A 112,529-nucleotide genomic window follows, 5' to 3' on the forward strand; every position below is an offset into this window, starting at 1 on the left:
GGCACGGCGTCCATCCGAAGCTCATCCCTGCGCCTGGCGTTGACGATTCCCAGCAGCTTCCGCATGCAGGCTACGAGCGCAACTTTGGCGATCTTCCCGCGGGCGCGCAGCTGCTGGTAATGCGCTTTCATCGGCGGATCCCAACGCACGGCCGACAGCGTAGCCATGTAGAGCGCGACGCGTACCTCGGCACGGCCGCCCTGGATTCTTCGTTTGCCTTGGCTCTGGCCGCTGTCGCGGTTCATCGGCGCGACGCCAACCAGCTTGGCCACCTGTTGCCGACTCAGTTCACCCAGCTCGGGCATCAGCGACAGCATGGTCGCTTGGAACATCGGCCCCAGGCCTTTCGACGAGCCGACGGCGGGCGTTGCGTGTTCGTGGACCAGCGCCTTCATCGCGGTGTCCACGGCCTTCTGCTCGCGCTGCAGCGCGGCGAGCGTGCGACGCATCAGCGGCCGGATCACGGCATCGGTCATGGCCAACTGCTGTCTTGTGCGCTGGATCGCTTCGGTCACCTGGTGGCGCCGACGCAGCCAGCCGCGCAGTTCCGCCTGCCACGGCGCGATCGGCCGGTGTTGGCGAAGCCGGGCGTGGAACACGTCCGCCATCTCCGCAAGCATCGCGGCATCGAGCCCATCGGTCTTCGCCAGCTGGCCCGTCGCCCGGGAGAAATCCCGGCCATGCCGCGGGTTGATGCGAGCCACCCAAAGGCCGGCTTCCGCACAGGCCGCAAGAACAGCCTCCTCGTAACCGCCGGTCGCCTCGAGCACGACCCGCGTCGCGCCCTTGGCCTGCAGGTGCCGGACCAGGGCTCGAATCCCGGCCGGAGCATTGGCAAACCGCTTAACGCCCTTGTGGCCATGCACCGCCACATCCAGCGCGGCCTTTCCCACGTCGATCCCGACTGAACTCATCGCCATTCTCCGTTAGAGTTGGAATGCCGAGAGACCTCACGGCCAGCCCACGCTTATCGGTGCGAGGGTAACCTCGCGCAACTGTTCGGGCGGAGGCCGTGAGCGCCGGTGTGCGGCCCATGCTGAGTTACGGTGCGGCTACACCGAGGTGTTATCGGGCTCGCACACCGGGCTCTCGGCACTTAGGCTATAAGAATCGAAAGACATAAAGGTGTTAGGCGCGATGCAAAGATTCTTGGCGATCGCTGCGCTCAGTTTTGCGTTGGTGGGCTGCGCAACATTGCCGCCGGTCACTAGTTCGGCTTCGCTTACGGTTCGCTCCTACGACCGCAGCACAGGAGACTACGTCCTTGAGCTGCGCAACGATTCGGCTCGACCCATTCTCTATCTCAATCCCTATCTGACGTTCCACGTGGTTCGATCACCCAATCCCGAGGCATTCCCGGAATCACCAGACGGAATGGTGCTCATGGTCCATGACACCAAACTGGATCCAGGCGCATCTGTCACGTTTTCCGGCCAGTGCACTTCAGAGGGCATTTGCTCAAGGCCAAATACTTACGCCGCAGTCCGGGCGTGCTGGTTCACGGAGGCTTGGACTTGCGAGGAGTACTTGCCTGTCTGGTCGGCTAGACCGTTAAATGGAGCCTAACCAATCATTCAAGCCGACGCCTTCGGCGCGGCTTAACTCAAGGTGTTAGGCCGCAAATGACAATCCTCCGCCAACTGATGATTGTTGAGGCGTCTGCACTCTTGGCGCTGCTTGCTGTCGCCGGAGCTATGGCCGCTTATGGTGCCGCGGATTCTGTTCTTCATTCCAACGCCATTCTCGATCCGGCTGCCTCGGCAAAGTTAGGTTTCGGATACACCGCGATTATTGGGCTTCTGCCGGCAGTGCTTTACGGCGCACCAGGCTATGTTGGCCTGCTGCGGCATAATCGCGCTCGCTGGCCTTATGTGCTCATGCTCGGCGTCTTGCCGGGGGTCCTCCTTCTACCTTTTGAGCTATCTTTGGGCTTCTTCGCAGTTCTGTGTGGCGCAGCTGTTTCGCTTGTTACACATTTCCTATGTCGGCGACTGCGGCCTAACCAATCATTCAAGCCGACGCCTTCGGCGCGGCTTAACTAAGGTGTTAGACCTCAGTGGACGCACCTCGCAAGATCGTTCTCCACTCGCTTGGCGGTTCGCGATCTCACCTGCCCGAGCTGGTGGGCACCTGGATCGCTGAGGGTGTTGGCTACGTAGGCGTCGTTGGTGAGGATGCGGCGGAGATCGAAGACGAGATTGATGGGTTGTGTATTGGCGACGGCACCAACTCCTACTTCCTGCTTACCGCTTCACACGGCACAGACGAGACACTGCAAGACGCGATTCAATTGGCGGAGCAAATAGCAACGGTTGCGGGCACAATTGCCGTGGTTGAGCTCTAACTAATCATTCAAGCCGACGTGCCTCCGGCACGCGGCTTAACTTAGGTGTTAGGCCCCGAATGAAGACTCTCACCGAGCCTGTTGGAACCGAGATCGATTGGTTCGACGGTTCAAGCGTTGCTGAGATAAGCAACTCCGAAACTGGACTTCGAATAGTTCTCCGAGCCGCAGGCGGTCGGGGCCCCTACGCCGAAGTGCACTTCCCGTTTGTCCGAGCGTTCCAAGCAATGGACGAGGGCGACATGGTAGGTCTGATAGATGCGTCCCTTTCCGGCCGTCATGTAGTATTTCGGGTGTTGGGCGGCGGCTGGAAGGATGCGGTGTCTGATCGATATCTCATGACGTCTAGCGGCGTTCCCGAGTTCCACGAGTGGCTGGTGGTATCTGACATTGGCCAAATGGTCTCTGTCGTTTCATTCTACGAGCCGCACGTACGCGAGTACGGGCACGGGCCCTAACCAATCATTCAAGCCGACGTGCCTCCGGCACGCGGCTTAACTCAGCAACTGTCTTGAACACTGGCCCAGCCAGACCTTTCAGGCGGTAGGCACGGCGTCCATCCGAAGCTCATCCCTGCGCCTGGCGTTGACGATTCCCAGCAGCTTCCGCATGCAGGCTACGAGCGCAACTTTGGCGATCTTCCCGCGGGCGCGCAGCTGCTGGTAATGCGCTTTCATCGGCGGATCCCAACGCACGGCCGACAGCGTAGCCATGTAGAGCGCGACGCGTACCTCGGCACGGCCGCCCTGGATTCTTCGTTTGCCTTGGCTCTGGCCGCTGTCGCGGTTCATCGGCGCGACGCCAACCAGCTTGGCCACCTGTTGCCGACTCAGTTCACCCAGCTCGGGCATCAGCGACAGCATGGTCGCTTGGAACATCGGCCCCAGGCCTTTCGACGAGCCGACGGCGGGCGTTGCGTGTTCGTGGACCAGCGCCTTCATCGCGGTGTCCACGGCCTTCTGCTCGCGCTGCAGCGCGGCGAGCGTGCGACGCATCAGCGGCCGGATCACGGCATCGGTCATGGCCAACTGCTGTCTTGTGCGCTGGATCGCTTCGGTCACCTGGTGGCGCCGACGCAGCCAGCCGCGCAGTTCCGCCTGCCACGGCGCGATCGGCCGGTGTTGGCGAAGCCGGGCGTGGAACACGTCCGCCATCTCCGCAAGCATCGCGGCATCGAGCCCATCGGTCTTCGCCAGCTGGCCCGTCGCCCGGGAGAAATCCCGGCCATGCCGCGGGTTGATGCGAGCCACCCAAAGGCCGGCTTCCGCACAGGCCGCAAGAACAGCCTCCTCGTAACCGCCGGTCGCCTCGAGCACGACCCGCGTCGCGCCCTTGGCCTGCAGGTGCCGGACCAGGGCTCGAATCCCGGCCGGAGCATTGGCAAACCGCTTAACGCCCTTGTGGCCATGCACCGCCACATCCAGCGCGGCCTTTCCCACGTCGATCCCGACTGAACTCATCGCCATTCTCCGTTAGAGTTGGAATGCCGAGAGACCTCACGGCCAGCCCACGCTTATCGGTGCGAGGGTAACCTCGCGCAACTGTTCGGGCGGAGGCCGTGAGCGCCGGTGTGCGGCCCATGCTGAGTTACGGTGCGGCTACACCGAGGTGTTATCGGGCTCGCACACCGGGCTCTCGGCACTTAGGCTATAAGAATCGAAAGACATAAAGGTGTTAGGCCTGCTATGGCGTATGCATCGCTTCTGATGAAGAACATCTCCAGCTGGGCTGACTTCCATTCGGCCTCTCGTGCTGCCTTCGGCTTTCCTAGCTTCTACGGCAACAATGGCGACGCGTGGATTGACTGCCTCAGCTATCTTGACGAGGACTGTGGCATGTCCGCGTTCGTTCTAGGTCGTGATGAAGCCCTAGAGGTAATGCTCGCTGGCTACGGCGAGTTCGCAGCAAAGTTCCCGGAGATTGCCCTTGGCATTACCCAGCTCTTTGCCGCGGTAAACTCCCGTTACGCGGAACGGGGTGACTTCCTCAGGCTGCGATTGGCGCTGACCTAATGGGCACGCCTAACCAATCATTCAAGCCGAACCCACTGCGTGGTTCGGCTTAACTCAAGAGTTAGGCCGCATGATTTCGAGATGGGCTAGTCCAACCAGTGACAACGGGCATAGAGGCTTCGCTCACCGACTGATGGTCGCGGCGATAGCTACGTTCCTTGTCACTTTCATCGCAGCAGTCGCCCTCACTGGCCGCGGCCACGATGTCTTCACTCTTGCCACTCTAGCCGTGCCATTGGTGGCGGTATCTCTGCTCGCTGGGCTAGTCTCCGCTGCGGCGGTTCGTCAGGGCGGCGTATTGCTGGTCGTTTTTTCTCAATCGCTTGCCTTATTTTGCATCGGGCTATGGACGCACCTGGCCTAACCAGTCATTCAAGCCGAACCCACTGCGTGGGTCGGCTTAACTCGGACGTTAGGCGCTTATGGCCTTTGGTGAACTCGAAGCGAGACGCTTGAAGAACGCGCTTGATGCCTTCATCGAGCGTCATCGACCGCCGCCGCACATTCGCCCGGAACTGGATCTTTTCTATTTCATCAACGGGCAGAGCGTAGAGATTGGTGAGGTTCGGCCTCGATGGCGCGGTTCCCCCGGCGAATTGCAGCACCGACCTGTCGCAAAGGCCACCTACGTCAAGACCACGGGCCGCTGGCGCATTTTCTGGAAGCGCTCAGACCTCAAATGGCATGGATACGCTCCTGCGCCACATGTCACGAAGGTCGAGGAGTTTCTATCGCTCGTCGCCCAGGACGAATTCGGCTGCTTCTTCGGGTAGCATCTGCGCCTAACCATCAGGTGTCCACTTTTGCGTAGGAAGTCCCCGCGGCGCGGCTTAACTCAAGGTTTTGTCCCTTTGCAGTCATGAGCCATATCGCCCTCCACTTCATCGTCCCTATGCTCGTCGCGCTTGTGTTCTATCGCAGTAGGTGGCGCAGCGCTTCATTGATCATGGTCGCGACCATGTTGGTTGATGCGGATCACCTGCTCGCCAATCCAATCTACGATCCCAATCGGTGTTCTATCGGCTTCCACCCGCTGCACACATCACTTGCCATTTGTCTCTACGTCGCTCTCTTTCTTCTTCCTCTCATCGCCAGGAAAGATCAGCTCAATACGAGGCTCCATTCAGCAGCACGCATATCGCATCTGATCGGCGCAGGACTTCTAATTCACATGGCACTTGATTGGATCGATTGCCTGGCATGACGCAAAGAGAAACTACTCGGCATGGAACGGCCGAACCATTCGTTCAAGCCGAGGCTTCTTTGCGTCCAGGCTTAACTCAGGCATTAGCCCGCTAGATCATGCTTACAACCGTCGGCCGTTATTTCGACCCTTGGGAGGCCCATGTTCTCAGGGCGCGGCTCGAGTCCGAGGGCATTCCTGCAACCGTCGCGGGAGATCAGCACATCATCGCCAATTGGCCCTTGTCGGTTGCGCTGGGTGGGGCTGCGCTGCAGGTCCCTGCCGCCTATCTGGCACAGGCCCAAAAAATCGTAGCGGACTACCACGCTGGCTCCCTTGAGGCAGACTTGCTGGCGGAGCATCCTGACGCTGCGGACGCCTGCCCGACTTGCGGTTCCGGAGAGGTTGTTGGGTCAGTTCCGCTGGGGCAACGCGCGCTGACAATTGCGACCTTCTTACTCGCAAGTGCTCCATTTCCTGCCAGAGCTTCCCGCATGCATTGCCAAGCGTGTGGCCACGCCTGGCGGTACGGGGGTTGACCAATCATTCAAGCCGACTTGGATCCACTCACCACACCTGACGGTCGCTACATCGTAGTTCGCGACCGTTTATGGCGGGCGGCGAATCCGGATCTCGCACCTGAGGTTCGGGCAAGGCTCGTCAGTGCACTCATGGATGCGCGCCGGGCGGTCAAAGCTGCCAGTCGAGCCCGAGACGAGAAGCGACTTGCCGCCGCTCGTAGCGCTGTAAATACAGCTAAGATTGCCCTAGGCGAACGCGGTCCCGTTTGGTGGACTGACGGAGCCAAGGACTTCAATCGGTACCTGGCCAAGAACACGCCGTACGCAGATTGGTACTCAGCTGTTGCGGTACCGTAGGCCGAATCATTCGTTCAAGCTTAAGCCGCTGCGCGGGTCAGATTAACTTAGGTGCCATACCCTGCCATGACCGAATCGCAGTTGAGGGGGGAGACAGGCCAAGCGTTGAGCCTGGAACAGCAAATTTCCTACTTGAGACGATTTGGGGAAGTTTGGCCGCTAAGGACCGTAGTCGTCGTGTGCGCTCTGGTCGGAGTTGCCGCGGTGTACGCGTTCAGCCAATCCAGTCACGCGCAGTTGAACGTTTTCTTCTTGTTTGTTGCGGGCGTCAGTGGACTACTGGCTATCGCTATCTCAACGCAGCTACCCGACCTGAAGCGCGCTGCCCGGGCAACGCGAACTGGCCGCCGGGTTAAAGGCCTGATCAAGCTGACCGTTGACCGCAGCGACTCGGACAGTATCGTAGTCGCTGGCGAGATGCGCGACGGCAGGACACTCTGGAATTTGCACTTTGGCAGGCCGTTCGGCTGGAACCCCCAAAGCGGTGAGTGGCCCTGTGAAATGGTGGTGCTCTCGGACGAGAAGGTTCCAGCGCTGGTTGAATTCGAGAACGGGCTGCTATTGCCCACCAGAAAGTCTCACAGAATTATCGGACGCAGCACATAGCAATTTCTTCATGCCGAGGCCATGTTCTGGTGGCGGCAAACGGGAACAGATCTCTCAGGCCCGCCCGCTCGACGGGTCGGCCGAGCTCGGACAATAGGCGCCAGAGGGTAACGTATGACTCGCTATAAAGCTGCACGCACCATTGCTTCAGTCGTGGCAGTTGCTGGTTGGGGGATCACAGCGCTTTGCTTGCTGATTCTCATCCTTACTCTATTTGGAGTGCTGCTACCTATCCTCGCACTAATATCCTGGCTTCCCCTCTTGGTAGGGGCAATCCTTGGCTTGGCAATAGTGCTGGGGAGCCACGTCGCCCGCGCAGTTTTCGACATCGCTGACAAGTGATGGAAGGGCAGCTCGCCGGCGCCTAGCGAGTCGTTCAAGGTGAAGCCCTTACGCGGGTTGACGCGAACTAGGCGCCGATTTCAAATTATCAGGGACCATCCCAATGGTCGAAAGCAAGACCAATCCAATTGGGGCGGAAGTGGAGGATTAACTTTTCTCAAGGAGCGTGTGTGGCGATTTTTCAGGTGGTCCTACTAATCTTCGGTGTGGTGTTCTTTGCGTTGGGCTATCGCAAGCTCAATCGCAACTGGATGCTGCTCGGCACTGTCCTGTTGGTTTTCGGCCTGGTGGCTCCCGAGGCTATTCAAGGATTCCGTGATGGTTTTGCGGAGGGCTACAACGAGGCTCGCCACCGCTGACCCTCCAGCATCACGCATCTGGCCAGGAGCTTGCTTCTGCGGCTCCGGGTGTAAGCTGGATTTCACTCCCACAACCTGGAGGAATTGGTCATGACCGATAAAGCCCCGAACAATGGAAAGTGCCCGGTAACCCACCTGACGACGGCCTTCGGTGCCCCCGTGGTGGACAACCAGAACTCGATGACCGCCGGCAAGCGCGGACCGGTCCTGGTGCAGGATGTCTGGCTGAATGAAAAGCTCGCGAACTTCGTGCGCGAGGTCATTCCCGAGCGCCGGATGCATGCCAAGGGATCCGGTGCGTTTGGCACGTTCACCGTTACCCACGACATATCCCGCTACACGCGCGCGAAAATATTTGGCGAAGTGGGCAAGAAGACCGAAATGTTCGCCCGCTTCAGCACCGTGGCTGGTGAGCGGGGCGCCGCCGATGCCGAGCGTGATATTCGTGGCTTCGCACTCAAGTTCTATACCGAGGAAGGCAACTGGGACATGGTGGGCAATAACACCCCCGTGTTCTTCCTGCGCGACGCCAAGAAATTCCCTGACCTCAACAAGGCCGTCAAGCGTGATCCGCACACCAACATGCGCTCGCCGACGAACAACTGGGATTTCTGGACGCTACTGCCAGAGGCGCTGCACCAGGTAACGGTGGTGATGTCCGATCGGGGCATCCCCAAGAGCTACCGGCATATGCACGGCTTCAGCAGCCACACCTACAGCTTCTGGAACGAAGCCGGCGAGCGCTACTGGGTCAAGCTCCACTTCAGGACGCAGCAGGGCATCGAGAATCTTACCGACGCCGATGCTGCGGCGGTGGTGGCCGATGACCGGGAAAGCAATCAGCGAGACCTCTTCGAAGCGATCGAGCGCAAGGACTTCCCGCGCTGGAAGATGTTCGTGCAGGTCATGCCCGAGGCAGACGCGGAAACCTATCATGTTCATCCCTTCGACCTGACCAAGGTTTGGTACAAGGGGGACTACCCGCTTATCGAGGTGGGTGAGTTCGAACTGAACCGGAATCCCGAGAACTACCACATGGACGTCGAGCAGGCAGCCTTCTCGCCCTCCAACCTGGTGCCCGGCATCAGTGTTTCCCCGGACAAGATGCTTCAGTCGAGGCTTATCAATTACCCCGATTCGCAGCGCTATCGTTTGGGTGTGAACTATCAACAGGTTCCGGTGAATGCTGCCAAGTGTCCGGTGATGAGCAACCACCGTGATGGACTGGGCCGTTCGGACGGGAACTACGGTGGTCTTCCGCACTACCAGCCCAACAGCTTCGGTCAATGGATGGATCAGCCCGAGTTCGCAGAGCCGCCGCTGAAGATTGATGGCAATGCGGCCATGTTCAACTTCCGCGAGGATGACGACGACTACTACAGCCAGCCGCGCAAGCTGTTTCAGCTGATGACGGCTGAAAAACAGAAGCTGCTGTTTGAGAACACCGCGCGAAACATCATGGGCGCTCCGGACTTCATCAAGCAGCGGCACATCGACAACTGCACGCGCTGCGACCGGGCCTACGGCAAAGGCGTTGCAGATGCCCTGGGCATGTCGATCAAGTCGCCTGAGGATCTTTCTGCCAAGCCTGAGTTGGCGGAGTGAGTCGTTCGCGCAAGGAAACTGGAATGGGTCAGTCATGAAGCTCATCTTTTCCCTGGCGGCGTTGACGGTTCTGTGCGCGCCGTTGACCAGTCAGGCGGCGGACGGACTGCTGGCCTTGAAGAGTCCGCGGCCGGCCCAGGAAACCATGGACCGGACGGAGCGTGCCGTTACAACGCGCGGCCTCAAGGTGTTCGCAAGAATCGACCACGCCGCCGGGGCCGCCACGATCGGTCAACAGCTGCGACCCACGGAGCTGCTGATCTTTGGTGATCCCAAAGGTGGCACTCCCCTCATGGCCTGTGGGCAGTCCGCCGGCATCGATCTGCCTCTCAAGGCGCTGGTCTGGGAGGACGCTTCGGGCCAGGTCTGGCTCGGCTACAACGATCCGGCCTATCTGGTGGAGCGCCATCACATCGCCGACTGCGCTGCCGCGGTCGCGGAAAACATCGGCAAGTCGCTTCACAGCCTTGCCTCCGAGGTACTTGGGCCGGAGCCGTCGACGCCCGAGTGATCTCGAAATTGCGGAACCGGGCGCCGCTTGCCGACAGCGGCGCCCGATTGGCTACACTCGGGCTACCTCCGATCGAGACGCTGCCATGACCCCGCGATATCTTGTTCCGACCCTGCTGGGTGCTGCCCTGGCCCTGGCCTCTCTGCCGGCCGCGGCCGATACCGTGCTGATCTCGGCCGAGCGACTGCTCGACGTCCGCACCGGTCAATGGATCCAGAACCCCGAGATCCTTGTCCGCGAGGGCAAGATTGCCCGCATCACCCGCGGCGCGGGCGAGCCGGTCGCTGATGCGCGGCGCATTGATCTGGCCGGCATGAGCCTGGTGCCGGGCCTGATCGACATGCACGTGCACCTCGATTCCGATCCGAGCTACGGCGGCTACACCGGCCTGCAGTTCACCGACAGCTTCTGGTCCATGCTCACGGTAAAGCACGCCGGCGACACCCTGGACGCGGGCTTCACCACCGTGCGCAACGTCGGATCGGACAACTGGAACGACGTCGGGCTGCGCCAGGCGGTGGAAGAAGGCAAGGTGCGGGGTCCGCGCGTGGTCAGCGGCGGCTATAGCTTCGGCGCGACCGGTGGCCATTGCGACAGCACCTACTTCCCGCCGTCGTTTGATTCGAAGAACCCCTACAACGCCGACGGCCCCGAGGAAGCGCGCAAGCGCGTTCGCGAGATCCGCAAGCACGGTGCGCAGGTGATCAAGGTCTGCGCCACCGGCGGCGTGTTCTCCCGCAACACCGAGCCGGGCCAGCAGCAGCTGAGTGAAGCCGAGATGCGCGCAGTGGTGGAGGAGGCGCACCAGTGGGGCCTGAAGGTGGCCGCGCATGCGCACGGCACCAGCGGCATCAATGCCGCCATCCGCGCCGGCATCGACACCATCGAGCACGCCAGCCTGATTGACGACGAGGGTATCGCCCTGGCCAAGAAGCATGGCGCGTGGCTGTCGATGGATATCTACAACACCGAATACACCCAGGCCGAAGGCAAGAGGAACGGGGTGATGGAAGACAACCTGCGCAAGGATCGCGAAATCGCCGACGTGCAGCGCGAGGGCTTCCGTCGTGCGCACGCCGCGGGCGTGGGGATGGTTTACGGCACCGATGCCGGCGTGCATCGCCATGGCGACAACGGCAAGCAGTTCGCGGTGATGGTGCGCTACGGCATGACGCCGCTGCAGGCCATCCAGTCAGCGACCGTGAACTCGGCCGAAGCCCTGGGCCGCAATGATGTCGGCGTCGCCGAGGTGGGTCGCTTTGCGGACCTGGTGGCCGTGGCTGGCGATCCGACCCAGGACGTGACGCTGCTCGAGGCCATTCCGGTCGTTATCCAGGGCGGCGAGATCGTCAAGGACGCGCGCTGACCTGAACGTGTAGGAGGGCCTTCAGGCCCGAAGCTCTTGGCGAAGAGCTTCGGGCCTGAAGGCCCTCCTACATTGGGCTTACTTGGGCTGGGGCTTTACGAAGCGCAGGGTCATGCGGTCGCTTTCGCCGATGGCGGCGAACCTGGCCTGGTCGGCTTCGTCGTGGCGGTTGCCCGGGGGCAGGGTCCAGACGCCGTTCGGGTGGTCCTTGGTGTCGGCCGGGTTGGCGTTGATCTCGCTCTTTTCCTCGAGCACGAAGCCGGCGGCGGTGGCGAGCTCGATCACGTAGTCCTCGGGCACGTAGCCCGACTCACCGACCTCTTCGATGGTTTTGCCGGCGGGCGCGCGGTGCTCGACCACGCCGAGCACGCCGCCCGGCACCAGCACGTCGTAGAAGCCTTGGAACATCGCGGCCTCGGTGCCGGCACCAACCCAGTTGTGCACGTTCCGGAAGGTCAGCACGACGTCGGCGGAGCCGGGTTCGCCGAACACCGGCGCCTTCGGGTCCACTTCGATCAGGCTGGCGTTGGCGTACACGTCGGCCTGGGCGGCCAGCTTTTCGCGGAACTTGGCGTTGGCATTGGCGTAGTACTCGGTGGCGCGCTCGCTGTCGGCCTTGGCCGGGTCGTTGAGCACGCCGATGTAGCGGCCCTTGCCCTGCGCCAGCGGGGCCAGGATCTCGGTGTACCAGCCGCTGCCCGGGCTGATCTCGATCACGGTCTGGCTGGGGCCGACGCCAAAGAAGTCGAGGGTCTCGCGCGGGTGGCGGTATACGTCGCGCGCGGCGTTGGCCGGGTCGCGCCATTCGCCGGCCAAAACGGTCGCCAGGGGATCGGCGTCGCGCTCGCGGGCGTCGGCATCGGTGGCGTCCATGGCGTCCATGGCGGGCGCCTCGGCGACGGCGGCCTCAGCGTAAGCGGCGTCCGCCGGCGCGGCATCCTGCGAGGACGGGCTGCACGCCGCCAGCAGTGCGGCGGACAGGGCGAGGACCAGCGGGGTGAGTTTCATGCGCATGCGGGGGCTCCAGGTAGGGTTTGAAACAGCCGATGACACTAGCACGCACCGGCGTTAAGGCCATGTAGGAGGGCCTTCAGGCCCGAAGCTGTTCGCCAAGAGCTTCGGGCCTGAAGGCCCTCCTACAGGATAGGAGGGTGGTGGAAACGAAGCGCCCCGCGTCGGCGGGTGCCGGGCGCGGGGCGGGGGTCCGGAGGAGCGGACCGGACGCGATTACTGCAGGTCGAAGCGGTCGAGGTTCATCACCTTGGTCCAGGCGGCGACGAAGTCGTTGACGAACTTCTTTTCCGCGTCGGCGGTGGCGTAGACCTCGCACAGCGAACGCAGCTGCGAGTTCGAGCCGAACACCAGGTCGACCACGGTGCCGGTCCACTTCACCTGGCCGGACTTGCGGTCCCGGCCCTCGAGCACGTTCTTGTCGGCTTCCGAACGCGCCCACTGGGTGTTCATGTCGAGCAGGTTCACGAAGAAGTCGTTGCTAAGCGTGCCCGGGCGGGCGGTGAAAACGCCGTGCCTGGCGCCGCCGTGGTTGGCATCAAGTGCCCGCAGGCCGCCGACGAGCACGGTCATTTCCGGCGCGGTCAGGGTCAGCAGGTTGGCTTTGTCGAGCAGCCACTCGGCACCGTCGGCCGCAAAGTCCTTGTTGGACGCGAAATTGCGGAAACCGTCGGCCTTGGGCTCGAGGTAGGCGAAGGAATCGACCTCGGTGTCCTCCTGCGCGGCGTCGGTGCGACCCGGTGCAAACGGCACCGAGGTCTCGTGGCCGGCCTTCTTGGCTGAAGCCTCGACCGCCGCGTTGCCGCCGATCACGATCAGGTCGGCCAGCGACACCTTCTTGCCGCCAGTCGCCGCCGCGTCGAAGTCCTTCTTGATGCCCTCAAGCACGCCCAGCACTTTGGCCAGCTCGGCCGGGTGGTTGGCCTCCCAGTCCTTCTGCGGGGTCAGGCGGATGCGGGCACCGTTGGCGCCGCCGCGGAAGTCACTGCCGCGGAAGCTCGAGGCCGCGCCCCAGGCGACGCGCACCAGCTCGGCGTTCGACAGGCCCGAGGCGAGCAGCTTGGCCTTGAGTGCCGCCACGTCCCGGTCGTCTACCAGCGCGTGGTCAACGGCCGGGATCGGGTCCTGCCAGATCAGCTCTTCACTGGGCACCAGCTTGCCCAGGTAGCGGGCCTTCGGGCCCATGTCGCGGTGGGTGAGCTTGAACCAGGCGCGGGCATAGGCGTCGTGGAACTCCTGCGGATTGGCGTGGAAGTGGCGCGAGACCTTCTCGTAGTCCGGATCCATGCGCAGGGCCATGTCGGCCGTGGTCATCATGATGGTGACCTTCTTGGACGGGTCGTGCGCCGCCGGCGCCATGTTCTTGTCGGTCTGCACCTTCGGGTGCCACTGGTGGGCGCCGGCCGGGCTCTTGGTGAGTTCCCACTCGTTGCCGAACAGGTTGTCGAAGTAGGTCATGTCCCACTGGGTCGGGGTCGGCGTCCAGGAGCCCTCGATGCCGCTGGTGATGGTGTCGCCGCCCTTGCCGCTGCCGTGGGTGCTGAGCCAGCCGAAGCCCTGCGCGGCGATGTCGCCACCCTCCGGCTCGACGCCGACATGCGAGGCGGGTCCCGCACCGTGCGACTTGCCGAAGGTGTGGCCGCCGGCCACCAGGGCCACGGTCTCGTAGTCGTTCATCGCCATGCGGGCGAAGGTGTCGCGGATGTCGCGGGCCGAGGCCAGCGGGTCGGGCTTGCCGTTCGGGCCTTCCGGGTTCACGTAGATCAGGCCCATCTGCACCGCGGCGAGCGGGTTGGCCAGCATGCGGTCGCCGCTGTAGCGCTTGTCGCCCAGCCAGTCGGTTTCGGTGCCCCAGTTGATGTCGCCTTCCGGCTCCCAGATGTCGGCGCGACCGCCGCCGAAGCCGAAGGTCTTGAAGCCCATCGAGTCCATGGCAACGGTACCGGCCATGATCAGCAGGTCGGCCCAGGACAGCTTGCTGCCGTACTTCTGCTTGATCGGCCACAGCAGGCGACGGGCCTTGTCGAGGTTGCCGTTGTCGGGCCAGGAGTTGAGCGGGGCGAAGCGCTGGGCGCCGGTGCCGCCGCCGCCGCGGCCGTCCTGCACGCGGTAGGTGCCGGCGGCGTGCCAGGTCATGCGGACGAAGAAGGGGCCGTAGTGGCCGTAGTCGGCCGGCCACCACTCCTGAGAGTCGGTCATCAAGGCCGTCAGGTCCTTCACCACCGCATCGAGATCAAGGGTCTTGAACGCCTCGGCGTAGTTGAAGGCCTCGCCCATCGGGTTCGACTTCTTGTCGTGCTGGTGCAGGATCTTGAGGTTGAGCGCGTTCGGCCACCAATCACCGTTGGACGGGCCCCCGGCCTGGGTGTGGATCGGGGCGTCGCCGGATGAGAACGGGCACTTGAGTTCGGTGGTCATGGTGGGCTCCTTGGGTGTTGCGGCGAACTAGGGATCCAGTAAGTCCGCCGTGCCGCCGGGTGTTGGGCAGCGAGTCGGTCTGGGAATACCCACCGTACGCGCGGGAGCTCGCGCGTGAAAATGAATGTTTCGGATACCTGCGATAGGCTGCGGCTATCGCTATGGCGATATGGCCCTCCATCACCGGAAACAAATGTGGGAGGGACTTCAGTCCCGATGCTTTTCGCCGAAAAGCATCGGGACTGAAGTCCCTCCCACAGGAGTGTTGCCTTTTTTGCGGCTGGGTTAGAGCGTGGCCAGGGCCGCGTTGAAGGTTTTGCTGGGGCGCATGGCGGCGGTGGTCTTGGCCAGGTCCGGGCGGTAATAACCACCGATGTCCACCGGCTGGCCCTGGACGGCCAGCAGCTCGGCGACGATGGTGCTTTCCTGTTCGGACAGCAGTTTCGCCAGAGGCGCGAACTTCGCCTTCAGTGCCTTGTCTTCGTCCTGCGCGGCCAAGGCCTGGGCCCAGTACAGGGCCAGGTAGAAATGGCTGCCGCGGTTGTCGATGCCGCCGACCTTGCGCGAGGGGCCGCGGTCTTCGTCGAGGATGCGGCCGTTGGCCAGATCCAGAGCCTTGGCCAGCACCGGCGCCGAGGAATTGAGCCAGCGCTCGCTGACGTGCTCGAGCGAGGCGGCCAAGGCCAGGAATTCGCCCAGCGAATCCCAGCGCAGGTAGTTTTCCTGCACGAACTGCTGCACGTGCTTGGGCGCGGAACCACCGGCGCCGGTTTCGAACAGGCCGCCGCCGGCCATCAGCGGCACGATCGACAGCATCTTGGCGCTGGTGCCCAGCTCCATGATCGGGAACAGGTCGGTGAGGTAGTCGCGCAGCACGTTGCCGGTGACCGAGATGGTGTCCTTGCCGGCGCGGATGCGCTCGAGCGACACCGCCATGGCTTCCACCGGCGGCAGGATGCGGATGTCCAGGCCCTGGGTGTCGAAGTCCTTGAGGTAGCGCTCGACCTTGGCGATCACCTGGGCGTCGTGGGCGCGGGCCTTGTCGAGCCAGAACACGGCCGGCGTGCTGCTCAGTCGCGCCCGGTCCACGGCCAGCTTCACCCAGTCCTGTACCGGGGCGTCCTTGGTCTGGCACATGCGCCAGATGTCGCCGGCCTCGACCGCGTGTTCGAACACGACCGCGCCCGCGGCATCGCTGACGCGCACGGTGCCGGCGGCGTCGAGCTGGAAGGTCTTGTCGTGCGAGCCGTACTCCTCGGCTTTCTGCGCCATCAGGCCGACGTTGGGCACGCTGCCCATCGTGGCCGGGTCGAAGGCGCCGTTCTTGCGGCAGTCGTCAATCACGGCCTGGTAAATGCCGGCATAGCAGCGATCGGGAATCACGGCCTTGGTGTCCTGCAGTTCGCCCTTGGCGTTCCACATGCAGCCCGAGTCGCGGATCATCGCCGGCATCGAGGCGTCGACGATGACGTCGCTGGGCACGTGCAGGTTGGTGATGCCCTTGTCGGAATTCACCATCGCCAGCGCCGGGGCCTTGGCGTACACGGCGTCGAGGTCGGCCTTGATGGCGGCCTGCGTGGCTTCCGGCAGGGTGCCCAGGCGGGCGTAGAGATCGCCAATGCCGTTGTTGGGGTCGAAGCCGGCTTCGTCGAGCACCTTGGCGTGCTTGGCCAACGCGTCCTTGTAGAACTCGGTGACGAACACGCCGAACATGATCGGGTCGGAGACCTTCATCATGGTTGCCTTCAGGTGCAGCGAAAACAGCACGCCCGAGGCCTTGGCGTCGGCGATCTGTTCGGCGGCGAAGCGCGCCAGGGCGGCGCGGCGCATCACCGAGGCGTCAACGATCTCGCCCTCCTTCACCTTCACGCTTTCCTTGAGCGTGCGCGCGCTGCCGTCGGCGGCCACCAGCTCGATCTTCAGGCTGCCGGCGGCGGCCACGGTTGCCGATTTTTCGCTGCCGAAGAAATCATCGCCGGCCATGTGCGCCACGTGCGACTTCGAGTCGGCCGACCATTTGCCCATGCGGTGCGGATGCTTGCGGACGTTTTCCTTCACGGCCTTGGGCGCGCGACGGTCGGAGTTGCCTTCGCGCAACACCGGATTCACGGCGCTGCCCATGGCCTTGCCGTAGCGCGCCTTGATGTCGGCCTCGGCGGCGTCGCGCGGTTCGTCCGGATAGGCGGGCAGGTCGAAGCCTTGCGCCTGCAGCTCCTTGATGGCCGCCTTGAGCTGGGGCGAGGAGGCGCTGATGTTGGGCAGCTTGATGATGTTCGCTTCGGGACGGGTGGCCAGGTCGCCGAGCTCGGCGAGGTGGTCACCGATGCGCTGGTCTTCGCGCAGCCGCTCCGGGAACTGCGCCAGGATGCGCGCGGACAGCGAGATGTCTCGGGTTTCGACCGCGATGCCGGCGGCGCCGGCGAAGGCCTGCACGATCGGCAGCAGCGACTGGGTGGCCAGGAAAGGGGCTTCGTCGGTCAGCGTGTAGATGATCTTGGGCGTATCGGCCATGGCGTTTTCATCTCGAGTGCGGGCAAGCCGATGATTGTCGCCGCTCTGGTCCGGCGGCGAAAGCCGCGGCAGGCCGACGCACCGTCGCACATACGTGCCGGTACGGCCTGCCGAGGGCAAACCGTCGGCGTCAGGACGCCAGCGGCAGTTCGCCCAGGCCCGGATCGCCGGGGATCAGCCAGATCGCCGGCGTGAGCGGCAGCAGGCCGTGCGCCAGCCGCGCCTTGTCGCACTGGGGACTGGCCTGGCCGTCCTCCCAGGCCGGCACGAGGGCGCGGCAGGGCGGCGGCCGCTGGGCATAGATGCTGCAGTGGCCATCGTCGCCCACCGTGCCTGCCAGTGCGGCGCAGCGCGTGGGCGACGACTCGGTGCCGCGCATCAGCACTTCGTGGCGACGCAGCGGCAGCACCAGCTCGGCCGGTGGGCCCTCGGGATTGCCGGGTTGGGCGTCGGACCAGTGGAAGGCGACGCGGAAGGTGGCGCAGCAGGCGCCGCAGGACAAACAGGGATGCGGCATGAGTGCGTCGCGCGGACGCGCGCCGGGAGAGCTCCGGCGCGGCTCAGCGCACCTCGAAGGTGCGGGTTTCGAGCACCCGGTCGTTGATGGCGATCTCCACCTGGTAGCCACCGACGGGCCAGGGATCAGGTTGGGTGATGCTGAACGTGGTGACGGTGGGCGTCTCGGGGCTCAGGCTCTGCCCGGCCTTGGCGATTTCAGTGCCGTCGGCGGCCAGCCAGCGCGCCGACAGGGTCAGGCCATCGCTGCTGCCGACCGCGACCACGGCGGCGTGGATCTTGTCGCCGGGCGCGAAGACGGTCAGGGGCGTGCCGACCTGGCCTTCCTCGTCCACCGCGCGACCGAGGCTGACGGTGGTGATGCGGAAGTCGCCGGTGGGCAGCGGCGGCAGCGCCGCCGGGGCCTCGGCGGCGTCGATACCGGGTTCGGTGGCCGCTTCCGTCTGCTCGCTTGAAGGCGTGGCCGCGTCATCGTCGCCGCAGCCTGCCAGGACCAGGGAAGCGAGCAGGACGCTGGCGAACTTGGACAGGCGCATGGCGGCTCCTTACTGGCGGGCGGTGCGCGGGTTGCCGGGCAGCGGCAGGCCGGGCGTCGCGCGGAAGGGGTTGATGTCCAGTCCGCCGCGACGCGTGTAGCGCGCGTAGACCGCCAGGCGCGTCGGGGCGCACTGCTGCATCAGGTCGATGAAGATTCGTTCGACGCACTGCTCGTGGTAGTCGCTGTGGCTGCGGAAAGAGACCAGGTAGCGCAGCAGGCCGTCGCGGGCGATGCGCGCGCCGGCATAGCGGATCTGCACGCTGGCCCAGTCCGGCTGGCCGGTGACGGGGCAGTTGGACTTGAGCAGGTGCGAGACCAGGATCTCATCCACCTTGAGTTCGGGGTCGGCCGAAAGAAAATCAGGACGCGGCGGGCCGTAGTGGCTGATCTCGATCGGCAGGTCGTCGATCAGATCACCTTCCAGGGTCTCGATCAGGGCCGCGTTGTTGGACGAGGCCGGCGTCAGCACGACGCTCACCGGCGCACCGGCGGCTTCCGACAGATCGCGGACGAGCTGCGCACGCAGCGTGTCGGTGTCGGCGAAACCGGCTTGGGCGTAGCTGCCGAGGTAGAGCTTGAAGCTCTTGGACTCGATGATGTTCGGGGACGTCGCCGGCATCCGGAACTCGGCCAGTGCGACCCGCGGCTTGCCGCGGCCGTCGAGCCAGCTCAGCTCGTAAGCGTTCCAGAAATCGACGCCGACGAAAGGCAGGTCGTCGCCAAGTCCCAGGGCCGCGCGCTGGCCGGCCCGGGCAATCGGGAACAGAAGGGAAGGATCGTAGTCGGCGCCATATTCGACGGCCTGGCCCAGGGGGCTGAGATCGGGGGGGGTCATGGCGCGCATTCTCGCATGGGGCACCGTAAACGGTGCATGGAACGTCGCCCTTCACGACAAGCGGACATCGGTCCCCTCCCTGGCCAAGAGGGCCTTCCGGCCCAACCGCCCAACCCGGCGGGCTTCGGACCGGAAGGCCCCCTCCTGACCCTAGAGGCCGGCCTAGAAACTGGCGTCGAAGGCAACTTCGCCCTGAACCCCCACCTGATAGGACGATACCCGGCGTTCGAAGAAGTTCGTCAGTTCCTGGACGTCCTGCAGGTCCATGAAGGGGAAAGGATTGCGGGCGCCGAAGTGCTTGGGCAGCCCCAGCTGGGCCAGCCGCTGGTCGGCGCAGTACTCCAGGTACTGGCGCATGTCGCGCGGCGACAGCCCCGCCACCCCGCCGGACAGGACGTCCTCGCTAAACAGGCATTCGCAATCCACGGCTTCGCGCAGCATCTGCACGATGCTGGCCTTGAGCTCGTCGTCGAACAGATCGGGCTCTTCTTCACGCGCGGTGCGGATGACCTCGAAGGCGAACGCCATGTGCCCGCTCTCGTCGCGAAACACCCAGTTGGTGCCGCCGGCCAGCCCGTGCAGCAGCCCGCGCGACCGCAGGTAGTACACGTATGCGAAGGCGCCAAAGAAGAACAGGCCCTCGATGCAGGCTGCGAAGCAGATCAGATTCAGCAGGAACTGGCGCCGCTGGGCCTGGGTGTCGAGCCGCTGCAGCTGCTGCACGCTGTCCATCCACTTGAAACAGAACGCGGCCTTGTGGCGGATGGACGGCACGTTCTCGACCGCGGAAAACGCCCTGGCGCGCGCCTCCGGCTCGGGCAGGTAGGTGTCGAGCAGGGTGAGGTAGAACTGAACGTGCAGCGCCTCTTCGTACAGCTGGCGAGACAGGTACATGCGCGCCTCGGGCGCATTGATGTGCTGGTAGAGGTTGAGCACGAGGTTGTTGGACACGATCGAGTCCCCGGTGGCGAAGAACGCCACCAGCCGCTCGACCAAATGGCGCTCGGCCGGCCCGAGCTTGTTCTTGAGGTCATTGGTGTCCAGCGAGAAGTCCACTTCCTCGACGGTCCAGGTATTGCGGATCGCATCGCGGTACATCTCGTAGAACTGCGGGTAGCGCATCGGCCGCAGGGTGAGGCTGTAGCCCGGGTCGAGCAATTTCGTGGTGGTCATGGAGGTAGTCATTACTGGCAGGCCTCGCAGGACTCGGGGTTCTCGAGCGAGCACACCACGGCGGCCGTGGTGTCGACGGTGGTTTGGGCAATGCGGGTGGCGGGGCGGGAGCGCAGGTAGTAGGTGGTCTTGATGCCTTGCTTCCAGGCATACATGTACATCGAGGAAAGCGCGCCAATGTTTGGCGACGCCATGAACAGGTTCAGCGACTGGCTCTGGTCGATGAAGCCGCCTCGCTCGGCGGCCATGTCGATCAGTGAGCGCATGGGAACTTCCCACACCGTGCGGTAGACCGCCCGCAGCTCGGCCGGGATCTCTACGATGCTCTGCACCGAGCCTTCAGCCAGCTTGATGCGGTCGCGCATCTCGGGCGTCCATTGGCCTAGCTGCTTGAGCTCAACGACCAAGTGCCGGTTCACCTGCAGGAAGTCTCCCGACAGCGTCTCGCGCTTGAACAGGTTGCTCACCTGCGGCTCGATGCACTCGTAGCAGCCGGCGATCGAGGCGATGGTGGCGGTGGGCGCGATAGCGACAAGCAGCGAGTTGCGCAAACCGTATTCTCGGATGCGCTCCCGCAGGCGGTCCCAGCGCTCAGGCAGCGTCGGCTGCACGCCCCAAGCGTCGAACTGCAGTTCGCCGTGGGCAGCGCGGGTTTCGTCGAAGTTCGGGTGGTGGCCTCGTTCCTGCGCCAGTTCGCAGCTGGCTTCCAGCGCATGGAAGTACATGTCTTCCGCGATACGCGCCGACAGCGCGCGTGCCTCGGGCGCGTCGAAGGCCAGCCGGAGCCGGAAGAACACGTCCTGCAGGCCCATCATGCCCAGGCCCACCGGTCGCCAGCGCAGGTTGCCCCGGCGGGCGGTCTCGATCGGGTAGAAATTCAGGTCGATCACCCGGTCGAGCTGGCGTACGGCCAGCCGCACCGTTTCCGCCAGCTTTTCGAAGTCGAACTCGGCGCGACCCTGGTCGTCCTCCCGCAGGTGCTGGTCGAGGTTGATCGACCCGAGGTTGCAGACCGCTGTCTCGTCGCCGGACGTGACCTCCAGGATCTCGGTGCAAAGGTTCGACAGGTGGATCACATTGCCCGGTCGCGCGGTCTGGTTGCTGGCGCGGTTGCACTTGTCCTTGAAGGTCATCCAGCCGTTGCCGGTCTGGGCCAGGGTCCGCATCATCTTGCCGAACAGGTCGCGCGCGCGCAGGGTCTTGACCGCGCGGCCTCTGGCCTCCGCCTGTTCGTAGGCGACATCGAAGGCTTTTCCGAACAGGTCGGTGAACTGCGGCACGGTCTTGGGGTCGAACAGCGACCATTCGCCGTCGGTCTCCACCCGGCGCATGAACAGGTCCGGGATCCAGTTGGCCAGATTCAGGTTGTGGGTGCGCCGCGCCTCATCGCCGGTGTTGTCGCGCAGCTCCAGAAACTCCTCTATGTCGGCGTGCCAGGGTTCGAGGTAGACGCAGGCAGCGCCCTTTCTCTTTCCACCCTGGTTGACTGCGGCCACCGAGGAGTCAAGTGTCTTGAGCCAGGGCACGATGCCGTTCGAGTGGCCATTGGTGCTGCGGATCAGTGAGCCGCGCGAGCGTACGCGCGTGAATGAGACGCCGATTCCGCCGCTGAACTTGCTCAGCATCGCTACGTCGGCGTACTTGCGATAGATCGACTCGAGCGTGTCGTCGGGCGAGTCGAGAAGGAAGCAGCTGGACAACTGTTCGTGGGTGGTGCCGGCATTGAACAACGTGGGTGAGCTGGGCAGGTAGTCGAGCGATGCCATGCGCCGGTACAGCGCCAGCGCCTCGGGCACGTCCTGGCTGAGCGCGCAGGCGATGCGCAGGAAAAACTGCTGCGGCGTTTCGATCACCGTGCGCTGGGTGGGATGGCGCAGCAGGTAGCGATCGTAAAGGGTGCGCAGGCCGAAGTAGTCGAAGCGGCGGTCTAGCGAGGCATCCAGCGAGTCGTTGAGCTTGCGCGCGTTGGACTGCACGAAGTCCAGTAGCCGGTCGTTGATGAGTCCAACCTCGTGGCCGCGGCAGATCGACTGCGAGAAGGCGTGGATTTCCTGGCCGGCGACTTCCTTGGCGATGAAGTCGGCCAGCAGGCGCGCGCCCAGGCGCCCGTACTCGGGCTCCTCGGCGGTGAGCAGCGCCGCGGTACGGATGGAGAGTTCGTCCAGCTCGCGGGTGGTTGCGCCGTCGTACAGACCGGAGATGGTGCGGGTGGCGACGCGCATCGGGTCGATCGCGTACAGGTCGCCGCACTGACGTGTCACGGCACGTACGATCTTGTTGAGGTCCACCGGTTCCCGGCGGCCGTTGCGCTTGGTGACGGTCATGCCCAGTGATATGGCGGGCGGGGTGAGGGCGAATTGCGGTTCGCCTTCGCTGGTCAGCGCTTCGAGGGTTTCGGAATTCATGGTTGTGCTCCGTTGCGTGGCGCACGGTCGCCGACCCTCCCTCGGGGGCGGCGCGCGGAGACAGTCAACGGCGACGCCACCAGGCGTCGGCGCGGCCATGCCCCCGCGGGCATGCGAAGTGCAACGGAGGATGGATGGCGGGTGTCGCAGGGACCCAGACGCGGCGCCACGACACCGGCACCGCCTCCCCCCGGAGACCTCTGGGCCGGTCACCGCGCGCTGTGCTTCGCGCGGCTGTCGGCAGGTCTTCGGACTCGTGGACACGAGGCTGACGCCTCACCTACCAACCGTCGCTTCCCAGCCCCTGCAGGCGGGCCTTCGGGCCCGAACCACAGATTCCAGTGCTAATGACGGCCTTCGTTTCCACATACCGCTGCGGGGCAGCGCCGGATTCACACCGGCTTCCCTATTAACCCTTTCGCGTTGCCGCGACAGGGACCGACGGCCACAACATATCGGGTGTTTCGCCAACGGTCAACGCAAGATGTGGTGGATAAAGTGTCGCCGTCCGGCGGGCAGCTAAGGGGGCGAATAAAAATGTAGGAGGGCCTTCAGGCCCGAAGCTTTTGCGCAAAAAGCTTCGGGCCTGAAGGCCCTCCTACAAAGGCGCTTAGTCGGTGGCGTGGAGGTAGTCGAGCGACACCTGCAGCATCGCGCGGGTGCCTACCTTCAGCGCGCCCTCGTCCAGGAAGAACTCGGGCGAGTGGTTGGACGGGGCCTTGGTCGGGTCCTGGCCCTCGGGCGTGGCGCCGACGAAGAAGAAGAAGCCGGGCACCTGGTTGGCGTAGAACGAGAAGTCCTCGGCGCCCATGGTCAGGTCCATCTCGACCACGTTTTCCTCGCCGATGGCGTACTGCAGGCTGGGCAGTACGCGGGCGGTCAGCGCCGGGTGGTTCACGGTGACCGGGTTGCCCTTGGTGTCGGGTACCTGGGCGTCCACGGTGGCGCCGTGGGCCTTGGCGACGCTTTCGGCGACGTTCTTGAGGTCGGCGAACACCTGCGCGCGCATGCCTTCGTCGAAGGTGCGGATGGTGCCCACCAGCTCGACGCTGTCGGGAATGATGTTGTAGCGGATGCCGCCCTTGATGGCGCCAAAGCTCACGACCACCGGTTGCTTCGAGATGTTCTGGCGCCGGCTGACGATGGTCTGGGCGGTGCCGATGATGTCGGCTGCGGCCACGATCGGGTCAACGCCGCCCCAGGGCCGGGAGCCGTGGGTCTGGCGTCCCTTCACCACGATGTTGAAGCGGTCGGACGCCGCCATCAGCGGGCCGCTGCGGTAGCCCACCTGGCCGACGGTGAGCGTGCTGAAGACGTGCAGGCCGAACACCGCCTCGGGCTTGAAGCGGTCGAAGATGCCTTGCTTGAGCATTTCCTCGGCGCCGCCCTCCTCGCCGTCCGGCGGGCCTTCTTCGGCCGGCTGGAACACGAACAGGATCTCGCCCGGAAGCTCGTCCTTCATTGACGCCATGGCCTCGGCCACGCCCATCAGGATGCCGGTGTGGGCGTCGTGGCCACAGGCATGCATCACGCCGGTGGTTTCGCCGCGGAAGGTCGTGGTGACCTTGGATTCGAAGGGCAGGCCGCTGCGCTCGGTGACCGGCAGCGCATCCATGTCGGCGCGCAGCGCGATGCGCGGACCCGGCTTGCCACCGCGCAGCACCGCGGTGACGCCGGTGGTGGCGATGCCGGTGCGCACGTCTTCGAAGCCCAGGGCGCGCAGATGCTCGGCGACCAGCTTGGCCGTGCGCACTTCGCGGTTGCCCAGTTCGGGATGCTGGTGGATGTCGCGGCGCCAGGCCTGGACCTTGGCATCCACCGTGGCCGCCAGGGCCTCGACATCCACAGGCTGCGCGGCAGCGGGGCCGCAAAGGGCGGCGGCGAGGGCGGTGACGAGCAGCAGTCGGCGCATGGTCTTCCCCTGATGTAAGTGCCCCGATGCTAGCAAACCACTCCCTGTGGGAGGGACTTCAGTCCCGATGCATTTCGGCGAGAGGCATCGGGACTGAAGTCCCTCCCACAGGGGGTTGTGTGGTTTGGCCAGCAGGGGGTGTGGCCAGGAGGAGGAGGCTGGCTAGGGCGGCCAGCACGGGCCAGGCCAGGTAGCGGAACTCGGCGCTGCCCGAGACCAGGGCCAGCGGCAGGGCGTAGGCCAGGGAGGAAAGCGCCACGGCGACCGCCAGTCCCGCGCCTGGGACGCGACGCATGCGGATCACGCCCGCGCCGCTGACGACAAGGCAGGCCAACAGATAGAGCCAGCCGGCGAACAGCGGCGTGTCCACCAGCGACTGCAGCCAGGCCAGGCTGCGCGCATGCCAGGGATGCGCCTGCGGCGCGACCGGGGGGTTGTCACCGTAAGCATGCAGGCCCGGCATCATCACCTGGTGGTCGGGCAGTCCGGCCGGATCAAGCCCGAACAGCAGCTGCGCCAGCCGCCCGCGATGGGTGAAGTAGGCCGCGGCGTGATCGCGCGGCAGCGACCAGGCCAGGGCATCGATCGCCTGCCGCTGCGCCGGCGTGTAAGGGCCATCGAAGCTGCTGCGAAGTTTGCCGGTGGCGTAGACGGTGGTGTTCGAGTAGTCGGAGAAGTGCTGGCGAAGCTCATCCAGCGTCAGGCTCGGATCGATCAGTTCGGGCGGATACACCAAGCGGTTTTCAGCCAGCGACACAGCGGCCGCGTCCCACAGCGTCACCACCGACCAGACGCGTTCGGTGTGCCGCACCCGCGCGTCCTGTGCGGGCAGCGCCGCCAGCAGCCACACGCCCGCGCCCATCAGGCCCGTCGCCAGCAGGGCCGGCAGCAGCCGGCGTCGGCATGGCCCGGCCGGCCGATAGGCAAGCGCCTCGCGCCAGCCAATCCAGGCCAGCAGCGGCAGCGCGCCGGTGATCGCGTTGTGCCGGAACGCACAGGCGAACGCAAGCGCCAGCAGGGCGGCCGCGCGCCAGCCGCGATGCGGTCGGCGCAGGTCCTGCGCCAGCAGCGCCATCGCCCAGGCGAAGCCCGCCAACGTCCACAGGTCTTTCCACACGTGCGGCTGCATCGCCAGCACCGGAGGCCAGAGGCCGATGACCAGTACGACCCCTGCCCGCCCCGCCGCCGGCAGCGGCAGCGCCGACGCGAACAGCGCCAGCGCCGACCACAGCAGCAGCACCTGCAGCACCAGCATGCCGCCGGGCCCTTGGATGCCACGTTCGGCGAGCTGCCAGATCATCGCCATCAGCGGCGGATGCACGCCGTCGAACCGGTTGTTGCGCGCCTGCCACCACTGGAAGGCGCTGTCCCAGCTCATGTAGCCGGGCCAGAACACCCACAGCACCAGCGCCGCGCCCAGCGCGGCGGCCAGCCACGGGGCCCAGGCTTTCACGGGCGGTGCTCGCGCGCCAGGTACTCGGCGCTGCGCATTTCCACCAGGCGCGAGGCGGTGCGCTCAAACTCCTGGCGCAGCTTGTCGCCGCCGTAGAGCCACATCGGTTCGGCAGCGGCGCTGAGCAGCAGATTCACGTTGCGGTCGTAGAGCTCGTCCACCAGGTGCACGAACCGGCGTGCGGCGTTGTCATGCGCCAGGTCGAACACCGGCACGCCGGACACCAGCACGGTGTGGAAGCTGCGCGCGATCTCGATGTAGTCGGCGGCCGCGCGCGGCCCCTCGCAAAGCGCTGCGAAATCAAACCAGACGATGCCTTCGGCCAGCGCGCGGACCGGGATCGCGCGTGCGTTCACCACCAGGGGACCGTCCTCGGCCGGGCTGTCGGCGGCCAGGCGCGCGAAGTGGTCGGCCATGCCGGCTTCGGCGCGGGCGTCGAGCGGCATCAGGTAGGTTTCGGCGCGCGTGAGCTGGCGCAGCCGGTAGTCCTGTTTGCTGTCGAGATGGACGACGCCGCAGTGCTTTTCGAGCAGCGCGATCGCGGGCAGGAAGCGCGCGCGCTGCAGGCCATTCTTGTAGAGGTTCTTCGGCGCGGTGTTCGAGGTCGTCACCAGCACCACCCCGCGCGCGAACAGGCGCTCGAGCAGGCGGCCCAGGATCATCGCGTCGGCGATATCGGTGACGATGAATTCGTCGAGCACCAACAGCCTGAGTTCGTCGGCCAGGCCATCGGCGACCACGGCAACGGTGTCGGCGGTGTCGGCCGGCAGCGCCTGCACCCGCGCGTTCACTTCAAGCATGAAGCGGTGGAAGTGCCAGCGGCGGCGCGGCAGCTCGCCCAAGTGCTCGAACAGCAGGTCGTTGAGGAAGGTCTTGCCGCGACCCACGCCGCCCCAGAGATACAGCCCGTTCACCGGCGGCGGCGGTCGCAGCGTCCACAGCCACTGCTTCCAGCGCGGGCGGCGCTGGCGCGCGCGCAGCTGGCGATGGATGCGGTCGAGTTCGACCAGCGCCCGGGACTGGGCCTCGTCGGGCTGCCAGCGCCCGGCGCGGATACCGGCGGCGTAGGCGGCGGACGGGCGCTGCGCCGCCGCTTCAGCCATGGCGCGGCGGCGGCAGGTTCTTGCGCACGCCGTTCTTGATTGCGCCGCGCAGGTCCATCAGCCGCCGGTGGAAGAAGTGCCCGGTATCGGGCATGCGCACCAGGGTCGGGTTGACCTGCAGCGAATCGATCCAGTCATAGACCTTCTGCGGCTCGACCACGTCGTCGGCCTCCGGCATCACCACCAGCCACGGGCAGGTGGGCGCCATCACGCCATCGAAGGCGCGCAGGCCAACCGGCGGCGCGATCGAAATCATCTGCTTCACGGGAAGCTGGCGCGCGCCCTGCAGCGCGACCCAGCTGCCGAAGGAAAAACCGGCCAGCCACAGCGCGTCGTTCGGGCGCACCTTGCGCACCCAGTCGGTGACGGCCAACAGGTCGAGGATTTCACCGCGGCCGTCGTCGAAGCTGCCTTCGGACTGACCGACGCCGCGGAAATTGAAGCGCACCGCGGCGACGCCCAGTTCGCTGAGCGCGCGCGCGGTCATGGTGACCACCTTGTTGTGCAGGGTGCCGCCCTCGGGTGGATTGGGGTGGCAGAGCACGGCCACGCCGGTCCGTTCCTGACCGGGTTCGGGCAGGTCGACCATCAATTCCAGCCGGCCGGCGGGGCCGGTCAGATGCAGCGGGCCGGATTCGCTGGGGAAGGCCGGGTTCTCGTCCATGGCGGCGATGATATCCCTTAGCGGGCCAGGTCGAAGCCCAGCACCACCGGGTCGTGGTCGGAAGCCCGCCAGGGGTCGGTGTCCTGGTCGTGGGCATAGCCGAAGCGCTCGGACTCATCGGCGCTGTTGTGCCATTCGGCGGCGCCGCGCAGGCGCGCGGCCAGGCCGGCATCCACCAGGGCGTGGTCGAGGCGCGCCGACAGCCCGGCCCAGACGTAGGAATAAGGCTGCTCGACGCCCGCCACCTCGAAGGCATCGCGCCAGCCGTGCGCATACAGGGCGCGCAGCGGGTCCTCCTGGGCATGCGCGTTCAGGTCACCGATCACCAGTTGGCCGGCGGGCCGGGTGCCGGTGGGGTCGGTGGCCAGCCAGGCATGCAGGGCTTCCGAGGACGCGACCCGGGTGGCGTTGTAGCAGGCCTGGCCGTCGCCGCGGTCGGCGTCACCGGCCGGAATGCCGGGGCGGCAGCCGCCCTTGGACTTGAAATGATTGGCGACCACCACGAAAACCGGACCGCCCCCGGCCCGGAAGGCCTGGGCCAGCGGTGCCCGGCTGCCCTGGTTGAACGGGGCGGCCAGCAGGGTGGCCGGCGCGCCCACGGTTTCGAAGCGGGTGTGGCGATAGATCAGGCCGACCCGGATGCTGCCTTCGCCCGGACCCTGGCCGGCGTCCACGAAGCGCCAGTCGCGATGCGGCCCCTGCTCGTTGAGCGCGGCGACGAATCGCGCCAGCGCCGAGTCGGCCCCAAAGCCGTCGTTCTCCAGCTCCATCAGCGCCACCAGGTCGGGATCGAGCGCTTGGACGGTGGCCACCAGCTTGGCCTGCTGGCGGGTGTGGTCGGCCGCGCTGGCGGCGCCTCGCTCGGTCGGGAAGCCGCCGCCCTGACCGTCGCCGTTGAACAGATTGAGCACGTTGAGTCCGACCACGCGACGATCGCCGGCCACGCGCGGCGGCGCCGGCCGCGGCGCCTGGACCACATCGCCCAGCGGTTCGGTCAGCTGCAGCCGATGGCTGCCGAAGCGCTGGTCTAGCACGCCGGTGGTGCCGGTGATGACGCTACCGGTGCGCAGCGGATGCGTGTCGGCCCAGGGCTGGGGCAGGAACCAGGGCTCGCCGGGGTTTTGTGCCGACAGGCCGTCGTCCAGGCGCAGCATCACGCGCGCGTTTTCCTTGGCCAGCGCATCAGCTTCCGGTCCCGGTGCGGCGCGCTCGGTCGGCGCGAAGCGACGGCCGGCGAAGCTCACGACAAGCTCGCCGAAGCGCGCAAGGCCATCGTTGCCGGTGACGGTGAGTGGCGCGGCGATATGCAGCAGCATGCCTTCGTAGGCTTCCCAGGCTGCCGGACTCGGTGCCGCGGCCAGCGGCGTCGGCGCGATGGTCATGCCGCGCGCCAGCACACGGGCCTCGACCTCCACCAGGGCGGTCAGGCTGCCGTCGTCCGGGCCGATTTCCTTCACGGTGCCGGTGGCGCGCACGTGGTCGCCGGCCGCCAGCACGAAGAGGGGCTGGCCGCCCATCGCCAGAAACAGGCCTTCGGAGGTGCCCGGGTCGCCGTCGTCCCGCCTTGACTGGATGAATACGCCGCCCAGGCCCTGGCCGAAATCACCAACCACCACGCCCTCCACCGTCACCCGTTCGCCCTCAATCGGGCTGCGGTCGCCCGTGCCCTGCACGCTGCCGATGGCCCGCAGGTCGGCGGCGTCGCGGCCAGCCGGCGCGGGGGTTTGGCAGCCGGTGGCCAGGATGACGAGGGCGGTCAACAGGGGCAGGCGCATCAGAGACTCCAAGAGGGGGCGAGACCATTGCCGCCAAAACAACAACGCCGCCCGGAGGCGGCGTTGTCGGGAGGGCGTGGCCCAAGCTTACTTGAGGTTGTCGACCATCCACTGGACGCTGGCGATGACCTGCTCGTCGGTGAGATTGGGATTGCCGCCCTTGGCCGGCATGATGCCCGCGTTGCCCTGGAAGCCTTCGATGGCGTGGCGGTTCACGGTGTCCATGCCCTGGGCGATGCGGGCAGCCCAGGCCGCGCGCTCCAGCTTCGGAGCGCCGCCGGCACCGGAGGTGTGGCAGGCGCCGCACAGTGCGTTGTAGATCACCGCGCCGTCGAGCGTGCCGTCATAAGCCACCTGGCCGGCCGAAGCCGCTGCGGCTGCCGCTGCGGCCGCCGCCTGCGCCGCGGCGCCGGTGGATCCGGCATAGACGCCACCCACCGGCCGAATGCGCTGCTCGGTGACGCGCTCCGCTACCGGGTTGGGCTCGGGCTCAAGCTGATTGTTGACGTAGATGCCCACCAGGATCAGGGCGAGCGTTATGCCCACCAGGACCGCAATGATCATCGCGAAGTTCTTGAGGAAATCCAGATCGTGGTTGCGCACAGTCGTACCTGACGGCGGGCCGGGGCCCGTGGAGGTGAAGGTCGGGATTATATCGGCCCCGGGCCGAACGCGGAAGGCAGGTCGGCGGCATTCCTTCGTGTTGCCCTCCGGTACCATATGCAACAGGGCTGACCGGGCCGAGGCGATTGGGCGAAGGAATGGGCTTGCATCCCTTGAAGCTGCTACAGGACACCGCGCCCGGGCGCAACGCCGCCTGGGCCGGCGTTGCCTTGCTGAGCCTGCTGGCCTGGCTGGGCCTGGAACAGCTGTCGGCCCAGCTTTGGTTCCTGCCGGCTGGACTCCGCCTGGCGCTGCTGTGGTTGGTGCCGACGCGGCGCTGGGGCTGGCTGGGCGCGGCTGAAATTGCCGCCCAGGCCACCAAGTCGATGGTCTTGGGCTATCCCTTGTTCTCGACGACCTTCCTGGCGGTGTGCGTCGCGCCCTGGCTGATCTACGCCGCGGTGGTGTTTGTAGCGCGCGGTCCGTCGCCCGGCGCTGCTTTGGATACGCCGACCCGGATGCTGTCGTTCCTGGCGGCTGGCCTGCTCGGTGCGGCGTGTGTGTCGCCGCTGCTGTGGCTGTTCCTGGTCACGGTGCCGATGAGCGCCATCGACTCCCTGGCCAGCATGTTCACCTTCATGTACGGCGACCTGATCGGGCAGTTGGCGCTGGCGCCGGTGCTGGTGGCGATCGTTTACGGCCGGCTGGGTCCGCGGCGCGTGGTCTTCTGGCGCGACATGTCGCTGGCGATGCTGGGGGCCTTGGGTATCTTCGCGCTGCTTCAGGCCTACGACGGGCTGGCGATGTACGTGCTGCTGTTGGCGTTCGTGCCGCTGTTCTTCCTCGGCTTCCGCCACGGCTGGGAGGGCGCGGCGCTGGGCACCCTGTTGCTGGGCCTGGTGATCCAGGCCTTGGTGCAGGGTGGCCTGCTGTCGGTGAGCGTGACCATGCTGCAGCTGGTGTTGGCCGTGGTTGGCGCCGGCGCCCTGGTGCTGGGTGCGGCCAGCGCCGCGCTGCGGCAGAGCCACGAAGTACTTGGCCTGCGCCACCATGAGCTGGCCGCCAAGAACGAAGAACTCGCGGCCCTGGCCGGCGAGCTGCGGCAGGTCACCCAGCGCCTGGTGCGCATCGAGGAACAGGGCCAGCGCGAACTGGCCAACGATCTCGACTACGAACTCGGCCACGCCATCCACGCCGTGGGTACCCGTATCAGCCTGGCCTTCCGCGACGTCCGCGACGAACAGGGCACGCGCTTCCTTGAATCGCTGCGCGAGCAAGTCCGCGATATCCAGGACAGTCTGCGGCGTGCGCTGCGTCAACTGCGACCGTCCATGCTCGACAGTCATGGCCTGCGCCACGCGCTCGACAATGGTCCGCTGCGCGAGATGCTCGAGGATGGGCGCATCGCCTTTGAAGCCAGCTTTGCCGGCCCGATTGACCAGCTTGATGACGACGCCCGCACCGCTGCCTACCGGATCTGCCAGTCCGCGGTGCGCGAAGCGGTGCGGCTCGAAAGCGTGTGCCGCTTCAGCCTGGGCCTGGAAGTCACGCCGCAGGCGCGCGGTGGACACGTGGTCGCGCTCTGCCTGGACCTGGCGTTCTCGCCGGCGGTCACCGCGCTGCCGGCGCTGGAGCCGCTGTCGCCCATTTCCGATCGCGTGCTTTCAGAACGCGGAAGCTACCTGCTCGAGCCGCTCCCCCACGGGCAACGGCATCGGGTCAGCTTCTCGACCGGCGTCGGGCCGGCCTAGAGGCCTCCATCCGCGTCGTCATCGGCGGTCAGCAGCCGCGCACCGTCCCAGCGATAGACCAGGTGCCGGGCCTGCACGCAGGCGCCGACGCGGTCGGGGTAAAAGATTCCGACACACTCGCCACCGGGCTGACGCACGCTGGGATAGACGACGCCGTCAGAGCCGGCGGCACGCAGCTCGCGGGCCAGCGCCCGGGGCTCGGCGTAATCGTCGGGGCTCAGCATTTTGGTCCAGCCACGACGAAGGTCGTGCAGGCGCGCCTTGATGCTGGTGCGGTAGCAGCGCATGGGTATGTCCATCGCTGGCTCGCGGGTTGCGGCCATGAAGCGGGCGCGATGGTAGTGGGTTTCGGCGATGGCGGTTGCCAGCGCGTGCGCAGCGTAGAACACGCCGTAGCTGCCGTCGCTGAAACGACTGCCGTCCGGATTGAGGTGGGTAAACGCGGCCATGATCGGCTGCGAGCCGGGTCCACTGACGCGGCGCTCGCGCGGAACCAGCGCCAATTGGCCGAGTTCCTCGCGCAGGCGCGCATTGGTCATCGACTCGACCGCGTAGAGGGCCTCAAGGTCTTCGGGCGAGGCGATGCGATCGAATACGCCCTGCGGGGGGAAGCGGCTGGGCACGAGACGCCAGGCTTCCGACCACTGCACCCGCGTGAGGCGTGGGCGGGTATCCACTACCAGCCGCGCTGCGCGTCGAGATAGCTGCGCACGACGTAAAGGTCGGCGACGTTGCCCGAAAGCATGCGCTCCAGTGCCGAGCGCCCTCCGAAGGGTCCGGCGGTATTGGGTTTGCGCAGCCAGGCGTCGGCTCGCGCCGGCTCCGGGAACAGGATTGCCAGCGCCTTGAAGATGCCAAGCAGGTAGCTGATGCGTTCAAGCACATCGCGTCCGGGCGCCCCGTCCTGCTGTTTCTTCCATTTGTAGAAGGTGGATTCCGGCGGATCACCCAACAGTCGCCGCGCTTCGGCGCTTTTGAGGCCCCAGGCGGCGCACATGCGAAAGAAGGCGCGCAGCGCGGCGCCTCCGGCGTCGGCGATGGGCGGTGTGGCGGGGGCAATGCGAGCGGTCATCAGGGCACTCCGATCGACGTTTCCAGCGAGGATACTCCACCTGTGGAGTCTCATTCGGTGAGAAAAAGACGGCATCAGCGCCGTTTCGGAGTTTGTTCAGAATCACTAGAAGCCTTTCCTAAAGGTCTTTTGTCAGCCCAGGCGGGTCGCCGCTAACGTTTTTCAAACAAGCGCTTCATCCGCGGTTGGGAAACCGAGGTCCAACCTCGCCCCACGTCCGGACCGTGCTGATCTTCAGGTCCCGACGAGGTCCCACGACCGAACGCTGCCCCCGCAGCGATCCGTTCAAACAGGAGCCAAAGCCCATGAACGTTCTCAAGACTTCCCTGCTCGCCACCACCATCGCGCTCGCCTTGGGCGTGTCCGCTGTCAACGCGCAGTCCACCGAGGCCGCGCCGGAGCGCACGGTTGGCCAGACGATTGACGACGCCACCATTACTGCCTCGGTCAAGTCCAAGCTGCTGGCCGATGAGCGAACCCAGGGTTTCGACATCAACGTCGATACCATGCAGGGCACCGTCAAGCTGACCGGCGGTGCCGACAGCGTCGAGGCCAAGCTGGTTGCCGGCCGCATTGCCGGTGAAGCCGAAGGCGTCATCCTTGTCGACAACCAGCTGACGGTCGCGGCCGAAGGCAGCGAGCGTCGCCAGGACGCCAATACCGCTACCGCCTCGGGCGAAGTGCGCGAAAGCATGGACGAAGCCGGCGACGGCATCGATGACGCCTGGATCACCACCAAGGTGAAGACGCAGCTTCTGGCCGACACCTCCGTCAAGGGCACCCAGATCAACGTGGACACCAAGGCCAACGTGGTCACCCTGACCGGCACCGCCGACACCGCGGCCGCCCGCGATATGGCGATCAAGATCGCCCAAGGCACGGAAGGCGTGACGCGCGTCATCGCCGACGACCTGCTCGTGAAGTAACAAACGCTCCACACTCCATTGGCATGGAGCCAGGCGGCCGACCTCCCCCCGGGTCGGCCGCCTTTTTTGTTTTTTCCCCGGGGGTGGGATTTTCCGATGAGCGCTTTCGCACACGGGCCCTGTTTCAGCTGGCGGCGGGGCGCCAGAGGTCGACGGCGAAGTCGCTCTCGTAAGGTGGAACATTGCACTCGATGACGTCTTCGGGTGCGATCTTGAGCGTGATGCCGACGATGTCGGCGCGGATCGGCATGCGGTGGCGCTGCCGGTCCACCAGCACCGCGGCGTGGACATGCGCAGGCTTTTGCGTCGCCAGCCACTCGAATACGCGCATCAATGAATAACCTTGGTAGAGCACGTCGTCCACCACGATGACGCGCCGGTTGAGCAGGTCGACGTCGGGCGGTGCTTCCAGGGCCGTGTCCGGATGCAGCAGCTCCAGGTTGTCGGCATAGCGCTTGACCTTCAGGTCCAGCCGGCTGAGCGCGGCCCAGGGCGCGTGCACCTTCAGTCGCGCCAGCACGCGGTCTGCCAGCGGTGCCCCCCGGCGCAGTACGCCCAGCAGCACGGTCGGCGTTTCGTCGAGCAACATCGCGGCCTGGCGTGCCATGCCGTCAATTACTGGCTCGAGCGCGGCTTCGTCATACAGGCGGAAGCGATCTGCGGGCATGGCGGCACTCCGTTGGGTGAGGGTCAAGCCTAGCCCGTTCGCCCCAGCGGCGTGCAGGTGGCGGCGTGCGGCTTGCGCTCGTAGGATGGATCCGAGATCCCGCGGAGCAAACCATGAAGCAGCGCAACGGCAACAAGCCCGAGCCCGATGACGACCAGCGCCTGCTGGCCGTGCTGATTGATGCCGACAATGCCCAGCCCGCCATCATCGAAGGCCTGCTGGCCGAGGTCGCCAAGTACGGCGTGGCCAGCGTCAAGCGAATCTATGGCGACTTCACCTCGCCCCAGCAAACCCAGTGGAAAAAGGCGCTGCTCAAGCACTCGATCCAGCCGGTGCAGCAATTCGCTTACACCAGCGGCAAGAACGCCACCGACTCCTCGCTGATCATCGACGCGATGGACCTGATGTATACCCGCCGCTTCGACGGCTTCTGCCTGGTCTCGAGCGACAGCGATTTCACTCGCCTGGCCCAGCGCCTGCGTGAGGAAGGCCACAGCGTTTACGGCTTCGGTGAGCGCAAGACGCCCGACGCCTTCGTGCAGGCCTGCGACAAGTTCATTTATGCCGAGGTGCTGCGCAGCGATCCGGCGCCCGAGCCGGTGCCTGCAGCCTCCACCCGAAAGGCTGAAAAACCCGGCGGCGCCGAGACACCCCCGCCGCCCAAGAGCGCACCGCTTCCCTTGCCCCGCAAGTTGATCGAGCAGGCGATCGAAGAGTCGTCCGACGACGCCGGCTGGGCTCACCTGGGCGCGGTGGGCAGCTATCTCAACAAGGTTCGCTCCGACTTCGACCCGCGCCTGTATGGCCAGCGCAAGCTCAGCGACCTGATCAAGGCGCATGCCAAGTGGTACGAGGTCGAGGAGCGCGGCGCCACGGGCGGCGGAAAGGCGGTGTACGTGCGGCTCAAGGCCTAGTCGGGCGCCAAACCGCGACGCTTGATCGCGATCAATGCCGGGGCGGATCTTGGGCGTAGGCTGTAAGCAGGGTCAATGTGGCCTGACGATCGTGGAGCGTTCCCATGCCCAAGGATCTGCTGGTACCGCTGCAGTACTCCGACGCCGACGCCGCTGCACTCGATGCCGCGGCGGCACTCGCCCTGGCCCACGGTGCCCACGTCGCTGTGCTGGCGGCCATCGCCTTTCCAATGCCGGTGGCGTCGGAATGGGGAATGGCGATCCTGAGCCTGAACCAGTCCGATTTCGACGGGCTGCGCGCCACCGCCACCGCCACCGGCGAGGTGGCCCGCCAGCGCCTGTTGGCGGCAGGTGTGGAGGCTGAGCTGAGGGTGGTCGAATCCCTGCTGCAGTGGCCCGAGGAAACCGCCGCCCTGCACGCACGCCACGCGGACCTGACCATTCTTGGCCGCAGCGAAGGCTCGCGCTTCCCGATCGCCTTCAGCGCGCTGCTGCTCGACAGCGGTCGCCCGGTGCTGGTGCTGCCGGAGAATGCCAGGATGATGGTGCCGCCACGCCGCGTGGTGCTGGCCTGGCAGCCCCGACGGGAAGCCGCGCGCGCCATCCACGATGCCTTGCCGCTGCTGCCGCGAGATGCCCGCATCGACGTGCTGGTGATTGATCCGGACATCGGCGAAACCGGCAGCGGCGAGACGCCCGGCGCCGACATCGCCGCCCATCTCGCGCGCCATGGCGCGCAGGTGCAGGTTTTCACTACGTCTCGCGAGGGACGCAGCACCGGCGCGGTCATCGTCGACCATGCCACCGCGCACCATGCCGACCTTATCGTGATGGGCGGCTACGGGCATTCGCGCTGGCGCGAGCAGGTGCTGGGTGGCGCCACCCGCGCGGTGCTTGAGCAGTCCACCGTGCCCGTGTTGTTTGCGCATTGAACGCTGGCCTGCGAAGCGCCTGTGTCTGGCTCGCCGCGCTGGCGCTGGCCGGAACGGCGCTGGCCCAGCCGGCCGATCCTGCGCCCTTGCCCGGTGCGGCGCCGCTGCAGCTGCTGCCGGGCGAATACCTGTGGCTGCCCGAACTCTCGCCGCGCGGACCCGTGCTGGTGCTGGTGAGCCTGCCCGAGCAGCGCGCCTATGTGTATCGCAACGGCGTGCGCATCGGCGTTGCCACGGTCAGCACCGGCAAGCCCGGCTTCGAAACACCGACGGGCCTGTTCACCATCCTGCAAAAAAAGCGCGAGCACTATTCGAATCTCTACGATGACGCGCCGATGCCCTTCATGCAGCGACTTACCTGGGACGGAATCGCGCTGCACGCAGGCCGGATACCTGGCTACCCCGCCTCGCACGGCTGCGTGCGTTTGCCGTATGCATTTTCCGAGCTGCTGTTCGGCGTCACTTCCCACGGCATCACCGTAGTCATTACCGACCAGGCGGGGCAGGCACCGATGTTGGCCGCTTCCGGACTGTTCCGCGTACTGGTTCCGGCCCCGGCCGTGCCGCTGCTGGCAACGCCCATCGCAGCGCACCGGCTGCCGACGCCGACTTACGCCGGCTATGAGTGGGCACCCGAGCGCGCGCCCGCGGGTGCGCTTTCGGTATTGATCAGCCGCGCCGATCGCGCGCTGGTGGTGCTGCGTGAAGGCATAGAGATCGGACGCGCGCCGCTGGGCGCCGGTGAAGCGTTGCCGGACGGCACCCGCGCTTTCCAGCTGCTCGAAGGCGTCCCGGCTCAGCCCGCCGCGGCCTCACCACGGCATCGCTGGGTGCAGGTATTGGGTGATCCGGTCGAAGACCCCGCCGCCCTGGCCGCTGCGGTGGTGCTGGCCCCCGCCTTCCGGGCCCTGGTCGGCGAAGCGCTGACTCCCGGCGCCACCGTGGTAATCACCGACCAGGCGATGCGCACGCAGCCGGTGACCGTGCTCGATGCCGAAGGCGCGAACCCGGACGGTGTTAATCCGCCGTCACCGGCCAGCGACTAAGCTGCCCGAATGAAACGTCTGCTGCCTACCCTACTGGCGCTCGTGGCACTGCCGGCCTCGGCCGCCGACGGCCTGCTCGCGCGTCTGGCCGACCAGGCCCCTGGGCTGAATCCCGAAGTGCTTTCGCTGGCGCTGGAAGCCAGCGATTGCGCGCGTCAGGGTGCGCTGGCGCCGGACGCCGAACGACTGGCGGTCATTGATTATTCGCGGCCGTCCACGGAGCCGCGGCTATGGGTGTTTGACCTGGGTCGACGCACCCTGCTGTTCGCTGAGCACGTCGCCCATGGACGCGGCAGCGGCGACAACCTGGCGCAGGCATTTTCAAACCTTGAGGGCAGCCACCAGTCCAGCCTTGGGCTGTTCCGCACCGCCGAAACCTATCAGGGCGGCAACGGCTATTCGCTGCGCATGGACGGTCTGGAGCCGGGCGTGAACGATGCCGCCCGCGACCGCCTGATCGTGATGCACGGCGCGCCCTACGTAGATCCCCTGCAGGCCCTGCGCCAAGGCCGCCTGGGCCGAAGCTTCGGCTGCCCGGCGCTGCGTCCACAGGTGGCGAAACAGGTGATCGACACGCTCAAGCAGGGCCAGCTGCTGTTCGCATACTTCCCCGACAAGCAGTGGTTGGGCGGCTCCCGCCTGCTCGGCTGCGGCCGCCAGTCGGCGGCGCGGACGGCGGCGAACGCCGCCCGACGCGGTTAGCCGCAGCGCACCGCGGTAACCAGGTTGGCGGCATCGACGTCAATGTTCACCCGGTCCTCGCGATAGTCCATCGTCACCGCCGTATCGGGCGGGATGACGCGGTAGCTGGTCGATCCGGTATCGGCCTTGACCTTGGCGACCAGCACGTCGTCCGCGATCTTGCCCACGGCCCACTGGCCTTTCTTTGCATCGCAGCTCATTGGCAACTCCTCGGAAGTAGCGGGCAAAGGGCGGGTTTCAGGCGGGTTGGCCATGGCCTCGGGCGCGGGCGTAGCGCAGGCCATCAGGGCCAGGCCGGCGGTGGCGAAAAACAGCGAACGCAGCAGGTTCATCGGCGGGCTCCGCGTTGTGGGATGCAGCGAGACTATCGCATCAGCGCGCGGAGGCGATCGCCGGCACACCGCTGAACAGTTTCAGCACCGCCTCGCGGGTCTGTTCCGGATGCGTTTCCATCGGACTATGGCCGGCATCGGCGATAGTCACGCGGCGGGCCGAAGGCAGGGCTGCCTGCAGGCGATCGGCGACCTCGGGCTTCACCCAGGCGTCGTTCTCGCCCCACAGGATCAGGGTGGGCACGTGGTCGAGCTGGTCGCCGCTGGGATTGACCGGGAACTCGGCCGAATAGCCGGTCATGATCGCCAAGGCGGTGCCAGGCGTCTTGAGCGGGGTGAGATAGCCGGCGACTTCTTCGGCGGAAGGGTCACGGCCATAGGCCTTGGCCAGCAGCTTCCCAAAGCGGTCTTCGTCCAGGTAGCGCGATTCGACCAGGCTGGCCAGCCAGCGGCGGACACGCGGCGAGCGGTAGCGTTCGCGGCCGCGCAGCTCGCGCGCGCTCAGAATGGGATTGCCGGCGACGTAGACGGCGCCTGCGATGCCGACCCTGCCGCTCAACACCAGTTCGCCGACCACGCGGGTACCCATGGAATGGCCCAGCAGGCACCAGTCGGCGCCGGGCTGGCGTTCGGCCAGCCAGGGCGCCAGGGCCTCGCCGGCGGTGCCCGGGAACGGCTCACGGGCGCTGTAGCCGTAGGCCGGAAGATCTATGGCCCATACCGGGTGCCCGGCCGCGGCCAGCGCCGGCGCCAGCTGCCGGAAGGAGAAGGTCGAACCCCCAAGCCCATGCACCAGCAGCACCGGGCAGCCGGCATCGGCGCCCTCGGCTGGCCAGTGACGCACATGCACCTTTACGCCCGCTACGGTTTCGAAGCGGGAGTTTCCGAAAGGCTCCGCCCGGGCCCCCAGGGAAAGGGCCTGCAGGCAGGCGAGCAGGGCGAGAGCACGCAACATGGGCCCATTGAGCCGGGTCGGGCGTCGGCAGCGCGTCATGGCGTCATCCTGAATAGAGTAACGATGGGTATCAATTGGCGGTCTTTGTTCTGCAGGTGAGAGGGTCCATCTTAGAGCCACTTTCCCGGAGATCCACAATGACCCGACTGCTTGATACCCCGTATGAACGCTCCGGCCTGGCGCTCAAGAACCGTTACGTCATGGCCCCGATGACCCGCTCGCGCGCCCTGGACAACGTGCCCAATGCGCTGATGGCCGAATACTACGGACAGCGCGCCAGCGCCGGCCTGGTCATCTCCGAAGGCGCCGCGCCGGCGCCCGACGGCCTCGGCTATGCCCGTATCCCGGGCCTGTTCAACGAGGCCCAGGCCCAGGGCTGGGGCGCGATCGCCGACGCCCTGCATGCCGGCGGCAGTCGTTTGTTCATCCAGTTGATGCACAGCGGGCGCATTGGCGCGGCGGCCAACCTGCCGGACGGCGAGACGCTGGTGGCGCCCTCCGCGGTCGTGGCGGCCGGCGAGATCTGGACCGACACCGCCGGCATGCAGCCGCACCCGGTGCCGCGCGCGGCCAGCGCCGACGACCTGCTGCGGCTGCGAGACGCCCATGCGCGGGCCGCGCGCCTGGCCGTGGACCACGGCGTTGACGGCGTCGAGCTGCACGCGGCCAACGGTTACCTTTTGGGACAGTTCCTGAACCCCCGCAGCAACCAGCGCAGCGACGCCTACGGCGGCAGCGCCGGCAATCGCAATCGCTTCCTCATCGAGGTGGTGGATGCGACGGTCGCCGAGGTCGGGAAGGCGCGCGTGGGCGTGCGCCTGTCGCCGTTCAACGGCTTCAACGACCTGGAAGTGGGCTTCGACGGCGAGCGCGAGCAGTTCCTTGACCTGGTTGATGCGCTGGCGGCCCGCGACATCGCCTACCTGCACCTGGCCGGCGGCACCGTTGACGCCGCCCTGTTGGACGAAGTGCGGCGTCGCTTCCCGGGCACGCTGATCACCAATGGCGGCTATGATGGCGCCCGCGCTCAAACTGACCTGGCCACGGGCCTGGCCGACCTCGTTTCGTTTGGTCGTCCGTTCATCGCCAACCCGGATCTGCCCGAACGCTTGCGTACGGGCGCACCGATCGCCGAAGTTGACGCCGACACGCTCTACACACCCGGCGCCGCCGGCTATACCGACTACCCGCGCCACGGCGCCGGCGCGGAGGCCGCCTGACGCTGTATCCATTTCGACACCGCCGCGGCCACGCCGGGCCGCGGTGGCCGCGGAGGTTTCCGGCATGAACCGCATTATTCGATGGACCAGCCCGCTGCTGCTGCTGTTTTTGGCCGCCTGCGCGAGTGCTCCCGAGCGCCCGGACCTGTCGCGCCTGTACGCAGGCCAGGTGCAGCACGAAGCCCAGCCGCCGGTGATCCTGATTCACGGCCTGATGGGTTCGACCCTGGTCGAGAGCGACACCGGCAAAGAGTTCTGGCCCGGTTCGATCGGCACCCTGGCCTTCAGCGAATACCGTGAGCTGGCGCGCATGCAGCAGGCGGAGCGCGAAGGCGGCCGGCTGGTGCCGGGTGACCTGTTCTATGGCGTTGCGCGCACCGACTACTACGGCGCGCTGATCCGGTCCATGGAGAATGTGGGCCGCTTCAAGCGCGGGACACCTGGCGAAGCCGTGCCCGCCGACGACCGTCGCCGCTACTACCTGCTGCTGTACGACTGGCGCAAGGAAAACCTGGAAGCGGTGCGTCAGCTGCACGCGATGATCGACCAGATCCGCCGCGACTACGAGGACCCCGACCTCGCAGTCGACATCCTGGCGCATAGCAACGGCGGTCTGATCGCCAACTATTACCTTCGCTACGGCCCGACCGACGTGCTCGAGCAGGGCGCTTTCACGCCTTGGAACGAAGGTGGGCACCGCATCCGTCGCGTGGTGATGCTGGGCACCCCCTCGCTGGGCGCGGTCACCAGCCTCGAGCGGCTGCAGCAGGGCTTCAAGGTCGCCTGGCGCACGGTGCCGGTGGAGGTGCTGGCCACCTTCGCCACGCCCTTCGAGGCGCTGCCGCACCCGGAGTCGAAGGTGGTGCTGTCGCCGGCCGGCGAGCCGATCGACTTCGACATCTACGACCCTGAAGCCTGGCGCCTGCGGCGCTGGTCGGTGTTCTCGGCCGAGGTGGGGGCGCGGGTGATGGCGGCCGCGCCGGACACTCAGGCCGGCGTCAGGAGCCTGGCCGAGCTGCAGTCGGTCTTCATCCGCCACCTTGCCCGCGCCAAGCAGTTCCAGCTGGCGCTGAGCGCACCGATGCGTGCCAATGGCGTTGAAGTGGCGGTGTTCGGCGGCGACTGCAGCCTGACCCCCACGTATGCCGTGCTCGATCGCGATGGTGATACGGAGCGTCTGGTGATCCGGCCGGAAGAAGTGAAGGCGCGGGTTCCCGGCGTGGACTACGCGCGCCTGCTGCTGCATCCCGGCGACGGCCTGGTGACCCGTGATTCCCAGCTGGGTCGGGGCTTGCCCGATATTCCCGGCCAGCCGGGCCGGTTCTTCCCGCTGGCCCAGAGTTTCTTCCTGTGCGAGCAGCACGACCAGCTGTCGGTGAATCCGTATTTCCAGAACAACCTGCTCAACTTCCTGCTGGCGAAGTAGGCGCGCAGGCATCGGCCGGGCATAGAATGCAGGCATGAAGGATCTTCGTGCCCTGCTGATTGACTGCCGCATCGAGCTGCGCAAGCAGGCGCGCGATTTCCAGAAATCCGAACTCTGCGAGCGGCTGGACCTGGCCATCCAGGCCCAGTCCAACGCCAGCGCGACGTCGGCCCTCACCGAGGCTTCGAACGAGGCCGCGCCGAACGCGGGGCCCGAGAAGAGCCAGACCGTCAGTCAGGTCGCCCTGGCCTGGCAGACCGCCGCCCGCGACCTCAAGTTCAGCGATCCCGCGATTTACGGCCGCATGGGCGAAAAGGTGATGCGCCTGCTCGCCGCCAAGACTCTGGTCGATCCCGCCACCGAGATTCTGCAGCTGGAGGCGAAGCTGACCGAACTGCAGGGGCAGGCCGATGTCGGCGCCAAGCAGCAGCAGGCGCAGTCGGTGGAATACGACGCGCTGCTGGGCGCGGTTGCCAAGGCCGTGCCCAAGCTCACCGATGGCGGCGATCGGCTGGCGGTGGCGCTGGCGCGACTGGCCTGGCTGCGCAGCGAGGCCGACAAGGCCGGCACGGGGGCGGCCGCGGCCGGGCAAACCAAGCGTGCGCCCGAACCACAGGACACCACGCCCACGCCCGAGCTACTTGGCGCGGTGGCGGCGGGTGCCGCTACCCTCAGCAAGGAACAGCGCGAGTGGTGCGTGGGCGAAGCGATGGTGCTCACTGGTTTCCAGTACACGCCGGTGGAGCTGCTGGAAAAAGGAGATGCCCATGTCGCCCGGCTCATCGTTGATGCGCGCAAAGGCTGAACCGATGGGCGGATGCCGCCCATGACGCCGCGTCTGGTGCTGGCCGCCTGGCTGGCCTTGCTGGCCGCGATGCCCGCCGTCGCGAGCGATCCGCCGCCACCGCCCACGCCCATTCTCGAGACCATCGTGGTCAGCGGCGCCCAGCCCGGGCCCGGGCTGTGGAAAGTGTCGCGTGACGGTCGGGTCCTGTGGGTGCTGGGCACGCTCGCGCCGCTGCCCAAGCGAATGGAATGGAGTTCACGCGAGGTCGAGCGGCGGGTTGCCGCGGCCGGCGTGCTGTTGATGCCACCCACGGTGAAAGTAGATGCCCAAGGCGCCGCGCTCGGTGGCCTGTTCCTGGTGCCTTCGCTGCTGAGGGCGCGCAACAATCCCGAGGGCGAGCGTTTGCCGGACGTGCTGCCTGCCGCCGACTACGCACGCTGGCTGCGGCTCAAGGCGATCTACCTGGGCCGCGACCGCGGCGTCGAGAAACGCCGGCCGATCCTGGCCGCCATGGATCTGCGCGATGCCGCTTTCGATCGCGCCGACCTGTCCTGGCGCGATGTCGTCGGCCGCGAGCTGCGCCGCGCCGCCAAGCGCGCCAACGTGCCGGTTGAACAGCCAGTGGTGACCCTGGTGATCGAGGACGCCAAGGCGGCCGTGAAGGAGTTCCGCAGCAGCGAGTTCGACGATCTCGCCTGCTTCCGCAAGACGCTAGACCAAGTGGAAAACGATCTGGAAACCCTGGCGAGTCGCGCCAACGCCTGGGCCATCGGCGACCTCGCCACGCTCGAGGCGCTGCCCTACGCCGACAATGCCAAGGCGTGCACCGATGCCTTGTTGGGAAGCGGACTGGCCCAGCGCAGCGGCTTCAGCGAACTGCCTGCACGGGTCGAGGCGGCCTGGCTACAGGCAGCGGAAACGGCGCTGGCGACACACCCTGAAAGCGTGGCCGTGCTGCCGATGGCGCGTGTGGTGGGCGAACGCGGCTACCTCAGGGCGTTGGCCGCCCGCGGCTATACCGTGGAAGCGCCGCCGGCAGAGTGATGCTGCTGCCGCGGGCTGGGATGGCATGGCGCGCCCGACAGGAGTCGAACCTGTGACCCCCACCTTCGGAGGGTGGTGCTCTATCCAGCTGAGCTACGGGCGCATTGCGGCGCGGATTATGGCACCGATGGCGCTTCCGGTCTAAGGGTTGCCGGTCCGAATGTGGCCCGGGTCACGTCCCGGGACGCCGTTGGTTCCTTCACTTGCACGGGCGCGATAGATTCGGGGGGTTCTTGCCCGGGCTCGTATCACGTGGATTCCGCTTTCCTCGACAGCATGATGCTGCACCCTTCACGTCGCGCACTGCTGGTGCTCGACGCGGCAGGGCGCTTCGTGTCCGGCAATGATCGCGCTCGCGACCTGCTGACGCCGGCGCTGGAAGAGGCGCTGCAGCCGGTCCTGGCGGACGCGATAGCGCAGCTGGCCGACCATCCCGGCCGCCTGGTCCATCACGCCTATCGCAACGGCGACCTGGCGATGGACTGCGTGCTGTGCGCCGCGCTGAACGAAGACGGCCGGATCCTCGGCTACACCGCCAGCCTGTTCAATCCCAGCCAAGAGCCCGAACTGGCGGAATCGCCCAGCCGGGCGCGCTGGCGCTTCGCCCTGGAAAACGCCCAGGACGGCCTGTGGGACTGGAGCGCCGACACCGGCCGCGTTTACCGCTCGGCACGCTGCCTGGGGATGCTCGGCTACGCGCCCGACTATCTGCCCGACAACCTCGACAGCTGGCGGCAGCTGGTGCATCCGGAAGACCAGCCGCGCGTCGCCACCGCCCTGGAACTGCATCTGGAAGGCCAGCGCGACAGCTATCAGTCCGTTTACCGGGCGCGCCACGCCGACGGCGACTGGCGTTGGATCCTGGACCGTGGCCGCGTGATTGACTGGACCCTGGACCGACGCCCGCGCCGGGTCATCGGCACCCACACCGACATCACCGAATACAAGTTGATCGAGCAGCAGCTGCGCGAGCGCGAACTGCTGATGAACCAGGCCCAGCATGTCGCCCGGCTCGGCAGCTGGAGTTGGGATCCGGATACCGACGCCATCTGGTGGTCGGACGAACTCTTCGTCATCGCCGGGCTGCCTGGCGACCAGCCACCGCCGCCGTTCCGCGGCCAGCGCCACCTTTACGAGCCCGAGTCCTACGAACGGCTGAAGGCGGCTTCGCGCAGGACCCTGGCCACCGGCGAGTCCTATGAGATGGAGCTGGTGATGGTTCGCCCCGACGGCGAGCGTCGTTTCACCAAGGCGCGCGGCGAGGGCATGCGTGCCCCGGACGGACGGGTGCTGCGCCTGGTGGGCGTGATCCACGACATCACCGACCAGGTGCTTGCGGAGCGCAACTCGAAGTGGCGCAACGACCTGCTCAACCGGATCGCAGCGATGGGCCGTATCGGCGGCTTCGAGATGATGGCGGATGGCCAGCTGCACTGGACCGACGAGAACTATCGCATCCATGGTCTCCAGCCTGGATCGGCGCTCAGCCTCGAAGAGACGCTGCCAAACTACGACGCGCAGTCGCAGCAGCGCCTGCGCGAGGCCATCGATCGCATGTTTGCCGAGGGTTCGGATGAAGAGTCGCTGGAAGTCACGTACTACACGCCGGACGACCGCCGGATCTGGCTACGCATCACCGGCCGGCTCGAATACGTGGACGGCAAGCCGCACCGCATCACGGGCCTGACCCAGGACATTACCGAGGAGCACGAGGCCAGCGAGCAGATCGAGCAGTTGGCGCATTACGACACGCTGACCGGTCTGCCGAACCGCTTCCTGTTCCGCCGTCGGGCGCTGGATGCGATCGCCTCGGTGCGCAAGGGCGAACCGCCGCTGGCCCTGATGTTCCTGGACCTGGACCGCTTCAAGAACGTCAACGACACCTTGGGCCACGAGGCGGGTGACCGCCTGCTGCAGGAAGTCGCCGGACGGCTGCGCACCTGCGTGCGCGGCAGCGACCTGGTCGGTCGCTTGGGCGGCGACGAATTCCTGGTGCTGCTGCGCGAGGTGGGCCGTCCCGAGGATGCGGCCATCGTGGCCCGCAAGATCATTGAAGCGCTCGGCCAGCCCATTTCATTGGGCGAGCATGAGGCGCGGGTGGGCTGCAGCATCGGCATCGCCCTGCTCAGCCAGGGCAATCCGGATCTGGAAGCGCTGATGCGTTCGGCCGATACGGCGATGTACGCGGCCAAGGATGCCGGCCGCAATACCTTCGAGTTCTACAACGACAGCTTCTACGAGCGCGTGCAGCGCCGGGTGACCTTGGAGCAGGAGCTGCGCCAGGCCCTGGCCCGCAAGGAACTGTCTTTGGTCTACCAGCCGACGCTGTCCTTGGCCGATGGTCGGGTATCGGGCATCGAGGCCCTGTTGCGCTGGCGCACGACCGCCGGCGACAGTCGTTCCCCGGTTGAATTCATCCCGATTGCCGAGGAATGCGGCGAGATCCTGGCCATCGGCCGCTGGGTGTTGGGCGAAGCCTGCCGCCAGGCGGGCGAGTGGCATGCGCAGGGGCTGGCGTTTGATCGCATCGCGGTGAACGTGTCGGCCGTGCAGCTGCGCGACCCGCAGTTCGCCACCGACGTGCTGGAGATATGCGCACGAAACCACTGGCCGACCAGTCGCCTGGAGCTGGAGCTGACCGAGTCGGCGCTGATGCGCGATACCGACGTGCTGCGGCGCGCCTTCGATCTTTTTTCAGCCAACGGGATCAGCCTGGCGGTGGACGATTTCGGCACCGGTTTCTCGAACCTGTCCTACCTGCACCGTTTCCCGGTGCGGCACCTCAAGATCGACCGCAGCTTCGTCCAGCAGATGGCCGACGGCGCCCGATTGCAGGGCCTGACCCAGGCGGTGGTGAGCCTGGGCCATGCGCTGGGCATGGAGGTGGTGGCGGAAGGGGTGGAAACCGAGGCAAGCCTGACCATGCTGCGCGAGCAGGGCTGCGACCAGGCCCAGGGCTACCTGTTCACCCGGCCGCTGGATCCGGAGGCGCTGGGCACGTGGCTGCGTGCCCAGGCCGGGTAAAACGACTCAGCGCGAGGACGGCGAGTACATCGCGGCGTTGATGCACGAGAGGATGCTGATCACGAACCAGCCGAAAGGCAGCAGGCTGAGCGTGATGAGCCACGTGACCGCGAACGCCGCACAGGCCAACAGGAACCAGAGGATGGCCGAAAGCGGACGGCCCTGGACCAGTTGGCCCAGTCCCGGCACGAAGAAGCTGCAGATGGCGGCGATGATGTTGCCGGTGGAGCCCTGGCCTGCACTCATGGTCTTTGTTCCCGTGGCGGTGGATGACGCTGCTTAAGTTGGGGACGCCAAGGCCTTCGGTCAAGGGGTCGTGGCCGCGGGGTGCCAAGGGTCATGGGTGCGCGACGGCGCTCTGCTAGGCTTTGCGGATGTCCTACGAACGCCATACGCCGCCACTTCCCGACCGCAGGCCGTCGCACTGGCGGCAGCGCTGGCCGCTTTACTGGCAGTTGGTCCGCGGTGATCGCCCGGTCGGCATCCTGCTGCTGCTGTGGCCGACCTGGTGGGCGCTGTGGCTGGCCGCCGACGGCGTGCCGCCGCTGGGCGTGCTGCTGATCTTTACCGCCGGCGTCTGGCTGACGCGCTCCGCCGGCTGCGTCATCAACGACTACAACGACCGCTGGCTCGACCCGCACGTCGAGCGCACCAAGGACCGCCCGCTTGCCACCGGCGCGGTGTCGCCGCGCGAGGCGCTGGTGCTGTTCGCCGTGATGATGCTGCTGGCCTTCGGCCTGGTGCTGCTGACGAACTGGCTGACCGTGGCGCTGAGCGTCGCGGCGGCGGCGCTGGCCGCGACCTACCCGCTGCTCAAGCGCCACACCTATCTGCCGCAGGTCTACCTGGGCATCGCTTTCGGCTGGGGCATCCCGATGGCCTTCGCGGCCGTGCAGGGCAGCGTGCCGCCGATCGCCTGGCTGCTGTTCCTGGGCAACCTGCTTTGGACCACCGGTTACGACACCTGGTACGCCATGGTGGACCGCGAAGACGACCTGCGCCTGGGTTCGAAGTCCACCGCCATTTTGTTTGGTGACGCCGACCTGCTGGCCCAGGGCGTGATCTACGCGGGCTTTTTCTGGGCGATGTGGCTGGTGGGTGCCCGGGCAGGCTTGGGGCTGCACTACCAGGCGGCGCTGGCGGTGGCCTTTGTGCTGGTGCTGCTGCAGTTCTGGATGGCGCGTGGCCGCGACCGCGCCGGCAGCTTCCGCGCCTTCCTGGCCAATCAATGGGTGGGCCTGGTGATCTTCGTGGGCATCGCGCTCCATTACCTGCTGCGCTGAGCGTCCGCGCCGGGCGAGGGTGCCCGGGCCAGCACCCAGGCATCGACGCGCGCCACGCCGGCAAGGCGCAGGGCCCGTGCGCATTCGCCCAGGGTGGCGCCGGTGGTCATGACGTCGTCGAGCAACACCACATGGGCCGGCAGCGTTCCCGGCGTACAGGCAAATGCGCGCCGGACATTGCGGCGCCGACCCGCTGCGCCGAGCAGGGTTTGTGCCTGGGTGGCGCGAACCCGACGCAGCACGTGACTGTGCAGCGGCAGGTTCAGCGCCGCCGCGACCGGTTTGGCCAGCTCGAGTGCCTGGTCGTAGCCGCGCTGGCGCAGGCGCGACGGATGCAGGGGCACGGGAACCAAGGCCGGCGGCGGCGAGCCGGGGGGCCACGCCGGCAGCCCGGCGACCATCAGCTGGGCCAGCAGCCGGCCGGCGGCCAGGTCGCCATGGAACTTGAAGCGCGGCAGCAGCCGATCCACGGGGAAACGATAGGCCAGCACCGCCAGGGTGGCGTCCAGTGGCGGCGCACGCTTCAGGCAGCGGCCGCAGCGCTCGCCGACCGGCATCGGCAGGGCGCAGCGCGGGCAGGCACTGCCGCCCCAGGGCAAGGCCTCGCAGCAGTCCCCGCACAGGTCGCGGCCATCGGCACCGGGTAGTTCGCAAACCAGGCAGCGCAGCGGCAGCAGCACCCGCCCCAGCCACTGAGAAAAACGGACAGGCGCGGTCACCCCATGATGTGCTCCACTTCCGGCTGGCGCGTCCGTGAACGGGGAGGGGTCCCGGGCTTGGGGGGTGTCGTCGGAGACGGCTCCGCCGTCAACCTGTCGCGGCGTCGTTTGGTTGACAGGGGTGGGCATGCTCACCAGACTGCCGCACTCCATTAATTCTTTGCCGTCAGGGGTTTGCCATGCCTGCTGTCATCCGCCACGACTGGACGCGCGAAGAAGTCCTCGCCCTGTTCGATCTTCCTTTCCCCGAGCTGATGCAGCGCGCCGGCGCCGTGCACCGTGAGCGTTTTGACCCGTGTGAAGTCCAGGTCTCGACCCTGCTTTCGGTCAAGACCGGCGGTTGCCCCGAGGACTGCGCCTACTGCCCGCAGGCCGCGCGCTACGACACCGGCGTGCAGGCCCAGAAACTGATGACGCTGGACGAAGTGCTGGGCAAGGCCCGCGCCGCCAAGTCCGCTGGCGCCTCGCGTTTTTGCATGGGCGCCGCTTGGCGCAGCCCCAAGGATCGCGACATCCCCAAGGTGGCCGAGATGATCCGCGAGGTGAAGGCCCTGGGCCTGGAGACCTGCGCGACCCTGGGCATGCTCAAGGCCGACCAGGCCGTGGCGCTGCGCGCGGCGGGGCTTGACTACTACAACCACAATCTCGACACCGATCCCGAGTTCTATGGTGACGTGATCAAGACCCGTGAGTACCAGGATCGCCTGGACACGCTGGGCCACGTCCGCGACGTGGGCATGAAGACCTGCTGCGGCGGCATCGTCGGCATGGGTGAAACACGGGCGCAGCGCGCCGGTCTGCTGCAGGCGCTGGCGACCTTGCCGGCGCATCCGGATTCGGTGCCGATCAATCGCCTGGTGCAGGTTGAAGGCACGCCGCTCAAGGGCACGGCCCTGCTTGACGCCTTCGAGTTCGTGCGCACCATCGCCGTCGCCCGCATCGTCATGCCCGCCTCGATGGTGCGGCTGTCGGCCGGGCGCGCCGAAATGAACGACGAACTGCAGGCGCTATGCTTCCTGGCCGGTGCCAACTCGATCTTCCACGGCGAAAAGCTGCTGACCACCGGTAACCCGGACGTCGAAGCCGACCACGCCCTGTTCCAGCGCCTGGGCCTGCGGCCGATGCCGGTGGTGCAGGAATCAAACACCGTGCACGCCGACATCGTCGCGCCGGCCGCCAAGCCCTGCACCGCCTGACATGGCCCGCCAGCGCCTCGCCGACCGCATCGCCAGTGCCCGCGCCGCACGCGAGGCCGCGCAGGCGGTCCGCACGCGACGCGAGGTCGGGGCGCGCGAGGGCGTGCAGGTGCTGGTGGACGGGCGCCAGCTGACCAGCTTCTGCGGCAACGACTACCTGGGCCTGAGCCAGCACCTGGACGTGGTCAGCGCGCTGCAGGAAGCCGCCGCCTGGCACGGTGTCGGCAGTACCGGTTCCGCCGGCGTCAGCGGCCATCATTCCGAACACGCCGCGTTCGAGCGCGAGATGGCGCAGTGGCTGTGCTACGAGCGCGGCCTGTTTTTCGGCAGCGGCTACCAGGCCAACCTGGCCGTGATGCAGTCGCTGCTGGGCGAAGGCGACCTGTGCGTGCAGGACAAGCTCAACCACGCCTGCCTGATTGATGGCGCCCGCCTGGCGCGCTGCGAACTCAAGCGCTATCCGCATGCCGACGTCGAAGCGGCGATGCGCCAGCTGATGACGCGGCGCGACGGCGTCGCCCTGCTGGCCACCGATGGCGTCTTCAGCATGGACGGCGACCAGGCGCCGCTGGCCGACCTGGCCCTGGTGGCGCGTGCGCAGGACGCGCTGCTGTACGTAGACGATGCCCACGGCGTGGGCGTGCTGGGTCCGGAAGGGCGCGGAAGCCTGGCCGCAGCGGGCCTGGGTGCGCGCGAGGTGCCGCTGTTGCTGGTGCCGCTGGGCAAGGCCTTTGGCGGCCAGGGCGCGATGCTGCTGGGTAGCGCCGCCGTGATCGGTCATATCGCCGAAACCGCACGCCCGTACCTGTATTCCACCGCGCCGGCACCGGCGATGGCCGCGGCCATGCGCGCCAGCCTGAAGCTGATCCGCAGCCAGGCCTGGCGCCGCGCCAAGCTGGCCTCGCTGGTGGCACGCTTCCGCCGCGGCGCCTCGGCGATGGGCCTGCCGCTGCAGGAAGCCTTTACCCCGATCCAGCCCATCGTGCTGGGCGACAACGCGCGTGCACTGGCGGTTTCGCGCGCGCTTGAGGAGGCCGGCTACCTGGTCACCGCCATCCGTCCGCCGACCGTGCCAGAACAGCAGGCGCGCCTGCGCATCACGCTCAGCTGTGAGCACGGCGAGCGCGACGTAGACGGTCTCTTGGCCGCCTTGGCCCAAGCGCTGGACGCCAGCCCCCAGCCGATTCCGGCATGAGCCTGTTCCATGAAGTCCGCGGCCAGGGCCCGGACCTGGTGCTGCTGCATGGCTGGGCTATGCATGCGGGCATTTTCGCGCCGCTGGTGGCGCGGCTGGAGCGAGACTTCACCCTGCATCTTCTGGACTTGCCGGGCCACGGACGAAGCGCCGATACCGGCCTGCCGCTGCAGCTCGCCGCAGCCGCGGCCGCCGTGGCGGAAGTGGTACCGCCGCGCGCCCTCTGGCTGGGCTGGTCGCTGGGCGGCCTGGTGGCGCTGCAGCAGGCCGCCACCCATCCGGAAACCCTGCGCGGCCTGGTGATGCTGGCCGCGAGCCCACGCTTCGTGCGCGGCCAGGATTGGGCCGCGGGCATGGACGCCGCGGTGTTTCGCAGCTTCGCCAGTGAACTGGGGCGCGACTACCGGGGCACACTCGATCGTTTCCTGATGCTCGAGGCCCAGGGCTCGGATCATGTGCGCGAGGAGCTGAAGCTGCTGCGCGCGGAAGTGTTCGCCCACGGCGAACCGTCGGCCGATGTGCTTTGCGAGGGCCTGGCCTTGCTCGAAAACAGCGACCTGCGTGCCGCACTGCCGGCGCTGGCGATGCCCAGCCTGTGGATCGCGGGCCGGCGCGACCGGCTGGTGTCGCCGGCGGCGATGCAGGCCGCGGCCGATGCGGCGCCGAAGGGCCACTTCGTGCAGGTGGCCAGCGGCGGTCATGCGCCCTTCCTGACCCATGCCGACGAAGTGGCCGAGGCGCTGGTGGATTTCGCCGCGGATTGCCCGCCATGAACGCGATCTTCGACCGCCGCCAGCTGCGCCGCAGCTTTGGCCGCGCCGCGCCGAACTACGCCGCCGTCGCCGCGCTGCAGCGCGAGGCCGAAGCGCGCCTGCTCGAACAGCTCGACTATCTCGGCGACCGTTCGCCCGGGCGCATCCTGGATCTGGGCTGCGGCCCTGGCCGCGCCGCCGGCGCGATGAAGAAACGCTGGCCCAAGGCCGAAGTGATCGCGCTCGACGCCGCCCTGCCGATGCTGCGCGAAGTGCCCCGGCACACGCGCTTCTGGCGGCCGGTGCGGCGGGTGAACGCCGATGTTTCCCAGCTGCCCCTGGCCGATCAGTGCGCGGACGTGATTTTCTCCAGCCTTTGCCTGCAGTGGGTGGACGACCTGCCGGCGACGCTGTCGGAGTTCCGCCGCGTGCTGCGCCCCGACGGGCTGCTGCTCTTGTCCACGTTCGGCCCCGAGACGCTGTCGGAATTGCGCGACGCGTATCTGACGTGCGGTGAAACGCCGCCGCTGTCGCCCTTCGTGCAGATCCAGCAGGTGGGCGACGCGATGCTGGCCGCGGGCTTCCGGGACCCGGTACTGCAGCGCGACAACTACACGCTGACCTATCCCGACCTGCGCGGCCTGATGCAGGAGCTGCGCGCGATCGGCGCCGGGGACGCCCGCCGCGATCGTCGCCGCGGCCTGGGCGGCCGCGAGCGTCTGCAGCGCGTCACCGCCGCCTATGAGCCGCTGCGCCGCGACGGCGTGCTGCCCAGCACCTGGGAAGTAATCACGGCCCAGGCCTGGAGCCCGGCGCCCGGCGCGCCGCGCCGTGACGGCGGTGCCGACCTGGCCAGCTTTCCGGCCGACCGCATTCCGGTGCGCCGGCGCTAGACTGCCCGGGTCCCCTGGTCCCGGAGTTGCCATGTCCCGTTCCCCCGCTGTTCGCCTGCTGGCTCTTGCCTTGGCCGCGAGCCTCGCCGGCTGCGCCACCACGCGCACCGAGATCATGTCCGCCGGCGACAACGCGGTGCTGGAGGGCGTGGATTGGCGACTGGTGGCCGCTCCCGGCGCAGGCTCGGTGCCGGACCTGGGGCCGGGCGCGGCGACGCTGCGCTTCGAGGCGGAACGTTTCTCCCTGGGCGGCCCCTGCAACACCCATACCGGTGGCTGGTTGCGCGATGGCGAACAGTTGCTGCTCGGCGGCGAAGGCGGCGCCATCGCCAGCACGCGCCGGATGTGCCCGCCGGAAATCATGGCGCGCGAAACCGCCCTGATACAGGCCATGGCCGCGCCCTTTGCCATCGGCTTCGACGGCCCCTTCCTGCGCCTGCAGTCGGCCGAAGGCGGCACCTGGCGTTTCGACAGCCGCGAGCCCGCAGCCACCGAAAGCCGTGAGCGCATCGTCCAGATCGCCGGCCAGCGTGCGCCCTGCACCGGCGTGGCCCAGCAGCTCTGCCTGCAGGTGCGCACCCAGCCGGGCGCGCCGTGGGAGCTGCACTACGGCGACATCCAGGGCTTCGACTGGAAGATGGGCGTCGAGTACGTGCTGCGCGTGCGCGAAACCACCGTGGCCCGGCCGCCGGCAGACGGCAGCTCGCTGCGTTGGTCCCTGATCGAAGTGCTGGACAGCAGCGACCGCTGACGCGGACGGGTGATACGAAAGCCTTCCGGCGTGAACGTTGAGGCGAGGATCAGCCAGCTGCCTGGCGCGGGCACATGGACGCGCGTGGTGGTCGGCTTGCTTGGTTCCAAGTCTTCCGGATGTCGTCCGGGCCAGTGGAGCTGGATACGAAGTGGATTGCAATCACGTTTGGCGTCTTGCTCGCCGGCCCCTTGCCGGTGTCTGGGGAAGGGGTAGACGCCGCGCCGGGTGACGACCCGCTCTACACCACCATCGCCGCTCTCGACGAAGCAGTCTTCGATGCTTTCAATCGCTGCAGCGATCCCGCCCAACTGGAGCGGCATGCCAGCTACTTCGACCCGGACGTCGAGTTCTATCACGACAATGGCGGCGTTACCTGGCACCGGGACGAGATGCTAACCAACAACAGGACGCATGTTTGCGGAAATTTCAGCCGCGAGCTGATCCCGGGTTCGCTGAGGGTCCATCCGATCAAGGATTTCGGCGTCATCGCCCTGGGCTCGCACCGCTTTTTCCAGTTCTCGAGCGGGCAATGCGAGGGCGAAGCGCACTTCACGATGATCTGGCGGCTACGGGGCGTGGCAGCTGACGCGCGTGCTGAGCTACGGCCATTGGCCGGCTGCGGTCGCGCCGTGAACAGGCGTCGTCCCGGGCAGGCGTCACGCGCCGGTTTGCTGCCGCTGGTAAGGTTGGCGCGTTCAGGGCGAAACAGGAAGACGTGAATGAAAGCTAGCTGGAAGGGTGTCGTACTGGCCGAATCCGACGACACCGTCGTCGTCGAGAACAACCATTATTTTCCGATCGAATCGATCAGCAGGCAGTATTTCTTGCCGAGCCCGCACAGCACGCGCTGTCCGTGGAAGGGCACCGCGCTCTATTACTCCCTTGAAGTCGACGGCGAACGCAACGAGAACGCGGCCTGGTATTACCCGGAGCCCTCCGAAGCGGCGGCCGGGATCCGCGACCGCGTCGCATTCTGGAAGGGCGTCACGGTCGAGTAGCCCATCCTCGGCACGCAGGCGCCCTGAGGGCATTGGTCAAAAGATCGACAGACCGGTGATTTCGGTGAAATGCGCCAGCGCCGCGGCGCCGGCCAGTGAATTACCGCGTTCATCGAGCCCGGGCGACCAGACCGCCAGCGCCAGCGCGCCGGGCACCACGGCGGCGATACCGCCTCCCACGCCGCTCTTGGCCGGCAGGCCGACATGGAAGGCGAAATCGCCCGCGGCGTCGTAGGTTCCGCAGGTAAGCATCAGTGAATTGATCCGTCGGGCCCGCAGCGGGCTGATCACCTGGGTGGCGCTGCGCCGGCAACGTCCGCCATCGGCCAGATGCAGGAACGCCAGCGCGAGGTCCTCGCAGCTCATCGCGAGCGCGCACTGGTGGAAGTAGAAGTCCAGCACCGCGTCCACCGGCTGTTGGATGTTGCCGAAGCTGCGGATGTAGTTGGCCAGCGCCACGTTGCGGAAACCTGCCTCGGCTTCGGAGGCGGCCACGTCCAGGTCAATCGCCAAGGCCGGGTTGCCCGACCGCTGGCGGGCGAACTCGAGCAGTGCCCCCAGGCCGTCGCTTCGATTCGACAGCACCACGTCGGCCACCACCAGCGCACCGGCATTGATGAACGGGTTGCGCGGCACGCCGCGCTCGCGCTCGAGCTGCACCAGTGAATTGAACGCGTTGCCCGAGGGCTCGCGGCCCACGCGTTTCCACAGATCCCCGCCCAGCGCGTCCAGTGCCAGGCTGAGTGAGAAGACCTTGGAAATGCTTTGTATCGAAAACACGGTGTCGGCGTCGCCGATCGAGAACCGGCGTCCGTCGAGTGTCGCCACGGCCATGCCGAAGCGGTCGATAGGCACCTGCGCGAGGCGCGGGATGTAGGAGGCCGTCGTGCCCCGCGGGATCAGTGGCCTCACCTCATCGGCGATGCGGGCGAGAACCGCTTCGAAGTCGATGCCTTCCAGATCAAGGGCCGTCGGCATGTCAATGCGCCTCGGGGGAGGACTGCCAGGGCAGCGACGTCAGATCGACGTTGCCCCCCGAGAGCACCAGGCCGACCCGCCGCCCGGAAAAATGCTCCGGGTAGCGCAGCACGGCGGCGAGGGCGGTGGCGCAGGACGGCTCGATGATGATCTTGAGCCGCTCCCACACCAGCCGCATCGCCGCCAGGGTCTCGGCATCCGACACCAGCAGGGCCTGCAGCCCGTCGCGACGCATGATGGCCAGGTTCACTTCGCCCACCGTTCCGCGCAGGCCGTCGCAGACGGTGTCGGGGATCAGGTCGGTGACATGACGCCCCTGGCGCAGCGATTCGAAGGTGTCGGCTGCGCCCTCGGGCTCGGCGCCGAACACGGGGGTGCCGCGCGCCGCCAGCAGGGTGCCGCTGGCCAGGCCGCCGCCGCCCAGCGGGACCAGCAGGGCGTCCAGCGGGCCGGCCTCCGCCAGTAGTTCCAGCGTGGCGGTGCCCTGGCCGGCGATAACGCGTCGGTCGGTGTAAGGGTGAACAAGCTCGGCGCCGGTGTCGGCCTGGACCTGGGCCGCGGCCGCTTCGCGCGCGGCCAGCGTCGGTGCGCAGCGGTGCAGCACGGCGCCATACGCGGCGATCGCGGCCAGCTTGCTCTTCACGGCTCCGTCGGGCACCACCACGTGCGCCGGGATGCCGCGGCCGCGTGCGGCCAGCGCGAGCGCGGCGCCGTGGTTGCCCGAGGAGTGGGTGACGACGCCGCGCGATGCGCTGGCATCGTCGAGCGACCAGACCGCATTGCAGGCGCCCCGGAACTTGAAGGCGCCGGCGCGCTGGAAGTTTTCGCACTTGAAGTGCAGCTCGGCGCCGGTGAGCGCATCGAGCGAACGCGAGCGCAATACCGGCGTGCGCTGGGCGTGCGGGGCGATACGGGCGGCCGCAGCGAGCACGGCATCGTAGCCAGGGAGGTCGTTAGTCATGGCTGGTCCGTGATTGAGCGCGTGCTAGCCTAGCAAACCACGGTCACACCCCGGAAAACCGCTAAAAATGAGCCTTCCACGCGACGACGGCCACATCCACCTGGCCGACTACGTCCCGCCCGCGTGGCGAATCCTCCACGCTGACCTCGAATTCGACCTCGACCCGGACGCCACCGAAATCCGCGCCCGCCTGTCGCTCGAGCCCGACCCGGACCAGCCGGGCCAGGCGCTGGTGCTCGACGGCGAGGAACTCACGCTGCTGTCGATCGCCATCGATGGCCGGCCCCTGGATGCCGCCCGCTACCGCTACGACGGCCGCGAACTGCGCATCGACGGCCTGTCCGGCGCCTGCGAGCTCGAGACCTGCGTGCGCATCCATCCCGCCGGCAACACCCGACTCGAAGGCCTGTATCCCAGCGGCCAGCTGCTGCTGACCCAGTGCGAGGCCGAAGGCTTCCGGCGCATCACCTTCTTCACCGACCGTCCGGACGTGATGCCGCGCTGGCGCATCACGCTGCGTGCCGCGCGCGATCCGTACCCGGTGCTGCTGGCCAACGGCAACCCGGTGGCGCGCCGGGAGCTCGACGATGGTCGCCACGAATCAGTGTGGGAAAATCCGCATCCCACGCCTTGCTACCTGTTCGCGATTGCCGCCGGCCGCCTGGACCGGGTGACGCACTCGGTGCGCACCGCGGAAGGCCGGCAGGTCGAACTCAACGTCTGGGCCGATCCTGCCGACGTTCCGCGCTGCGACTACGCCCTGGGCGCGGTCGAGCGCAGCCTGCGCTGGGATGAGCGCCGCTTTGGCCGCGGCTACGACCTGGACGTGTTCAACGTGGTCGCCGCCCAGGACTTCACCATGGGTGCGATGGAGAACAAGGGCCTGAATATCTTCAACGCCCGCTACATCCTGGCCGACGAGGCTACCGCCACCGATGCCGACTTCCTGGCGATCGAGTCGGTGGTGGCGCACGAATACCTGCACAACTGGTCCGGCAATCGGGTCACGCTGCGCGACTGGTTCCAGCTCTCGCTCAAGGAAGGCCTGACGGTATTCCGCGACAGCGAATTCAGCGCCGACCTGCATTCGCGCGCGATCAATCGGATCGAAGCGGTGCGCGTGCTGCGGGGTCGCCAGTTCGCCGAGGATTCCGGCGCACTGGCGCATCCGGTCCGGCCCGATCGCTACCGAGAAATCAGCAACTTCTACACCCTGACCATCTACGAGAAGGGCGCCGAGGTCATTCGCCTGCTGCACACGCTGCTGGGCGAGTCCGTTTTTCGCGAGGGCATGGATCGCTACTTCGCCGACAACGACGGCCGCGCGGCGACCATCGAGGACTTCCTGGCCGCGCACGCCGCCGCCAGCGGGCGGGATCTCTCACAGTTCGCGCGCTGGTACGCCCAGGCGGGCACGCCCGAGCTGACGATCCGCGAAGACTTCGATGCCGGCACCGGCGACTACCGGCTGACCGTTGACCAGCACACGCCACCGACGCCAGACCAGCCGGACAAGCTGCCCCTGCTGCTGCCGCTTCGCTATGCGCTCTACGACGGCGAAGGTCATCCGATTACGGCGCTGCCCGAGACCGACGCCGTGGTGCGCGGCGACCTCGTCGAGCTGGTCGCATCGCGGCATGTGCTGCGCTGGAGTGGTCTGGCCGGCAAGCCGCTGGCCGCCTTCAACCTGGGCTTCGCGGCGCCAGTGAAGCTGAACTTCCCGCAGCCATCGGCCGAGCTGGCGCGCTGCGTGCAGATCGAAAGCGACGAGTTCTTCCGCTGGGACGGCCTGCAGCGCCTCGCCACGCTGGCGATGCTGGACGAGGATCCCGCTGCGGCCGCTTCCCTGCAGGCGGCGCTTGCGGACTTGCTGGCGGACGATGCCGCCGATCCGGCCTTCGTGGCCGAATGCCTGGCGCTGCCCGACTTCGACACCTTGGCCGATGCGGTCGCGGTGGTGGATGTGGCGGCACTGATGGGCGCGCGCAACGCGCTGCTCGACCGACTGGCCCGGGCACTGGCGCTTCCCCTGCAGGCACGCTACGACGCACTGGCCGCACCGGCCGCGCAGGGGCTCGACGGCACGGCGATGGCGGCGCGTGCGCTGCGCAATGCCTGCCTGGCTTGGCTGACGCGTCTCGATCCGCAGGCGGTGCTGGCGCAGCGGCAGTTCGACAGCGCCCACACCATGACCGAGCGCGCCGCTGCGCTGCGCGGCCTGATGCATTTCGCGGCGCCCGGCGCCGCCTCGGCCTTGGCCAGCTTCCGTACGCAGTTCGCCAGCGATCCTTTGGTGACCGATAAATGGCTGGCTCTGGTGGCGACCCGGCCCGATGCCTCGGCTTGCGACGACGTCAAAGCCCTGCTGTCTTCGGACTGGTGGAGTCCCGCCAATCCCAATCGCGTGCGCGCCGTGCTGGGTAGCTTCCAACGAGGTAATCCACTGGCCTTCCATCGCGCCGACGGCGCCGGCTTCCGCCTGGTGGCTGAGCAGCTGGTCGCGCTCGATGCGATTAATCCGCAGGTAGCAGCGCGCTTGCTGGGTGGTTTCGAGGGCTGGCGCCGACTGGCGGAGCCCCTGCGCACGGTGGCGCGCGAGACCTTGGCCTCGTTGGATGGCCGGCTGGATTCGCCGGACTGTCGCGACCTGCTGGCTCGCCTGGGCGAGGGCTGATCCCGCGCCGGGGAGTCAGTCCCCGACGACGCGTGGCGGTGTTGGGCGGGTTCTTGCGTGGGTGCAGGGGAAAGAACTCTTTCTCTTGGCAAGAACCTCGCGAGGAACCCGCATGAAGATCAAGCAGATGGTCCTGGTGGCCGGCATGGCCGCGGCGCTGGCGGCCACGGCCGGAGCGGCCAGCGAACTGACCCGCGAAGACATCGCGCAGCAGATCGTGACCCAGTGGTCCGGCTACGTCGACAAGACATTCCCGATCGGCGTGGACGCCTGGTCGGTCGAAATGGCGCCGGCTTTCGCCGAGGCTTCGATGGAGGAGCTACGCGCGGCCGCCGGGGCAACCGACTTCGAAGACATGAATAGCCACCTGCTGGGCCTCAAGCCGCGGGACGCGACCCAGGCGCTGGGAGACGCGGCGGCCGACCTGGTGTTCGTGCCGGTAACGCCCTGCCGTTTGTTTGATACCCGCCTGGCCGGCGGTGTAATCCTGGCCAATACGGTGCGCAACTTCGACATCAACGCTATTGCCTCGTACACCAGCCAGGGCGGTGATGCCAGCAACTGCAACATTGGCAACCAGGGGGCCTTCGCCGCCGCGGTCATCAACCTCACCGTGGTCACCCCGAACATAGCTGGCTTCATCACGGCCTTCCCCTTCTCCGAGCCGCAGCCGCTGGCGTCGAGCCTGAACTACGTCGCTGGCGATATCGTCGGCAATGAAGTCATCGTCAAGCTTGACCAGACCAACTCAACCTCGGAGCTCAGCGTCTACAGCTTCGCGCAGACGCATCTGGTGGGCGACGTCGTGGGCTATTTCGCCGCGCCGCGCGCTACCGAGATTGACTGCGTGGAAGCGAGCGGGAGGCCCGTAGACATCCTGGCCGGCGAGACTAGGGGGTTTACTGGCGGTGCCTGCCGCGCTGGCTACACGAGCGTAGGTGGCGGCTGCGCCACGCAGTCCTCAGGCGGTCGCGTGATCGGCTCCCAGGCGCTGCCCTCGAATCACACGTGCACCTACAAGAACATGAGTACCGGCACGATTACCGCCACCGCCTATTCGCGCTGCTGTCGGGTACCAGGCCTCTGAAGGCAATCGAAACGCCGATTCTTGTCTGGAATCGGAGCTAGCCCGCCAACAGGCGCGCTCCGGCCCTACTCAACGCCCCAACGAGGAACCCACATGAAGATCAAGCAGATGGCCCGAGCCGCCGGTATGGCGGTGGCCCTGGCGGCCACGGCCGCCGCCGCCGGCGAGGTCGACGTCAACGATGTGAACAGCCCACTTCTGGGTGCCAAGCCGCGGGCGGGGCTCGACGCGCTGGGTGACGTGGCCGCAGACCTGGTATTCGTGCCGGTGACGCCCTGCCGCCTGTTCGACACTCGGGTTTACCCGATTTTCGGCGGTCAAACCTACGCCTGGCCTATCCCGCCCAATTCGCTGCGAAGGTTCGAAGTCACCTCGGTCTCGTCGTACGCAAGCCAAGGCGGCGCCGACAACGACTGCGGGGTTGGAAATCAGGGTGAATTCGCGGCGGCGGTCATCAATATTACTGCGGTCAATCCGGCGGCCGATGGTTATTTGACGGCTTTCCCAGCCAATGAAGGCATTCCCTTGGCTTCGAGCTTGAACTATTCCGCCGGCGACATCGTCGGCAATGAAGTCATCGTCAAACTCAACCAGGACATTCCCTTGGAGCTGAGTGTCTTCAGCTACGCTCAGAGCGACGTCGTGGGAGACATCGTCGGCTACTTCAGGGCGCCGCAGGCAACCCCACTGCAGTGCGTCGACAAAGCCAGCGCAGCCGCCAACATCGCGCCCGGGGCTTGGCTGGGGATCAGTTCGGGTGCCTGCGATGCCGGCTATTCGCTCGTCAGCGGCAGCTGCAACGGCGCGTTCGGCGACGGTCGGCTGATCACCACTCGGACACGGGCCACAGATCATTTCTGCACGTATCGCAACCTGGGCACCGTTTCGATGCAGGCTTTTGCCTACGCGCGCTGCTGCCGGGTACCCGGCCGCTGAGGGGGTCGGGCCAGACAGTGGGGCGTATGCCGGCGTTTCCACCGGTGGACAAAGGGCCCTTGGGCTCACTGATGCGTGCGACATAGGCGGCGTTGAGGCCCCCTCGGCGAACGTTCCCGCCCGTCATCCGAGCCGGTTTTAGGGCGGGCGGCCTGTTTGGGCGGCTATGTGCGTTGTATGTAGAAGCCGAGGTTGCCCACTACCGGCCAATTTCCGGCCCTTTCAACACCAAAGCGAGGAACGAACATGAAAATCAAGCAGATGGCCCTGATGGCCGGTATGGCGGCGGCCCTGGCGGCCACGGCCGGTGCGGCGAACGAACTGACCCGCGAAGACATGGCGCAGCAGATCGTGACCAAGTGGTCTGGCTACGTTAACAAGACCTATCCTATCGGCGTGGACGCCTGGTCGGTCGAAATGGCGCCGGCCTTCGCCGAAGCCTCGATGGAGGAACTGCGCGCCGCTGCCAGCGCGACCGACTTCGAAGAAATGAACAGCCATATCCTGGGCTTGAAGCCACGGGATGGAACCCAGGCGCTGGGTGACGCGGCGGAAGACCTGGTGTTCGTGCCGGTAACGCCCTGCCGTTTGTTTGATACCCGCCTTGCCGGCGGTGTAATCGCGGCCAATACGGTGCGCAACTTCGACATCAACGCCGTTAGCTCGTACACCAGCCAGGGCGGTGATGCGTCCAACTGCAATATTGGCAACCAGGGCTCGTTCGCCGCGGCGGTCATCAACCTCACCGTGGTCACCCCGAACATAGCTGGCTACATCACGGCCTTCCCCTTCTCCGAGCCGCAGCCGCTGGCGTCGAGCCTGAACTACGTCGCCGGCGATATCGTCGGCAACGAAGTCATTGTCAAGCTTGACCAGACCAACTCAATCTCGGAGCTCAGCGTCTACAGCTTCGCGCAGACGCATCTGGTGGGCGACGTGGTCGGCTACTTCGCCGCGCCGCGCGCGACGGCGCTTGACTGCGTCGAGACGGTGAGCGCGGGCACCACCATCTCCGCCAATTCCCTCGGGACGCTTTCGTCGCCGGCCTGCGGTGCCGGCTACACCCTCCTGGCTGGCAGCTGCTCCGCCTCGTCGGCCAACGCTCAACTGATCACCACCCGGACGCGGGTTGGCGACCACTTCTGCGCCTACAGCAACGAAGGTGCCACCGAAGTCAACGCGACGGCCTATTCGCGCTGCTGCCGCGTCCCCGGTCGCTGATGCGACCCGGCCCGGGCCTTAGCGCCCGGGCCGTTGGCCCAGCAGGCTGGCGAGGCTGGAGCCGACCACCACCAGGACCGCGCCGGCATAGCCGGCCGGTCCGATTTGCTCAGGCGCCAGGCTGCCCGGCCACAGCGCCTGCGTTGCGGCTACCGCTGCCAAACAAAGCAGGGGCGTGGTCGCCAGGATTGCCGACACCCGCGAGGCTTCCCAGTGCGCCAGCGCTTCGGCGAAGGCACCGTAGGCCACCAGCGTGTTGAGCGTGCAGTAAAGCAGCAAGGTCCAGTGCAGCCCGTCGAGCTGCAGTAGCGTCGCGGGCCGCGCCAGCGGCAGCAGCACCAGGCTGGCCACGACATAAATGAAGAGCAACATTGCCGGTGACGACAGCCGAAGCAGCAGTTGTTTCTGCAGCAGTGCGTAACCCGCCCAGACGATGGCGGCCAGGACCACCAATCCCGAACCGAACAGATAGCCGCCGGCACCGCCGTCGAGCTGGTCGCGGAAAAACAGCCCGAGCCCTCCGACAATCGTGGCCAGGCCCAGCCACTGCCAGCCGTTGAAGCGTTCGCGGAATACGAAGATGCCGCCCAGCGCCATCAACAGCGGCGCCAGCTGGATCAGCAGCTGCGCGTTGGCGGGTGAGGTTTGCTGCACGCCCAGCAGATAGAAAACATAGTTGCCGATCAGCAGCAGCGCGGCGCCCAACAGCAGCAGCCAACGCTTGCGGTCGAGCGTGGCGAAACCGCCGAGGCCGCGCCGGCCCGCCAGCCACGCGAACATCAGCACCGCCGCCAGCAGGAAGCGGAACCAGGTCAGGGTGTAGGGGTCGACCTGCTCCAGCGTCACCTTCAGCGCTACCGGCAGCGTCGCCCAGCAGGCCGCCGTCACCAAGGCCAGCAACAATCCCCGCCGCCATCGTCCCGAAGCCTGGTGCAGCGACATAAGCGTGGGCTTCCGTTGGCTTGAAGGCGTCGAAGCGCAGTATGCGGTCGCGCGCGGGAAGGGTTAAGCACGGATTCACCGCCTGGCGCCGAGACTGGCCGCCATTCCGGGGGGAACACCGTATGTCGCATCGCATCGTCCTGTTCGTCGCCTTCCTGCTGGTCGGGCTCACCGGCTGTGTCAGCTACGGCGAGTACTACCCGGCACGCGACCGCTACTATCAGGACGGCGGCTACTACTATCCGGCCGACGACGGCTACGGCGATTACTACGAAGCGCCCGACGACCGTTACTACGGCTATGACCGCTACGACGACCCCTTCCTCTACGGCTATCTTCCGTTCTGGACGCTGGATCGCTACGCCTGCGGCGCCTGGCACAGCTGCTCGCCCTATTGGGACCGGTACTACCGGCGTCCTTATTCGGGCTGGAGCCTGAGTTTCGGCAGCCACTGGAGCTATGGACGCTGGGGCTGGTACGACGGCTATGGCTCGTCCTGGCACAACCCGGGCTACTACCGTCCGCACTATCCGCGGCCGCGTCCCGGCCATGACGGCCGGCCCGGCAATCGCCCGCCTCCGGGTCCGCCGCTTGACGGCACGGGGGTGGACGGGGACCCGCGCACGGTGCGGCCTACGCCCATGCCCCGCCCGGACTTCGAGCGCAATCGCATCGGCCGGCCAGTAATCACGGACCCCGAAGGACGCCCCGGGAATCTCGGCGGCCGCCCGCCTGCCCGCGACGTCGAGGAGGGGAGGGTGCAGCCGCTGCCGCGCCCGGACTTCCGGGACACGCCGCGAAAGAGGCCGGACTATGGCCGCATCGGGCGCCCGCAGCCGGTCGAGTCCGAACCGCTGCCGCGCACCCAGCCGCGCCCAGACTTCCGCGACACCCCGCGCAACCCGCCTGACTACCGTCGCTTTGAGCGGCCGCAGCCGGACCGTGCCGAACCCGGCCCGCCGCGCGCGGGCCCGGTGGGCCCCCGGCCGGCGCCGCGCACCGAACCGCGGACAGCGCCGCGCGACGCGTATCGTCCGGCGCCGCGCACCGAGCCGCAGACAGCGCCGCGCGAGGCCTATCGTCCGGCACCGCCGCCGGCCAGCCGGCCCGCGCCGCCGCCGCCGCAAAGCCGACCGTCGCCACCGCCGCGCGAGCGGGCGGCGCCTGAAGAAACGAGAGGTTCGTCACAAAACCGAGGTCGCGAAGTCGAAGATTAAGCGTTCTGCCCCGGATAGCGTTGCACCCACCGTTCGGGCAGCGCATCCTGTGGCCGCTGACTGACCCAGAGCGTCACTTCCTGACGCTCGCGATTGCCCCCGCATCGCTTGCTCGGCGCCCGGCACCAGGTCCCCTGGATTCCCCCTGTTCCAAGACCCGCCGGGCGCCGACTTTATCTTTACAGGGCTGCGAATACGCGCCCTTCTTTGGGAACGGACAAAAAAAGGGCCGGAAACTCCCCCCCGGGAGTTTCCGACCCTGGCATCCCTGTCGCGCGCCTGACCAGCCCCTGTTCAGTCTGGTCAACGCCCCCCGGCGTTGGCCGCGGCAGGTGCCTCTGGAATAAAGCATGAAGCGTGCCAAGGCCAGCCGTGCAGGCCGAGGCCGCGCGCGGGATAATTCGCGCCCCCTGCGGGCCAGCCCGCAACCCTCTCCGGATTGAGTGGATGCAAAGCTACGACGTCATCGTGATCGGCGCAGGACATGCGGGCACCGAAGCCGCGTTGGCCTCGGCGCGCGCGGGCGCCAGAACCCTGCTGCTGACCCACAGTCTGGAAACCGTCGGCCAGATGAGCTGCAACCCGGCCATCGGCGGGATCGGCAAAGGTCATCTGGTCCGCGAGATTGATGCGATGGGCGGTGCCATGGCCCGCGCCGCCGATCTCGCCGGTATCCAGTGGCGCACGCTCAATGCCAGCAAGGGCCCGGCGGTGCGCGCCACGCGCGCCCAGGCCGATCGGGTTCTGTACCGCCAGGCGATCCGGCGCATCGTCGAGAACCAGCCGAACCTGTCGCTTTTCCAACAGGCGGTGGACGATCTGGTGATCGACGGCGACCGCATCGCCGGCGTCATGACCCAAGGCGGCCTTCGCTTCGACGCGCCCGCGGTGGTGCTCACCGCCGGCACCTTCCTGGCCGGTCGCATCCACGTGGGCATGGTGAACTACCCCGGCGGCCGCGCCGGCGATCCGCCCGCGACCACCTTGGCCCAGCGCCTGCGTGAGCGTGAGTTCGCCGTGGACCGGCTCAAGACGGGCACGCCGCCGCGCATCGATGGCCGAAGCATCGACTACGCCGGCCTGGTCGAGCAGCCGGGCGATACCCCGGTACCGGTGTTTTCTTTCCTGGGCAGCGCCGCCGACCACCCGCGCCAGCTCAGCTGCTGGATCACGCATACCAGCGAACGCACGCACGAGATCATCCGGGCCGGGCTGGATCGCTCGCCGATGTATGCCGGCGTGATCGAAGGCGTCGGGCCGCGCTACTGCCCCAGCATCGAAGACAAAGTGGTGCGCTTTGCCGACAAGGCCTCACACCAGGTCTTCGTCGAGCCCGAAGGCCTCGACACCCACGAGGTCTATCCCAACGGCATCTCCACCTCGCTGCCCTACGAAGTGCAGCTCGAGCTGGTGCGTTCGATCAAGGGCTTCGAGAACGCTCACATCACCCGGCCGGGTTACGCCATCGAGTACGACTACTTCGATCCGCGCGGGCTGAAGGCCTCGCTGGAGACCAAGCGGGTGGAAGGTCTTTTCTTCGCCGGACAGATCAACGGCACCACCGGCTACGAGGAGGCGGCGGCCCAGGGCCTGCTGGCCGGCGTCAATGCCGCGCGCCGTGTGCAGGGCCGCGAGGCCTGGTCGCCGCGTCGCGACCAGGCCTACCTGGGCGTGCTGGTGGACGACCTGGTGACGCATGGCACCACCGAGCCGTATCGCATGTTCACCAGCCGCGCCGAATACCGGCTGCAGCTGCGCGAGGACAATGCCGATGCCCGGCTGACCCCGATCGGTCGTGAGCTGGGGCTGGTGGACGACGCGCGCTGGGCCGCGTTCTCCCGCAAGACAGAGGCGGTCGAACGTGAGCGCGCGCGCCTGCAGGCGGTGTGGGCCACGCCGGGTGGCGCCCTGGCCCGCGAGCTCGAGGCGGCCACCGGCATCAGCCTCAGCCGCGAATGCACGGCCCTGGACCTGATCAAGCGCCCGGAGTTGGGCTATGCCACGATCGCCGCCTTGCCCGCATTGGCCCCGGGCGTCGAGGACGCTGCGGTGGCCGAACAGGTCGAGATCGGCGTGAAGTACGCCGGCTATCTTGAGCGCCAGCACGATGACATCGCGCGCAGCCGGCGCAGCGAAGACACGCGCCTGCCGGACGACTTCGATTACGTCGGCATTTCCGGCCTGTCGTCCGAGCTGCAGGCCAAGCTGGCCGGCGTGCGTCCGGAAACCATTGGCCAGGCCCAGCGCATTCCCGGCATGACGCCGGCGGCCATCTCGCTGTTGCTGGTCTGCCTGGCCAAGCGCCGCGGCCGGCGCGTGGCCTGATCCGCGATGCCGGTCCGATCGCACCCGCTGCACCGGCAGTGGCTGGCCCGGCGCCGGCGTCTGCGTCGCTGGCTGCGGCCGCTGCCAAGACGCGCCAACGTCGCCCGCTATCCCATCATCAAGTGGTTTGCCGTGGCGGCGCGCAAGCGCCCCTATCTCTGGTCATTCAAGCGGGCGCACGTGCTGCCCTCGCTCTACGTCGGCGCGGTGCTGGCGATGATGCCGGTGTACGGCCTGCAGGTGGCCATCGGGCTGGCGCTGGCGATCCTGGTGCGCGGCAACCTCACCGTGATGGTTGCGCTGCAGATGGTTACCAACCCGCTGACGCTCGGACCGATCTACCTCGCCACCCACGCCTTGGGGCAATGGTTGATCGGGCTGACCGGCTATGGCGTCGGTGTCGGCGCGCTTGGTACCCGGGTCAATGCGCTGGTGCTGGGCGGCCTGGTCGGCGGTCTGTTGTTTGCAGTGGTGCTGGATCTGGGCTGGCGCCTGCTGGGGTGGGAAGCGCGACGATTCACGTCCCAACTGCGGGCCTTGCACCTACTGCATGCGCCCAAGGATCCCGAGCCCGAGGACACCGAGCCGCCGGCCGGCGGATGACAGCTCGTGCCCGGTTCTCTAGATTGCCGGCATGAAAGCACTCTTGGCACTGTTGTTCATCCCCGGGTTTTCGGCTGCGGCCACGGTCTCGAACTGGTCGCTACCGGCACCCGCCGGGGCCTCCCAGCCGCATCTCTCGCCAGCGCCCGGCGGCGACTTGCTGCTGAGTTGGATCGAGCGACGCGATGGCGGTGGCCATCGCCTGCGCTTCGCGCGCAGCACCGGCCCCGACGCCTGGACCCGGGCAGGCACGATTGCAGAAGGCGAGGACTGGTTCGTGAACTGGGCCGACGTGCCGGCCCTGCAGGCGCTGCCCGACGGCAGCCTCTGGGCCCATACCCTGGTCAAGAACGGGGAGGCGACCTACGCCTATGACGTGCGCCTGCAGGTGTCGCGCGACGGTGGCCGCGCCTGGCGCCCGCTCGGTGCCGTGCACGACGACGGCACGCCGACCGAGCATGGTTTCGCGACCCTCTGGCCGCAGTCCTCTGGCCAGCTGGGTATCGCCTGGCTCGATGGCCGCAGGACCGCCGGGGCGGGCGGCCACGACAACCACGACGACCACGCCAACCCCGGCGGCGCGATGACGCTGCGCGCCGCGCGCTTCGGGGCCAGCGGTGAAAAGCTGGCCGACGTCGAAATCGATGCCATGACCTGCGACTGCTGCCCCACCGACAGCGCGATCAGCGAGGGCGGGGTGCTGCTGGTTTATCGCGACCGAAGCGAGGCGGAAGTCCGCGACATCCACGTCACCCGCTTCGACGGCCGCGGCTGGACGCCTCCGGTACGGGTGAACGCCGATCAGTGGGTGATGCCGGGCTGCCCGGTGAACGGCCCGGCCATCGCCGCACGCGGCGCCCAAGCCTGGGTGGCCTGGTACACCGGTGCCGGGGCGGCGCCTTCGGTGCGCATCGCGCGCTCGGGCAACGGCGGCGACAGCTTCGGTGACCTGCGTGAGGTGGCCGCAGGCGACGTGCTGCTGGGCCGCGTGGACCTTGCGACCGACGCGCAGGGCGTCTGGATGAGTTGGCTGCAGGAAGCGGACGGCGTCCAGTCGCTGTGGCTGGCCCGCTTCAGCCCGGCGCTCGATGCGGAGCATTTCCGGGTCCAGGTGGCACAGCTGGCCGGCCGGGGCCGCGCCACCGGCGTACCGCGTCTGCAGCTGCGTGCCGGCGACGCCTGGTTGGTCTGGACCGATGTGGTGGATGGCCAGCCGCAGCTTCGCGGCGCCCGGGTCCAACCCTGAACGACTATACCTAGTGGTACGGATTCAGGCTTTGGATTAAGGTGCCGACATGCCTTCGGTTCGCCGGGGGTGAAGGTAACGGCTCAAGGGGAGGGAGTGCGTTCGGCGCGTGCGCCGGGCGGCACCTAAGGAGACCCTGGGCACGTGATCACGTAATTCACTCAGTCCGACAGGAGTTTCCCCATGCCCCGTTTCCATCGTTTGGCCGGCGCCGTAGCGCTTGCGCTCGGTTGCGCCGGCGCCGCCCAGGCGCAGCAGTTCACCGGTTTCATCGTCTTCGGCGACAGCCTCAGTGATTCCGGCAACATTGCCATCGCCCAGAGCCTGCCGCCCGGCAACAGCTTCACCACCAACCCTGACCCGGTTGCGGCCGAAATCATCGCCGACCACTTCGGCCTGCCCGGCGGCGCCTCGCTGGCCGGCGGCACGAACTTCGCCTGGGGCGGTGCCTGCGTCAATCCGGTCGGTCCCTGCCTGAACCCGGTGCCGAACGTTTCGCTCCAGATCGACCAGTACCTGGCGAGCACGGGCGGCACCCTCGACCGGAATGCGCTCTTCAGCATCTGGGGCGGCGCCAACGACATCTTTGCGTCGCTGGGCAACCCGGCCACCGCGCAGGCGAATACGGTCGCCGCGGCGACTGCCTACGTGCAGCAGATCGGCCGCCTGCAGGCGCTCGGCGCGCGCTATATCGTCGTCTACAACCTGCCGAACCTGGGCGCGACGCCGCAGTTCGGCGCCAACCCGGCCATCGCCGGTTCGGTGTCGCAGATCACGGTGGTTTACAACTCGGCGCTCAACGCCGGCCTGGCCCAGCTGGGTGACGGCCTTATCGCCATCAACACCTTCGGCCTGATCGCCGAGATCACCGCCAATCCCAACCTGTACGGCTTCACCAACGTCACCGGCCAGGCCTGTGGCGCCGGCTCGAGCTCGGTGGCCTGCGGTCCGGGTGGTTCGGGCCTGCCGTTCACCTATGCGCCGGGCACCAACGACACCTATCTGTTCGCCGACGGCGTGCACCCGACCGGTGCCGCGCATCGCATCCTGGCCAGCGTCGTGCTGTCCACCATCGCCGCGCCGATCCAGTTCTCCTACGCCGGTGAAGGTGGCCTGCAGGCCGCCGCCGACCACAGCCGTGCCGTCAACGACGAGCTGATGTCGGACTTCCAGCTCAACCGCGAAGTCGGTTCGGTCCGCGGTTTCGCCACGGTCAACTACGGCCAGCACGACTTCGACGACAACGCCGGCACCAACATCCTGGGCGGCGAAGCCAACGTGATGTCGCTGACGCTTGGCGCCAACCACCGCATCAGTGAGAACGCGTACTGGGGCGTGGGCATCACCCTGGGCAACCACGACAACGACGTGGCCAGCGCCAACCTCGACAGCACCGCGGTCATCGGCTCGATCGGCGGCGCGCTGCGCTTCGGTGGCGGCTACGTCAGCGGCTCGGTCAGCGGCGGCAGCACCAGCGTCGAGACCACGCGCTACATCCAGATGGGCCCGACGGTCCGCGAGGAGTCCGGCAGCACCAACGCCAGCCAGTACGGCGCGGAGCTCGGCCTGGGCTGGCTGTTCGGTTCGGCCGACGGCGTGCAGCATGGTCCGTTCATCGGTGCCAGCTGGATCCAGCAAACGGTCGACGGCTACGCCGAGGACAGCGGCATGGCCACGGCGATGAACTTCGCTGAGTTCGACCGCGATTCCTTCATCACCCGCGTCGGTTACCAGATGATGGGCAACATGACGAACAATGATGTCGGCATTCGTCCCTTCGCCCGTGTCGCTTTCAATCAGGAAAGCGAGGACGACCAGATCCAGGTCAACGGCGGCTCCAACTCGATGCCGGGTCGCTTCACCATCGGTGGCTTCACGCCGTCGCAGGATTGGATGAGCGCCGAGCTTGGCCTGCAGTTCCTGGTCGGCGACAGCACCACCGCCTACCTGTCCTACAACGGTCGCTTCAGCGACGACCAGCAGGAGCGCAACAGCTTCGGTCTGGGTCTGCGCACCACGTTCTGATCAAAGCTTTCATGCGCGAATGAAAAGGCCGCCTCCGGGCGGCCTTTTTTTCTATGTAGGAGGGCCTTCAGGCCCGAAGCTTTTCGCCGAGAAGCTTCGGGCCTGAAGGCCCTCCTACAGGAGGACTAGCGTTCGAGGCGCCAGTTCAGTGAGGCGGCGCTTTCGTTGCCCGATTCGATGCTGACGTCGAACCCGCGGGTGAGCAGGTACTTGAGCGTGACGACCTGGCCGGTGCCGATCAGGGAGACGCCGTAGCTCAGGAACAGGCGCGGCGAGACGTACTTCCCGACCGTAAAGGTGGCGCCGCCGAGATTGCGCGAGTCCGCGACGCTGGCTTCGTCCAGGCCCAACTGGGCGCCGATCTGCTGTGCGACCAGGTTGCCGCCGGCGCCAAGCGCCAACGCGGCGGCGCTGAGCTGCTGGCTCTCGTTGCCGGTGGTGCTGCCCAGTGGACGGCCGAAGACCAGCCAGGACAACGCCTCGCTGGTGTCCATGGCGGGGTTTGAGGTGACCGTGGTCTGCGGACTACGAGCGCTGCCGCGCACCTGGACACCCACGGTGACACGGTCGAAAGCCCGCTCGGCGCGGATGTCCAGCGTCGGGTTGTCATAGGGCGAGTTGGCGAAGCCCAGTCGCGCGCGCTGGATTTCCAGCGCTTGGCCGTAGGCGCGGTAGCTGCCGCTGACGTCGAGCGTGCCCGAGGCGGTAGCCGGGCGACCTGGCTGCTCGCGAAGCGTGAGCGAGCCGCGCATGCGGCCGTCGAGGCCAAAGCCTTTGAGGCGGACATCGTCGCCGAGTGCAACCGTGAACCGCAGATCCAGCGGCAGGGCGCTTTCGCGTGGACCGTCGATCGGATCGAGCACGACGACGTCGTCCGAGACGGTCGCGTTGCCATCGAGTGCCTCCAGGTCCAGGCGTGCCTCCGGCACGTCAAGCCGGCCGCGGACTTCGAGTTTTTCATCCACCAAACGCAGCGTCAGGTCGGGGCTGGCGATGACGTAGAACTCGGCGGTGCTCGCCAGGGTCACCCGCTCGCCCTGCAGCACCAGCTGCAGCGGCGCCTCGCGGTCCCGGAAGTTGAGGCTGCCGTCGAAGCGAAGCAGGCCGTCGCCCGAGCGCAGGCTGCCGTCCAGACGGGCGCTGCCGTCGACATCACCGACCAGGGTGAACTCGCCGCCCGTCAGCTTCAGACCCAGGCTCGGCAGTTCAGCGTTGAAACCACCCAGGCGGGCCTGGCCGGAAATATCGGGTGCGGCGCGGCTGCCGGCCAAGGCCAGGCGACCCTGCAGGCGGCCGACGGGCGTCGCCAGGTCGGGTGAGAACAGCTCCAGCCAGGTGAGGTCGCGGACGTCGAACTGGAGCTGGCCTTTCATTGCCGATTCCGGCGCCAGACCGCTGAGCAGGCTGGCGGACACGCTGCCGCCTTCGACCAGGGTGGCCGTCAGGCTGGCCTCGAGCTGGTCGGCACCCAGCGTGGCCTGCAGCGACAGACCGGTGTAGCCGAAGACTTCGCGCGAGGCCTGCGGGCTAAGGCGCAGGCTGCCGCGATCGGAGCTGACCTGGGCCTCGCCGGACCAGCGGCCGTCGCGGCCGCGCTGGCCGCTGGCCTGCAGATCGAGCTGGCCGTCGGCGAACAGCGGCAGGGCGTCGTCCTGCGGCAGCCAGGGCTGGGCCAGAGCAAGTGGCAGGCGCTCGCCCTGCAGCGAGAAGCGATCGCCGCTGGCGCTGGCGCAGAGACGGCCGCCGGCTTCGGCAACCAGGCAGCTGCGTTCAAGCTGCAGGCCGCCGGGGCCGTAGCTCAGGTCGGCGCCGCCCTGCAGCGTCAGACGGGGGCCGGGTTGGGGGGTGAGTTCAAGGTTGGCGATGCGGGCGCGCCAGTCGCTGCCGCGGCGGCTCAGTTGGCCACCGAAGCCGAGCCCACCATCGGGGCCGGCGGCACGCGCGTCCAGCGCGAGGTCGGTCTGGCTGCCGCGCGCACGGAGCTCGACGGTGTCGGCAAGCAGGTTGGCCATGACGAACGCGCTGGCCTGCAGGCGGATATCGCCGGCGTCGCCGCGCGCAGGCAGGTGGCCGGACAGTGAGAAGGTCTCGGCGCTGGCGCCGCCCCAGGCCAGGTCGCGGCCTTGAAGCTCGGCGCTTAGGTCTGGCGCGCTGCTGGTTCCGCGCAGGGTGAGCTCACCTTCGATGCGGCCGCGGCTGCCCGCGAACAGGTCGGCGAGCTGCAGCGGCGTGAAGCGCGCCTGCAGGTCGTAGCGATCGCCGAAACCGCCGCTGGCTTGGATCTGGCTGTCGCCGATCCGAAGTGCTGCATCAAGATCACCGCGCTGGCCATTCCAATCCGCGCGGGCGCGACCACCGAGCGTTCGGCCACGCAGTTGACCGGCCAGCTGATCCAGCGCGGCACGGCCCTGCCAACCGCCGTCCTGGGCTTGGCTGGCGTCCAGCATCAGTTGGCCGCTCACGGCACCGGGGTAGTCGGCCAGGAAATAGCCAGGGTCGAACGCGGCGAGGGCGGCGTCGAGCTCCAGCGACAGCGTAGGCGACCACGCCACGCGACCGCTGCCGTCGAGGCGACCGCCTGGCGTGCGCACGCGCAGGGTTTCGAGCACCAGCTGAGTCTCGTCGCCTTTGCCCGCCAAAGTAATCGCGGCCTGCTCACCTTCGCGTGCCAGGCTCAGTTCGCCGGCGACGTCCCAGGCTTCGAAGCGGCCGCGTGCGGTGATGACGCCAGACAGGTCGACGGGTGCGGCGCCGGCTTCGGTAGTGCCCGGCAGCTGCCGCAGACGCTCGGTGGCCAGCCGCAGGTCGAAGCGCGGTGAGGAGCCTTCGATCTCCAACTCGCCAGTGACCAGCACTTCGCCGCTTTCATGGATCAGCCGCAGCGGGTCGGCGCGCAGACGCCCGGCTTCCAGCAGTAGTTGCGAGGGCGCCACCGACAGCGCCAGGTCGCCCTGCGAGAACTCGCCCTCAAGCGTTGCCGCGCCGCCGCGGCCGGCGGCTTCAAGCCGCAGCGCGATGGGCTCGGCCAGGACGCCCGTGAACAGGCCCGGCTGCAGCCCGGCGGCGTTGGCTTCGAGCCGCCATACGGGCGCCGGACCGGCGCCTTCTTCCAGCGTGAGCGACATAGCGGCTGGTTCGGGCAGCGAACCCGCGGCTTCGAGCACGAAGCGGTCCAGATCGCCGGTGCCGTCGAAGCTCAAGCGTGCCGCCGGCAGCAAATCGGTGGCGTCCAGCGCCAGACTGCCCTTGAGCGCGGTGCGGAAGTTGCGCGCGGGCAGGTATTCGCCAGTCAGCGACAGGCGGCCGCGCGCATGCGTGGCCGCCAGCGACTCGACACGAATTCCGTCTTCGGCCAGACGCAGGCCGCTGCCTTCGACCCGGACCAGCTCCAAGGGCGCGCTGTCGCCCTGCCTGAGCGAGAAACCGTTGACCTTGAAGCGCGTGGCGCGCAGGTCCAAGGGCACGGCCAGGCGCGGCAGTACGTCGGGCCATTCGGGCAGCGCGAAGGGCTCGTCCGGCCCGGCGTCGAGGATCAGTTCGGCCGCGTCCAGCTCGATCGCGTCGAGCTGCAGCCGCCGACCCAGCACCGGCAGCACCCGGGCATCGAGCAGGATGCGGCGAGCGCGAAACTCCAGGCCGTCCTGGCGATAGACGAAGTCGTTGAGCACCAGCGGGCCTGCCACCGTACCCTCGGCGCTGGAATACTGCACGGCATCCGGCGGCAGCAGGCCCAGCACCCGGCCCAGAAGCTGTTCGCGGCCGCCGCCGGTGGCCAGCAGCCAGTACAGCAGTACGCCGGCCGCCAGCACCAGCAGGCCGGTGCCGATGCCCACCCGCCGGGTCCAGCGTCGGGCGAAGGAGCGCGCGGGTCGCGGTGCGGCGGTCACAGGTCCGGCCCGATGTTGAGATGCAGCGTCACCGACTGTTGCGCGGCGTCGCCGAAGCCGTGGGCGACGTCCAGCCGCACCGGCCCGACCGGCGAGCGCCAGCGGAGGCCGACGCCGGCGCCAACCTCCCATGCGTAGTCATTGAAGTCGTTGAAAGCGTCGCCGGCATCCACGAACACCGCCGCGCCCCAGGTGCTGTTGAACATCCGCTCGACCTCGGCGCTGACCACCATGAGGTGCTTGCCGCCAAAAACGAAGCGCTCGCCGCCGGGAGCAAGGATGAACTCGCCGATCTCCTGGTAGCCGTAGCCGCGCACGCTGCGATCGCCGCCGGCGAAGAAACGCAGCGACGGCGGGAAGGCCGCGAACTCGTCGCTGACCGTGGTACCTGCCTCGGCCCGCAGCAGCACGCGATTGCGGCGGCCGAAGCTGCGTACCAGTCCGGTCTTGGCTCTTACCTGCAGGAAATCAATGTCCGAGCCCAGCGCGGTGCTGCCGCCGCGCAGCTCAAGCGTCAGCGCCTGGGCGCTGCGCGGATACAGGGCATCGCTGCGGTCGCCCCACTTCGCCCAGATAGAGGGGTAGACCAGGGTGCTGTAGCTGCGGTTCTGGCCGGTAATCGAATCGTCGAAACGCTCGCGGCGATAGTTCAGCCCCGCCACCAGCTCCCAGTTGCCGATCCGGCCGCTGCGGCTGCCGACCACTTCCACCAGCTCGCTGTCGATGAAGTCGAAGGGCTCTTCGCGCACGCTGGCGGCGAAGGTGTACCAGCCGTCGAGCCAGGCGAAGGCGGGGATGCGGTACTGCACGGTCACGTCGTTGCGGCGCTCGGCGAGGCTGAGCTGGCTGCGCAGTTTATGGCCGCGGTCGTTCACCCAGCGGCGCTCGAGCCCGGCGGTGATACCGGCGCCGGTGTCGGTGCCGAAACGCAGGCCGGCCGAATAGACGCTGCGCTTGGCCGGCGCCAACGACACCTTCACCGGTACCGTCAGGTCATCGCCCTCGGCGGGCTCGGGCTGGATGTCAATGGCGCTGAAATAATCGAGTTCCGAAAGAGAAGCCTGCAGCGCCAGCAAGTCGGTCTGCAAATAAGGTTCGCCGGGTGTCCAGGGCACCAGGTTGTCGAGCAGGCCGGCGCGGAACTGATGGCCCTCGAAGCGCGCGTCCCCGAAGACATGGCGCTCGCCGCTGCGCCACGCCAAAGTGATGTCGGCGCTGCGTTCAGCGCGGCTGACTTCGACCCGATGGGTTTCGAGCACGGCGTCGAAATAGCCGCGCGCCGCCAGCGTGGCGTCGATCTGCGACTTGCCGTCCTCATAGATGCCGTGATGGAAGGGCTGGCCTTCGCGTGGACGCAGGCGCTGCAGGCGGCGCATCAGCGCGCTGTCGTTGCCAGCGGGCCCGCTGATGGCGATGTCGCGCTGGCGAACCCGCACCGGTTCGCCAACGTCCACCTGCACCTGTACGGTCACGGTGTCGCCGTCACGCACCAACTCGGTTACCACCTTCGGGTCGTAGTAACCAAAAGGTTCAAGCGCTTCCCGGGTTTCGCGCGGAACCTGGCGCAGCAGGTAGGACAGCCGGCTTTCACTGAGCGACTTGCGGCGGTTGGGGTTGAGCCGCTGCAGCGACAGCGCGTCGTCCACGTTGTCGCGCATTTCTTCATCCGCAAGACCGCTCACCTCGACCGCGCGAAGCTCCAGCGCCGCGGCGGTGGCGGGCAGCAGCAGGGTGCAGGCGAGCAGGGTGAGCAGTGGCGACGGGGGGCGGCGGTGCGTATTTTTCATGCCACCCAAGGATACCTGCAGCTGATGTTTGCGCTCCGCCACGGGCTGGCTTGCGTTCAGCAAACAATGCAAATAAGATTCATTCGCATTAGCTAGCCGCAACGGCCAAGCCAGCAATCAACCTGCAGGACGCTCCTTTTTATGACCTCTTCGTCCCCGACGGTCCGCCGTCTGCCGGCGCCGCGACTGCTTTGCTTCGCCATCGCCTCGCTGCTGGCCTCCACCGGCGCGCTCGCCGCGCCCGCAGAATCAAAGCCGATTCCGGCGCCCGATGGCGGCGATCGCGTGACCCGTCTCGACGGCGTAGACGTGAACGGTGAGCGCATCGCCAGGCCGTCTTCCCCCAAGTACACCGAAGCCTTACTCGACACGCCGCAGACGATCACCGTGGTCGACAAGACCACCATGGACCAGCAGGGGCTGGTCAGCCTGCGCGAGATCCTTAGCACGCTGCCCGGCATCACCTTCGGCGCGGGCGAAGGCGGCGGTGGCTATGGCGACAGCATCAATCTGCGTGGCTTCAGCGCCAACGCCGACCTGACCGTGGACGGTGTGCGCGATAGCGCCCAGTACAGCCGGACCGACAATTTCAACCTCGAATCGCTGGAGCTGGTCAACGGCGCCAACTCGGTGCATTCCGGCGCAGGCTCGGTGGGCGGCAACATCAATCTGGTCAGCAAGGCCGCCTTGCTCGAAACCTTCAGCGACTTCAGTGCATCGCTCGGCACCGATGGCTACCGGCGACTCACTGCCGACACCAGCCTGCGGGTCGGCGAGGAATCGGCGCTGCGCCTGAATGCAATGGCGCACGAGAACCAAGTGCTGGGTCGCGACATCGAGACCTTCGAGCGTTGGGGTTTCGCACCCTCGCTGGGTCTGGCGCTGGCCTCGGACACCCGACTCACGCTGAGTGCGCTGGTACAGCGCGACGACAATGTGCCGCAGTACGGCGTGCCCTACTTCCCCTTCTACGGCGGTCTGCTGCCCGGCGCCGATCGCGAAGGCTATTACGGCTACAGCAATCTCGATCGCCAGGACATCGCCAACGACACGCTCACGGCCGTGTTTGAGCACGACTTCAGCGAAACCGTTCGATTGCGCAGCCTCGCGCGCTACCAGCGCATTGGGCAGACCACCGTGGTCGACGCTGTCCAGGGCAACTGGTGCCTGCAGGACGGAATAAATCCAGCCACCGGCGCCAGCTGTGCCAGCCCTGGCACGTATCAGCCCAGCGGACCGCGCGGCCTGCAGCGTGCCACCGACAATCGCCTGTTCAGCAGCCAGACCGACCTGAGCGCGCGCCTGCAGACGGGCGCGGTGGAACATGCCCTGGTCGTCGGCCTGGCGATCACTCGCGAGCGCTTCGAGCTCGAATCCGGAAGCCTGCTGCGCAATCCCGACGGTAGCCCGGCGCCCCTGCCGGTGATGGATTTGGCCCAGCCCGATTCGCGCTGGACCGGCCCGGTGAACTACTTCCGTACCGGCAAGTCGTCGGGGCGGCTGGACAACCAGGCGATCTACGTTTTCGACACGATCGGATTCGGCAAGCGCTGGCACCTGAACCTGGGCGCGCGCTACGAGCGCAATGATGGCGACAGCACGCCATGGAACGTGAAGCGCTATTCAACGGATGCGGTTGCCGACAACACTGATCTGGGCGCATTGACCGCGCTGCCGGTGCTGGCGAATGACGACACGCTGTTCTCTTGGCGCAGCGGGCTGGTCTTCAAGCCGTCGGAAAACGGCACGTTCTACCTGAGCTATTCCAACAGCAACACGCCGTCGAAAGCCTCGGTCAACGGATCCTGCAGTGAAACCAGCTGCAATGTTGATCCGGAACGGGCGCGAAACCTGGAACTGGGCACCAAGTGGGAGATTTTCGACGGCCACCTGGCCTTGACCGCAGCGGTCTTCCGAAACGAGCGCAGCAACTACCGCGTCGCCGACTTCGATCCGGCCAACCCAAGCTCAGAGCAGCAGCTGGACGGCCAGGCCCGCGTCGATGGACTGGCGCTGGGCATCGCCGGCGCAATCACCAAGCGTTGGTCAATCTTCGCCAACGCCACCCTGCTCGACAGCGAGGTGCTGCAGTCGGTGTCGGACTATTGCCTGGCCAACCCCGGTCTGGGTGGCTGCACCAATTCGCCGGCCAACCCGGATCCAACGCGCGGCGATCGGATCATCAACACGCCCGAGCAATCCGCCAGCGCCTGGACCACCTACGCGTTCGCGCCGGACTGGAGCCTTGGCTATGGCATTACCTATCAGGGCGGCTTCGACGGCGGGCGCGTCGCCGATGCCCCGGACGTAAAGAGCTACACCACGCATCGCGCGATGCTTTCGTGGACGGTGAACGATCGCTTGGCGCTGCAGCTCAACGCCAACAACCTGTTCGACAAGCTGTACTTCATTCGGGTCCGGAACAACGGTTGGGCCACGCCCGGCGAGGCCCGCTCGCTGGTGCTCAGCGCGAACTATCGGTTCTGAACCAGCCACGGCGCGCCCGCGTTCGCGCGGGCCGTTCTTCGGAGTCAAGCCATGCTGCTGCACGTAGCCAACGTATTGAGCGCCGACGAAGTCGCGCATTTCCGCCAGCACCTGGTCGGCGCTGGCTGGGCCGACGGCAAACTGACCGCGGGCTATCAGTCCGCGCAGGCCAAGGACAATGCGCAGCTGCCGCACACTGACCCGGTTGCGCGCGAACTGAGCGGTCGCGTGCTGGACGCGCTCAGCCGCAGCGCCTTGTTTTTCAGCGCCGTGCTTCCGCGAAGGATCTTCCCGCCGCTGTTCAATCGCTACGCGGGCGGGCAGGCCTTTGGATTCCACATCGACAACGCGATTCGCTACGAGCGTGCCGGCAACGGCGCCCAGGTTCCGGTTCGCACCGATGTGTCGTCCACGCTTTTCCTGAGCCATCCGGAGGAGTACGACGGCGGCGAGCTGGTGATCCAGGACACCTACGGCACCCAGCGGGTGAAGCTGGCCGCGGGCGATCTGGTGGTCTACCCCGGCACCAGCCTGCACGAAGTGACGCCGGTGACGCGTGGTGAACGCATCGCCAGCTTCTTCTGGACCCAGAGCCTCGTACGCGACGCGGGCCAGCGCCGGGAACTGTTCGACCTCGACCGCGCCATCCAGCAGCTCACCGTGACTGCGCCGGGCGATCCGGCGCTGGTGCAACTGACCGGCGTGTACCACAACCTGCTGCGCCGCTGGTCGGACGCCTGAGGCTCGCCTGATGTTCAAGAACTTGGTATTCCAGCTGCACTGGCTGTTGGGCATCAGCGCGGGCCTGGTGCTGGCGGTGGTCGGCGTCACGGGCGCGATTTTGTCGTTCGAAGACGAAGTGCTCGAGGCGATCAACCCGGGCGTGATGACCGTCGAGGCTCGTCCGCTGGCGCTGGCACCCGCCGCGCTGCTGGCGCGAATCGGCGACCAATGGCCAGACCGCGAGATCCAGGCGCTGTTCCTGTCGGCCGATGCCGAAGCGGCCGCGCGCGTCACGTTCAAGCCTTCGCCTGAAGCGGTCAAGGGCGGGGGCCGTGTGCGTGGCGAAACACGCTACGTCGATCCCTACACCGGCGCGCTGCTGCCGCAGCCGCGAGGCCAGGGCCTCTTCCGCCTGAGCATGCAGATCCACCGATGGTTGGCGGCGGGGGACGTGGGCAAGCAGATCGTTGGGGCGGCCACGGTTTCGCTGGTTTTCTTCTGTGTTTCCGGCCTGTACCTGCGCTGGCCGCGCCGGTGGCGAAGCTGGCGCGTGTGGTTGAGCGTGGACTGGTCGCAGCGCGGGCGCAGCTTTCTGTGGCGTCTTCATTCCGTGGTGGGCACCTGGGTGCTGGCGGCGTATCTGCTGATGGCACTGACGGGTTTGTACTGGTCCTATGACTGGTATCGCAGCGGGCTGTACACAATCACCGGCACGCCGGCGCCGACGGCGCGCGGCGGGCCGAAGCCGGGTACCGACGCGCCGCGCTCCACAGACGCCGACGCGCCGGCCGAGCCGCTCCAGATAGCGGCGGTATTCGCTGCCTTCGATGCCGCCGTACCCGCGCGTTCCGTCGTGACCCTGCGCCTGCCGGAGGCGTCTGGCCAAGCCTTCGAGTTCAGCTACCAGGATCCGGATCCGGCGCATAGCCGCGCCAACCACCGGCTCGTGATCGATCCGGGCACGGGTGCCGTCGCCAGGCATGAACGCTATGACGCCAAGCCATTCGGCCAGCGTCTGATGGCCAGCATGCTGCCGCTGCACAGCGGCGACTATTTCGGCGTTGTCGGGCGCCTGCTGTTCATGCTGGCCAGCGTGCTGATGCCACTGTTCACGATCAGCGGCTGGATGCTCTACCTGGACCGCCGCCAGAAAAAAGGCGGCGGTTCGGGGATTGTCCGAATGTCTCGCTGCAGACCCGGCAACGGCCACCACGCCGATGGCTGAGGTGACGGTCGCCTACGCCAACCAGACCGGCAGCGCCGAGCGCCCGCTGGTGCTGATCGGCAATGGCACCGGCATGGTCGGGCTGCATGCCCTGCTGCGCGTGCATCGTCGCCGGCCACCGCCGCAACTGGCTGCAGTTCGGTGAGCGCACCGCCGCGTGTGACTTCCATTTCCGCGATCGCCTCGCCAGCGCTCAGGCCAGCGGCTTCCTGCCGCATCTCGACCTGGCCTTCTCACGGGATGGCGTCGACGGGGTCTAGCTAGCCGACAGCTGTTCGACCGCCGCCACAGTCGCGAAGCGATCGGCAACCAGCTTCAGCAGTGCCAGCCGGTTGTCGCGCACCGCCGCGTCGTCGGCCATGACCATCACCTTGTCGAAGAAATTGTCGACAGGCGCCTGCAGTTCGGCCAGGCGCTTGAGCGTGCCGACATAATCACCATCGGCCAGCATCGGGTCGGTATCGGCCAGCGCCGACGCCAGCGCGCCGTGAAGCGACTGTTCGGCCGGCTCGGCCAGCAGGTTCGCATCAACCGCGGTCGGAATTGGCGTTTCGACCTTGCGCAGGATATTGCGGATGCGCTTGTTGGCCGCGGCCAGCGAGCCGGCTTCGCGCAGCCGGGCGAAGCCGGCGATCGCCTTCAGGCGCTTGTCGAAATCAAGCAGCGACGACGGCCGCACATCGGCCACCGCATCGAACTGCGTACCCGGCACGCCCTGGTCAGCGTAGTAGCCGCGCAGGCGGTCGACGATGAAGTCCTGCAGCTCATTGGCGTCGAGCGACAGGTCGGCCGGTAGCGCGGCCGAAGCGGTGCCGATCAACGCGGCCAGATCGAGCTCAAGCTCGCCCTCGACGATCGTGCGCGCCAGCCCCAGCGCGTTGCGGCGCAGGGCGAAAGGATCCTTGTTGCCGGTCGGCTTGAGGCCTGCGGCGAAACCGCCGGCCAGCGTGTCCAGGCGTTCCGCGATCGCGAGAATGCGGCCCAACGGCGACGGTGCGATGGCGTCGCCGGCGAAGCGCGGTTGGTAGGCCTCGTCGAGCGCCAGCGCCACTGCCGCGGGCTCGCCCGCGGCCTCGGCATAGTAGCGGCCGGCGGTGCCCTGCAGCTCCGGGAATTCATTGACCATCCGGCTCTGCAGGTCGGCCTTGGCCAGCGTGGCGGCGCGGCGTGCCTGCCCAGCGTCGACGCCCAGGGTCGGTGCCATGGCGGCCGCGAGTTCAGCCACGCGCGCCGATTTGTCGGCAACGCTGCCCAGCTTCTGCTGGTAGGTCACCGAGGCCAGGCCTTCGGCCATCGAAGCCAAGCCCTGCTTGAGATCCTCGTCGAAGAAGAACCGCGCATCGGCGAAGCGCGGACGGATCACGCGCTCGTAGCCCTTGCGGATTTCGCCCGGGTTCTTGCTGTCGAGATTGGCGATGCCGATGAATTTTTCGGTGAGCTTGCCGTCGGCGTCCAGTACCGGGAAGAACTTCTGGTTGGTCTCCATGGTGGACACCAGCGCTTCCTGCGGCACGCGCAGGAATTCAGGCTCGAAGCTGCACAGAATGGCCTTGGGCCATTCCACCAGGCAGTTCACTTCCTCAAGCAGCTCGGCCGGCACGCGGGCCTGACCACCGGCCTCGCGAGCGGCGGCGTTGATCTCGGCGCGGACACGCTCGCGGCGCTCGCGCGGATCAGCCAACACGAAGGCTTCGCGCAGAGCCTGCAGGTATTCGCCGGCTTCGTTGAGCCAAACCGATTTTCCGTGGTGGAAACGATGGCCGCGGCTCATGCGGTCGGCCTTCAGGCCCAGCACTTCGCCCGGCGCGACGTTGCGGCCGAACAGGATGACCAGCCAATGCACCGGCCGCACGAAGGCGATGTCGCGGCTGCCCCAGCGCATGGGCTTGGGAATCGGCAGGCCCTTGAGCGCTTCGGCGGTGATCTCGGCGAGCAGGTCGATGGTGGCGGCACCGGGGCGCGAGCTGCGGGCAACGAAGCGCATGCCCTTGGCATCGGTGACGCGATCGAGCTTTTCCCAGGCCAGGCCGTTCTTCTGCGCGAAGCCGAGCAGTGCCGGCGTCGGCTGGCCCGCGGCGTCCAGGCCGATATTGGCGTAGGGGCCGAGCACTTCGCTGTGCTGCTGCGGTTGCTGCGTGGAGACCGCCGGCAGGAACACGGCCAGGCGACGCGGCGAATACAGCGAACCGGCGCGCAGTTCGGCGGCGTCGGCGCGCACCTCGATGCGGCGCGCGGCCAGACCCTTGAGCACGCCGTCGTAGAAGGACTGGGCCAGCTCGGGCAATGCCTTGGGCGGTAGTTCCTCGGTGCCCAGTTCGATCAGCAGCGGCAGATAATCAGCCATTCGCGGCCTCCTTGGTCTTGAGGCCGGGGAAGCCGAGCTTCTCGCGCTGGGCGTAATAGGCTTCGGCGCAAGCGCGTGACAGCGTGCGTACGCGCAGGATGTAGCGCTGGCGTTCGGTCACCGAAATGGCGCGGCGGGCATCGAGCAGGTTGAACGAATGCGAGGCCTTGCAGACCTGTTCGTAGGCCGGCAGCGGCAGCCCGAGTTCGACCAGCTTCAGCGCCTCGGCCTCGCAGGCGTCGAAGCGGTGCAGCAGCTCGGCCACGTCGGCGTGTTCGAAGTTGTAGGTGCTCTGCTCGACTTCGTTCTGGTGGTAGACGTCGCGGTAGGTCACCACGCCCTGCGGGCCGCGGGTCCAGACCAGGTCGAAGACATCGTCCACGTTCTGCAGGTACATGCACAGACGCTCGAGACCGTAGGTGATCTCGCCCGTCACCGGGCGGCACTCCATGCCGCCGGCCTGCTGGAAGTAGGTGAACTGGGTGACCTCCATGCCGTTGAGCCAGACTTCCCAGCCCAGGCCCCAGGCGCCGAGCGTCGGTGACTCCCAGTTGTCTTCGACGAAGCGCAGGTCGTGCACCAGCGGGTCGATGCCCAGCGCCTTGAGCGAGCCGATGTAGAGCTCGACGATATCGTCCGGGTTCGGCTTCAACACCACCTGGTACTGGTAGTAGCGCTGCAGGCGGTTGGGGTTCTCGCCATAGCGGCCGTCGTTGGGGCGGCGGCAGGGCTGGACGTAGGCGGCGCTCCAGGGCTCGGGCCCGAGCGCGCGCAGGAAGGTGGCGGGGTGGAAGGTGCCGGCGCCGACCTCGAGGTCGAGCGGCTGGATCAGGACACAGCCCTGGTCGGCCCAATACTGGTTGAGCCTCAGGATCAGTTCCTGGAAGGTTGGTGCGCTCATCGCGGGTTCGCCCTGTCGATTCAGCGCGCTAGTATAGCGGCGAACCCCGGCACGGCCCGACTTGCACCCCATGAAACCCTTCCTGATCCTCGAGACCGGGCGGCCACTGCCGCATCTGCGGCGGCACGGTGGCTTCGGCCACTGGATCCGCGTTGCCGCCGGCCTGCATGCCCGCGATGTCCAGCATTGCCATGTCTCCGACGGCGAAGCGCTGCCTGATGCGGGCGATTTCGCCGGCGTGCTGATCACCGGCTCGGGGGCGATGGTCACCGAGCGCCTGGACTGGAGCGAACGCACGGCCGACTGGCTTCGCGACGCGGCCCACGCCGGTCGGCCGCTGTTCGGCATCTGCTACGGCCACCAGCTGATCGCCCATGCGCTGGGTGGCACCGTGGACTACAACCCGCGCGGACGCGAGATGGGCACGGTGACTGTGTCGGCGCCGCCGTCGGCCGACCCCCTGTTCACCGGCCTGGATGCCTTCGCAGCCCAGACCACGCATATGCAGAGCGTGCTCGCGCCACCGCCGTCGGCGCAGGTGCTGGCGCGCTCCGCGCAGGACGACTGCCAGGCATTCCGCTGGGGCGACGCCGCCTGGGGCGTGCAGTTCCATCCCGAATTCAGCACCCAGGTGATGCGTGGCTACATTCAGGCACGCGCGGATGCGCTGGCAGCGGAAGGCACCTGCCATCGCCAGCTGATCGCCGAGGTGACGCCCGCGCCGCAGGCGCGCCGGGTGCTTCGCCGATTCGTCCACGTCGCGCACGCGCGCGGCCGCAACAGGAAAACCGCATGAGCGCACGTTCGATAAGCATGGCTGCCCCGTTCCGTTGGCTGATGAAGGCGGTAGACGTCGGCCGCAGGCAGCCCAGGGCGCTGTTCGGCGGTTTTGCCCTGATGTTGGCCGTGGGCATGATTCCCTCCGTGGTCCAGCTGCTGGCGCAAGCGGCCCTGCCGTCTTCGCCGGGGGCGCTGATGGTGGTTTATGGCCTGACGATCGGTCTGAGCCTGGTGCTGCTGCCGCCGCTCAGCGGCGCGGCGTTCCGGCTGCTGCACGACTGCGAGAGCGGGCGTCCGGTGGCGGCCAGCGATCTGTTCAACGGTTATCGCGACCGCGCGTTTGCGGTGCGCATGATCCTGACGTCGGCGCTGCTGATGTTGGGCTACATGGTGATGCTGGTGCTGCTGTTCACGGTGGTGCCGGGCAAGGAGTTCTTCGCTGAACTGTTCGCGCGCGCCCTGGTGACGCCGCCGGGCGCGACGATGGACGTCGCCGGTATGCCGCCGCTGCCGCCAAGCTTCCTGCTGTGGCTGCTGGTGGCCTTCGGCGTGGTTATCGTGCTGTCCCACGTCTACATGCTGGCCTTTGCCCAGGCCTCGCTGGGTGGCCGGGACCCCTTGGCGGCGGTGGGTAGTGGCCTTGGCGCCACCGTGCGCAACCTGCTGCCGCTGGTGGGCGTCTCCCTGGCCGTGGCGATGATCGGCTTCGCGCTGGTGCTGATCCTGGGGGTGGTGCTTGGCTTGGTCGTGGTGTTGCTCAGTGCGGTCAGCCCCGCGCTGGCGATGGTGGTGGTGCTGCCGGTCTACCTGCTGGTGATCCTGCTGATCTACGTGCTGATCTTTGGTTTCTACTACCACGCCTGGCGCGATATCTTCGGCGAACCCGCGGCCCTGCCGGCCGACGCCCTGGAAGCCTGACCGGGGCCTAGTACAGGCCGTCCTGGGTGACCTCGAACAGCAGCTGCAGGTAGCGCAAGCCGATGAATCCGACGGCGCCGAAGAAGGCCGCCGCCTGCAGCAACAGCCAGCTGCGGCCGCCGCGCGGCATCGCCGCCGGCGCGCCGGGCGCCAGTTCCACCCGGGTGCCGGCCAGGTAGTCGTGCAGCGCCCGCTTGCCGGGCGTCCAGGCCGCCAGCGCATGGCCAACATGCAGCACCAGCCAACTGGGCACGCCGGCGACGAAGCGCAGGGCGATCCGTCCGGGGCCGCAGCGCAGGCCGGTCGCGTCGGTCACCCGCAGGCCCAGCAGCCGTTTGCCCGGGCTGGCCTGCCAGCGCGAGCTTTCGAAGCCGATGAACCACAGCGCCGCTACGGCGAACAGCACCGCCGAAACCACCAAGGTCAGCCACAGCAGTTCGCCCATCAGCGCGCTCATGCTGTCGCGCAGCGCCGGATCGCTGGCCCACGCGGCCACTTGCTGCATCGGCTCCTCGCCGCTGGCCAGGGACTGGTCCACCAATTCCCAGATCCGGAACTGCAGCGTCTGCAGCCCTGCACCGAGCACGTCGGCGGCTTGGCTTAGCCGCCGCCAGAGCAGGGGCAGGGACAGCAGGCCGATCGCGCTGGCGTCGGCGCTGTAGGCCGCATAGCGGCGCCAGAAGCCGGCCGGGGGATTCACGGGCCTATTCCGCCGCGGGCCGCGGCCGCAGCAGGGCGCCGGCGATGATGCCCAGCTCGTAGAGCAGGCACATCGGAATGGCCAGCATCAGCTGCGACACCACGTCCGGTGGGGTAATGATCGCGGCCAGCACGAACACGCCCACCACCACGTAGCCGCGCGCCTCACGCAGCTGCGTCGGGGTCACCACGCCGAGCACCACCAGCACCACCACGGCCACCGGCAGTTCGAAGCTCAGGCCGAAGGCCATCAGGATCACCAGCACGAAGTCGAGGTAGCGCGACACGTCCGGCGCCATCGCCACGCCCTCGGGCGTGAGCATGGCCAGGAAGCCGAAGACGGTCGGCAGCACCAGGAACCAGGCGAAGGCACAGCCGATGTAGAACAGGAGCACGGCCGCCAGCAGGATCGGCCGCGCCAGCCGTTTTTCGTTCTGGTAAAGGCCAGGCGCCACGAAGGCCCAGGCCTGGTAGAGCAGCCAGGGCATGGCCACCAGCAGCGCCACGAAGAAGGCGAGCTTGATCGGGATGAAGAAGCCGCCGGCCACGTCGATCGCCTGCAGCATGCCGCCGCTGGGCAGCTTGGCCACCAGCGGCGCAGCGAAACGGGTGTAGAGGTCGCTGGCGAAGGGCATCAGGCCCAGGAACACCACCAGCACCACCCCCACGCCGCGCATCAGGCGCGCCCGCAGCTCCAGCAGGTGGCCCATCAGGGTTTCTTCGGCGGCGGTGTCGCGGCCCATCATTTGTCGGGCGACTCGCTGGGCTTGGGGGCGTCGGGGCTGGCGTCTGCCGGCACTTCGTCCGGGGTGAGCCGGAAGGGCTCGGGGTCGGCGTAGAACTCGGGCTCGGGTTCATCCGGCTCGGCTTCTTCGGGATTGGGAAACGGCTGCGCGGCCGAATCGGCGGCCTCAGGCGCGGGCAGGGCCTCGGCCGATGCCGGCGGGATGTCCTGCACGGCGCTGTCGGCGTCGGCCCTTGCAATGGCTTCGGCGTCGCGGACACCGTCGCTGGCGGTTTTGCCGACGGCGGCGATTTCCTTGCCCACTGCATCCATTTCCCGGCGCAGGTCCTGGGCCGGGTTGCCGACGCTGCGCTTGAGCTCGTCGGACGCCATCTCGCGCTCGAATTCAGATTTCACCGAATACCACTGGGCTCGCGCCTTGCGCACCCACAGCCCGGCGAACCGGGCCGCCTTGGGCAGGCGCTCGGGTCCGAGAATGATCAAGGCCACGACCGCGATGATCAGCAGTTCGCTGAAGCCGATATCGAACATGGCGAAGGTGCCGGCGCGGCGTCGGGACTCAGGAGTCCTTGCGCTGGCTTTCCTGGCGCGTGGTTTCGTCGGAAGGCGCGTCGCGGCGCTCGCTGCCGATCTGCGAGGGCGGTTCGTCCTTGCCCTTCAGGCCTTCCTTGAAGCCTTGGATGCCTTCGCCCAGGTCCTTGCCGACGCCCTTGAGCTTCTTGGTGCCGAAGACCAGCACGACGACGACCAGAACGATGAGCCAGTGCCAGATGCTGAAGCTGCCCATGAGGAAATTCCTGCGTTGATGCGAGGCCTGAAGGATAGCGCAGCCGGCCTGCGGCTGCGCTGGCCATCGGTCACTGGGCGAGGGTGTTTTCTTCCAGGCGGTCGCGGAACTCCACCAGCGACGCCGGGCTGGTGTTGGCGCGGCCCTCGAAGATCGCCCGCGGCGTGGTGTTCGGGCCGTAGGCGCGCTGGTTGGCACGGTGGTCGATGCGCAGCACGGTGCCGTCCAGGGCGACGCCGGCGAACAGGCCGCGGGCGCGCGAATAGCTGTAGATCTCGGCCTTGAGCTGTTCATCGGTCGCGGCCTGCGCGGTGCGGCCGACCGGGCCGGCGGCCACGCTGGCGTCGGCGCCGAGCGTGAACTTGCCGTTGACGATGCCGTCGACGCCGCGCGGGCTGCGGAAAACCAGGATGATGTCGGATGACTGCACGCCGGCCTGGAAGCCGATGCTGCCGCCGCCGAGCTTCATGAAGCTGGGCGGGGACCAGGTGCCGTCCGCGCTGCGGACCGAAATCAGACCCTTGCCGCCACGGCCGCCGAGCACCAGGCCGGCCTTGACCACGTCCGGGATGACGGCGATGGCGTAGGCATCGGTGAACATCTTCTCGGGCACGGCCGTTTCCGGAATTCGCATGATCTCGGCCAGGACGCGGGCGGCGTCGGCAGCCTTGGCGTCTTCCTTCTCGCCGGCGTGGACCGGGGCGGTGAAGGCGAGCAGCAGGGCGAGGGCGGCGGCGAGCGGGGCCAGCAGTCGGGTCATGGGAGAATCTCCGGAAGTCGCGAAAAAACGAGTATGGCTTCGCGCAATGAACCGGGCGTGAGCCATGTCTTCATACGCGCGATGATAGTTTGACATCCCCTGACACGGACAGCGCCACATGACCCCGCCCTATCGCGACGCCCCGCCCACCGCCGGCCCCGGCAAGACCGCCCTGCTGCTGGTGAACCTGGGCACGCCCGATGCCGCCACGCGCCCGGCCGTGAAGCGCTATCTGGCGCAGTTCCTGCACGACCACCGGGTGGTGGAACTGACCCGCTGGCTGTGGTGCCCGATCCTCCACTTCATCATCCTGCCGCTGCGCTCGGGCAAGGTGGCGAAGAAATACGCCTCGATCTGGATGGAGGGCGGCTCGCCGCTGCTCGTACACACCCAGCGCCTGGCCCAGGCGATGCAGCACAGCCTGCCCGACCTGCCGGTGCGCATGGCGATGCGTTACGGCAATCCGTCCATCCCCGACGTGCTGCGCAAACTCGAGGCCGAGGGCATGACCCGGCTGTTGGTGCTGCCGCTATATCCGCAGTATTCGGCCAGCACCAGCGCCACCGTGCTCGATGCGGTGAACAAGGAGATTTCCACCTGGCGCCGGGTGCCCGAGCTGCGTTTCATTGCCGACTACCACGACGACGCCGGCTGGCTGGACGCGATGGAGTCGCGCATCCGCGCGCACTGGGACCTGCACGGCCGCGCCGATCGCCTGCTGTTTTCCTTCCACGGCCTGCCCCAGCGCTTCGAGCGCGCGGGTGACCCCTATCCCCGCCACTGCGAGGCCGGTGCGCGGCTGCTGGCGGACCGGCTGGAGCTGGGGCCGGAGGATTGGTTCATGACCTATCAGTCGCGCTTTGGTCGGGAAGAATGGCTGCAGCCCTACACCGACAAGACCCTGGAGCAGTGGGGCAAGGAAGGCCTGGGCACGGTGGACGTGGTCTGCCCGGGCTTCGCCGCCGACTGCCTGGAGACCCTGGAGGAAATCTCGGTCGAGAACGACGAGGTCTTCCGCCACGCCGGCGGCAAGAAACTCAACTACATCAGCGCATTGAACGAAGAGCCCGGCCACGTCGCGGCGCTGTCGGGCCTGGCGCGCCGGCACCTGCAGGGCTGGCCGCACTGATGAGCTCGGCGGGCTGGCGCGAGATCCGGCTGGCTTCGCCGCGGGGTGAGCTGGTGGCCCTTCGCGGCGGTACCGCCGGGGGACCGCGCCTGCTTTGCCTGCACGGTTGGCTGGACAACGCCGCCAGCTTCCTGCCGCTGGGGGCCGAGCTGGGCGAGTTCGACCTGGTCGCGCTGGACTTGCCGGGCCATGGCGGGTCGGCCCATCGCGCGCCCGGCCACGACTACGCGTTCGCCGACTGGATCCACGACGTGCTCGATGCCCTGGACGCCTTGGGCTGGAAGCAAGCCGACCTGTTGGGGCATTCCATGGGCGGTGCGATCGCCGGGACCGTGGCCGCTGCGGCGCCGACGCGGGTGCGGCGCCTGGCGCTGATCGAAGCCCTGGGGCCGGTGGCGGGCGACCCCGGCGCGGCCGGCAGCCGCCTGCGTGAGGCGGTAGCGGCTCGGCGTGCTCTGGCGGCCCGCGCGCCGCGCGTGATCGCCGACGTCAACACCGCGCTTGCCGCCCGCCTGGCCGCCAGCAAGATGACGCCTGCTGCCGCGCGCCTGATCGTCGAGCGCAACCTGCGCCGAGTCGAGGGTGGCTACGCCTGGCGCAGCGACCCTCGCCTGACCCTGCCCACCCAGCTGCGCCTGACCGAGGACACCGTGCAGGCCATGCTTCGCGCGATCGAAGCGCCGGTGCTGGTGGTGGCGGCGGATCCGTCGCCGGTCTATTTCAGCGCCGCGGTGCGGACGCAGCGCCTGGACTGCCTGGCCGACGGCCGTCTCGAGGTGATCGCGGGCGGGCACCACCTGCACATGGAGCAGGCGGCGCAGGTCGCGGTGCCGCTGCGGCGCTTCCTGCTCGACTAATCCGCGACCTTCAGGCTCAGCGACACCACCGACTTGCCTTCCTGGTCGTCGCGCAGGTTCACCAGTACTTGGCGGCCGGCCTTTTCAAAGCCCAGCGTCGAGCCGTCGGCGCCTTGGATAGACAGGGTTTCCGTCCAGCCGCCCGCGGCCTGGCCTTCGCGAATGCGCAAAAAATTTTCCGTAACCGGCTCCGGGCTGCGCATAACGATGGACGTGCTGTCGCCCATCGTCATCACCGACATCACCCGATAGTCGGCCGGCAGCGTGATGTCCGAGGGGAACCCTTCGGGCAGCGGCACGTTGTCGCCGGTGCTATGCACCATCTCGCCCTGCTCGGTGCGGGCTGTGACGCGATGGACGCCGTTCGCGTCCTGAATGTCGATCTCGGCGCCGGTGCTCGCCTGCAGCGCCTGTTCGGCCAGTGCCTCAGCGGTTTCCTCATGCGACTTCCCGCAGGCGCACAGCCCGAGGGCCAGAATGACGGCGAACAGCAGGGCGCGGTTGGGTCGCATGGTGGCTTCCGGACTGGCGGGCCTCGATGCGACAGCCCTTCAGCAAATCAAACGCGCTAGCCGTCCCTTCAAGGCCAAGCCGTCGCCGCGCAGGTAGTCGCGCTCCTGCCGCCAGTCGGGCCAGCGGGACTCGACCTCGCGCCAGAACGCGCGCGAATGGTTCGCGTGCACCAGGTGGCAGAGTTCGTGCACCAGCACGTATTCGAAGGCGGTCGGCCGGCCCAGCACCAGGCTCAGATCAAGTTTGAGTTCGTCCGAGGGGCTGAGCGAACCCCAGAGCGAAGACAGCGGCCGCAGCGTGAGCTGGCGCGGGGCGCGCGGCAGGGCCGGCAGGTAGCGCGGGAGCCAGGCGCCCAGGTCGCGACGTGCCTGCTGCAGGTAGAAATCGCGCAGTGCGGCCTTGAGCTGGGCGTTGCTGGCGCGTTCGGGCAGCTGCAGCACGACGCCCTCGTCCTCGAGGCTGACGCGGGCAAAGTGACCCTCGCGCCAGAGCAGCGGCAGGTCCTCGCCGCGCAGTGGCAGCGGTTCGCTGGCGCCCCGCACCAGCGGGGCCTCCGCCAGCGCGGGCTGGCGCGCCAACTGTTGGGCCAGCCAGTCTCGATGCTCGTGCAGGAAAGACAGCGCCGCGCGCTCGGACACGCCGCGCGGCAGGGTCAGGCGCGCGCCTTTCTCGGTCACGATCAGCCGCAGGCGGCGCGCGCGCGGATCACGAACCCAGCGCACGTCCACGTCACGGCCGTCGGCCAGCGCCAGCGGGCGAAGCTCGACGGCCGGCGGTGCGGGGCGGGAAAGACGAAAAAACATGGCGTGACTCTAGCCGTTCGTGACACCCGACGGAATGTAGGAGGGGCTTCAGCCCCGAAGCCCAGCGCTTTTTGTGGGAGGGACTTCAGTCCCGATGCTTCTTGGCGAAAAGCCTCGGGACTGAAGTCCCTCCCACAGGGGCTTGCGTTCGGTCAGGCGTCGGCGGCGCTTAGTTTGAGCGCCGGTTCGAGCACGGCGAACAGGCGCTTGAGCTCGCCCGACATCAGCGCATAGCGGGCGTCGAGCTCCGCGTGCAGGCCCTCGCGCTCGGTGCCTTCGAGCTGGTCAACCACGCCGTCGAGGAACTTGAGCTTGCGCACGACCAGATCCTCGCCGAGCACGAAGCTGACGTGGTCATCGAGCACCAAGGCCAACTTGCTGACCTGCTTGCCGGATTCGAGGTGCTTCTTGATCTCGTCGCACAGCAGCTCCTGGCGCTGGCACTTCACGATCGCGCCGCCGTCGATGGGGTCCTTGAGTTCGCATTCGTCGCCCAGCACCAGGCCGGCGGGAAGCGGTTCGCCGGCGATCCAGCCGGTAAGCACGGCGCGCGCGGACACTTCCGCGTTCAGCGGCAGGGCCGGGAAGCTGCCCAGGGCGTGGCGAAGCTCGGACACCACCGACTCGGCCGATTTCTTCGAGCTCGCGTCCACGGCGATGAAGCCATGCTCGAGGTCAAGGGTGGCGTTGGTCTGCACCGGCCGCACGAAGGCGCGCGGCAACAGCTCCATCACCAGGTCTTCCTTGAGCCGCTTGCGGGCGCGACCGCCGAGCTTGCGGCCCTCTTTTTCCTCCATCGCGGTGATGCGCTTGCCCAGCTCGTCGTTGATGACAGCGCCGGGCAGCAGGCGGTCTTCACCGCCCAGGGTGATCCAGATCGCATCGCCGTTGCGATGGCTCATGGCCTCGGCATCGCGACCGAAGGGCGGGATGAAGCCGCGCGACATCAGTTCGGAGGGACCGACCGGCTTGAGCCGGCATTCCTCCAGGCGGGCATCGAGTTCGGCGAGGGACTTGGCGACGGTGGTCGGGAAGCGGAAAAACGTCAGGTTGCGAAAGAACATCAATAATCCAGATAGATTTTTCGGTCAGGGGTCGCTGGCCAGCCAGGCGTGGGCGTCCGGGAGCGGAGCGTCGCCGTGGCGGCCGAGGGCGGCAAAATCGAACAGGCTGGCGTCGGCGAGCTGGGAGGGTCGCACGTCGGCGAGCGCCTTGGCGATGGTTTCAATGCGGCCGGGGCTTTGATTTTCCCAGCCAGCGAGCATTCTTCCGACCTGCTTGCGCTGCAGGTTTTCCTGCGAGCCACACAGGGTGCAGGGGATGATGGGGAACTGCTTCCAGTCGGCGTAGTCGATCAGATCGGTTTCGCGGCAGGTGATCAGTGGGCGGATCACCACGTGCTCGCCGTCGTCGCTGGCCAGCTTGGGCGGCATGGAGGCCAGCTTGGCGTGGAAAAAAAGGTTCATGAAGAAGGTCGCCACCAGGTCGTCGCGATGGTGGCCGAGCGCGATCTTGGTGAAGCCGTTCTCCTTGGCGTGCCGGTAAAGCGCGCCGCGGCGCATCCGTGAGCACAGCGAACACATCGTCTTGCCTTCCGGCACCACGCGCTTGACCACCGAATAGGTGTCCTGCTCGATGATGGTGAAGTCCACGCCGATCGAACGCAGGTAGTCGGGCAGCACGTGTTCGGGGAAGCCGGGCTGTTTCTGGTCCAGGTTCACCGCCACCAGTTCGAATCGGACTGGCGCCTTCACCTGCAGCTGCCGAAGCATGTCCAGCATCGTGTAGCTGTCCTTGCCGCCGGACAGGCAGACCATCACCTTGTCGCCGTCCTCGATCATTCCGTAGTCGGCGATCGCCTGGCCGACCTGGCGGCGCAGGCGCTTGGCGAGCTTGTGGCGCTCGAGGCCCGGCTTGCGCGGGCTCGGGTCGTGGAGGGGGAGGTTCATGGCCGCTATTTTAGGCCTATCCGGCCCGCATTTCCCGTGTGGGAGGGACTGTAGGAGGGCCTTCAGGCCCGAAGCTTTTTGGCGAAGGGCTTCGGGCCTGAAGGCCCTCCTACAGTTTCCCGGGGAGGGATGGGTGGTTTGGGGCTGGCTGGGGGTAAGCTCTGATGAACGGGAGGGGTGATGGCCGAAGAAGATCTCGCCAGGATTACCGAGCAGCTGGTCGAACTCAAGGTCGAGCATCGCGATCTTGACGAGGTGATTGGCCGCCTTGCCGCCAGCATCGAGGCCGATGAACTCGCCATCAAGCGGCTCAAGAAGCGCAAGCTCAAGATCAAGGACATGATCGCCGCGCTCGAAAGCCGGATGATTCCCGACCTCGACGCCTGAGCCGCCTGGCTCAGGCCTCGGCCGAACCCGAGCTCGCCGTCGTCGCCGGCTGGCTGCCGGTCGCCCGGCTCACCGCTTCCGGCGAGAGCTTTGAAATGGTGTGGCGCAGGTCGCGTCCCAGCACTACCTTGGCGTCCTTTTCCCAGAGCATCAGCTGCTCGTCGAAATCGAGCTTGCCGTTCTCGCCGACCCACACCAGCTTCATCTCGCGCAGCTTCTGGATGAAGCTGCGGAACAGCGACTTGTCGAAGAACTCCGGCGCCGCCGGTGCATAAAGCAGGCTCAGGCGCTGGGCGGTGAGCTGGCACAGCGATTCCAGCTCGCCGGCGCTGAGCGTGCGCGGTCCGTTCTTGACCAGGGTGGTGATGGCGATGAAATAGCGCTCGAACGCCTGCTGCAGGCTGTGCGAGATCACGCGCAGGCGGAACACTTCGTCGGTCTGGCCGGGGCCGCGCGAGAGGAAGCCGCCCTCATCTTCGCTGGCGACGCTGAGCAGGCCCTCGGCCACGAACAGGTCCAGGGTCGCGTCCAGTCGCTCGGCGAATACTTCCGGTGTCCAGGGCAGGAACAATTCCTCCTGCACGAACGGATAGATGGTGCGACCCAAACGCAGCAGCCCGGAGCGGCTCATGCGGCGGTTGTTCTGGAAGCACAGGGCGACCCAGCTGGCGGCGGCGAACAGGTGCAGCACGTTGTTACGGAAGTAGCTCTGCAGCACCGCGGTTTCACCCTCGACACTGATCACGTCGCCCAGCGGGTGCACGGTGCGGGTCAGCACGCCGATCTTTTCGCCGTAGGCGATCATGTCGGCCGGGCCCATCTCGGTCACGGTGACCCGGTCGGAATAGGGCAGCGAGGCCAGCAGCTTCTTCGACAGCGCCAGCTGCGCCAGCAAATCGGCTTCGGACATGGCGTGCTTGGGCGTGGCCAGCAGGGCCAGCGCGAGCAGGTTCACCGGATTCACGTCGGCCGCGCGGTTGATGTTGACCTGGATGCGCTGGGCGATTTCGGCCACGGCGGGGTTGATCCAGGTCGGCTTGTCGTCCGGGTCGGCGTTGCGCTCGCGCCAGTCGGGCGCATGCGTGGCCAGCACCTCATCGAGGAAGATCGGCTCACCAAAGTTCACCGCCACCTTGCCGTAGTGCTGGCGCAGGATGCCGGCGCCCGCCTTGATCAGGGCCCAGACGGTTTCCTTTTCCTTGGGCTGGCCGGTCAGTTCGTCGAGGTAGCTCTTGCCTTCGATCAGCTTCTCGTAGCCGATGTAGACCGGCTGGAACACCACCGGCCGCCGCGGCGCGCGCAGGAAGGCCTTGATGGTCATTACGATCATGCCGCCCTTGGGCTGCAGCAGGCGCCCGGTGCGCGAACGGCCGCCTTCGATGAAGTACTCCAGCGAGAAGCCTTCGCCCACCAGCTGCGACACGTACTCGCTCAGCACCGCGGCGTACAGCGCGTTGCCCTTGATCGAGCGACGGATGAAGAAGGCGCCGCCGCGGCGCAGGATCGGCCCGAGCACCGGCATGTTGAGGTTGATGCCGGCGACGATGTGCGGCGGCACGATGCCGCGGCTGTAGAGCAGGTAGCTCAGCAGCAGGTAGTCCATGTGGCTGCGGTGGCAGGGCACGTAGACGACTTCATGGCCCGGCGCGACCTGTTTGAGGCTTTCGAGGTGGTTGACGTTGACGCCGTCGTAGATGCGATTCCAGAAACCGGTGAGGGCGAACGAAGCCGAGCGAACCACCGGGTTGGAATAGTCGGCGGCTATTTCCCAGGCGAAGCGATGCGCTTTCTTCCAGGCTTCCAGGTACTCGGTGCCGTCCTTGCGGGCCTGGTCGGCGATCGACTTGCGCACCGGCTCGGCGTCGAGCACGCGGTCCACCAGCAGGCGACGGGTGGACAGGTCCGGGCCGATGACCGCGGTCTTGATGCGCCTGAAGTGCGCGCGCAGCACGCGGCTGACCTTGCGCACCTGGCGTTCGTGCGCCAGCTCCTCGCTGAGGATTTCCCAGACCCGCACGCCGGGCGAGAACTGCACCACGGTGTCGCGGCCATTGAGCAAGATGGCGAGCAGGCGGCGGAAGCGGCCAACCAGCGCCCAGTTTTCCGAGAACAGCACCGAGAACCAGCCCGACTGTCGTGCCGGCGCACGGCCGACGAAAATCGAGACCGGCACCAGCTGTACGTCCTGGTCCGGGTACAGGCGGTGCGCCATCAGCAGGCGCGACAGTGCGTCGGAATGGCTTTTGTTTTTCGGGCGGCCGAACAGGCCGGCGCGGCGGCGCGACAGCGCCACGTAGGCGCGCTTGCGGCCGAGCGGGTCGCCCGGCAGCGCCGCCAGCGGCGAGGGCAGGCCGGCCTCACGACAGGCGCGGTCCAGAATCAGGGTGTTGGACAGGCCGTAGTTTTCGATCACGTAGCAGATCGGCCGATCCAGATTGAAGGGCAGCGTGGCCGGCTCGCGCTGGATTTCGATCCAGGGCTGCAGCAGCTTCTCCATGAAGCGTGCCCACAGCGGCGGTTTCGCGGTCGGGCGCGGCGGCGGTGCGGCCGGGGTCGGGGTGGCGTCCATGGAGGGTTCCGAGCTCAGCGGGCGATGCCGTCGCCGGTGGCATCTTCCGCCAGGGCCGGCGGGCCGGCCTCGGCGAGATCTTCCTCGGCATCGCGGATCGCGGCGACGCCATACCAAGCGCCGTCGCGGCGCTGCATGTCCATCTCGAAGGCCAGGGTCTTGCCCTGCAGGGGATAGCTGACCCGGACCCGGGCCTTGTCACCTTCGCCGGCCAGCCGCTCCACGGCGACGCCGTCCAGCAGGGTGTCCAGGTCGAGGTCATAGATGCGCAGCAGGTCTTTGGTGCCCGCCAGGGCGATACCGCCCTTTTCCAGCGCGGCTTCGCGCGGCAGCGCGCGCACGTCGGCCAGGGTCGGCAGCTGCAGGCTGCGCGCGGTGGCGACCGCGACGGCGATGGCCCGGCGGCCGCGTTCGCGGTCGGTGAACAGGCCCGGGTCGGCCCAGTCAATCAGCTGGGTGGCGACGTCGGTGGCGTGGGTCTTCTCATCGGCGCTGAGTTCGGTGTTGGCCTGGATCGCGGCGCTGAGGAAAATAGTGGCGGTGGCCTGCATCAGGGGCCATTGGCCGCCGATCTCATTTTCGAGCTTGGCCAGCTGCTGTTCCATGTCGCGGCCCAGGCTGGCCTCGGCGTCGGGGGCCAGCAGCCTGGCCATGAGCCGGTCGTATTGCTCGGCGTCCTCGGCGGAGGTCGGCTCGGCTTCTGCGACGCGACGGTCCCAGAGAGCGGCGCTGCGGGCGTGCAGCTCAGGAGGCAGGCTCAGGTGGCTGTAGCGAACCAGATCGTTCTGGCGCAGCGCCGCGGTCATGGCCTCGACCGCCTCGACCGGATCGCCGGGCGCGCGCGCCTGATCGGCCGGGGCTTCGCGCCGGCAGGCGGTCAGGGCCAGGGTGAATATCAGCAGGGCGAGCGAGGCTCGCAGGAGCAGTCTTGGCGTCATTGCGAGGGGCAACTGGCGGTGGTGTCCGGGGCGCTGAATCTAGCAGATCGGGGCGTCGGGCCTGGCCTTTGGCCGGTTTTCCGGCCAGCCGCGCTTCAGCCCGGGAAAGCCTGGGCAATCTGGGCCTGGATGGCCTCGGCCGCGGCCACCGGATCGGCGGCCTGGCGGATCGGGCGGCCCACGACGATATGGTCGGCGCCCGCCGCAAAGGCCTGCGGGACGTCTACGGTGCGCTTCTGGTCGTCGCCCGCCGGCCCGGCGGGGCGAATGCCGGGGCAGACAATCAGGAAGCCGGGGCCGTTGGCCTGGCGCAGCGCCGCGGCTTCCTGGCCCGAGGCGATGACCCCGTCACAGCCCGCCGCCCGGGCAGCGGCCGCACGCTCCAGAACCACGTCGGAAGGCGCACGATCGATGCCTAATTGGCGAAGATCGCTGCGATCCATCGAAGTCAGCACGGTCACCGCCAATAGCTTTATCGCGCCCTTCTCCTGCGAAGCTGCGCGCATCATGCCGTCATGTTGACCGTGGATGGTGCACAGTGAAACCGGGTAGCGGGCCAGGCCGCGGATCGTCGCGCCCACCGTGGCCGGCACATCGTGGAATTTCAGGTCCACGAACACCTGCTTGCCCCGGCCCGCCAGCTCCTCCAGGACCCGGAAGTAGTCGCCGCTGGTGAGCAGCTCCATGCCGATCTTGTAGAAGGACACGCTGTCGCCAAGCCGGTCCACCCAGGCGCGGGCTTCGGCGGCGGTGGCCACGTCGAGGGCGAAGATCAGGCGTTCACGGACAGGAATCATGGGCGGCGGCTTACTCGGCGTAGTCCAGGGCCTGCAGTTTCTGCTGGCGGCGCGCGTCGGCGGGCAGGGACCAGGCGTTGTTGAACAGCGCCGGCTCCCAGCTGCCGTAGGTGGGGTTGGGCAGCACGAACCAGCGCTCGCCGATCCAGGCGGCGTAGGGCGCCACGGCTTCCTCGCGCCCGACCGGGGTGTTGGCGACCAGGGTCACCATGTCGCCGATCTGGTCGCCGAACTGCATCAGCACGCGATGCGTGCGCGAGACGTGCTTGCGGCGGCAGCCTTTCTCGGAGCCCTCCTGTTCGCAGCCGGCCACATAGAAGCCCAAGCCCAGGAACTGGTCGGCCGAGGCGATTGGGAAGCCGGCCGCCCGCAGGTTGGCCAGGGTCGGCTCCGCCAGATGGGCGGCCCGGTTGCTGACGTAGAAGATGGTGACGCCGCGCGCGGCGGCGGCCTGGGCGAAGGCCAGCGCGCCGGGTACCGGCTTCGCCTCTTCCTCGCGGACCCAGGCGTCCCAGGTGGCTTCGTCGTAGGCGCCGCCGTCGCGGACCAGGCGGGCCTGGTAGGGCGAGTTGTCGAGCACGGTCTCGTCGATGTCCACGATCACCGCCGTCGGCAGGCCGGCCACCGGCACCAGGCGTTCGTCCGGGGTCAGGGCGTCCCAGTCGGGGGTCTTGAGCGCGCGATCGAGCTGATACAGGGCGCTACGGAAGGTCTGGCCGGCGATCAGGCGGTATTCGATCGAGGCCTGGATCCAGGCGACGGCGTTGAGGTTGTCGTTTGGTCCCGGGCCGGCGGCCGGGGCGGCCTGCGCGTCGGGTGCCGGAGGGGCCGGCGCCAGCACCGGCGCGTCGCGGACGGCCGTCGTCTGACAGGCGGCCAAGGCCAGCGCAAGTACGGAAACGACGAGGGTTCGGGTCAGGGTCATGGCGGGCATCCGTTCGACGAGGCCGGCAGTTTAACGGTCCCACATGACGAAGAGGGACTCAGTCGGGACCGAACAGGGCGGCGATGGCGTCCATGTGGGCGCGGCCGCGCTGTTTCTTCTCGGCGGTTTCGCGTTCGGGATCGGTGCCGTCGCGCAGCAGATCGCCTTGGGGCAGTTCGTCCAGGAAGCGGCTGGGCAGCAGGTGGTCAACGCTGCCCCAGCGCTTGATCTCGGCGCTGTGCGAGAGGTACAGGCGTTCCTTGGCGCGGGTGATGCCGACGTACATCAGGCGGCGCTCTTCCTCGAGCCGGTTCTCTTCAAGGCTGGCCTCGTGCGGCAGGTTGCCGTCCTCGCAGCCGATGACGAACACCGCGCGGAACTCCAGGCCCTTGGCCGCGTGCAGGCTCATCAGGCGCACCGCGTTGCCGGGCTCGCCGCGATCGGCATTCGACAGCAGGGCCAGCTGCGCGGCCAGTTCACCGGGACCGCCGCCGCGGGCGCCTTCGAACCAGGACGCCAATTCTTCGAGATTGGCCTTGCGGCGCAGGAAGCTGGCCTCGTCCTTGCACTGGCTGCGCACCATCGCCAGCAGCCCGCTTTTTTCGGCCAGCATCGGCACCAGTTCGGCCGGGGTCAGGGTCTCGGCGGCGTCGCGCAGGCGATCGACGATGCGGCTGAACTCGTCCAGGCCAGCGGCTGCGCGTGGGGTCAGCTGCTTCAGGAAACCGATCTGCCCGGCGGCGACCGACATCGGCAGTCCGGCCTGCTGCGCCATTGCCGCCAGCTTTTCCAGCGTGGTGGCGCCGACCTCGCGCTTGGGCGCGGCAATCGCGCGCAGGAAGGCGGCGTCGTTGTCGGGGTTGGCCAGCACCTGCAGCCAGCACAGCGCGTCCTTGACCTCGGCGCGGTCCAGGAACTTGGTGCCGCCGGTCAGGTGATAGGGAATGCGCAGCAGCTGCAGCGCTTTTTCCAGCGGCCGGGACTGGTGGTTGCCGCGGAACAGGATGGCGAACTCACCCCAGGGGATTTCCTTGGCCTGGTGCAGGTAGTGGATCTCGGAGGCGACGCGCTCGGCCTCGTGTTCGTTGTTGGTGCAGCCCCAGACCCGCACCGGCTCGCCGTCGCCGTGCTGGCTCCACAGCTGCTTGGGGTGGACGTGCGGATTCTTGGCGATCAGGGTGTTGGCGCAGCGCAAAATGCGGCCGGTGCAGCGATAGTTCTGCTCGAGCTTGATGATCTTCAGGTTCGGGTAGTCCTGGCCGAGCAGGTCAAGGTTCTCCGGCTGGGCGCCGCGCCAGGCGTAGATGCTCTGGTCGTCGTCGCCGACGCAGGTGATGTTGCCCTTGCTGCCGGCCAGCTGCCGCAGCAGGCGGTACTGGGCCCCGTTGGTGTCCTGGCATTCGTCCACCAGCAGGTAGCGGATGCGCTCGCGCCAGCCGGCAGCCAGGTCCGGATCGGCCTCCAACAGGGTCAGCGGCAGCCGGATCAGGTCGTCGAAATCCACCGCATTGAAGGCCTGCAGCCGCGCCTGGTAGCGCGCGTAGATGCCCGCCGCTTCGCGTTCGCGGGCCGAACGCGCGGCCTCGGCGGCCTGTTCGGGCGAGAGCGCATTGTTCTTTGCCGCGCTGATCAGGTTCTGCAGCGAATACAGGGCGTCGTTCTTCAGGCCCGGCGTGGCCAGGTCCTTGATGATCGACATCTGGTCGTCGCCGTCGAAGATCGAAAAGCCACGCCGCAGCCCGGCGCGTTCGCTTTCGATCTGCAGGAAGCGCAGGCCCAGCGAATGAAAAGTGGTGACCATCAGCCCTTCCGCAGCCTCGCCCTTGACCCGCTTGGCGACGCGATCGCGCATCTCGCGGGCGGCCTTGTTGGTGAAGGTGATGGCGGCGATGTGCCGCGCCTCGTGTCGCCCGGTGGCGATCAGGTGCGCGATCTTCTCGGTGATCACCCGCGTCTTGCCGCTACCCGCGCCGGCGAGCACGAGCAAGGGGCCGCCGACGTAGGCGACGGCTTCTTTCTGGGGGGGGTTGAGGCCATGCATGAGGGCGCCGATTGTACCGGCCCGGCCGCCGCCTGTAGGAGGGCCTTCAGGCCCGAAGCTTTTTGGCGAGAGGCTTCGGGCCTGAAGGCCCTCCTACACAGGGGCGGGAAGGTAGAATCTGGGCGCATGTTGACCATCAGCCCCAGCCTGGCCATCCCTGACGACGAACTGGTCGAGCGCTTCGTGCGCGCCAGTGGGCCGGGTGGTCAGAACGTGAACAAAGTCTCGACCGCGGTCGAGCTGCGCTTTGACATACTCAACTCGCCTTCGCTGCCCGAACCGGTGCGTGCCCGCCTGCTGGCCCGGCGCGACCGGCGTCTTACCGACCAGGGCGTGCTGGTGCTCAGCGCCCAGCGCTTCCGCACCCAGGATCGAAATCGCGAAGATGCGCGCGAGCGTCTGGCGGCCCTGATCGCCGCCGTGCTGGTGCCACCGAAAAAGCGCGTCGCCACCAAGCCGACCAAGGGCTCGAAGGAGCGCCGGCTGGGGGCCAAACGCGAGCGGTCCACGGTCAAGAAACATCGCAGCACCAGCGGCTGGGACCGCGAATGACCCGCGTCCCGGTGATGCCCCGCTCGGCACCGCGCAACGGCAGTGCCTTTGGTCGCTGGTTTGGTCGCAGTTTGCTGCGACTTGGCGGCTGGCGTATCGACGGCGACTGGCCTGACCTGCCGCGGCTGGTGGTGATCGTCGCGCCGCACTCCTCCGGCTGGGATGCCTACTGGGGCCTGGCGGCGAAGCTGGCGATGGGCGTGGATATCACCTTCATCGCCAAGGCTGAACTCTTTCGCGGCCCGCTGGGCTGGCTGCTGCGCAAGCTGGGCGGTCACCCGGTCGACCGCAGCGCGCCGGGTGGCATCGTCGAGCAGACCGCAGCAGAGATCCAAAGCGCTGAACGCATGTGGTTCGTGCTGGCACCGGAAGGCACCCGTCGGCGCGTCGAGCGCTGGAAGCCCGGCTTCTGGCGGATCGCGCGCACGGCCGGGGTGCCGGTGTTCTGTGCCGCGTTCGACTATCCCGGTCGGCGGATCGTGCTCGACCAATTGTTTCATCCGGGCGATGACTACGACGCCGACATGAGCCAGCTGCGTGCGCTCTATCACCCGTATATCGGCAAGAATCGCGATACACGCTGAGCCGGGCGCAGCTTGGGTTGCCGCAGCGCGCCCGCTAGACTCCCCGGCATGGAATGGCTTGAATCCCTGCACGACCTTATTTACTCGCGGCCCTGGCTGCTGACGCTGTCGAGCGTGGTGGCGCTGCTGCTGCTGGCCTGGCTGGCGGACCAGCTGACCCAGCGCCTGCTCGTTCGCGTGCTGGCGCGGCTGGTCAAGGCGTCGCCGGTGAAGTGGGACGATGCCCTGCTGGCGCGAGGCGTCATCCGGCGCCTGGCGCATGCCGTGCCCGCGGTGGTCATTTATCTCGGCGCGCCGCTGCTGCCCGGCGTTCCCGAAGCCCTGGTGGTGGTGCTGCGCAACGTCGCCGCGGCCTATGTAGTGCTAACTGCGGCGCAGGCGATCAGCGCGCTGCTTTCCAGCATCCAGGACATCTACGACGCCCAGGATCCCGTGCGCGCACGCAGCCGGCCGATCAAGGGCTACCTGCAGCTGGTGAAGATCGCGCTGTTCGTGCTGGCCAGCGTGCTGGTGGTGGCGGTGCTGGTGGACAAGTCGCCGCTCCTGCTGCTGTCGGGCTTTGGCGCGATGACCGCGGTGCTGCTGCTGGTGTTCAAGGACACCATCCTGTCGCTGGTGGCCAGCGTGCAGATCGGCAGCAACGACATGGTGCGGGTTGGCGACTGGATCGAGATGCCGCAGTTCGGCGCCGATGGCGACGTGGTGGACGTGGCCCTGCACACCGTGAAGGTGCAGAACTGGGACAAGACCATCACCACCATCCCGACCCACGCGATGATTTCCGGCAGCTTCAAGAACTGGCGCGGCATGAGCGAGTCTGGCGGCCGACGGATCAAGCGCGCGCTGTCGATTGACCAGGGCACGGTGCGCTACCTGGACGACGCCCAGCGCGAGGACCTGTCGCGTTTCGTGCTGCTGCAGCCGTATCTCGCACGCAAGTCCGCGGAGCTGGCCGATTGGAACGCCCGGCGCCAGGGCAAGGCGCCGGTGAACCTGCGCCGGCTCACCAACCTCGGCACCTTCCGTGCCTACGCACGCGCCTACCTGGAAGCGCACCCGGCCATCCGTGACGACATGACCCTGCTGGTTCGGCAGTTGGATCCGGGTTCGCAGGGACTGCCGATCGAAATCTACTGCTTCACCGCGACCACGGCCTGGGGCGAGTACGAGGATATCCAGTCGGATATCTTCGACCACCTGCTGGCGATCCTGCCCGAGTTCGGCCTGCGTGCCTTCCAGTCGCCCTCGGGCGCCGACTTTCGGGATGCCTTGGTAGGAGGGCCTTCAGGCCCGGAGCTTTCTCGCGAAGAGCTTCGGGCCTGAAGGCCCTCCTACAGGTCTCTCCCGCATCGGGCGCTCAGCGTTCGGAGTGGCCGGCTTCGAAGTAGTCGCGGCGCTCGAACAGGCCCGGCTTCACCAGGTCCATGAAGGCGCGTGCCTGGGGGCTGAGGTATTTGCCCTTGCGCATCACCACGCCATAGCTTCGCGGCGGGAAGTATTCGCTCAGGTTGCGCGCCACCAGCCGCTGCTCGTCGGCCTCGGTCAGGCAGATGCTGGTGACGATCGAGATGCCCAGGCCCATCGCCACATATTGTTTGATCACCTCCCAGCCGCCGACCTCCAGTGCCACCGTGTAGGGCACGCGCCGCTGTTGGAACACCAGGTCCACCAGGCGATAGGTCGTGAGTCGGCGCGGCGGCAGGATCAGACCGTAGGGCGAGAGGTCCTCGAGCTTGAGCTCAGGCTTGTCCGCCAGCGGATGACCGGGCGGGCAAATCAGCATCGGGTCGAAGGAATAGACCGGCGCATAGGCCAGGTCGGTCGGGACGTCGAGCATCGAGCCCACCGCCAGGTCCACCCCATCTGAGCGAAGCAGTCCCAGGCCGTCCTGGCCGGTGACGTTGTGCAGCACCAGCTGCACCTCCGGATGCTGGGCCCGGAAGGCCTGCACCAGCTTGGGCAGCAGGTAGAGGATGGTCGAGCTGCCGGCCGCGACATGGAGTTCACCGGCCTGCAGGCCTTTGATCTTGCTGCGGAATTCACCTTCCAGCCCGTCCATGCCCTCCACCAGCGGCCGGGCGATGTCGTAGAGCACCTGGCCCTCCCGGGTCAGGCTGAAGCGACGGCCGATACGTTCGAACAGGGCGGTGCCCAGCTCGCGCTCGATCGCCTGCAGCTGAAGGGTTACCGCCGGCTGGCTGAGGAAAAGGGCCTCGGCCGCGCGTGACACCGAGCCGAGCCGCGCAACCTGGCAGAACGCCCGCAGCGGCTTCAGGCGATCGCCTTTGTAGTAGAAGCGCGGGTTCTTTGCAGCCATAAGCCCTTGTTCAAGATGAAGTATAAGCAGGGCTAATAATAACTATCAAAACATATGTTTTGTCAAAGTAGACGCCGGGGCCTAGGTTCGATCCATCGAATCCCTCAGGAGCCACGGCCATGGCCGCAGACGCCGCCCGCACCCTTCCGCCGCTTTCGCTCATCGGCCCGCGCCTGGCCGGCCAGGAAGACCTGCTGACGCCGGCCGCCCAGGCCTTCCTGGTCGACCTGCACCGCGCGTTCGACGCCACCCGGCAGATCCGGTTGGCCGCGCGGACCGCGCGCCAGGCCCAGTTCGATGCCGGCGAACTGCCGGACTTCCGCCAGGACACCCGCGACCTGCGCGAAGGCGATTGGGTCGTGGCGCCGCTGCCGGCCGCCCTGCAGGACCGGCGCGTTGAAATCACCGGCCCGGTTGACCCGAAGATGGTGATCAATGCGCTCAACTCCGGCGCCAACTGCTACATGGCCGACTTCGAGGATTCGACCTGTCCGACCTGGGAGAACCTGCTGGTCGGCCAGCGCGCGCTGCGCAAGGCGGCCACCGGCGGGCTCGACTGGATGGCCCCGGACGGCAGCAAGCATTACGTGCTCGACCCGGCGTCCAGGACAGTCCTGATCGTCCGTCCACGCGGCTGGCATCTGGACGAGAAGCACGTCCTGGTGGACGGCGAGCGCATGAGCGCCAGTCTGTTCGACCTGGGTCTGTTCGCCTTCCACAACGCCGCTACCCTGCACGCGAAGGACCGTGGCCCCTACTTCTACCTGCCCAAGCTCGAGTGCATGGAGGAAGCCGTGCTGTGGGACGAGGTGCTGGCTTTCGCCGAGGCCCGCCTGGGTTTGCCCGAGGGCGCGATGAAAGTCACGGTATTGATCGAGACCCTGCCGGCCGTGTTCGAGATGCACGAGATCCTGCACGCCCTGCGCGGCCGCATTGCCGGCCTGAACTGCGGGCGCTGGGACTACATCTTCAGCTACCTCAAGACTTTCCGCCGGCACCGCGACCGCGTGCTGCCCGAGCGCAGCCAGGTCGGCATGACCCAGCCCTTCCTCAAGGCCTATTCCGAGCTGCTGATCCAGACCTGCCACCGCCGCGGCGCTCACGCGATGGGCGGCATGGCGGCGCAGATCCCGATCGCCGGCGACCCGATCGCCAACGACGAGGCCCTGGCTCGGGTCCGCGCCGACAAGCTGCGTGAAGCCAACGCTGGCCACGACGGCACCTGGGTCGCGCATCCGGCGTTGATCCCGGTGGCGCGCGCCGTGTTCGACGAAAAAATGCCGACGCCGCACCAGCAGCAGGTTCGCCGCGAGGATGTCGTCGTCACCCGTGACGACCTGATTCGTCCGAGCGTCGGCACCATCACCCGCCAGGGCTTCGACAACAACGTCGAGGTCTGCGTGCGCTATCTCGCCGCCTGGCTCGACGGCCAGGGCTGCGTGCCCATTCATTGGCTGATGGAGGACGCCGCCACCGCCGAGATCGGCCGCGCCCAGCTTTGGCAGTGGCTGCACATGGCCGACCACGACGGCGGCCACCTTCATCTGGATGACGGCTCGCCGGTGGACTTCTCGCTGTTCGACCGGGCGCTGTTGAGCCTGCCCTCGAAGCTGGCCGACCGCATGAAATTGCCCGGCGGCTCGAAGATCAGCGAGGCCATCGCGCTGCTCGACGAACTGACCCATGCCAACGAGCTGGTGCCCTTCCTGACGCTGCCGGCCTACGAGCGCCTGAGCTGACCTGCCGATCCGATTCCCACCCGGCAGGAGGGCCTTCAGGCCCGAAGCTCCTCGCTGAAAAGCTTCGGGCCTGAAGGCCCTCCTACAACGCACACTTTCCCCTACTACCTTCAAAGGAATACCCCATGACCACCACCCTCCCCACCGCCGAACAGCTCAAGACCGAATGGGCCACCGATCCGCGCTGGGCCGGCATCAAGCGCGGCTACGGTCCCGAGGAAGTGGTGCGCCTTCGCGGCACCGTTGCCATCGAGCATTCGCTGGCCCGCCTCGGCGCCACCAAGCTGTGGAAGTACCTGGGCGAGAAGCCGTTCGTGAATGCGCTCGGTGCGCTCACCGGCAACCAGGCCATGCAGCAGGTCAAGGCCGGCCTCAACGCCATTTATCTTTCAGGCTGGCAGGTCGCGGCCGACGCCAATGTGGCCGGCGAGATGTATCCCGACCAGTCGCTGTACCCGGCCAACTCGGTGCCGCTGGTGGTCAAGCGCATCAACAACACCCTGCTCCGCGCCGACCAGCTGCACCATGCCGAGGGCAACGACAGCATCGACTTCCTGCAGCCGATCGTCGCGGATGCTGAAGCCGGCTTCGGCGGTGTGCTCAATGCCTTCGAGCTGATGAAGGCCATGATCGAAGCGGGCGCCGCCGGCGTGCATTTCGAGGACCAGCTGGCCAGCGTCAAGAAGTGCGGCCACATGGGCGGCAAGGTGCTGGTGCCGACCCAGGAAGCGGTGCAGAAGCTGGTCGCCGCGCGCCTGGCGGCCGACGTGATGGGTGTGCCGACCCTGATCATTGCCCGCACCGACGCCGAGGCGGCCGACCTGCTCACCAGCGACATCGATCCGAATGACCTGCCGTTCTGCACCGGCGAGCGCACCGTCGAGGGCTTCTACAAGACCCGTCCGGGCGCCGACCAGGCCATCAGCCGCGGCCTGGCCTATGCGCCCTATGCCGACCTGGTCTGGTGCGAAACCGGCAAGCCGGATCTCGACTTCGCCCGCAAATTCGCCGAAGCCATCCACGCCAAGTACCCGGGCAAGATGCTGGCCTACAACTGCTCGCCGTCCTTCAACTGGAAGAAGAACCTCGACGACGCCACCATCGCCAAGTTCCAGAAGGAGCTGGCGGCCATGGGCTACAAGTTCCAGTTCATCACCCTGGCCGGTTTCCATTCGCTCAACTACTCGATGTTCAACCTGGCCTACGGCTACGCCCGCAACCAGATGAGCGCCTTCGTGGAGCTGCAGGAAGCCGAGTTCGCCGCTGCCGACAAGGGCTTCACGGCCGTGAAGCACCAGCGCGAGGTGGGCACGGGCTACTTCGACTCGGTGACCCAGGCCATCCAGGGCGGCAAGAGCTCGACCACGGCGCTGAAGGGTTCGACCGAGGAAGAGCAGTTCCACGGCGACGCCAAGGCGGCCGCGGCCTGATTTCCGGGGAAACGCCCCGGCGGTAGCTGCGGCTACGGCCGGGGCGGAACCGCGAAAAAAGGCCCTGTCGCCGGACCCATGGCTTGGATACACTCGGGCAGTCCCCTTTGTTGAGTCGCCCGTGATCTTTGTGGATATTCCCGGCAGCCAAACCGCCCCCGCCGCCTCCGGCGGGGCCGATGCCCGGCTTCCCTCGCAGCTGTCGCCCGAAGAATTCCGCGTCCTTGCCGGCGCCGGAGTCAGCCGCGCGGTGTTGCCCGGCGAAGAGCTGTTCCGGCGCGGCGAGTCGGCGCAGAGCATGTTCCTTATTGATACCGGCGAAATCCGCCTGGGTTTTGACGACGGTATCGCCGACAAGCTCTTGGGCCCCGGCCAGTACTTCGGCGAGCTGGCCGTGTTCATCGGCCGCCACCAGCGGTTCGCGCGCGCGGTGGCCGAAACCCCGGGCGTGCTCTATGAAGTCACCCAGCAAGCCTTCCAGGCCCTGATCGAGCGCGAGCCCGCCCACGTTGCCCGCTTCATGCAGCGCAGCTTCGCTTACCTGGTCGCCGGCGAGCACCAGCTTGTCCAGCACCTCAAGCGCCGCAACGAAGACCTGATGCAGACGCTGGACACCCTGCGGCAGACCCGCACCGAGCTCACCGTGGCCCAGCAGTTGGTGCGCACCGACGACCTGACCGGCCTGGCCAACCGCCGCGGCCTTTACCGCTATCTGGACGAGCTGGGCCACCAGACCCTGAGCGACCTGAAGCTGGCGCTGCTGCTGGTGGACATTGACCACTTCAAACAGATCAACGACCGCAGCGGCCACCTGGCCGGCGACGCTGCCCTGCGCGCCGTGGCCGAGGAGGTCCGCCGCACGGCCGGTCCGCTGGAGCTGCCCTGCCGCCTGGGTGGCGACGAGTTCGCCCTGGTGCTGCGCGTCAGCGACGACGGCGAGCTCGCCAACCGGGCGCTGGGCCTGATGAGCGCCATCCGCAGCCTGCGCCTGCCCAGCCTGCGCGACCACCGCCTGTCGATCAGCATCGGCGGGGCGTTCTGCGCCGACCCAGGTGGCTGGTCCACCTGGTACAGCCACGCCGACCAAGCCTTGTACGACGCCAAGCGCCAAGGCGGCGACCACTGGCGCCTCGCGCGCTGAACCGGCTGGCCGCGCGCGAGCGATCGTTGCGTTAAGCCCAGCAACAGACCTGGCCTCTGAACTTGATGAGTGTTTCCGAGCCCTCCGCCGCTAGCAGCGCCTACGTTTCCTCGGTAACGCCGATGCTGCGCACCGTCCTGCTGTGCGACATCGTGGACTCGACGGCGCTGATTGAGCGCTTGGGCGACGTGCGTGCGGTGGCGCTGCTGCGGCATCACGACCAGCTGATGCGCCAGAACATCCTGCTTTGCCATGGCCAGCTGATTGACAAGGCCGACGGCGTGCTGGCCCTGTTCGAGCGCCCGATCCAGGCCTTGGACTTCGCCCTGCGCTACCAGCGCGGCCTGCGCGAAGTTGGTGCGATGGAGGGCCTGGACCTCAAGGCACGCATCGGCATCCATGTCGGCGACGTGATGACCTGGGCCAACGAACCCCGGGATGTCATGGCCGGCGCCAAGGCGGTCGAAGTCGAGGGTTTGGCCAAGCCGGTTGCCGCACGCCTGATGAACCTCGCGCGGCCGGGTCAGATCCTGATGTCGGGCATGGCCCAGAATCTTTGCCAGCGTGCCGTGGGCGAGCTGGGCGAAGCCGGCGCCAAATTGCGCTGGTTGATGCACGGTCGCTACAGCTTCAAGGGCGTGCCGGCGCCGATGCTGGTGCACGAAGTGGGCGAGCCCGGCCTGTCGCCGCTGCGCGCGCCGGAGTCGGGCGCCAAGGCCTGGCGTGAACTGCCGCTGTGGCGGCGCCCCCCGGTGTTGGCGCTCGAAGTCCTGCTGGTTGGCGTGCTGAGCGTGGCCCTGTTCTGGTCGGCGGTGCGCAGCCCGCCCGCCATCGCGTTCGCGGAGCGCGACTGGGTGGTGGTGGCGGAGCTCCAGAATCGCACCAGTGAAAGCCTGTTCGATCAGTCGCTAGACACCGCGCTGCGAATCGGACTGGAGCAGTCACGACACGTCAACCTGCTTTCCGAGCTGCAGATCGAGCGCGCACTGGAGCGGATGCAACGCCAGGGCCAGCCGATCGATCGCCAGTTGGGCGCCGAACTGGCGCTGCGCGAGGGTGCGAAGGCGGTGATCCTGCCGACCGTTGCTGAAGTGGGCGGCGTGGTGCGGGTCAGCCTGGAGGTGATCGACCCCAACAGCGGTGTCACCGTGCACAGCGAGAACGCCGACAGCCGTGATATCGCGGGCGTCCTGAACGCGCTCGACCTGGCGATCGCCGGCGTTCGCACCGAGCTGGGCGAGGGGATAAAGAGCGTGACAGAAGACAATCGCCCGCTCGAGCGCGTGACAACCGGCGACATCGAGGCACTGCGTGCCTTCTCGATGGGGATGCGCGCACGCAGCCAGGGTCGCGCCGCTGATGCTTTCTCACTATTCGAAGAGGCGGTACGGCGGGATCCGGCATTCGCGATGGCGTGGCTTCGCATGGCGGCCATCAAGCTGGGCAGCGACCTGGACGAAGCCAAGCGCTATTTCGACATCGCCGCCTCCCACCGCGATCGCCTCTCCGATCGCGAGGCCCTGCTGATGGATGCCAGCCTGGGTCTGTTCGGCCGCCCGGACCAGATGCTCCAGAAGTGGAAGCTGCTGGGCGCGATGTATCCGGACGAGTACCGGGCCTTCTACAACTACAGCTATTTCTCGCACTTCGCGATGCAGAACTACCGCGATGCCGCCCAGTCCATCGAACCGGCGCTGGTGTCGAACAACGAGGCGCGCCCGGCGGCGTATTACATGAAAGGCGTCAGCCTGCTGGCCGATGAGCGCGTCGACGAGGCGCTGGCTGCGTTCAAGCAAAGCGAGGCGCTGAGCCCCGGTGGCTACCGGCGAGACCATGCCCATGCTCATGCCGTGCGTCGCGACTACGCCCAGGCGCAGCGGGTGCTGGCGACCCAACAGCCGTCTGGCTTCGTGGGCGCCTTGCTCAACGAGCGGCTCGGCGAAGTGAGCCATGCCTTGGATCGCGGCCGTTGGGACGAAGCCCTACGCAGCCTGCAGGCACTCGAGGAGCCACTGAAGTCGGCGAATATATCGACCCGGCAAACCCGGACGCTGATGCAACTTTCGCTGCGCAGCTATGCGCCCGACGAGCGCTTCCAGGCTGATCTCAAGGCCTACCTGGCCGACCAGGTCACGCAGCTGGCCGAAGCCCATGCCTTGAATCGACCGCGGCTGGAGTTCCATCTCTTGGCCGGGGGTTGGTTGGCCGCCAATGCCGGCGACCTGGCCGGCGCGCGTCTCGCCTTGGACCGCGTCGGGGACTCGGCGGAAGCCGGCGGTTTCCCGTTCGTGGCCGACATGGCGACGCTGGTTCGCGCCGAGATTGATCTGCAAGAGGGCCGGCCGGAGGCGGCCGTTGCACGGCTGGCGCCGCGGGCGGGCGCAGGCAACGAGCTGTACTTCCTGCACGCCGTCCTGATGCGGGCCCAGGCCGCCGCCGGAGATCCGACGGCGGCGCTGGCGCAGGCCCAGTGGCTGGCCAAACACCGCGGCCGCGCTTTCGCCGAGCCCAACGCCGAGTACAGCTGGCAGTTGGTCAACGTGGTCGAGAGCAATCTTGCGCCGCTGGCGGCGGCGGCCTATGCGGGCGAGTTGGGCCGTGCGGAAGAAGCCAAGTCCGAACGCGGCCATTTCGAGGCCGCCTGGCCGTCCGGCGAGCAGTTGCCCGCCGTCCAGCGTCGGTTGGCTTCGCTGGATTAGCGCTTGGGCATGTCCAGGTGGATCGGCTGGAACGGGTAGGCGGCACTGACCAGCGATTCCCGGACCTTGTCGCGCGAGGCCGACAGCGACTTCTTGTCCGCCAGCTCGGCGATCGGCGCCTCCGGCAGCGTGTCCACGGCGGGATCGCCGGTGCCCAGGGAGCGCGTCGCTTCGCGCGGGTTCTTCTGGA

At 67.3% G+C, this 112,529-nt stretch carries 103 protein-coding genes, 1 tRNA gene, 1 pseudogene and 1 riboswitch (2 of these 106 only partly in view); of the genes and pseudogenes, 58 read left to right on the top strand and 47 right to left on the bottom strand.

Features of this window, described 5'->3' with window-relative positions; all coding sequences use genetic code 11:
• Positions 1-914, bottom strand: partial view of an IS110 family transposase gene (locus tag ACYVGY_RS09080; RefSeq protein ID WP_460457168.1) — the 5' portion only. Its footprint begins 10 nt before the window's first position; the window shows 914 of its 924 coding nt (coding positions 1-914); the start codon lies at positions 912-914; its stop codon lies off the left edge, out of view.
• Between the two features lie 708 nt (positions 915-1,622).
• On the opposite strand from ACYVGY_RS09080, the gene ACYVGY_RS09085 reads away from it, so the two are divergent.
• The 3 genes from ACYVGY_RS09085 to ACYVGY_RS09095 are packed head-to-tail and all read left to right on the top strand — an operon-like array spanning position 1,623 to position 2,802.
• Positions 1,623-2,042 (top strand): hypothetical protein, encoded by a 420-nt coding sequence (locus ACYVGY_RS09085; RefSeq protein WP_460457169.1) that lies wholly within the window; start codon positions 1,623-1,625, stop codon positions 2,040-2,042.
• Between the two features lie 14 nt (positions 2,043-2,056).
• On the top strand, positions 2,057-2,344 hold the full coding sequence (locus ACYVGY_RS09090; protein ID WP_460457170.1) for a hypothetical protein: 288 nt from the start codon (positions 2,057-2,059) through the stop codon (positions 2,342-2,344).
• Positions 2,345-2,403: 59 nt separating this feature from the next.
• Positions 2,404-2,802: a hypothetical protein gene (locus ACYVGY_RS09095; protein WP_460457171.1), complete on the top strand. Its 399-nt coding sequence runs from the start codon at positions 2,404-2,406 to the stop codon at positions 2,800-2,802.
• Between the two features lie 78 nt (positions 2,803-2,880).
• Here the strand turns inward: ACYVGY_RS09095 and ACYVGY_RS09100 are convergent, their stop codons facing one another.
• Positions 2,881-3,810 carry an IS110 family transposase gene (locus ACYVGY_RS09100; RefSeq protein ID WP_460457172.1) on the bottom strand — a complete coding sequence of 310 codons (930 nt, stop codon included), beginning with the start codon at positions 3,808-3,810 and terminating at the stop codon, positions 2,881-2,883.
• A gap of 240 nt (positions 3,811-4,050) precedes the next feature.
• Between ACYVGY_RS09100 and ACYVGY_RS09105 the strand changes: the two genes are divergently transcribed.
• The 10 genes from ACYVGY_RS09105 (at position 4,051) to ACYVGY_RS09150 (ending at position 11,206) form a co-directional block, all read left to right on the top strand.
• Entirely contained in the window at positions 4,051-4,356 is a 306-nt protein-coding gene (locus tag ACYVGY_RS09105) for a barstar family protein (protein WP_460457173.1), read from the top strand.
• 422 nt (positions 4,357-4,778) lie between these two features.
• Positions 4,779-5,129, top strand: a complete 351-nt coding sequence (locus ACYVGY_RS09110) for a DUF3024 domain-containing protein (protein WP_460457174.1) — start codon at positions 4,779-4,781, stop codon at positions 5,127-5,129.
• An 86-nt stretch (positions 5,130-5,215) separates the two neighbouring features.
• Entirely contained in the window at positions 5,216-5,560 is a 345-nt protein-coding gene (locus tag ACYVGY_RS09115) for a DUF6122 family protein (RefSeq protein ID WP_460457175.1), read from the top strand.
• Between the two features lie 98 nt (positions 5,561-5,658).
• Positions 5,659-6,078, top strand: coding sequence for a putative signal transducing protein (locus ACYVGY_RS09120; RefSeq protein WP_460457176.1), 420 nt, complete (start codon positions 5,659-5,661; stop codon positions 6,076-6,078).
• A gap of 6 nt (positions 6,079-6,084) precedes the next feature.
• Positions 6,085-6,417, top strand: coding sequence for a hypothetical protein (locus ACYVGY_RS09125; protein ID WP_460457295.1), 333 nt, complete (start codon positions 6,085-6,087; stop codon positions 6,415-6,417).
• A 66-nt stretch (positions 6,418-6,483) separates the two neighbouring features.
• Complete coding sequence (locus ACYVGY_RS09130; protein WP_460457177.1) at positions 6,484-7,023, top strand: hypothetical protein; 540 nt, start codon at positions 6,484-6,486, stop codon at positions 7,021-7,023.
• A gap of 512 nt (positions 7,024-7,535) precedes the next feature.
• The gene (locus ACYVGY_RS09135; RefSeq protein ID WP_460457178.1) at positions 7,536-7,724 is read left to right on the top strand and encodes a hypothetical protein; all 189 of its coding nucleotides are present in this window, start codon (positions 7,536-7,538) and stop codon (positions 7,722-7,724) included.
• Positions 7,725-7,814: 90 nt separating this feature from the next.
• Complete coding sequence (locus ACYVGY_RS09140; protein ID WP_460457179.1) at positions 7,815-9,329, top strand: catalase; 1,515 nt, start codon at positions 7,815-7,817, stop codon at positions 9,327-9,329.
• 34 nt (positions 9,330-9,363) lie between these two features.
• The gene (locus tag ACYVGY_RS09145; RefSeq protein WP_460457180.1) at positions 9,364-9,840 is read left to right on the top strand and encodes a DUF302 domain-containing protein; all 477 of its coding nucleotides are present in this window, start codon (positions 9,364-9,366) and stop codon (positions 9,838-9,840) included.
• Positions 9,841-9,925: 85 nt separating this feature from the next.
• The gene (locus tag ACYVGY_RS09150) at positions 9,926-11,206 is read left to right on the top strand and encodes a Xaa-Pro dipeptidase (protein ID WP_460457181.1); all 1,281 of its coding nucleotides are present in this window, start codon (positions 9,926-9,928) and stop codon (positions 11,204-11,206) included.
• A 78-nt stretch (positions 11,207-11,284) separates the two neighbouring features.
• On the opposite strand, the gene ACYVGY_RS09155 is transcribed toward ACYVGY_RS09150, so the two are convergent.
• The 14 genes from ACYVGY_RS09155 to ACYVGY_RS09220 form a co-directional block, all read right to left on the bottom strand.
• Positions 11,285-12,088, bottom strand: coding sequence for a class I SAM-dependent methyltransferase (locus tag ACYVGY_RS09155; protein WP_460457296.1), 804 nt, complete (start codon positions 12,086-12,088; stop codon positions 11,285-11,287).
• Positions 12,089-12,433: 345 nt separating this feature from the next.
• Positions 12,434-14,635: a catalase/peroxidase HPI gene (katG, locus tag ACYVGY_RS09160; RefSeq protein WP_460457182.1), complete on the bottom strand. Its 2,202-nt coding sequence runs from the start codon at positions 14,633-14,635 to the stop codon at positions 12,434-12,436.
• A 285-nt stretch (positions 14,636-14,920) separates the two neighbouring features.
• On the bottom strand, positions 14,921-17,146 hold the full coding sequence (locus tag ACYVGY_RS09165) for an NADP-dependent isocitrate dehydrogenase (RefSeq protein ID WP_460457183.1): 2,226 nt from the start codon (positions 17,144-17,146) through the stop codon (positions 14,921-14,923).
• A gap of 130 nt (positions 17,147-17,276) precedes the next feature.
• Positions 17,277-17,663 carry a YkgJ family cysteine cluster protein gene (locus ACYVGY_RS09170; RefSeq protein WP_460457184.1) on the bottom strand — a complete coding sequence of 129 codons (387 nt, stop codon included), beginning with the start codon at positions 17,661-17,663 and terminating at the stop codon, positions 17,277-17,279.
• Positions 17,664-17,706: 43 nt separating this feature from the next.
• Positions 17,707-18,198 (bottom strand): hypothetical protein, encoded by a 492-nt coding sequence (locus ACYVGY_RS09175; protein WP_460457185.1) that lies wholly within the window; start codon positions 18,196-18,198, stop codon positions 17,707-17,709.
• Between the two features lie 9 nt (positions 18,199-18,207).
• Positions 18,208-19,035, bottom strand: coding sequence for an NADPH-dependent 7-cyano-7-deazaguanine reductase QueF (gene queF, locus ACYVGY_RS09180; protein WP_460457186.1), 828 nt, complete (start codon positions 19,033-19,035; stop codon positions 18,208-18,210).
• A 162-nt stretch (positions 19,036-19,197) separates the two neighbouring features.
• Positions 19,198-20,208, bottom strand: a complete 1,011-nt coding sequence (locus ACYVGY_RS09185) for a ribonucleotide-diphosphate reductase subunit beta (RefSeq protein WP_460457187.1) — start codon at positions 20,206-20,208, stop codon at positions 19,198-19,200.
• 11 nt (positions 20,209-20,219) lie between these two features.
• Positions 20,220-22,613, bottom strand: coding sequence for a ribonucleoside-diphosphate reductase subunit alpha (locus tag ACYVGY_RS09190; RefSeq protein WP_460457188.1), 2,394 nt, complete (start codon positions 22,611-22,613; stop codon positions 20,220-20,222).
• A 222-nt stretch (positions 22,614-22,835) separates the two neighbouring features.
• A riboswitch (cobalamin riboswitch) is annotated at positions 22,836-23,071 on the bottom strand.
• 152 nt (positions 23,072-23,223) lie between these two features.
• On the bottom strand, positions 23,224-24,525 hold the full coding sequence (locus ACYVGY_RS09195; protein ID WP_460457189.1) for a M20 family metallopeptidase: 1,302 nt from the start codon (positions 24,523-24,525) through the stop codon (positions 23,224-23,226).
• Positions 24,526-24,583: 58 nt separating this feature from the next.
• Positions 24,584-25,978, bottom strand: a complete 1,395-nt coding sequence (locus ACYVGY_RS09200) for a hypothetical protein (RefSeq protein WP_460457190.1) — start codon at positions 25,976-25,978, stop codon at positions 24,584-24,586.
• A complete protein-coding gene (zapE, locus tag ACYVGY_RS09205; protein ID WP_460457191.1) occupies positions 25,975-27,081 on the bottom strand; it encodes a cell division protein ZapE in 1,107 nt (368 codons plus the stop codon). The genes ACYVGY_RS09200 and zapE overlap by 4 nt, the downstream gene beginning before the upstream one ends.
• Complete coding sequence (locus ACYVGY_RS09210; protein WP_460457192.1) at positions 27,074-27,745, bottom strand: alpha/beta hydrolase; 672 nt, start codon at positions 27,743-27,745, stop codon at positions 27,074-27,076. The genes zapE and ACYVGY_RS09210 overlap by 8 nt, the downstream gene beginning before the upstream one ends.
• Before the next feature lie 17 nt (positions 27,746-27,762).
• Positions 27,763-29,520: an ExeM/NucH family extracellular endonuclease gene (locus ACYVGY_RS09215; RefSeq protein ID WP_460457193.1), complete on the bottom strand. Its 1,758-nt coding sequence runs from the start codon at positions 29,518-29,520 to the stop codon at positions 27,763-27,765.
• Between the two features lie 87 nt (positions 29,521-29,607).
• On the bottom strand, positions 29,608-30,123 hold the full coding sequence (locus ACYVGY_RS09220) for a c-type cytochrome (RefSeq protein ID WP_460457194.1): 516 nt from the start codon (positions 30,121-30,123) through the stop codon (positions 29,608-29,610).
• A gap of 173 nt (positions 30,124-30,296) precedes the next feature.
• Between ACYVGY_RS09220 and ACYVGY_RS09225 the strand changes: the two genes are divergently transcribed.
• Positions 30,297-31,874 carry an MASE1 domain-containing protein gene (locus tag ACYVGY_RS09225; RefSeq protein ID WP_460457195.1) on the top strand — a complete coding sequence of 526 codons (1,578 nt, stop codon included), beginning with the start codon at positions 30,297-30,299 and terminating at the stop codon, positions 31,872-31,874.
• On the opposite strand, the gene ACYVGY_RS09230 is transcribed toward ACYVGY_RS09225, so the two are convergent.
• Together ACYVGY_RS09230 and ACYVGY_RS09235 are read right to left on the bottom strand one after the other, a co-directional pair.
• On the bottom strand, positions 31,871-32,551 hold the full coding sequence (locus ACYVGY_RS09230) for an RES family NAD+ phosphorylase (RefSeq protein WP_460457196.1): 681 nt from the start codon (positions 32,549-32,551) through the stop codon (positions 31,871-31,873). The two genes, ACYVGY_RS09225 and ACYVGY_RS09230, sit on opposite strands and share 4 nt — an antisense overlap.
• Positions 32,551-32,946 (bottom strand): MbcA/ParS/Xre antitoxin family protein, encoded by a 396-nt coding sequence (locus ACYVGY_RS09235; protein ID WP_460457197.1) that lies wholly within the window; start codon positions 32,944-32,946, stop codon positions 32,551-32,553. The genes ACYVGY_RS09230 and ACYVGY_RS09235 overlap by 1 nt, the downstream gene beginning before the upstream one ends.
• Before the next feature lie 305 nt (positions 32,947-33,251).
• Here ACYVGY_RS09235 and ACYVGY_RS09240 point away from each other — a divergent pair, with 305 nt between their 5' ends.
• Positions 33,252-33,872 (top strand): BON domain-containing protein, encoded by a 621-nt coding sequence (locus tag ACYVGY_RS09240; protein ID WP_460457198.1) that lies wholly within the window; start codon positions 33,252-33,254, stop codon positions 33,870-33,872.
• Between the two features lie 124 nt (positions 33,873-33,996).
• Here the strand turns inward: ACYVGY_RS09240 and ACYVGY_RS09245 are convergent, their stop codons facing one another.
• Entirely contained in the window at positions 33,997-34,539 is a 543-nt protein-coding gene (locus tag ACYVGY_RS09245) for a phosphoribosyltransferase family protein (RefSeq protein ID WP_460457199.1), read from the bottom strand.
• A 113-nt stretch (positions 34,540-34,652) separates the two neighbouring features.
• Here ACYVGY_RS09245 and ACYVGY_RS09250 point away from each other — a divergent pair, with 113 nt between their 5' ends.
• The 4 genes from ACYVGY_RS09250 to ACYVGY_RS09265 all read left to right on the top strand — a co-directional run bounded on the left by ACYVGY_RS09250 (position 34,653) and on the right by ACYVGY_RS09265 (position 38,133).
• Positions 34,653-35,453, top strand: coding sequence for an NYN domain-containing protein (locus ACYVGY_RS09250; protein WP_460457200.1), 801 nt, complete (start codon positions 34,653-34,655; stop codon positions 35,451-35,453).
• A 104-nt stretch (positions 35,454-35,557) separates the two neighbouring features.
• Positions 35,558-36,385, top strand: coding sequence for a universal stress protein (locus ACYVGY_RS09255; protein WP_460457201.1), 828 nt, complete (start codon positions 35,558-35,560; stop codon positions 36,383-36,385).
• Positions 36,382-37,431, top strand: a complete 1,050-nt coding sequence (locus ACYVGY_RS09260) for a L,D-transpeptidase family protein (RefSeq protein ID WP_460457202.1) — start codon at positions 36,382-36,384, stop codon at positions 37,429-37,431. The genes ACYVGY_RS09255 and ACYVGY_RS09260 overlap by 4 nt, the downstream gene beginning before the upstream one ends.
• 9 nt (positions 37,432-37,440) lie before the next feature.
• The gene (locus ACYVGY_RS09265) at positions 37,441-38,133 is read left to right on the top strand and encodes a murein L,D-transpeptidase catalytic domain family protein (protein WP_460457203.1); all 693 of its coding nucleotides are present in this window, start codon (positions 37,441-37,443) and stop codon (positions 38,131-38,133) included.
• Here the strand turns inward: ACYVGY_RS09265 and ACYVGY_RS09270 are convergent.
• Positions 38,130-38,465 carry an I78 family peptidase inhibitor gene (locus tag ACYVGY_RS09270; protein WP_460457204.1) on the bottom strand — a complete coding sequence of 112 codons (336 nt, stop codon included), beginning with the start codon at positions 38,463-38,465 and terminating at the stop codon, positions 38,130-38,132. The two genes, ACYVGY_RS09265 and ACYVGY_RS09270, sit on opposite strands and share 4 nt — an antisense overlap.
• A gap of 40 nt (positions 38,466-38,505) precedes the next feature.
• A complete protein-coding gene (locus tag ACYVGY_RS09275; protein WP_460457205.1) occupies positions 38,506-39,420 on the bottom strand; it encodes an alpha/beta fold hydrolase in 915 nt (304 codons plus the stop codon).
• A 137-nt stretch (positions 39,421-39,557) separates the two neighbouring features.
• On the opposite strand from ACYVGY_RS09275, the gene ACYVGY_RS09280 reads away from it, so the two are divergent.
• From ACYVGY_RS09280 to ACYVGY_RS09295, 4 genes are all read left to right on the top strand, one after another.
• Complete coding sequence (locus tag ACYVGY_RS09280) at positions 39,558-40,640, top strand: alkene reductase (RefSeq protein WP_460457206.1); 1,083 nt, start codon at positions 39,558-39,560, stop codon at positions 40,638-40,640.
• A 64-nt stretch (positions 40,641-40,704) separates the two neighbouring features.
• Entirely contained in the window at positions 40,705-42,066 is a 1,362-nt protein-coding gene (locus ACYVGY_RS09285; protein ID WP_460457207.1) for an esterase/lipase family protein, read from the top strand.
• Between the two features lie 34 nt (positions 42,067-42,100).
• On the top strand, positions 42,101-42,871 hold the full coding sequence (locus ACYVGY_RS09290; RefSeq protein WP_460457208.1) for a hypothetical protein: 771 nt from the start codon (positions 42,101-42,103) through the stop codon (positions 42,869-42,871).
• Between the two features lie 21 nt (positions 42,872-42,892).
• Positions 42,893-43,897: a TraB/GumN family protein gene (locus tag ACYVGY_RS09295; protein ID WP_460457209.1), complete on the top strand. Its 1,005-nt coding sequence runs from the start codon at positions 42,893-42,895 to the stop codon at positions 43,895-43,897.
• Between the two features lie 26 nt (positions 43,898-43,923).
• Here ACYVGY_RS09295 and ACYVGY_RS09300 read toward each other — a convergent pair.
• Positions 43,924-44,000, bottom strand: a tRNA-Arg gene (locus ACYVGY_RS09300).
• A gap of 149 nt (positions 44,001-44,149) precedes the next feature.
• On the opposite strand from ACYVGY_RS09300, the gene ACYVGY_RS09305 reads away from it, so the two are divergent.
• Positions 44,150-46,921, top strand: a complete 2,772-nt coding sequence (locus tag ACYVGY_RS09305; RefSeq protein ID WP_460457210.1) for a sensor domain-containing protein — start codon at positions 44,150-44,152, stop codon at positions 46,919-46,921.
• Between the two features lie 6 nt (positions 46,922-46,927).
• Here ACYVGY_RS09305 and ACYVGY_RS09310 read toward each other — a convergent pair whose 3' ends face one another.
• Positions 46,928-47,167, bottom strand: a complete 240-nt coding sequence (locus tag ACYVGY_RS09310) for a hypothetical protein (RefSeq protein ID WP_460457211.1) — start codon at positions 47,165-47,167, stop codon at positions 46,928-46,930.
• Between the two features lie 128 nt (positions 47,168-47,295).
• On the opposite strand from ACYVGY_RS09310, the gene ubiA reads away from it, so the two are divergent.
• Positions 47,296-48,204: a 4-hydroxybenzoate octaprenyltransferase gene (gene ubiA / locus ACYVGY_RS09315; RefSeq protein WP_460457212.1), complete on the top strand. Its 909-nt coding sequence runs from the start codon at positions 47,296-47,298 to the stop codon at positions 48,202-48,204.
• On the opposite strand, the gene ACYVGY_RS09320 is transcribed toward ubiA, so the two are convergent.
• Entirely contained in the window at positions 48,189-48,923 is a 735-nt protein-coding gene (locus ACYVGY_RS09320; RefSeq protein WP_460457213.1) for a ComF family protein, read from the bottom strand. The two genes, ubiA and ACYVGY_RS09320, sit on opposite strands and share 16 nt — an antisense overlap.
• Before the next feature lie 179 nt (positions 48,924-49,102).
• On the opposite strand from ACYVGY_RS09320, the gene bioB reads away from it, so the two are divergent.
• The 7 genes from bioB (at position 49,103) to ACYVGY_RS09355 (ending at position 54,711) form a co-directional block, all read left to right on the top strand.
• Positions 49,103-50,119 (top strand): biotin synthase BioB, encoded by a 1,017-nt coding sequence (gene bioB, locus ACYVGY_RS09325; RefSeq protein WP_460457214.1) that lies wholly within the window; start codon positions 49,103-49,105, stop codon positions 50,117-50,119.
• Position 50,120: 1 nt separating this feature from the next.
• Positions 50,121-51,314, top strand: a complete 1,194-nt coding sequence (bioF, locus tag ACYVGY_RS09330) for an 8-amino-7-oxononanoate synthase (protein WP_460457215.1) — start codon at positions 50,121-50,123, stop codon at positions 51,312-51,314.
• A gap of 2 nt (positions 51,315-51,316) precedes the next feature.
• A complete protein-coding gene (gene bioH, locus ACYVGY_RS09335; RefSeq protein ID WP_460457297.1) occupies positions 51,317-52,087 on the top strand; it encodes a pimeloyl-ACP methyl ester esterase BioH in 771 nt (256 codons plus the stop codon).
• The gene (gene bioC, locus ACYVGY_RS09340) at positions 52,084-52,959 is read left to right on the top strand and encodes a malonyl-ACP O-methyltransferase BioC (RefSeq protein WP_460457216.1); all 876 of its coding nucleotides are present in this window, start codon (positions 52,084-52,086) and stop codon (positions 52,957-52,959) included. Before bioH ends, bioC begins: the two co-directional genes overlap by 4 nt.
• Before the next feature lie 31 nt (positions 52,960-52,990).
• The gene (locus ACYVGY_RS09345) at positions 52,991-53,710 is read left to right on the top strand and encodes a DUF4377 domain-containing protein (RefSeq protein ID WP_460457217.1); all 720 of its coding nucleotides are present in this window, start codon (positions 52,991-52,993) and stop codon (positions 53,708-53,710) included.
• Between the two features lie 74 nt (positions 53,711-53,784).
• Positions 53,785-54,432 carry a nuclear transport factor 2 family protein gene (locus ACYVGY_RS09350; protein ID WP_460457218.1) on the top strand — a complete coding sequence of 216 codons (648 nt, stop codon included), beginning with the start codon at positions 53,785-53,787 and terminating at the stop codon, positions 54,430-54,432.
• Positions 54,433-54,711, top strand: coding sequence for a DUF427 domain-containing protein (locus ACYVGY_RS09355; RefSeq protein WP_460457219.1), 279 nt, complete (start codon positions 54,433-54,435; stop codon positions 54,709-54,711).
• A 36-nt stretch (positions 54,712-54,747) separates the two neighbouring features.
• Here ACYVGY_RS09355 and ACYVGY_RS09360 read toward each other — a convergent pair whose 3' ends face one another.
• Both ACYVGY_RS09360 and ACYVGY_RS09365 read right to left on the bottom strand, forming a co-directional pair.
• On the bottom strand, positions 54,748-55,689 hold the full coding sequence (locus ACYVGY_RS09360) for a glutaminase (RefSeq protein WP_460457220.1): 942 nt from the start codon (positions 55,687-55,689) through the stop codon (positions 54,748-54,750).
• Between the two features lies 1 nt (position 55,690).
• Positions 55,691-56,650: a pyridoxal-phosphate dependent enzyme gene (locus ACYVGY_RS09365; protein WP_460457221.1), complete on the bottom strand. Its 960-nt coding sequence runs from the start codon at positions 56,648-56,650 to the stop codon at positions 55,691-55,693.
• A gap of 67 nt (positions 56,651-56,717) precedes the next feature.
• Between ACYVGY_RS09365 and pepN the strand changes: the two genes are divergently transcribed.
• The 4 genes from pepN to ACYVGY_RS09385 all read left to right on the top strand — a co-directional run bounded on the left by pepN (position 56,718) and on the right by ACYVGY_RS09385 (position 62,568).
• The gene (gene pepN, locus ACYVGY_RS09370; protein ID WP_460457222.1) at positions 56,718-59,324 is read left to right on the top strand and encodes an aminopeptidase N; all 2,607 of its coding nucleotides are present in this window, start codon (positions 56,718-56,720) and stop codon (positions 59,322-59,324) included.
• 112 nt (positions 59,325-59,436) lie between these two features.
• A complete protein-coding gene (locus ACYVGY_RS09375) occupies positions 59,437-60,411 on the top strand; it encodes a hypothetical protein (RefSeq protein WP_460457223.1) in 975 nt (324 codons plus the stop codon).
• Positions 60,412-60,504: 93 nt separating this feature from the next.
• On the top strand, positions 60,505-61,347 hold the full coding sequence (locus ACYVGY_RS09380) for a hypothetical protein (RefSeq protein WP_460457224.1): 843 nt from the start codon (positions 60,505-60,507) through the stop codon (positions 61,345-61,347).
• A 246-nt stretch (positions 61,348-61,593) separates the two neighbouring features.
• On the top strand, positions 61,594-62,568 hold the full coding sequence (locus ACYVGY_RS09385) for a hypothetical protein (protein ID WP_460457225.1): 975 nt from the start codon (positions 61,594-61,596) through the stop codon (positions 62,566-62,568).
• Positions 62,569-62,586: 18 nt separating this feature from the next.
• Here ACYVGY_RS09385 and ACYVGY_RS09390 read toward each other — a convergent pair whose 3' ends face one another.
• Positions 62,587-63,510, bottom strand: coding sequence for a DMT family transporter (locus ACYVGY_RS09390; RefSeq protein ID WP_460457226.1), 924 nt, complete (start codon positions 63,508-63,510; stop codon positions 62,587-62,589).
• A gap of 122 nt (positions 63,511-63,632) precedes the next feature.
• Between ACYVGY_RS09390 and ACYVGY_RS09395 the strand changes: the two genes are divergently transcribed.
• From ACYVGY_RS09395 to ACYVGY_RS09415, 5 genes are all read left to right on the top strand, one after another.
• Complete coding sequence (locus tag ACYVGY_RS09395; protein WP_460457227.1) at positions 63,633-64,727, top strand: hypothetical protein; 1,095 nt, start codon at positions 63,633-63,635, stop codon at positions 64,725-64,727.
• A gap of 447 nt (positions 64,728-65,174) precedes the next feature.
• Complete coding sequence (gene mnmG / locus ACYVGY_RS09400) at positions 65,175-67,052, top strand: tRNA uridine-5-carboxymethylaminomethyl(34) synthesis enzyme MnmG (RefSeq protein ID WP_460457228.1); 1,878 nt, start codon at positions 65,175-65,177, stop codon at positions 67,050-67,052.
• A gap of 6 nt (positions 67,053-67,058) precedes the next feature.
• Positions 67,059-67,655, top strand: coding sequence for a DUF2062 domain-containing protein (locus ACYVGY_RS09405; RefSeq protein ID WP_460457229.1), 597 nt, complete (start codon positions 67,059-67,061; stop codon positions 67,653-67,655).
• A 31-nt stretch (positions 67,656-67,686) separates the two neighbouring features.
• Positions 67,687-68,901, top strand: coding sequence for a hypothetical protein (locus ACYVGY_RS09410; protein WP_460457230.1), 1,215 nt, complete (start codon positions 67,687-67,689; stop codon positions 68,899-68,901).
• Positions 68,902-69,084: 183 nt separating this feature from the next.
• Positions 69,085-70,926 (top strand): autotransporter domain-containing protein, encoded by a 1,842-nt coding sequence (locus ACYVGY_RS09415; protein WP_460457231.1) that lies wholly within the window; start codon positions 69,085-69,087, stop codon positions 70,924-70,926.
• Between the two features lie 125 nt (positions 70,927-71,051).
• Here ACYVGY_RS09415 and ACYVGY_RS09420 read toward each other — a convergent pair whose 3' ends face one another.
• Together ACYVGY_RS09420 and ACYVGY_RS09425 are read right to left on the bottom strand one after the other, a co-directional pair.
• Entirely contained in the window at positions 71,052-74,759 is a 3,708-nt protein-coding gene (locus ACYVGY_RS09420; protein WP_460457232.1) for a translocation/assembly module TamB domain-containing protein, read from the bottom strand.
• Positions 74,760-74,809: 50 nt separating this feature from the next.
• Positions 74,810-76,600, bottom strand: a complete 1,791-nt coding sequence (locus ACYVGY_RS09425; protein WP_460457233.1) for an autotransporter assembly complex protein TamA — start codon at positions 76,598-76,600, stop codon at positions 74,810-74,812.
• 141 nt (positions 76,601-76,741) lie between these two features.
• Here ACYVGY_RS09425 and ACYVGY_RS09430 point away from each other — a divergent pair, with 141 nt between their 5' ends.
• From ACYVGY_RS09430 to ACYVGY_RS09450, 5 genes are read left to right on the top strand one after another with little or no spacing between them, the layout of a single operon-like run.
• On the top strand, positions 76,742-79,087 hold the full coding sequence (locus ACYVGY_RS09430; protein ID WP_460457234.1) for a TonB-dependent receptor: 2,346 nt from the start codon (positions 76,742-76,744) through the stop codon (positions 79,085-79,087).
• Between the two features lie 51 nt (positions 79,088-79,138).
• Positions 79,139-79,828: a Fe2+-dependent dioxygenase gene (locus ACYVGY_RS09435; RefSeq protein ID WP_460457235.1), complete on the top strand. Its 690-nt coding sequence runs from the start codon at positions 79,139-79,141 to the stop codon at positions 79,826-79,828.
• A gap of 10 nt (positions 79,829-79,838) precedes the next feature.
• Positions 79,839-81,035 (top strand): PepSY-associated TM helix domain-containing protein, encoded by a 1,197-nt coding sequence (locus tag ACYVGY_RS09440; protein WP_460457236.1) that lies wholly within the window; start codon positions 79,839-79,841, stop codon positions 81,033-81,035.
• On the top strand, positions 81,028-81,180 hold the full coding sequence (locus tag ACYVGY_RS09445) for a hypothetical protein (RefSeq protein WP_460457237.1): 153 nt from the start codon (positions 81,028-81,030) through the stop codon (positions 81,178-81,180). The genes ACYVGY_RS09440 and ACYVGY_RS09445 overlap by 8 nt, the downstream gene beginning before the upstream one ends.
• Complete coding sequence (locus ACYVGY_RS09450) at positions 81,122-81,295, top strand: hypothetical protein (protein WP_460457238.1); 174 nt, start codon at positions 81,122-81,124, stop codon at positions 81,293-81,295. Before ACYVGY_RS09445 ends, ACYVGY_RS09450 begins: the two co-directional genes overlap by 59 nt.
• On the opposite strand, the gene glyS is transcribed toward ACYVGY_RS09450, so the two are convergent.
• Positions 81,292-83,379 (bottom strand): glycine--tRNA ligase subunit beta, encoded by a 2,088-nt coding sequence (gene glyS, locus ACYVGY_RS09455; RefSeq protein WP_460457239.1) that lies wholly within the window; start codon positions 83,377-83,379, stop codon positions 81,292-81,294. The two genes, ACYVGY_RS09450 and glyS, sit on opposite strands and share 4 nt — an antisense overlap.
• Positions 83,372-84,280: a glycine--tRNA ligase subunit alpha gene (gene glyQ / locus ACYVGY_RS09460; RefSeq protein ID WP_460457240.1), complete on the bottom strand. Its 909-nt coding sequence runs from the start codon at positions 84,278-84,280 to the stop codon at positions 83,372-83,374. Before glyQ ends, glyS begins: the two co-directional genes overlap by 8 nt.
• A gap of 70 nt (positions 84,281-84,350) precedes the next feature.
• Here glyQ and ACYVGY_RS09465 point away from each other — a divergent pair, with 70 nt between their 5' ends.
• Positions 84,351-85,076: a glutamine amidotransferase gene (locus tag ACYVGY_RS09465; RefSeq protein WP_460457241.1), complete on the top strand. Its 726-nt coding sequence runs from the start codon at positions 84,351-84,353 to the stop codon at positions 85,074-85,076.
• Positions 85,073-85,978 carry a hypothetical protein gene (locus ACYVGY_RS09470; RefSeq protein WP_460457242.1) on the top strand — a complete coding sequence of 302 codons (906 nt, stop codon included), beginning with the start codon at positions 85,073-85,075 and terminating at the stop codon, positions 85,976-85,978. The genes ACYVGY_RS09465 and ACYVGY_RS09470 overlap by 4 nt, the downstream gene beginning before the upstream one ends.
• 7 nt (positions 85,979-85,985) lie before the next feature.
• On the opposite strand, the gene ACYVGY_RS09475 is transcribed toward ACYVGY_RS09470, so the two are convergent.
• From ACYVGY_RS09475 to ACYVGY_RS09495, 5 genes and pseudogenes are all read right to left on the bottom strand, one after another.
• Positions 85,986-86,678: an RDD family protein gene (locus tag ACYVGY_RS09475; protein WP_460457243.1), complete on the bottom strand. Its 693-nt coding sequence runs from the start codon at positions 86,676-86,678 to the stop codon at positions 85,986-85,988.
• A 4-nt stretch (positions 86,679-86,682) separates the two neighbouring features.
• On the bottom strand, positions 86,683-87,420 hold the full coding sequence (tatC, locus tag ACYVGY_RS09480) for a twin-arginine translocase subunit TatC (protein WP_460457244.1): 738 nt from the start codon (positions 87,418-87,420) through the stop codon (positions 86,683-86,685).
• Complete coding sequence (gene tatB, locus ACYVGY_RS09485; RefSeq protein WP_460457245.1) at positions 87,420-87,953, bottom strand: Sec-independent protein translocase protein TatB; 534 nt, start codon at positions 87,951-87,953, stop codon at positions 87,420-87,422. The genes tatC and tatB overlap by 1 nt, the downstream gene beginning before the upstream one ends.
• 28 nt (positions 87,954-87,981) lie before the next feature.
• Entirely contained in the window at positions 87,982-88,209 is a 228-nt protein-coding gene (gene tatA / locus ACYVGY_RS09490; RefSeq protein ID WP_460457246.1) for a Sec-independent protein translocase subunit TatA, read from the bottom strand.
• A gap of 82 nt (positions 88,210-88,291) precedes the next feature.
• A pseudogene (locus ACYVGY_RS09495) lies at positions 88,292-88,969 on the bottom strand (lipid-binding SYLF domain-containing protein); the annotation flags it as partial.
• 118 nt (positions 88,970-89,087) lie between these two features.
• Here ACYVGY_RS09495 and hemH point away from each other — a divergent pair.
• Together hemH and ACYVGY_RS09505 are read left to right on the top strand one after the other, a co-directional pair.
• Entirely contained in the window at positions 89,088-90,098 is a 1,011-nt protein-coding gene (gene hemH, locus ACYVGY_RS09500; RefSeq protein ID WP_460457247.1) for a ferrochelatase, read from the top strand.
• Positions 90,098-90,955, top strand: a complete 858-nt coding sequence (locus tag ACYVGY_RS09505) for an alpha/beta fold hydrolase (RefSeq protein ID WP_460457248.1) — start codon at positions 90,098-90,100, stop codon at positions 90,953-90,955. Before hemH ends, ACYVGY_RS09505 begins: the two co-directional genes overlap by 1 nt.
• Here the strand turns inward: ACYVGY_RS09505 and ACYVGY_RS09510 are convergent.
• The 4 genes from ACYVGY_RS09510 to ttcA form a co-directional block, all read right to left on the bottom strand.
• Positions 90,952-91,467: a hypothetical protein gene (locus ACYVGY_RS09510; protein ID WP_460457249.1), complete on the bottom strand. Its 516-nt coding sequence runs from the start codon at positions 91,465-91,467 to the stop codon at positions 90,952-90,954. The two genes, ACYVGY_RS09505 and ACYVGY_RS09510, sit on opposite strands and share 4 nt — an antisense overlap.
• A gap of 39 nt (positions 91,468-91,506) precedes the next feature.
• Complete coding sequence (locus ACYVGY_RS09515) at positions 91,507-92,271, bottom strand: M48 family metallopeptidase (RefSeq protein WP_460457250.1); 765 nt, start codon at positions 92,269-92,271, stop codon at positions 91,507-91,509.
• Positions 92,272-92,423: 152 nt separating this feature from the next.
• Positions 92,424-93,335 (bottom strand): recombination-associated protein RdgC, encoded by a 912-nt coding sequence (locus tag ACYVGY_RS09520; RefSeq protein WP_460457251.1) that lies wholly within the window; start codon positions 93,333-93,335, stop codon positions 92,424-92,426.
• 24 nt (positions 93,336-93,359) lie between these two features.
• Positions 93,360-94,220, bottom strand: a complete 861-nt coding sequence (gene ttcA, locus ACYVGY_RS09525; RefSeq protein WP_460457252.1) for a tRNA 2-thiocytidine(32) synthetase TtcA — start codon at positions 94,218-94,220, stop codon at positions 93,360-93,362.
• 180 nt (positions 94,221-94,400) lie between these two features.
• Between ttcA and ACYVGY_RS09530 the strand changes: the two genes are divergently transcribed.
• Entirely contained in the window at positions 94,401-94,607 is a 207-nt protein-coding gene (locus ACYVGY_RS09530) for a YdcH family protein (protein WP_460457253.1), read from the top strand.
• A gap of 10 nt (positions 94,608-94,617) precedes the next feature.
• On the opposite strand, the gene plsB is transcribed toward ACYVGY_RS09530, so the two are convergent.
• The 5 genes from plsB to ACYVGY_RS09555 all read right to left on the bottom strand — a co-directional run bounded on the left by plsB (position 94,618) and on the right by ACYVGY_RS09555 (position 101,877).
• A complete protein-coding gene (gene plsB, locus ACYVGY_RS09535) occupies positions 94,618-97,176 on the bottom strand; it encodes a glycerol-3-phosphate 1-O-acyltransferase PlsB (RefSeq protein ID WP_460457254.1) in 2,559 nt (852 codons plus the stop codon).
• 14 nt (positions 97,177-97,190) lie between these two features.
• Positions 97,191-98,114: a hypothetical protein gene (locus ACYVGY_RS09540; protein ID WP_460457255.1), complete on the bottom strand. Its 924-nt coding sequence runs from the start codon at positions 98,112-98,114 to the stop codon at positions 97,191-97,193.
• Between the two features lie 95 nt (positions 98,115-98,209).
• A complete protein-coding gene (pyrF, locus tag ACYVGY_RS09545) occupies positions 98,210-98,911 on the bottom strand; it encodes an orotidine-5'-phosphate decarboxylase (RefSeq protein ID WP_460457256.1) in 702 nt (233 codons plus the stop codon).
• Positions 98,912-98,921: 10 nt separating this feature from the next.
• Complete coding sequence (locus ACYVGY_RS09550) at positions 98,922-99,836, bottom strand: 5'-nucleotidase, lipoprotein e(P4) family (protein ID WP_460457257.1); 915 nt, start codon at positions 99,834-99,836, stop codon at positions 98,922-98,924.
• Between the two features lie 58 nt (positions 99,837-99,894).
• Positions 99,895-101,877 carry a UvrD-helicase domain-containing protein gene (locus ACYVGY_RS09555; protein WP_460457258.1) on the bottom strand — a complete coding sequence of 661 codons (1,983 nt, stop codon included), beginning with the start codon at positions 101,875-101,877 and terminating at the stop codon, positions 99,895-99,897.
• A gap of 126 nt (positions 101,878-102,003) precedes the next feature.
• Between ACYVGY_RS09555 and arfB the strand changes: the two genes are divergently transcribed.
• The 3 genes from arfB to ACYVGY_RS09570 are packed head-to-tail and all read left to right on the top strand — an operon-like array spanning position 102,004 to position 104,336.
• Positions 102,004-102,429 carry an alternative ribosome rescue aminoacyl-tRNA hydrolase ArfB gene (arfB, locus tag ACYVGY_RS09560; protein ID WP_460457259.1) on the top strand — a complete coding sequence of 142 codons (426 nt, stop codon included), beginning with the start codon at positions 102,004-102,006 and terminating at the stop codon, positions 102,427-102,429.
• The gene (locus ACYVGY_RS09565; protein ID WP_460457260.1) at positions 102,426-103,013 is read left to right on the top strand and encodes a lysophospholipid acyltransferase family protein; all 588 of its coding nucleotides are present in this window, start codon (positions 102,426-102,428) and stop codon (positions 103,011-103,013) included. The genes arfB and ACYVGY_RS09565 overlap by 4 nt, the downstream gene beginning before the upstream one ends.
• A 48-nt stretch (positions 103,014-103,061) precedes the next feature.
• Positions 103,062-104,336 (top strand): mechanosensitive ion channel family protein, encoded by a 1,275-nt coding sequence (locus ACYVGY_RS09570; RefSeq protein WP_460457261.1) that lies wholly within the window; start codon positions 103,062-103,064, stop codon positions 104,334-104,336.
• A gap of 34 nt (positions 104,337-104,370) precedes the next feature.
• Here ACYVGY_RS09570 and ACYVGY_RS09575 read toward each other — a convergent pair whose 3' ends face one another.
• Positions 104,371-105,330 (bottom strand): LysR family transcriptional regulator, encoded by a 960-nt coding sequence (locus ACYVGY_RS09575; RefSeq protein WP_460457262.1) that lies wholly within the window; start codon positions 105,328-105,330, stop codon positions 104,371-104,373.
• A 119-nt stretch (positions 105,331-105,449) separates the two neighbouring features.
• On the opposite strand from ACYVGY_RS09575, the gene aceB reads away from it, so the two are divergent.
• From aceB to ACYVGY_RS09595, 4 genes are all read left to right on the top strand, one after another.
• Entirely contained in the window at positions 105,450-107,069 is a 1,620-nt protein-coding gene (gene aceB / locus ACYVGY_RS09580) for a malate synthase A (RefSeq protein WP_460457263.1), read from the top strand.
• Positions 107,070-107,194: 125 nt separating this feature from the next.
• The gene (gene aceA, locus ACYVGY_RS09585; RefSeq protein ID WP_460457264.1) at positions 107,195-108,499 is read left to right on the top strand and encodes an isocitrate lyase; all 1,305 of its coding nucleotides are present in this window, start codon (positions 107,195-107,197) and stop codon (positions 108,497-108,499) included.
• Between the two features lie 121 nt (positions 108,500-108,620).
• The gene (locus ACYVGY_RS09590; protein WP_460457265.1) at positions 108,621-109,640 is read left to right on the top strand and encodes a GGDEF domain-containing protein; all 1,020 of its coding nucleotides are present in this window, start codon (positions 108,621-108,623) and stop codon (positions 109,638-109,640) included.
• 122 nt (positions 109,641-109,762) lie between these two features.
• Entirely contained in the window at positions 109,763-112,339 is a 2,577-nt protein-coding gene (locus ACYVGY_RS09595) for a putative peptide modification system cyclase (RefSeq protein ID WP_460457266.1), read from the top strand.
• Here ACYVGY_RS09595 and ACYVGY_RS09600 read toward each other — a convergent pair.
• Positions 112,336-112,529, bottom strand: partial view of an NHLP-related RiPP peptide gene (locus ACYVGY_RS09600; protein ID WP_460457267.1) — the 3' portion only. Its footprint extends 79 nt past the window's final position; the window shows 194 of its 273 coding nt (coding positions 80-273); its start codon lies beyond the right edge, outside the window; its stop codon occupies positions 112,336-112,338. The genes ACYVGY_RS09595 and ACYVGY_RS09600 overlap by 4 nt on opposite strands.

This window comes from Arenimonas alkanexedens, from assembly GCF_054781355.1.

Bases quoted from the DNA above. Each gene is read 5' to 3' on its own strand.
- ACYVGY_RS09085 (WP_460457169.1), top strand. From the start codon at position 1,623: ATGACAATCCTCCGCCAACTGATGATTGTTGAGGCGTCTGCACTCTTG.
- ACYVGY_RS09095 (WP_460457171.1), top strand. From the start codon at position 2,404: ATGAAGACTCTCACCGAGCCTGTTGGAACCGAGATCGATTGGTTCGAC.
- ACYVGY_RS09100 (WP_460457172.1), bottom strand. From the start codon at position 3,810: ATGGCGATGAGTTCAGTCGGGATCGACGTGGGAAAGGCCGCGCTGGAT.
- ACYVGY_RS09105 (WP_460457173.1), top strand. From the start codon at position 4,051: ATGAAGAACATCTCCAGCTGGGCTGACTTCCATTCGGCCTCTCGTGCT.
- ACYVGY_RS09110 (WP_460457174.1), top strand. From the start codon at position 4,779: ATGGCCTTTGGTGAACTCGAAGCGAGACGCTTGAAGAACGCGCTTGAT.
- ACYVGY_RS09115 (WP_460457175.1), top strand. From the start codon at position 5,216: ATGAGCCATATCGCCCTCCACTTCATCGTCCCTATGCTCGTCGCGCTT.
- ACYVGY_RS09120 (WP_460457176.1), top strand. From the start codon at position 5,659: ATGCTTACAACCGTCGGCCGTTATTTCGACCCTTGGGAGGCCCATGTT.
- ACYVGY_RS09130 (WP_460457177.1), top strand. From the start codon at position 6,484: ATGACCGAATCGCAGTTGAGGGGGGAGACAGGCCAAGCGTTGAGCCTG.
- ACYVGY_RS09140 (WP_460457179.1), top strand. From the start codon at position 7,815: ATGACCGATAAAGCCCCGAACAATGGAAAGTGCCCGGTAACCCACCTG.
- ACYVGY_RS09145 (WP_460457180.1), top strand. From the start codon at position 9,364: ATGAAGCTCATCTTTTCCCTGGCGGCGTTGACGGTTCTGTGCGCGCCG.
- ACYVGY_RS09150 (WP_460457181.1), top strand. From the start codon at position 9,926: ATGACCCCGCGATATCTTGTTCCGACCCTGCTGGGTGCTGCCCTGGCC.
- ACYVGY_RS09155 (WP_460457296.1), bottom strand. From the start codon at position 12,088: ATGGACGCCATGGACGCCACCGATGCCGACGCCCGCGAGCGCGACGCC.
- katG (WP_460457182.1), bottom strand. From the start codon at position 14,635: ATGACCACCGAACTCAAGTGCCCGTTCTCATCCGGCGACGCCCCGATC.
- ACYVGY_RS09165 (WP_460457183.1), bottom strand. From the start codon at position 17,146: ATGGCCGATACGCCCAAGATCATCTACACGCTGACCGACGAAGCCCCT.
- ACYVGY_RS09170 (WP_460457184.1), bottom strand. From the start codon at position 17,663: ATGCCGCATCCCTGTTTGTCCTGCGGCGCCTGCTGCGCCACCTTCCGC.
- ACYVGY_RS09175 (WP_460457185.1), bottom strand. From the start codon at position 18,198: ATGCGCCTGTCCAAGTTCGCCAGCGTCCTGCTCGCTTCCCTGGTCCTG.
- queF (WP_460457186.1), bottom strand. From the start codon at position 19,035: ATGACCCCCCCCGATCTCAGCCCCCTGGGCCAGGCCGTCGAATATGGC.
- ACYVGY_RS09185 (WP_460457187.1), bottom strand. From the start codon at position 20,208: ATGACCACCACGAAATTGCTCGACCCGGGCTACAGCCTCACCCTGCGG.
- ACYVGY_RS09190 (WP_460457188.1), bottom strand. From the start codon at position 22,613: ATGAATTCCGAAACCCTCGAAGCGCTGACCAGCGAAGGCGAACCGCAA.
- ACYVGY_RS09195 (WP_460457189.1), bottom strand. From the start codon at position 24,525: ATGCGCCGACTGCTGCTCGTCACCGCCCTCGCCGCCGCCCTTTGCGGC.
- zapE (WP_460457191.1), bottom strand. From the start codon at position 27,081: ATGGCTGAAGCGGCGGCGCAGCGCCCGTCCGCCGCCTACGCCGCCGGT.
- ACYVGY_RS09210 (WP_460457192.1), bottom strand. From the start codon at position 27,745: ATGGACGAGAACCCGGCCTTCCCCAGCGAATCCGGCCCGCTGCATCTG.
- ACYVGY_RS09215 (WP_460457193.1), bottom strand. From the start codon at position 29,520: ATGCGCCTGCCCCTGTTGACCGCCCTCGTCATCCTGGCCACCGGCTGC.
- ACYVGY_RS09235 (WP_460457197.1), bottom strand. From the start codon at position 32,946: ATGACCGCTCGCATTGCCCCCGCCACACCGCCCATCGCCGACGCCGGA.
- ACYVGY_RS09240 (WP_460457198.1), top strand. From the start codon at position 33,252: ATGAACGTTCTCAAGACTTCCCTGCTCGCCACCACCATCGCGCTCGCC.
- ACYVGY_RS09245 (WP_460457199.1), bottom strand. From the start codon at position 34,539: ATGCCCGCAGATCGCTTCCGCCTGTATGACGAAGCCGCGCTCGAGCCA.
- ACYVGY_RS09250 (WP_460457200.1), top strand. From the start codon at position 34,653: ATGAAGCAGCGCAACGGCAACAAGCCCGAGCCCGATGACGACCAGCGC.
- ACYVGY_RS09255 (WP_460457201.1), top strand. From the start codon at position 35,558: ATGCCCAAGGATCTGCTGGTACCGCTGCAGTACTCCGACGCCGACGCC.
- ACYVGY_RS09265 (WP_460457203.1), top strand. From the start codon at position 37,441: ATGAAACGTCTGCTGCCTACCCTACTGGCGCTCGTGGCACTGCCGGCC.
- ACYVGY_RS09270 (WP_460457204.1), bottom strand. From the start codon at position 38,465: ATGAACCTGCTGCGTTCGCTGTTTTTCGCCACCGCCGGCCTGGCCCTG.
- ACYVGY_RS09275 (WP_460457205.1), bottom strand. From the start codon at position 39,420: ATGTTGCGTGCTCTCGCCCTGCTCGCCTGCCTGCAGGCCCTTTCCCTG.
- ACYVGY_RS09280 (WP_460457206.1), top strand. From the start codon at position 39,558: ATGACCCGACTGCTTGATACCCCGTATGAACGCTCCGGCCTGGCGCTC.
- ACYVGY_RS09285 (WP_460457207.1), top strand. From the start codon at position 40,705: ATGAACCGCATTATTCGATGGACCAGCCCGCTGCTGCTGCTGTTTTTG.
- ACYVGY_RS09290 (WP_460457208.1), top strand. From the start codon at position 42,101: ATGAAGGATCTTCGTGCCCTGCTGATTGACTGCCGCATCGAGCTGCGC.
- ACYVGY_RS09295 (WP_460457209.1), top strand. From the start codon at position 42,893: ATGACGCCGCGTCTGGTGCTGGCCGCCTGGCTGGCCTTGCTGGCCGCG.
- ACYVGY_RS09310 (WP_460457211.1), bottom strand. From the start codon at position 47,167: ATGAGTGCAGGCCAGGGCTCCACCGGCAACATCATCGCCGCCATCTGC.
- ubiA (WP_460457212.1), top strand. From the start codon at position 47,296: ATGTCCTACGAACGCCATACGCCGCCACTTCCCGACCGCAGGCCGTCG.
- bioB (WP_460457214.1), top strand. From the start codon at position 49,103: ATGCCTGCTGTCATCCGCCACGACTGGACGCGCGAAGAAGTCCTCGCC.
- bioF (WP_460457215.1), top strand. From the start codon at position 50,121: ATGGCCCGCCAGCGCCTCGCCGACCGCATCGCCAGTGCCCGCGCCGCA.
- bioC (WP_460457216.1), top strand. From the start codon at position 52,084: ATGAACGCGATCTTCGACCGCCGCCAGCTGCGCCGCAGCTTTGGCCGC.
- ACYVGY_RS09345 (WP_460457217.1), top strand. From the start codon at position 52,991: ATGTCCCGTTCCCCCGCTGTTCGCCTGCTGGCTCTTGCCTTGGCCGCG.
- ACYVGY_RS09350 (WP_460457218.1), top strand. From the start codon at position 53,785: ATGGACGCGCGTGGTGGTCGGCTTGCTTGGTTCCAAGTCTTCCGGATG.
- ACYVGY_RS09355 (WP_460457219.1), top strand. From the start codon at position 54,433: ATGAAAGCTAGCTGGAAGGGTGTCGTACTGGCCGAATCCGACGACACC.
- ACYVGY_RS09360 (WP_460457220.1), bottom strand. From the start codon at position 55,689: ATGCCGACGGCCCTTGATCTGGAAGGCATCGACTTCGAAGCGGTTCTC.
- ACYVGY_RS09365 (WP_460457221.1), bottom strand. From the start codon at position 56,650: ATGACTAACGACCTCCCTGGCTACGATGCCGTGCTCGCTGCGGCCGCC.
- pepN (WP_460457222.1), top strand. From the start codon at position 56,718: ATGAGCCTTCCACGCGACGACGGCCACATCCACCTGGCCGACTACGTC.
- ACYVGY_RS09375 (WP_460457223.1), top strand. From the start codon at position 59,437: ATGAAGATCAAGCAGATGGTCCTGGTGGCCGGCATGGCCGCGGCGCTG.
- ACYVGY_RS09380 (WP_460457224.1), top strand. From the start codon at position 60,505: ATGAAGATCAAGCAGATGGCCCGAGCCGCCGGTATGGCGGTGGCCCTG.
- ACYVGY_RS09385 (WP_460457225.1), top strand. From the start codon at position 61,594: ATGAAAATCAAGCAGATGGCCCTGATGGCCGGTATGGCGGCGGCCCTG.
- ACYVGY_RS09390 (WP_460457226.1), bottom strand. From the start codon at position 63,510: ATGTCGCTGCACCAGGCTTCGGGACGATGGCGGCGGGGATTGTTGCTG.
- ACYVGY_RS09395 (WP_460457227.1), top strand. From the start codon at position 63,633: ATGTCGCATCGCATCGTCCTGTTCGTCGCCTTCCTGCTGGTCGGGCTC.
- mnmG (WP_460457228.1), top strand. From the start codon at position 65,175: ATGCAAAGCTACGACGTCATCGTGATCGGCGCAGGACATGCGGGCACC.
- ACYVGY_RS09405 (WP_460457229.1), top strand. From the start codon at position 67,059: ATGCCGGTCCGATCGCACCCGCTGCACCGGCAGTGGCTGGCCCGGCGC.
- ACYVGY_RS09410 (WP_460457230.1), top strand. From the start codon at position 67,687: ATGAAAGCACTCTTGGCACTGTTGTTCATCCCCGGGTTTTCGGCTGCG.
- ACYVGY_RS09415 (WP_460457231.1), top strand. From the start codon at position 69,085: ATGCCCCGTTTCCATCGTTTGGCCGGCGCCGTAGCGCTTGCGCTCGGT.
- ACYVGY_RS09425 (WP_460457233.1), bottom strand. From the start codon at position 76,600: ATGAAAAATACGCACCGCCGCCCCCCGTCGCCACTGCTCACCCTGCTC.
- ACYVGY_RS09430 (WP_460457234.1), top strand. From the start codon at position 76,742: ATGACCTCTTCGTCCCCGACGGTCCGCCGTCTGCCGGCGCCGCGACTG.
- ACYVGY_RS09435 (WP_460457235.1), top strand. From the start codon at position 79,139: ATGCTGCTGCACGTAGCCAACGTATTGAGCGCCGACGAAGTCGCGCAT.
- ACYVGY_RS09440 (WP_460457236.1), top strand. From the start codon at position 79,839: ATGTTCAAGAACTTGGTATTCCAGCTGCACTGGCTGTTGGGCATCAGC.
- ACYVGY_RS09445 (WP_460457237.1), top strand. From the start codon at position 81,028: ATGGCTGAGGTGACGGTCGCCTACGCCAACCAGACCGGCAGCGCCGAG.
- ACYVGY_RS09450 (WP_460457238.1), top strand. From the start codon at position 81,122: ATGCCCTGCTGCGCGTGCATCGTCGCCGGCCACCGCCGCAACTGGCTG.
- glyS (WP_460457239.1), bottom strand. From the start codon at position 83,379: ATGGCTGATTATCTGCCGCTGCTGATCGAACTGGGCACCGAGGAACTA.
- glyQ (WP_460457240.1), bottom strand. From the start codon at position 84,280: ATGAGCGCACCAACCTTCCAGGAACTGATCCTGAGGCTCAACCAGTAT.
- ACYVGY_RS09465 (WP_460457241.1), top strand. From the start codon at position 84,351: ATGAAACCCTTCCTGATCCTCGAGACCGGGCGGCCACTGCCGCATCTG.
- ACYVGY_RS09470 (WP_460457242.1), top strand. From the start codon at position 85,073: ATGAGCGCACGTTCGATAAGCATGGCTGCCCCGTTCCGTTGGCTGATG.
- tatC (WP_460457244.1), bottom strand. From the start codon at position 87,420: ATGGGCCGCGACACCGCCGCCGAAGAAACCCTGATGGGCCACCTGCTG.
- tatB (WP_460457245.1), bottom strand. From the start codon at position 87,953: ATGTTCGATATCGGCTTCAGCGAACTGCTGATCATCGCGGTCGTGGCC.
- tatA (WP_460457246.1), bottom strand. From the start codon at position 88,209: ATGGGCAGCTTCAGCATCTGGCACTGGCTCATCGTTCTGGTCGTCGTC.
- hemH (WP_460457247.1), top strand. From the start codon at position 89,088: ATGACCCCGCCCTATCGCGACGCCCCGCCCACCGCCGGCCCCGGCAAG.
- ACYVGY_RS09505 (WP_460457248.1), top strand. From the start codon at position 90,098: ATGAGCTCGGCGGGCTGGCGCGAGATCCGGCTGGCTTCGCCGCGGGGT.
- ACYVGY_RS09510 (WP_460457249.1), bottom strand. From the start codon at position 91,467: ATGCGACCCAACCGCGCCCTGCTGTTCGCCGTCATTCTGGCCCTCGGG.
- ACYVGY_RS09515 (WP_460457250.1), bottom strand. From the start codon at position 92,271: ATGTTTTTTCGTCTTTCCCGCCCCGCACCGCCGGCCGTCGAGCTTCGC.
- ACYVGY_RS09520 (WP_460457251.1), bottom strand. From the start codon at position 93,335: ATGTTCTTTCGCAACCTGACGTTTTTCCGCTTCCCGACCACCGTCGCC.
- ttcA (WP_460457252.1), bottom strand. From the start codon at position 94,220: ATGAACCTCCCCCTCCACGACCCGAGCCCGCGCAAGCCGGGCCTCGAG.
- ACYVGY_RS09530 (WP_460457253.1), top strand. From the start codon at position 94,401: ATGGCCGAAGAAGATCTCGCCAGGATTACCGAGCAGCTGGTCGAACTC.
- plsB (WP_460457254.1), bottom strand. From the start codon at position 97,176: ATGGACGCCACCCCGACCCCGGCCGCACCGCCGCCGCGCCCGACCGCG.
- ACYVGY_RS09540 (WP_460457255.1), bottom strand. From the start codon at position 98,114: ATGACGCCAAGACTGCTCCTGCGAGCCTCGCTCGCCCTGCTGATATTC.
- pyrF (WP_460457256.1), bottom strand. From the start codon at position 98,911: ATGATTCCTGTCCGTGAACGCCTGATCTTCGCCCTCGACGTGGCCACC.
- ACYVGY_RS09550 (WP_460457257.1), bottom strand. From the start codon at position 99,836: ATGACCCTGACCCGAACCCTCGTCGTTTCCGTACTTGCGCTGGCCTTG.
- ACYVGY_RS09555 (WP_460457258.1), bottom strand. From the start codon at position 101,877: ATGCATGGCCTCAACCCCCCCCAGAAAGAAGCCGTCGCCTACGTCGGC.
- arfB (WP_460457259.1), top strand. From the start codon at position 102,004: ATGTTGACCATCAGCCCCAGCCTGGCCATCCCTGACGACGAACTGGTC.
- ACYVGY_RS09565 (WP_460457260.1), top strand. From the start codon at position 102,426: ATGACCCGCGTCCCGGTGATGCCCCGCTCGGCACCGCGCAACGGCAGT.
- ACYVGY_RS09570 (WP_460457261.1), top strand. From the start codon at position 103,062: ATGGAATGGCTTGAATCCCTGCACGACCTTATTTACTCGCGGCCCTGG.
- ACYVGY_RS09575 (WP_460457262.1), bottom strand. From the start codon at position 105,330: ATGGCTGCAAAGAACCCGCGCTTCTACTACAAAGGCGATCGCCTGAAG.
- aceB (WP_460457263.1), top strand. From the start codon at position 105,450: ATGGCCGCAGACGCCGCCCGCACCCTTCCGCCGCTTTCGCTCATCGGC.
- aceA (WP_460457264.1), top strand. From the start codon at position 107,195: ATGACCACCACCCTCCCCACCGCCGAACAGCTCAAGACCGAATGGGCC.
- ACYVGY_RS09595 (WP_460457266.1), top strand. From the start codon at position 109,763: ATGCTGCGCACCGTCCTGCTGTGCGACATCGTGGACTCGACGGCGCTG.